This is a genomic window from Marinomonas sp., assembly GCF_965225885.1.
Classification (GTDB): Bacteria; Pseudomonadota; Gammaproteobacteria; order Pseudomonadales; family Marinomonadaceae; genus Marinomonas.
In genome coordinates, this window is sequence record NZ_OZ245329.1 from 4,029,476 (window position 1) to 4,144,818 (window position 115,343).

General features: G+C 43.3%; 109 protein-coding genes, 2 tRNA genes, 3 pseudogenes and 1 CRISPR repeat array (2 of these 115 running past the window's edge). Of the genes and pseudogenes, 29 read left to right on the forward strand and 85 right to left on the reverse strand.

The features are described from left to right. The 3 genes from ACO05V_RS19290 to ACO05V_RS19300 all read right to left on the reverse strand — a co-directional run. Positions 1 to 157, reverse strand: the 5' end (the start) of a protein-coding gene (locus ACO05V_RS19290; protein ID WP_421855475.1) for an ABC transporter substrate-binding protein. Its footprint begins 830 nt before the window's first position; only the first 157 of its 987 coding nucleotides appear in the window; the start codon lies at positions 155 to 157; the stop codon falls past the left edge of the window. Between the two features lie 215 nt (positions 158 to 372). Continuing rightward, the gene (locus tag ACO05V_RS19295; RefSeq protein WP_421855478.1) at positions 373 to 1,320 is read right to left on the reverse strand and encodes an AEC family transporter; all 948 of its coding nucleotides are present in this window, start codon (positions 1,318 to 1,320) and stop codon (positions 373 to 375) included. Positions 1,321 to 1,395: 75 nt separating this feature from the next. Further along, positions 1,396 to 2,298, reverse strand: a complete 903-nt coding sequence (locus ACO05V_RS19300; RefSeq protein WP_421855481.1) for a LysR substrate-binding domain-containing protein — start codon at positions 2,296 to 2,298, stop codon at positions 1,396 to 1,398. A gap of 126 nt (positions 2,299 to 2,424) precedes the next feature. Between ACO05V_RS19300 and ACO05V_RS19305 the strand changes: the two genes are divergently transcribed. Further along, the gene (locus ACO05V_RS19305; protein WP_421855484.1) at positions 2,425 to 3,123 is read left to right on the forward strand and encodes a pirin family protein; all 699 of its coding nucleotides are present in this window, start codon (positions 2,425 to 2,427) and stop codon (positions 3,121 to 3,123) included. A gap of 162 nt (positions 3,124 to 3,285) precedes the next feature. Here ACO05V_RS19305 and ACO05V_RS19310 read toward each other — a convergent pair whose 3' ends face one another. The 16 genes from ACO05V_RS19310 to ACO05V_RS19385 form a co-directional block, all read right to left on the reverse strand. After that, on the reverse strand, positions 3,286 to 3,597 hold the full coding sequence (locus ACO05V_RS19310) for a type II toxin-antitoxin system RelE/ParE family toxin (protein WP_421855487.1): 312 nt from the start codon (positions 3,595 to 3,597) through the stop codon (positions 3,286 to 3,288). After that, positions 3,597 to 3,857 carry a type II toxin-antitoxin system Phd/YefM family antitoxin gene (locus ACO05V_RS19315; RefSeq protein ID WP_255826110.1) on the reverse strand — a complete coding sequence of 87 codons (261 nt, stop codon included), beginning with the start codon at positions 3,855 to 3,857 and terminating at the stop codon, positions 3,597 to 3,599. Before ACO05V_RS19315 ends, ACO05V_RS19310 begins: the two co-directional genes overlap by 1 nt. Positions 3,858 to 3,981: 124 nt before the next feature. After that, positions 3,982 to 10,060: a CRISPR direct-repeat array (repeat unit 29 nt; unit sequence CGGTTTATCCCCGTGTGCTCGGGGAACGC). Between the two features lie 80 nt (positions 10,061 to 10,140). Further along, the gene (cas2e, locus tag ACO05V_RS19320) at positions 10,141 to 10,431 is read right to left on the reverse strand and encodes a type I-E CRISPR-associated endoribonuclease Cas2e (RefSeq protein ID WP_421855491.1); all 291 of its coding nucleotides are present in this window, start codon (positions 10,429 to 10,431) and stop codon (positions 10,141 to 10,143) included. A gap of 2 nt (positions 10,432 to 10,433) precedes the next feature. Beyond that, positions 10,434 to 11,354 (reverse strand): type I-E CRISPR-associated endonuclease Cas1e, encoded by a 921-nt coding sequence (gene cas1e, locus ACO05V_RS19325; RefSeq protein WP_421855494.1) that lies wholly within the window; start codon positions 11,352 to 11,354, stop codon positions 10,434 to 10,436. After that, a complete protein-coding gene (locus ACO05V_RS19330) occupies positions 11,354 to 12,178 on the reverse strand; it encodes a KilA-N domain-containing protein (RefSeq protein WP_421855497.1) in 825 nt (274 codons plus the stop codon). The genes cas1e and ACO05V_RS19330 overlap by 1 nt, the downstream gene beginning before the upstream one ends. 57 nt (positions 12,179 to 12,235) lie before the next feature. Further along, complete coding sequence (gene cas6e, locus ACO05V_RS19335; protein WP_421855500.1) at positions 12,236 to 12,910, reverse strand: type I-E CRISPR-associated protein Cas6/Cse3/CasE; 675 nt, start codon at positions 12,908 to 12,910, stop codon at positions 12,236 to 12,238. After that, positions 12,911 to 13,702 carry a type I-E CRISPR-associated protein Cas5/CasD gene (gene cas5e, locus ACO05V_RS19340; protein ID WP_421855503.1) on the reverse strand — a complete coding sequence of 264 codons (792 nt, stop codon included), beginning with the start codon at positions 13,700 to 13,702 and terminating at the stop codon, positions 12,911 to 12,913. It lies immediately after the preceding gene. A 12-nt stretch (positions 13,703 to 13,714) separates the two neighbouring features. Continuing rightward, positions 13,715 to 14,752 (reverse strand): type I-E CRISPR-associated protein Cas7/Cse4/CasC, encoded by a 1,038-nt coding sequence (gene cas7e / locus ACO05V_RS19345; protein ID WP_421855506.1) that lies wholly within the window; start codon positions 14,750 to 14,752, stop codon positions 13,715 to 13,717. A 17-nt stretch (positions 14,753 to 14,769) separates the two neighbouring features. Then, positions 14,770 to 15,393: a type I-E CRISPR-associated protein Cse2/CasB gene (gene casB / locus ACO05V_RS19350; protein WP_421855509.1), complete on the reverse strand. Its 624-nt coding sequence runs from the start codon at positions 15,391 to 15,393 to the stop codon at positions 14,770 to 14,772. Then, the gene (gene casA, locus ACO05V_RS19355; protein ID WP_421855512.1) at positions 15,393 to 17,003 is read right to left on the reverse strand and encodes a type I-E CRISPR-associated protein Cse1/CasA; all 1,611 of its coding nucleotides are present in this window, start codon (positions 17,001 to 17,003) and stop codon (positions 15,393 to 15,395) included. The genes casB and casA overlap by 1 nt, the downstream gene beginning before the upstream one ends. After that, complete coding sequence (cas3, locus tag ACO05V_RS19360; protein WP_421855515.1) at positions 17,000 to 18,514, reverse strand: CRISPR-associated helicase Cas3'; 1,515 nt, start codon at positions 18,512 to 18,514, stop codon at positions 17,000 to 17,002. The genes casA and cas3 overlap by 4 nt, the downstream gene beginning before the upstream one ends. Next, a complete protein-coding gene (locus ACO05V_RS19365; protein ID WP_421855518.1) occupies positions 18,462 to 19,013 on the reverse strand; it encodes a hypothetical protein in 552 nt (183 codons plus the stop codon). Before ACO05V_RS19365 ends, cas3 begins: the two co-directional genes overlap by 53 nt. After that, the gene (locus tag ACO05V_RS19370; RefSeq protein WP_421855521.1) at positions 18,965 to 19,759 is read right to left on the reverse strand and encodes a CRISPR-associated endonuclease Cas3''; all 795 of its coding nucleotides are present in this window, start codon (positions 19,757 to 19,759) and stop codon (positions 18,965 to 18,967) included. Before ACO05V_RS19370 ends, ACO05V_RS19365 begins: the two co-directional genes overlap by 49 nt. A 147-nt stretch (positions 19,760 to 19,906) precedes the next feature. Beyond that, on the reverse strand, positions 19,907 to 20,734 hold the full coding sequence (locus tag ACO05V_RS19375) for a WYL domain-containing protein (RefSeq protein WP_421855524.1): 828 nt from the start codon (positions 20,732 to 20,734) through the stop codon (positions 19,907 to 19,909). Positions 20,735 to 20,884: 150 nt separating this feature from the next. Further along, positions 20,885 to 21,919 carry a virulence RhuM family protein gene (locus ACO05V_RS19380; RefSeq protein ID WP_421855527.1) on the reverse strand — a complete coding sequence of 345 codons (1,035 nt, stop codon included), beginning with the start codon at positions 21,917 to 21,919 and terminating at the stop codon, positions 20,885 to 20,887. A gap of 123 nt (positions 21,920 to 22,042) precedes the next feature. After that, positions 22,043 to 23,230, reverse strand: a complete 1,188-nt coding sequence (locus tag ACO05V_RS19385) for a methyltransferase (protein WP_421855531.1) — start codon at positions 23,228 to 23,230, stop codon at positions 22,043 to 22,045. Between the two features lie 179 nt (positions 23,231 to 23,409). On the opposite strand from ACO05V_RS19385, the gene ACO05V_RS19390 reads away from it, so the two are divergent. Beyond that, positions 23,410 to 24,606 (forward strand): aromatic amino acid transaminase, encoded by a 1,197-nt coding sequence (locus tag ACO05V_RS19390; RefSeq protein ID WP_421855534.1) that lies wholly within the window; start codon positions 23,410 to 23,412, stop codon positions 24,604 to 24,606. Positions 24,607 to 24,754: 148 nt separating this feature from the next. Here ACO05V_RS19390 and ACO05V_RS19395 read toward each other — a convergent pair whose 3' ends face one another. The 6 genes from ACO05V_RS19395 to ACO05V_RS19420 form a co-directional block, all read right to left on the reverse strand. Further along, entirely contained in the window at positions 24,755 to 25,369 is a 615-nt protein-coding gene (locus ACO05V_RS19395) for a UPF0149 family protein (RefSeq protein WP_421855537.1), read from the reverse strand. Positions 25,370 to 25,442: 73 nt separating this feature from the next. After that, positions 25,443 to 27,341 carry a DNA topoisomerase IV subunit B gene (gene parE, locus ACO05V_RS19400; RefSeq protein WP_421855540.1) on the reverse strand — a complete coding sequence of 633 codons (1,899 nt, stop codon included), beginning with the start codon at positions 27,339 to 27,341 and terminating at the stop codon, positions 25,443 to 25,445. A gap of 132 nt (positions 27,342 to 27,473) precedes the next feature. Further along, on the reverse strand, positions 27,474 to 28,055 hold the full coding sequence (locus ACO05V_RS19405; RefSeq protein WP_421855543.1) for a YqiA/YcfP family alpha/beta fold hydrolase: 582 nt from the start codon (positions 28,053 to 28,055) through the stop codon (positions 27,474 to 27,476). A gap of 49 nt (positions 28,056 to 28,104) precedes the next feature. After that, positions 28,105 to 28,587, reverse strand: a complete 483-nt coding sequence (locus tag ACO05V_RS19410) for a DUF1249 domain-containing protein (protein WP_421855546.1) — start codon at positions 28,585 to 28,587, stop codon at positions 28,105 to 28,107. Continuing rightward, the gene (locus tag ACO05V_RS19415) at positions 28,584 to 29,564 is read right to left on the reverse strand and encodes an acetyltransferase (protein ID WP_421855549.1); all 981 of its coding nucleotides are present in this window, start codon (positions 29,562 to 29,564) and stop codon (positions 28,584 to 28,586) included. Before ACO05V_RS19415 ends, ACO05V_RS19410 begins: the two co-directional genes overlap by 4 nt. 4 nt (positions 29,565 to 29,568) lie before the next feature. After that, on the reverse strand, positions 29,569 to 30,189 hold the full coding sequence (locus tag ACO05V_RS19420; RefSeq protein WP_421855552.1) for an NUDIX domain-containing protein: 621 nt from the start codon (positions 30,187 to 30,189) through the stop codon (positions 29,569 to 29,571). Positions 30,190 to 30,315: 126 nt separating this feature from the next. Between ACO05V_RS19420 and ACO05V_RS19425 the strand changes: the two genes are divergently transcribed. The 3 genes from ACO05V_RS19425 to pseF all read left to right on the forward strand — a co-directional run bounded on the left by ACO05V_RS19425 (position 30,316) and on the right by pseF (position 33,008). Beyond that, positions 30,316 to 30,879 (forward strand): DNA-3-methyladenine glycosylase I, encoded by a 564-nt coding sequence (locus tag ACO05V_RS19425; RefSeq protein ID WP_421855555.1) that lies wholly within the window; start codon positions 30,316 to 30,318, stop codon positions 30,877 to 30,879. A gap of 207 nt (positions 30,880 to 31,086) precedes the next feature. Continuing rightward, entirely contained in the window at positions 31,087 to 32,271 is a 1,185-nt protein-coding gene (gene pseC / locus ACO05V_RS19430; protein WP_421855558.1) for a UDP-4-amino-4,6-dideoxy-N-acetyl-beta-L-altrosamine transaminase, read from the forward strand. Further along, a complete protein-coding gene (pseF, locus tag ACO05V_RS19435; RefSeq protein ID WP_421855561.1) occupies positions 32,268 to 33,008 on the forward strand; it encodes a pseudaminic acid cytidylyltransferase in 741 nt (246 codons plus the stop codon). Before pseC ends, pseF begins: the two co-directional genes overlap by 4 nt. On the opposite strand, the gene pseG is transcribed toward pseF, so the two are convergent. The 29 genes and pseudogenes from pseG to ACO05V_RS19580 form a co-directional block, all read right to left on the reverse strand. Then, positions 32,992 to 33,981: a UDP-2,4-diacetamido-2,4,6-trideoxy-beta-L-altropyranose hydrolase gene (pseG, locus tag ACO05V_RS19440; RefSeq protein ID WP_421855564.1), complete on the reverse strand. Its 990-nt coding sequence runs from the start codon at positions 33,979 to 33,981 to the stop codon at positions 32,992 to 32,994. The two genes, pseF and pseG, sit on opposite strands and share 17 nt — an antisense overlap. After that, the gene (gene pseI, locus ACO05V_RS19445) at positions 33,978 to 34,997 is read right to left on the reverse strand and encodes a pseudaminic acid synthase (RefSeq protein WP_421855567.1); all 1,020 of its coding nucleotides are present in this window, start codon (positions 34,995 to 34,997) and stop codon (positions 33,978 to 33,980) included. Before pseI ends, pseG begins: the two co-directional genes overlap by 4 nt. Before the next feature lie 2 nt (positions 34,998 to 34,999). Further along, complete coding sequence (locus ACO05V_RS19450; RefSeq protein WP_421855570.1) at positions 35,000 to 37,108, reverse strand: 6-hydroxymethylpterin diphosphokinase MptE-like protein; 2,109 nt, start codon at positions 37,106 to 37,108, stop codon at positions 35,000 to 35,002. Then, positions 37,098 to 37,394 carry a hypothetical protein gene (locus tag ACO05V_RS19455; RefSeq protein WP_421855573.1) on the reverse strand — a complete coding sequence of 99 codons (297 nt, stop codon included), beginning with the start codon at positions 37,392 to 37,394 and terminating at the stop codon, positions 37,098 to 37,100. Before ACO05V_RS19455 ends, ACO05V_RS19450 begins: the two co-directional genes overlap by 11 nt. Continuing rightward, positions 37,387 to 37,827 (reverse strand): flagellar export chaperone FliS, encoded by a 441-nt coding sequence (gene fliS, locus ACO05V_RS19460; RefSeq protein ID WP_421855576.1) that lies wholly within the window; start codon positions 37,825 to 37,827, stop codon positions 37,387 to 37,389. The genes ACO05V_RS19455 and fliS overlap by 8 nt, the downstream gene beginning before the upstream one ends. A 43-nt stretch (positions 37,828 to 37,870) precedes the next feature. After that, positions 37,871 to 39,226, reverse strand: a complete 1,356-nt coding sequence (gene fliD, locus ACO05V_RS19465) for a flagellar filament capping protein FliD (RefSeq protein ID WP_421855580.1) — start codon at positions 39,224 to 39,226, stop codon at positions 37,871 to 37,873. 40 nt (positions 39,227 to 39,266) lie between these two features. Beyond that, positions 39,267 to 39,692: a flagellar protein FlaG gene (locus ACO05V_RS19470; protein WP_421855583.1), complete on the reverse strand. Its 426-nt coding sequence runs from the start codon at positions 39,690 to 39,692 to the stop codon at positions 39,267 to 39,269. Positions 39,693 to 39,756: 64 nt separating this feature from the next. After that, positions 39,757 to 40,857: a flagellin gene (locus tag ACO05V_RS19475; protein ID WP_421855586.1), complete on the reverse strand. Its 1,101-nt coding sequence runs from the start codon at positions 40,855 to 40,857 to the stop codon at positions 39,757 to 39,759. A 506-nt stretch (positions 40,858 to 41,363) separates the two neighbouring features. Continuing rightward, positions 41,364 to 41,588: a hypothetical protein gene (locus ACO05V_RS19480; protein WP_421855589.1), complete on the reverse strand. Its 225-nt coding sequence runs from the start codon at positions 41,586 to 41,588 to the stop codon at positions 41,364 to 41,366. A gap of 209 nt (positions 41,589 to 41,797) precedes the next feature. Next, entirely contained in the window at positions 41,798 to 42,022 is a 225-nt protein-coding gene (locus tag ACO05V_RS19485; RefSeq protein WP_421855592.1) for a hypothetical protein, read from the reverse strand. Continuing rightward, the gene (locus ACO05V_RS19490; RefSeq protein WP_421855595.1) at positions 42,015 to 42,239 is read right to left on the reverse strand and encodes a hypothetical protein; all 225 of its coding nucleotides are present in this window, start codon (positions 42,237 to 42,239) and stop codon (positions 42,015 to 42,017) included. The genes ACO05V_RS19485 and ACO05V_RS19490 overlap by 8 nt, the downstream gene beginning before the upstream one ends. 98 nt (positions 42,240 to 42,337) lie before the next feature. Beyond that, on the reverse strand, positions 42,338 to 42,598 hold the full coding sequence (locus ACO05V_RS19495; RefSeq protein WP_421855598.1) for a hypothetical protein: 261 nt from the start codon (positions 42,596 to 42,598) through the stop codon (positions 42,338 to 42,340). A 182-nt stretch (positions 42,599 to 42,780) separates the two neighbouring features. Further along, positions 42,781 to 43,056: pseudogene (locus ACO05V_RS19500) on the reverse strand (flagellin); the annotation flags it as partial. A 653-nt stretch (positions 43,057 to 43,709) separates the two neighbouring features. After that, positions 43,710 to 44,190: pseudogene (locus ACO05V_RS19505) on the reverse strand (flagellin); the annotation flags it as partial. A 361-nt stretch (positions 44,191 to 44,551) separates the two neighbouring features. Next, the gene (locus tag ACO05V_RS19510) at positions 44,552 to 45,067 is read right to left on the reverse strand and encodes an HD-GYP domain-containing protein (protein ID WP_421855601.1); all 516 of its coding nucleotides are present in this window, start codon (positions 45,065 to 45,067) and stop codon (positions 44,552 to 44,554) included. Positions 45,068 to 45,070: 3 nt separating this feature from the next. Continuing rightward, entirely contained in the window at positions 45,071 to 46,048 is a 978-nt protein-coding gene (locus ACO05V_RS19515; RefSeq protein ID WP_421855604.1) for an HD-GYP domain-containing protein, read from the reverse strand. Between the two features lie 84 nt (positions 46,049 to 46,132). Further along, positions 46,133 to 47,443, reverse strand: a complete 1,311-nt coding sequence (gene flgL / locus ACO05V_RS19520) for a flagellar hook-associated protein FlgL (protein ID WP_421855607.1) — start codon at positions 47,441 to 47,443, stop codon at positions 46,133 to 46,135. Positions 47,444 to 47,447: 4 nt separating this feature from the next. Next, positions 47,448 to 49,424 (reverse strand): flagellar hook-associated protein FlgK, encoded by a 1,977-nt coding sequence (flgK, locus tag ACO05V_RS19525; RefSeq protein ID WP_421855611.1) that lies wholly within the window; start codon positions 49,422 to 49,424, stop codon positions 47,448 to 47,450. A 110-nt stretch (positions 49,425 to 49,534) separates the two neighbouring features. After that, positions 49,535 to 50,521 carry a flagellar assembly peptidoglycan hydrolase FlgJ gene (gene flgJ, locus ACO05V_RS19530; RefSeq protein ID WP_421855613.1) on the reverse strand — a complete coding sequence of 329 codons (987 nt, stop codon included), beginning with the start codon at positions 50,519 to 50,521 and terminating at the stop codon, positions 49,535 to 49,537. 8 nt (positions 50,522 to 50,529) lie between these two features. After that, complete coding sequence (locus tag ACO05V_RS19535; protein WP_421855615.1) at positions 50,530 to 51,618, reverse strand: flagellar basal body P-ring protein FlgI; 1,089 nt, start codon at positions 51,616 to 51,618, stop codon at positions 50,530 to 50,532. A 49-nt stretch (positions 51,619 to 51,667) separates the two neighbouring features. Beyond that, positions 51,668 to 52,525, reverse strand: coding sequence for a flagellar basal body L-ring protein FlgH (locus ACO05V_RS19540; RefSeq protein ID WP_421855617.1), 858 nt, complete (start codon positions 52,523 to 52,525; stop codon positions 51,668 to 51,670). A gap of 13 nt (positions 52,526 to 52,538) precedes the next feature. After that, on the reverse strand, positions 52,539 to 53,324 hold the full coding sequence (gene flgG, locus ACO05V_RS19545) for a flagellar basal-body rod protein FlgG (protein ID WP_421855619.1): 786 nt from the start codon (positions 53,322 to 53,324) through the stop codon (positions 52,539 to 52,541). Between the two features lie 49 nt (positions 53,325 to 53,373). After that, the gene (gene flgF / locus ACO05V_RS19550) at positions 53,374 to 54,117 is read right to left on the reverse strand and encodes a flagellar basal-body rod protein FlgF (RefSeq protein ID WP_421855621.1); all 744 of its coding nucleotides are present in this window, start codon (positions 54,115 to 54,117) and stop codon (positions 53,374 to 53,376) included. Between the two features lie 130 nt (positions 54,118 to 54,247). Continuing rightward, positions 54,248 to 55,945 (reverse strand): flagellar hook-basal body complex protein, encoded by a 1,698-nt coding sequence (locus tag ACO05V_RS19555; protein ID WP_421855623.1) that lies wholly within the window; start codon positions 55,943 to 55,945, stop codon positions 54,248 to 54,250. A 12-nt stretch (positions 55,946 to 55,957) separates the two neighbouring features. Then, positions 55,958 to 56,662 carry a flagellar hook assembly protein FlgD gene (locus ACO05V_RS19560; protein ID WP_421855625.1) on the reverse strand — a complete coding sequence of 235 codons (705 nt, stop codon included), beginning with the start codon at positions 56,660 to 56,662 and terminating at the stop codon, positions 55,958 to 55,960. A 10-nt stretch (positions 56,663 to 56,672) separates the two neighbouring features. Continuing rightward, complete coding sequence (flgC, locus tag ACO05V_RS19565) at positions 56,673 to 57,122, reverse strand: flagellar basal body rod protein FlgC (RefSeq protein WP_421855627.1); 450 nt, start codon at positions 57,120 to 57,122, stop codon at positions 56,673 to 56,675. 5 nt (positions 57,123 to 57,127) lie between these two features. After that, positions 57,128 to 57,520, reverse strand: coding sequence for a flagellar basal body rod protein FlgB (gene flgB, locus ACO05V_RS19570; RefSeq protein ID WP_421855629.1), 393 nt, complete (start codon positions 57,518 to 57,520; stop codon positions 57,128 to 57,130). 216 nt (positions 57,521 to 57,736) lie between these two features. Beyond that, positions 57,737 to 58,573: a CheR family methyltransferase gene (locus ACO05V_RS19575; RefSeq protein WP_421855631.1), complete on the reverse strand. Its 837-nt coding sequence runs from the start codon at positions 58,571 to 58,573 to the stop codon at positions 57,737 to 57,739. Positions 58,574 to 58,631: 58 nt separating this feature from the next. Beyond that, a pseudogene (locus tag ACO05V_RS19580) lies at positions 58,632 to 59,561 on the reverse strand (chemotaxis protein CheV). Between the two features lie 140 nt (positions 59,562 to 59,701). Here ACO05V_RS19580 and flgA point away from each other — a divergent pair. From flgA to ACO05V_RS19600, 4 genes are all read left to right on the forward strand, one after another. Further along, a complete protein-coding gene (flgA, locus tag ACO05V_RS19585) occupies positions 59,702 to 60,394 on the forward strand; it encodes a flagellar basal body P-ring formation chaperone FlgA (protein ID WP_421855633.1) in 693 nt (230 codons plus the stop codon). A 107-nt stretch (positions 60,395 to 60,501) separates the two neighbouring features. Then, positions 60,502 to 60,816 carry a flagellar biosynthesis anti-sigma factor FlgM gene (gene flgM / locus ACO05V_RS19590; RefSeq protein WP_421855635.1) on the forward strand — a complete coding sequence of 105 codons (315 nt, stop codon included), beginning with the start codon at positions 60,502 to 60,504 and terminating at the stop codon, positions 60,814 to 60,816. Positions 60,817 to 60,853: 37 nt separating this feature from the next. Continuing rightward, complete coding sequence (locus tag ACO05V_RS19595) at positions 60,854 to 61,333, forward strand: flagella synthesis protein FlgN (RefSeq protein ID WP_421855637.1); 480 nt, start codon at positions 60,854 to 60,856, stop codon at positions 61,331 to 61,333. Between the two features lie 81 nt (positions 61,334 to 61,414). Further along, positions 61,415 to 61,490, forward strand: a tRNA-Arg gene (locus ACO05V_RS19600). A gap of 78 nt (positions 61,491 to 61,568) precedes the next feature. On the opposite strand, the gene ACO05V_RS19605 is transcribed toward ACO05V_RS19600, so the two are convergent. From ACO05V_RS19605 to ACO05V_RS19620, 4 genes are read right to left on the reverse strand one after another with little or no spacing between them, the layout of a single operon-like run. Then, positions 61,569 to 61,976 carry an OsmC family protein gene (locus tag ACO05V_RS19605; protein ID WP_421857033.1) on the reverse strand — a complete coding sequence of 136 codons (408 nt, stop codon included), beginning with the start codon at positions 61,974 to 61,976 and terminating at the stop codon, positions 61,569 to 61,571. Between the two features lie 42 nt (positions 61,977 to 62,018). After that, complete coding sequence (gene trpC, locus ACO05V_RS19610; RefSeq protein ID WP_421855639.1) at positions 62,019 to 62,834, reverse strand: indole-3-glycerol phosphate synthase TrpC; 816 nt, start codon at positions 62,832 to 62,834, stop codon at positions 62,019 to 62,021. 19 nt (positions 62,835 to 62,853) lie between these two features. Continuing rightward, positions 62,854 to 63,894 (reverse strand): anthranilate phosphoribosyltransferase, encoded by a 1,041-nt coding sequence (trpD, locus tag ACO05V_RS19615; RefSeq protein WP_421855641.1) that lies wholly within the window; start codon positions 63,892 to 63,894, stop codon positions 62,854 to 62,856. Positions 63,895 to 63,912: 18 nt separating this feature from the next. After that, positions 63,913 to 64,491, reverse strand: coding sequence for an anthranilate synthase component II (locus tag ACO05V_RS19620; RefSeq protein ID WP_421855643.1), 579 nt, complete (start codon positions 64,489 to 64,491; stop codon positions 63,913 to 63,915). Positions 64,492 to 64,962: 471 nt separating this feature from the next. Between ACO05V_RS19620 and ACO05V_RS19625 the strand changes: the two genes are divergently transcribed. Both ACO05V_RS19625 and ACO05V_RS19630 read left to right on the forward strand, forming a co-directional pair. Continuing rightward, a complete protein-coding gene (locus tag ACO05V_RS19625; RefSeq protein WP_421855645.1) occupies positions 64,963 to 66,294 on the forward strand; it encodes a magnesium transporter in 1,332 nt (443 codons plus the stop codon). Positions 66,295 to 66,355: 61 nt separating this feature from the next. Then, positions 66,356 to 67,531 (forward strand): mechanosensitive ion channel family protein, encoded by a 1,176-nt coding sequence (locus ACO05V_RS19630; protein ID WP_421855647.1) that lies wholly within the window; start codon positions 66,356 to 66,358, stop codon positions 67,529 to 67,531. Between the two features lie 93 nt (positions 67,532 to 67,624). Here the strand turns inward: ACO05V_RS19630 and ACO05V_RS19635 are convergent, their stop codons facing one another. Together ACO05V_RS19635 and rpe are read right to left on the reverse strand one after the other, a co-directional pair. Then, on the reverse strand, positions 67,625 to 68,305 hold the full coding sequence (locus ACO05V_RS19635) for a phosphoglycolate phosphatase (protein ID WP_421855649.1): 681 nt from the start codon (positions 68,303 to 68,305) through the stop codon (positions 67,625 to 67,627). Further along, positions 68,305 to 68,976 (reverse strand): ribulose-phosphate 3-epimerase, encoded by a 672-nt coding sequence (gene rpe / locus ACO05V_RS19640; RefSeq protein WP_421855651.1) that lies wholly within the window; start codon positions 68,974 to 68,976, stop codon positions 68,305 to 68,307. Before rpe ends, ACO05V_RS19635 begins: the two co-directional genes overlap by 1 nt. A gap of 89 nt (positions 68,977 to 69,065) precedes the next feature. Between rpe and ACO05V_RS19645 the strand changes: the two genes are divergently transcribed. Further along, positions 69,066 to 70,049: a DUF3530 family protein gene (locus ACO05V_RS19645; RefSeq protein WP_421855653.1), complete on the forward strand. Its 984-nt coding sequence runs from the start codon at positions 69,066 to 69,068 to the stop codon at positions 70,047 to 70,049. A 16-nt stretch (positions 70,050 to 70,065) separates the two neighbouring features. Here the strand turns inward: ACO05V_RS19645 and djlA are convergent, their stop codons facing one another. Continuing rightward, positions 70,066 to 70,944 (reverse strand): co-chaperone DjlA, encoded by an 879-nt coding sequence (gene djlA, locus ACO05V_RS19650; protein ID WP_421855655.1) that lies wholly within the window; start codon positions 70,942 to 70,944, stop codon positions 70,066 to 70,068. Between the two features lie 128 nt (positions 70,945 to 71,072). Between djlA and ACO05V_RS19655 the strand changes: the two genes are divergently transcribed. Genes ACO05V_RS19655 through ACO05V_RS19690 form a run of 8 tightly spaced genes read left to right on the forward strand, consistent with a single transcriptional unit; the run spans position 71,073 to position 79,020 of the window. After that, a complete protein-coding gene (locus ACO05V_RS19655; RefSeq protein WP_421855657.1) occupies positions 71,073 to 73,307 on the forward strand; it encodes an LPS-assembly protein LptD in 2,235 nt (744 codons plus the stop codon). A 2-nt stretch (positions 73,308 to 73,309) separates the two neighbouring features. Further along, the gene (locus tag ACO05V_RS19660; RefSeq protein WP_421855659.1) at positions 73,310 to 74,560 is read left to right on the forward strand and encodes a peptidylprolyl isomerase; all 1,251 of its coding nucleotides are present in this window, start codon (positions 73,310 to 73,312) and stop codon (positions 74,558 to 74,560) included. An 8-nt stretch (positions 74,561 to 74,568) separates the two neighbouring features. After that, entirely contained in the window at positions 74,569 to 75,588 is a 1,020-nt protein-coding gene (gene pdxA, locus ACO05V_RS19665) for a 4-hydroxythreonine-4-phosphate dehydrogenase PdxA (protein WP_421855661.1), read from the forward strand. Beyond that, positions 75,585 to 76,385 (forward strand): 16S rRNA (adenine(1518)-N(6)/adenine(1519)-N(6))-dimethyltransferase RsmA, encoded by an 801-nt coding sequence (gene rsmA / locus ACO05V_RS19670; protein WP_421855663.1) that lies wholly within the window; start codon positions 75,585 to 75,587, stop codon positions 76,383 to 76,385. The genes pdxA and rsmA overlap by 4 nt, the downstream gene beginning before the upstream one ends. Then, a complete protein-coding gene (gene apaG, locus ACO05V_RS19675; RefSeq protein ID WP_421855665.1) occupies positions 76,386 to 76,760 on the forward strand; it encodes a Co2+/Mg2+ efflux protein ApaG in 375 nt (124 codons plus the stop codon). A gap of 11 nt (positions 76,761 to 76,771) precedes the next feature. Next, on the forward strand, positions 76,772 to 77,599 hold the full coding sequence (locus ACO05V_RS19680) for a symmetrical bis(5'-nucleosyl)-tetraphosphatase (RefSeq protein ID WP_421855667.1): 828 nt from the start codon (positions 76,772 to 76,774) through the stop codon (positions 77,597 to 77,599). Then, positions 77,596 to 77,916 (forward strand): thiosulfate sulfurtransferase GlpE, encoded by a 321-nt coding sequence (gene glpE, locus ACO05V_RS19685; protein WP_421855669.1) that lies wholly within the window; start codon positions 77,596 to 77,598, stop codon positions 77,914 to 77,916. The genes ACO05V_RS19680 and glpE overlap by 4 nt, the downstream gene beginning before the upstream one ends. A 6-nt stretch (positions 77,917 to 77,922) precedes the next feature. Further along, a complete protein-coding gene (locus ACO05V_RS19690) occupies positions 77,923 to 79,020 on the forward strand; it encodes a tRNA nucleotidyltransferase (RefSeq protein ID WP_421855671.1) in 1,098 nt (365 codons plus the stop codon). Between the two features lie 69 nt (positions 79,021 to 79,089). Here the strand turns inward: ACO05V_RS19690 and folB are convergent, their stop codons facing one another. Together folB and tsaD are read right to left on the reverse strand one after the other, a co-directional pair. Continuing rightward, positions 79,090 to 79,455: a dihydroneopterin aldolase gene (gene folB / locus ACO05V_RS19695; protein ID WP_421855673.1), complete on the reverse strand. Its 366-nt coding sequence runs from the start codon at positions 79,453 to 79,455 to the stop codon at positions 79,090 to 79,092. Position 79,456: 1 nt separating this feature from the next. Beyond that, positions 79,457 to 80,494, reverse strand: coding sequence for a tRNA (adenosine(37)-N6)-threonylcarbamoyltransferase complex transferase subunit TsaD (tsaD, locus tag ACO05V_RS19700; RefSeq protein WP_421857036.1), 1,038 nt, complete (start codon positions 80,492 to 80,494; stop codon positions 79,457 to 79,459). 435 nt (positions 80,495 to 80,929) lie between these two features. Here tsaD and rpsU point away from each other — a divergent pair, with 435 nt between their 5' ends. The 5 genes from rpsU (at position 80,930) to ACO05V_RS19725 (ending at position 87,454) form a co-directional block, all read left to right on the forward strand. Next, positions 80,930 to 81,145 (forward strand): 30S ribosomal protein S21, encoded by a 216-nt coding sequence (gene rpsU / locus ACO05V_RS19705; RefSeq protein WP_009835737.1) that lies wholly within the window; start codon positions 80,930 to 80,932, stop codon positions 81,143 to 81,145. Positions 81,146 to 81,286: 141 nt separating this feature from the next. Then, a complete protein-coding gene (locus ACO05V_RS19710) occupies positions 81,287 to 81,733 on the forward strand; it encodes a GatB/YqeY domain-containing protein (protein ID WP_421855676.1) in 447 nt (148 codons plus the stop codon). A gap of 4 nt (positions 81,734 to 81,737) precedes the next feature. After that, positions 81,738 to 83,741, forward strand: a complete 2,004-nt coding sequence (gene dnaG, locus ACO05V_RS19715; RefSeq protein ID WP_421855678.1) for a DNA primase — start codon at positions 81,738 to 81,740, stop codon at positions 83,739 to 83,741. Between the two features lie 115 nt (positions 83,742 to 83,856). Continuing rightward, positions 83,857 to 85,686, forward strand: a complete 1,830-nt coding sequence (rpoD, locus tag ACO05V_RS19720) for an RNA polymerase sigma factor RpoD (RefSeq protein WP_421855680.1) — start codon at positions 83,857 to 83,859, stop codon at positions 85,684 to 85,686. A 349-nt stretch (positions 85,687 to 86,035) separates the two neighbouring features. Beyond that, positions 86,036 to 87,454, forward strand: a complete 1,419-nt coding sequence (locus tag ACO05V_RS19725; RefSeq protein WP_421855682.1) for a PhoH family protein — start codon at positions 86,036 to 86,038, stop codon at positions 87,452 to 87,454. A 97-nt stretch (positions 87,455 to 87,551) separates the two neighbouring features. Here the strand turns inward: ACO05V_RS19725 and ACO05V_RS19730 are convergent, their stop codons facing one another. The 4 genes from ACO05V_RS19730 to ACO05V_RS19745 form a co-directional block, all read right to left on the reverse strand. After that, positions 87,552 to 88,175 carry a bifunctional 4-hydroxy-2-oxoglutarate aldolase/2-dehydro-3-deoxy-phosphogluconate aldolase gene (locus tag ACO05V_RS19730; RefSeq protein ID WP_421855684.1) on the reverse strand — a complete coding sequence of 208 codons (624 nt, stop codon included), beginning with the start codon at positions 88,173 to 88,175 and terminating at the stop codon, positions 87,552 to 87,554. A 36-nt stretch (positions 88,176 to 88,211) separates the two neighbouring features. Further along, the gene (gene zwf, locus ACO05V_RS19735; RefSeq protein ID WP_421855686.1) at positions 88,212 to 89,687 is read right to left on the reverse strand and encodes a glucose-6-phosphate dehydrogenase; all 1,476 of its coding nucleotides are present in this window, start codon (positions 89,685 to 89,687) and stop codon (positions 88,212 to 88,214) included. Between the two features lie 19 nt (positions 89,688 to 89,706). Next, complete coding sequence (glk, locus tag ACO05V_RS19740) at positions 89,707 to 90,681, reverse strand: glucokinase (protein WP_421855688.1); 975 nt, start codon at positions 90,679 to 90,681, stop codon at positions 89,707 to 89,709. A gap of 103 nt (positions 90,682 to 90,784) precedes the next feature. Next, on the reverse strand, positions 90,785 to 91,849 hold the full coding sequence (locus ACO05V_RS19745) for a GGDEF domain-containing protein (protein WP_421855690.1): 1,065 nt from the start codon (positions 91,847 to 91,849) through the stop codon (positions 90,785 to 90,787). A gap of 314 nt (positions 91,850 to 92,163) precedes the next feature. Here ACO05V_RS19745 and ACO05V_RS19750 point away from each other — a divergent pair, with 314 nt between their 5' ends. After that, positions 92,164 to 92,487: a hypothetical protein gene (locus tag ACO05V_RS19750; protein ID WP_421855692.1), complete on the forward strand. Its 324-nt coding sequence runs from the start codon at positions 92,164 to 92,166 to the stop codon at positions 92,485 to 92,487. Here ACO05V_RS19750 and ACO05V_RS19755 read toward each other — a convergent pair. Next, positions 92,484 to 93,515, reverse strand: coding sequence for a DUF3080 family protein (locus ACO05V_RS19755; protein ID WP_421855694.1), 1,032 nt, complete (start codon positions 93,513 to 93,515; stop codon positions 92,484 to 92,486). The two genes, ACO05V_RS19750 and ACO05V_RS19755, sit on opposite strands and share 4 nt — an antisense overlap. Between ACO05V_RS19755 and ACO05V_RS19760 the strand changes: the two genes are divergently transcribed. Next, positions 93,514 to 93,924: an acyl-CoA thioesterase gene (locus tag ACO05V_RS19760; protein WP_421855696.1), complete on the forward strand. Its 411-nt coding sequence runs from the start codon at positions 93,514 to 93,516 to the stop codon at positions 93,922 to 93,924. The genes ACO05V_RS19755 and ACO05V_RS19760 overlap by 2 nt on opposite strands. Before the next feature lie 54 nt (positions 93,925 to 93,978). On the opposite strand, the gene ACO05V_RS19765 is transcribed toward ACO05V_RS19760, so the two are convergent. The 15 genes from ACO05V_RS19765 to rlmE all read right to left on the reverse strand — a co-directional run bounded on the left by ACO05V_RS19765 (position 93,979) and on the right by rlmE (position 109,850). Then, positions 93,979 to 94,569, reverse strand: a complete 591-nt coding sequence (locus ACO05V_RS19765; RefSeq protein WP_421855698.1) for an LPP20 family lipoprotein — start codon at positions 94,567 to 94,569, stop codon at positions 93,979 to 93,981. Between the two features lie 161 nt (positions 94,570 to 94,730). After that, a complete protein-coding gene (pnp, locus tag ACO05V_RS19770) occupies positions 94,731 to 96,839 on the reverse strand; it encodes a polyribonucleotide nucleotidyltransferase (RefSeq protein ID WP_421855700.1) in 2,109 nt (702 codons plus the stop codon). 177 nt (positions 96,840 to 97,016) lie between these two features. After that, the gene (rpsO, locus tag ACO05V_RS19775) at positions 97,017 to 97,286 is read right to left on the reverse strand and encodes a 30S ribosomal protein S15 (RefSeq protein WP_012068748.1); all 270 of its coding nucleotides are present in this window, start codon (positions 97,284 to 97,286) and stop codon (positions 97,017 to 97,019) included. 111 nt (positions 97,287 to 97,397) lie between these two features. Then, positions 97,398 to 98,324 carry a tRNA pseudouridine(55) synthase TruB gene (gene truB / locus ACO05V_RS19780; RefSeq protein ID WP_421855703.1) on the reverse strand — a complete coding sequence of 309 codons (927 nt, stop codon included), beginning with the start codon at positions 98,322 to 98,324 and terminating at the stop codon, positions 97,398 to 97,400. A 9-nt stretch (positions 98,325 to 98,333) separates the two neighbouring features. Beyond that, positions 98,334 to 98,723, reverse strand: a complete 390-nt coding sequence (gene rbfA, locus ACO05V_RS19785) for a 30S ribosome-binding factor RbfA (protein ID WP_012068746.1) — start codon at positions 98,721 to 98,723, stop codon at positions 98,334 to 98,336. Between the two features lie 12 nt (positions 98,724 to 98,735). Continuing rightward, on the reverse strand, positions 98,736 to 101,309 hold the full coding sequence (gene infB, locus ACO05V_RS19790; RefSeq protein WP_421855705.1) for a translation initiation factor IF-2: 2,574 nt from the start codon (positions 101,307 to 101,309) through the stop codon (positions 98,736 to 98,738). A gap of 26 nt (positions 101,310 to 101,335) precedes the next feature. Continuing rightward, positions 101,336 to 102,826, reverse strand: a complete 1,491-nt coding sequence (gene nusA, locus ACO05V_RS19795; RefSeq protein ID WP_421855707.1) for a transcription termination factor NusA — start codon at positions 102,824 to 102,826, stop codon at positions 101,336 to 101,338. A gap of 28 nt (positions 102,827 to 102,854) precedes the next feature. Continuing rightward, positions 102,855 to 103,316 carry a ribosome maturation factor RimP gene (rimP, locus tag ACO05V_RS19800; RefSeq protein ID WP_113916650.1) on the reverse strand — a complete coding sequence of 154 codons (462 nt, stop codon included), beginning with the start codon at positions 103,314 to 103,316 and terminating at the stop codon, positions 102,855 to 102,857. Between the two features lie 329 nt (positions 103,317 to 103,645). Next, a tRNA-Leu gene (locus ACO05V_RS19805) sits at positions 103,646 to 103,731 on the reverse strand. A 51-nt stretch (positions 103,732 to 103,782) separates the two neighbouring features. Then, complete coding sequence (gene secG / locus ACO05V_RS19810) at positions 103,783 to 104,136, reverse strand: preprotein translocase subunit SecG (protein ID WP_421855709.1); 354 nt, start codon at positions 104,134 to 104,136, stop codon at positions 103,783 to 103,785. Between the two features lie 3 nt (positions 104,137 to 104,139). Continuing rightward, a complete protein-coding gene (tpiA, locus tag ACO05V_RS19815; RefSeq protein ID WP_421855711.1) occupies positions 104,140 to 104,889 on the reverse strand; it encodes a triose-phosphate isomerase in 750 nt (249 codons plus the stop codon). Between the two features lie 89 nt (positions 104,890 to 104,978). Beyond that, entirely contained in the window at positions 104,979 to 106,325 is a 1,347-nt protein-coding gene (gene glmM, locus ACO05V_RS19820; RefSeq protein WP_421855713.1) for a phosphoglucosamine mutase, read from the reverse strand. Further along, positions 106,325 to 107,158 (reverse strand): dihydropteroate synthase, encoded by an 834-nt coding sequence (gene folP / locus ACO05V_RS19825; RefSeq protein WP_421855715.1) that lies wholly within the window; start codon positions 107,156 to 107,158, stop codon positions 106,325 to 106,327. The genes glmM and folP overlap by 1 nt, the downstream gene beginning before the upstream one ends. A gap of 34 nt (positions 107,159 to 107,192) precedes the next feature. Further along, a complete protein-coding gene (gene ftsH / locus ACO05V_RS19830; protein ID WP_421855717.1) occupies positions 107,193 to 109,169 on the reverse strand; it encodes an ATP-dependent zinc metalloprotease FtsH in 1,977 nt (658 codons plus the stop codon). A gap of 60 nt (positions 109,170 to 109,229) precedes the next feature. Then, positions 109,230 to 109,850: a 23S rRNA (uridine(2552)-2'-O)-methyltransferase RlmE gene (gene rlmE, locus ACO05V_RS19835; RefSeq protein ID WP_421855719.1), complete on the reverse strand. Its 621-nt coding sequence runs from the start codon at positions 109,848 to 109,850 to the stop codon at positions 109,230 to 109,232. A gap of 99 nt (positions 109,851 to 109,949) precedes the next feature. On the opposite strand from rlmE, the gene ACO05V_RS19840 reads away from it, so the two are divergent. After that, entirely contained in the window at positions 109,950 to 110,252 is a 303-nt protein-coding gene (locus tag ACO05V_RS19840) for a YhbY family RNA-binding protein (protein WP_421855721.1), read from the forward strand. Between the two features lie 101 nt (positions 110,253 to 110,353). After that, a complete protein-coding gene (locus tag ACO05V_RS19845; RefSeq protein WP_421855723.1) occupies positions 110,354 to 111,196 on the forward strand; it encodes a hypothetical protein in 843 nt (280 codons plus the stop codon). 81 nt (positions 111,197 to 111,277) lie between these two features. On the opposite strand, the gene ACO05V_RS19850 is transcribed toward ACO05V_RS19845, so the two are convergent. Together ACO05V_RS19850 and ACO05V_RS19855 are read right to left on the reverse strand one after the other, a co-directional pair. Next, the gene (locus ACO05V_RS19850; protein ID WP_421855725.1) at positions 111,278 to 114,385 is read right to left on the reverse strand and encodes a multidrug efflux RND transporter permease subunit; all 3,108 of its coding nucleotides are present in this window, start codon (positions 114,383 to 114,385) and stop codon (positions 111,278 to 111,280) included. 37 nt (positions 114,386 to 114,422) lie between these two features. Continuing rightward, positions 114,423 to 115,343, reverse strand: partial view of an efflux RND transporter periplasmic adaptor subunit gene (locus tag ACO05V_RS19855; protein WP_421855727.1) — the 3' portion only. Its footprint extends 234 nt past the window's final position; 921 of the gene's 1,155 nt are visible here — the last part of the coding sequence; its start codon lies beyond the right edge, outside the window; it ends in the stop codon at positions 114,423 to 114,425.

Here is a 115,343-nt window from a genome sequence, read left to right on the forward strand (position 1 = left end):
CACTTTCCGAGCCGATTTGTGAGAAACCTATTGTCAGATCTGCTGCCATCGCCGAAGCAGACAACACAGGAAGTAATACAGAGAAGGTCGTTAACACCGCTTTACGTTTGAAGGCACCCAACCACGGAAACGAAGGACGAACAGAGAGAGATTGCATACTAGATTCCTTTTTGTTTTTGTTGTTATCTGTACTGAGTGTCGCGCGCCTGTCATTACAAACAAGCTAACACTCTACAATTCACAATATATCCCTCGCTCAGACCTTTCAAATGCAAGTTACAGCGAACTTCATATCAATATTGATATGAAAGAACACCGCAACATGACTTTTTTATCCACAAAGTGACACAGTTCAGCCATTTAAAGAGGCATTTACAGCAAATACAACTGACTCAACCAAATACTCACCGGCAAAGTGATAACCGACATCAGCGTCTGCATCGTAATGTACGCCGACATTTTATCCGCATCACCGCCTAACTGACGCGCCAACGCATAACCAGAAGTCGCCGTTGGCACCGCACCAAATAACACCGCAACCAAGGCTGGCAAGCCTCGAATATCAAGCCACCAACACATCAAACCAATCACCAGAGGAAACACCACAAAACGCGCTGCCGAAGACATCACAAAGGTCATGCCGACAGAGCGAATCGTCTCAAAACGCACGCTCGCGCCCACCGCCAACAACACCAATGGCAACGCCGCCTGAGATAACATACCCAGCACATCAGACACCAAAATAATCGGTGTCAGCCCGAGCAAATTCAAACTGCTGCCAAGCAAAATAGACACAATCAAGGGGTTGCGAATCAAGGCACCACTTAACAAACGTGGTAAGGATGTTGAAGACGAACTATCCGTCGAAGACGGCCCATGCATCAAGGTCATGGACACCACCAAGAACACATTAATAGAAGGAATCAGCACAGATGCGCCCAACGCCGCCAAGACCAAGCCATCATTGCCATATAAACTGCCCGCCAACGCCAACACAATAAAGGTGTTAAAGCGCACTCCCGCTTGCAACATAGACGACGCCGTCGGTGCAACCACCTTCATCAGCCAAGTACTGGCAAATACAAAAACAGCCGTCACAAACAAGCCAAACAACAAAATAAACGCGTACTTTGGCAACATCGGATTACTAAAATCGATCTGCGAGGTTTTGCTAAACAACAAGGCCGGAAACAACACCCAATAGGACAACTTATCCACACCAGACCAAAAACCATCCATCGGAAAGCGCCAACGCTGGCACACAGCCCCAGCCATCAACAGTAAAAATACTGGCAACACAGAAAGAGAGAGAGAGAACACAATTACCCCTTAAAAAATAAACAATCGCTTAAACAAGAGAATCACTTAAACAGACAGTTACACTTAAACAGAGAGCTATACTGTCAAAAGTTGCCAATCTTGCCCTGCCAATTGTTCTACAAACCACGACAAACCTTTGCCCGGATCATCTTTTCGCCATGCCAAATACGCCATCTGATTCGGCCTTGGCAACTCACACTGGCGCAACACTAAACGCCCAGAACTCAACTCATCAGCAATGCGATGTTTCGGCAAATAACCCACACCTAACCCCAAACATTGCGCTTGAATTTTACTGCGCATGGTATCGACCCTAAGCACTTGTCGGCTCTCAAAAATACCACTACTCCGCGCTGGCAAAATTTTTGAACTATCAGCCACAACAATAGAAGGATATTGACGTAATTGCGCCGCGGTAATTACCCCATCAATCAACGCCAACGGATGCGTCGGCGACACAGCGAATGCAAATTCTATTTCACCAATGGCGCGAATATGAACATTCCCTTTAGGCAACTCACCCGTCGCGCCAATGACCAAATCCGCCCTATCGTCTTGCAATGCATCCCAACCACCACCGACAGCTTCTTCCGATAAACTCAATTCCACCGGTCGATTCTGCGCTAAAAAATCCCCAACCACTAACATCAAAGGCGACTCTAACAGCACCGTATCTCGTGCGATTCTCAGCTTTGGCTCCCAACCTGACTCAAACTGCTTGATCGAATCTTCTAATCGCATGGCTGCTTCTAAAATCGCTCGACCTTGCTCCAACACCAAATGCCCTGCGGGTGTTAGCACAGCTTTTTGTCGTGACCGGTCAAACAAGGCAACACCCAAATCCTCTTCCAGCTTCTTTACCGTATAAGTTAACGCCGATGGCACCTTGAACAAAGCATCCGCCGCGGCCGCAAAACTGCCCAACTGATGAATCGCTTCCAACACCCGTAAGGCTTCCAAAGTCACCGCATATGCCATAGCTCAACCTTTATTCAAATTTTTTGAAATACTAGCTCAAAACCTTCCGATTTTCTTTCTTTTTACCGACGACTACACTTTGCTCATACAGTCAAACAGGGTGACAGCCCAATAAGGAGACAGATTATGATTACACTACGACATGCAAAAGACCGTGGACACGCAAACTTTGGTTGGTTAGACAGCCATCATACGTTTTCTTTTGGCAGCTACTACGACCCACAGCATATGGGCTTCTCACACCTTCGCGTCATCAACGATGACACAGTCACTCCCGGTGCAGGATTTGAAACCCATGGACACAAAGACATGGAAATCCTCAGCCTCGTCCTAGAAGGCACCATTGCCCACAAAGACAGCGCAGGCAACATAAAAGAATTGCCAGCGGGCGAATACCAACTCATGTCGGCAGGCAAAGGCATTTACCACAGCGAATTCAATGCCTCTAAAAAAGACATGCTGAAATTCCTACAAATTTGGATTCAACCAAATCAACTAGGCGGACAACCGGGCTACCAACAAAAAGAATTTAGCCAAGCACAAGGCTTCACCACCGTCATCACACCAGATGGCGCAAATGGCACCTTGCAAGTGAAACAAGACATGCAACTGATCCAATTGATCCTTGAGGATCAACAAAAAGCCATATGGCAAGCCGACAGCAAGCGCCATTACTATGTGCATGTCATCGAAGGCGAACTGTCCCTAGGCGATGGCATCACAGTACGCCCAGGCGACGGCGCGAAAATTGAAAACGTGTCAGCAATTAACTTTGAAAGACTAAGCGAGCAACGGGTCAAAGCCCTGCTTTTTGACTTGGTGTAACCACCAAATTTGACTTGGTGTAACCACCAAACTCAAACCATAAAATCCTTAAAGCGAACATAGCAATATGTTCGCTTTTTTTGTTTGATAATAAAAAACCGTAGGGCAGCATGAGGAAGGCACAACCGTAATCTGCCAACCACCAATAAAACGGAGGGGATTTTAGAGGAGTTTTCTATCACTAAGATGAATAAACGGCACCATACTTTTATGCAATATGGCAAAGACAACAACTTGATGTTCATCTTCAATATAATAAATAACGTGACTACCGTAAGGAAAACTGAAAACATTTTCTCGAACTTCCGACCGACTCTTACCAAGAGAAGGCGCTTCGGCAAGTAATCTAATCGTTTGCCTAATCCCAGACAAATACTGTTTCGACTGAGTCACTCCCCAGTTTGCTAACGTAAGACGATGAATTCCAACTAAGTCTGACTTTGCATCAGGTGTTAAATAATAAATGGCAGACATTAATCATAAAGCCCTTCTTCAAGCTCATTGAAAAACGCCTCACCAGCAACCAGATCCCTCTTTGATATATCTTTCATGGCTTGAGCGGCTTTATTTTGTAATAAATACAATTTCATCGCTTCTATACTTTCATACTCATCAACGGAAATAACAACAGCAACAGGCTTACCATTCTTACTGATTTGAACAGGAGACTTTTGAGCATTTAGCAATAAATCACCAAAATGCGTTTTGGCCTCATTAGCAGAAATTGTATTCATCACTCACTCCAAAAAATAAATCGTTCGATTCGTACAATATAATCAAATCATCCAACAACTGCAAAAAACATCCCTTATCACCACAAACAAAACCCATCACGGCCAATTGCTCCTCGAGGGGAACCGGTTTATCCCCGTGTGCTCGGGGAACGCAATTTCACCAGCTCAGGGCAGAGTGCTAGCATCGGTTTATCCCCGTGTGCTCGGGGAACGCTAGAAATTACTATTCATGACAGAGGGTTAATTCGGTTTATCCCCGTGTGCTCGGGGAACGCATTGGTGGCGATTTTTAAGCGGGTTTGGTGGCCGGTTTATCCCCGTGTGCTCGGGGAACGCTTTATCAAAGAGAACGTGCTGGCGATTTGCGTCGGTTTATCCCCGTGTGCTCGGGGAACGCTTCTAAGCAGGTATCTAAGATGGATTCGTTGGCGGTTTATCCCCGTGTGCTCGGGGAACGCGGCAAGACAACCATTAGCAAAAGGCCGCGTGGCGGTTTATCCCCGTGTGCTCGGGGAACGCGCCATCGCTTTTACTGTTACGTTTTCATTAGACGGTTTATCCCCGTGTGCTCGGGGAACGCAAGCGCATTGAATTCCTCTGAATCAAGAATCTCGGTTTATCCCCGTGTGCTCGGGGAACGCCGCCGAAAACATACCTGATTGGGCAATGAAAGCGGTTTATCCCCGTGTGCTCGGGGAACGCCAGGGTCAGAGTTACGTGTTAGAAACACGGCGCGGTTTATCCCCGTGTGCTCGGGGAACGCGGCCATTCAATTGTTGTCGGAAAACCTTCTTGCGGTTTATCCCCGTGTGCTCGGGGAACGCTACCAAACCACCCGCCGTTATCGTTGTCATGGCGGTTTATCCCCGTGTGCTCGGGGAACGCACACAGCCGTGGAGTGACGCGGGTTACGCAGTCGGTTTATCCCCGTGTGCTCGGGGAACGCCTTTCAAGATAAGCGCGGTTAGCCTGCTTTTGCGGTTTATCCCCGTGTGCTCGGGGAACGCCGTGGCTTTTTTGGCCTGTGGGCAAGATGATGCGGTTTATCCCCGTGTGCTCGGGGAACGCACTCATATAAAGTTACTCCTGACTAACCCTCACGGTTTATCCCCGTGTGCTCGGGGAACGCATATTGGGTTTTTGTTCTGATATAAGCTGTTTCGGTTTATCCCCGTGTGCTCGGGGAACGCTTGCGCCCACTGATCGCCTGACGAAACAACCTCGGTTTATCCCCGTGTGCTCGGGGAACGCGCCGAGAACGAAGGTGTTTGTACATCTACCAGCGGTTTATCCCCGTGTGCTCGGGGAACGCCAGTATTCCGCCTTTATTGCGTGTTCGTCAGCCGGTTTATCCCCGTGTGCTCGGGGAACGCTTTATCAAGAAAACGAACATAAGCGAAGATGACGGTTTATCCCCGTGTGCTCGGGGAACGCTGCTGGTTTTTTGATAGTCATAAATCACCATCCGGTTTATCCCCGTGTGCTCGGGGAACGCCAGAATTGGCAGGATACAAGGCGGCGGAAAAACGGTTTATCCCCGTGTGCTCGGGGAACGCATAGGTAGGACCAACCGCCAGCGACATAGACGCGGTTTATCCCCGTGTGCTCGGGGAACGCAAAAAGAATCATTCGAGTTTGTGAGTCGAACGCGGTTTATCCCCGTGTGCTCGGGGAACGCATTTGAAAGATTTTCAAAGCTTTCTAAGAAGGCGGTTTATCCCCGTGTGCTCGGGGAACGCCTCGGCATTCCGAATATAAATCATCATCCATTCGGTTTATCCCCGTGTGCTCGGGGAACGCCAGCATTGAACAACAAGCAATTTTATATTGTTCGGTTTATCCCCGTGTGCTCGGGGAACGCGCTGTTTGCGCGTCAATCTCCGTTTGCTGTTCCGGTTTATCCCCGTGTGCTCGGGGAACGCTACAAATGAGTAAAATCACCATTAATTCAGAGCGGTTTATCCCCGTGTGCTCGGGGAACGCTGTTTCGTCGGGCAAAGTGGGGTCTATGATCACGGTTTATCCCCGTGTGCTCGGGGAACGCGACGTGATAGCCTCGCGGATTTCCTTCAACACCGGTTTATCCCCGTGTGCTCGGGGAACGCTTTTACAGGGTTTAGCAGGGGCGCAGGGCAAACGGTTTATCCCCGTGTGCTCGGGGAACGCTCACCGTCTTGCGGTTTTTTTACTTCACCTGGCGGTTTATCCCCGTGTGCTCGGGGAACGCAACAGTACGACGGTTTTCGCTTGCTTCTGATGCGGTTTATCCCCGTGTGCTCGGGGAACGCTTAACACGCTGTTGCTTCCATCCAATATCCTGCGGTTTATCCCCGTGTGCTCGGGGAACGCTTGATCCATCTGCAATGGTGACGTTATAGGCACGGTTTATCCCCGTGTGCTCGGGGAACGCCGAATGTGGCGAAGTCCATAACGGCGCATCCCCGGTTTATCCCCGTGTGCTCGGGGAACGCTCATCAGCGCTCATCAGCGCTATTTTGTTAAAGCTGATAAAGCGGTTTATCCCCGTGTGCTCGGGGAACGCATAATCGGTATGCCAACAAGCGAATTATAAGCCGGTTTATCCCCGTGTGCTCGGGGAACGCCTCGACATGGTGGATGGTTTTGAGGTCTGTAACGGTTTATCCCCGTGTGCTCGGGGAACGCTAGTTTGTCCACACCAACCCATTTTTATCTTACGGTTTATCCCCGTGTGCTCGGGGAACGCCTAATGTGTCGGCTAAGCGGGCCGCGTTAAGTCGGTTTATCCCCGTGTGCTCGGGGAACGCCTAAATATTAGCCAAATGGCGGAAATGTTCGGCGGTTTATCCCCGTGTGCTCGGGGAACGCAGATTATCGGAGACGTTGAGATTGATGGAAAGCGGTTTATCCCCGTGTGCTCGGGGAACGCATCATGGAATATTTTCCAGAATCAACCGCCCCCGGTTTATCCCCGTGTGCTCGGGGAACGCAGAAGTCGTTCATAATTACTCTCCCTGTTGACCGGTTTATCCCCGTGTGCTCGGGGAACGCATCCCAGTTGGTCAGCATCGTGATGATTTGGCCGGTTTATCCCCGTGTGCTCGGGGAACGCTTTGCATGGCCTAGCCATGATGCCAAAAAACGCGGTTTATCCCCGTGTGCTCGGGGAACGCAAAAAGCCCTCGCTGGGAGGGCTTTAAAATCTCGGTTTATCCCCGTGTGCTCGGGGAACGCGACTCCCCCTTCAGGCGGTTATACTGCTCAATCGGTTTATCCCCGTGTGCTCGGGGAACGCGCTGCAGTAGATGCCAGCGTAATCTGCATAGACGGTTTATCCCCGTGTGCTCGGGGAACGCCGTCCATTTGGTTAAGCGGTGTTTTTATCCAGCGGTTTATCCCCGTGTGCTCGGGGAACGCCAAGCCCAGCCAATCCACACCAACAAACCAATCGGTTTATCCCCGTGTGCTCGGGGAACGCAAGCGCTTGATCAACTAACCCCGTTTTTTGCGCGGTTTATCCCCGTGTGCTCGGGGAACGCCCAATTGGTCTACAACATTGCCGTTTGGAATACGGTTTATCCCCGTGTGCTCGGGGAACGCGAGTACAAGGAATATCTAATGGAAGTCATCGCCGGTTTATCCCCGTGTGCTCGGGGAACGCTGGCTCTTCAGTAGGCCCGAACATTTCCAACCCGGTTTATCCCCGTGTGCTCGGGGAACGCTGCAACGGAATAAAGTTAGCGGAAAATTCACGCGGTTTATCCCCGTGTGCTCGGGGAACGCAAACACGAATGGCACGAGCCTTTCTTTAAAACCGGTTTATCCCCGTGTGCTCGGGGAACGCATGACCAAACGACTAGGGGTGCAACAGGTTGACGGTTTATCCCCGTGTGCTCGGGGAACGCTAGCGCAATGGATAGCGGAATTACTGGATATGCGGTTTATCCCCGTGTGCTCGGGGAACGCCGACCCAGAATGAAGCATAATCCATACATTATCGGTTTATCCCCGTGTGCTCGGGGAACGCCAAGCACAAAAGAGGCGACTATTACGGTTGCCCGGTTTATCCCCGTGTGCTCGGGGAACGCTTGTTGAACGTGACGGCCTCGACCATGTTTTGCGGTTTATCCCCGTGTGCTCGGGGAACGCCGGTATGACATAAATCTTCGCAGCAATGACGGCGGTTTATCCCCGTGTGCTCGGGGAACGCGACTCACCCTCCCAATAAGAATTAACATCAGACGGTTTATCCCCGTGTGCTCGGGGAACGCTTTGGCAAATTACGGAATTAGCCAGCAACACACGGTTTATCCCCGTGTGCTCGGGGAACGCTTAGTTGCTATTCTTTAATATTTATTACCTGTCGGTTTATCCCCGTGTGCTCGGGGAACGCCCAATCGGGTAAATTCATACAGTTTTCGCAGGCGGTTTATCCCCGTGTGCTCGGGGAACGCTATTGAAAAATAATTGATTCAAAGGGTTTACTCGGTTTATCCCCGTGTGCTCGGGGAACGCGCAGTATTATCGGTGGTATGGGTGGCGGCGAGCGGTTTATCCCCGTGTGCTCGGGGAACGCTTTGCTCATCGTTGCTTTCCAGTATTCGAATACGGTTTATCCCCGTGTGCTCGGGGAACGCACAGTTTTAAGCGTCTTGCCAACACTAGACGCCGGTTTATCCCCGTGTGCTCGGGGAACGCAATCCAGAGATTTCAAACATTGCGTCTGAAGCCGGTTTATCCCCGTGTGCTCGGGGAACGCGCATTTCATTTAAACGAGCCTCCAAGTAATCCGCGGTTTATCCCCGTGTGCTCGGGGAACGCACGCTCATTATGCGTTGGCCTAAATGGGACAACGGTTTATCCCCGTGTGCTCGGGGAACGCTACAATTTTTGCAAGCTCGTGGAACGCTAAACCGGTTTATCCCCGTGTGCTCGGGGAACGCTAACAGTCACAATCCAACACCACACCCATATACGGTTTATCCCCGTGTGCTCGGGGAACGCATCAAAAAAAAGGCTTATGGTTATACCAGATACGGTTTATCCCCGTGTGCTCGGGGAACGCTACACCAAGACGACCAAACTGTAGTTGCTGCCCGGTTTATCCCCGTGTGCTCGGGGAACGCCTGACAGTGTCGAAGTTGCCCAAGCCGAGCAACGGTTTATCCCCGTGTGCTCGGGGAACGCCTGGAAATACTGATCATTTGATCCGCTGGAAACGGTTTATCCCCGTGTGCTCGGGGAACGCGGTATCCGCTCCAAGCGTAACGCTTTATCAGACGGTTTATCCCCGTGTGCTCGGGGAACGCATCATAAACACAGAGGTGAGACAACGTGGCAGCGGTTTATCCCCGTGTGCTCGGGGAACGCCCGTATCGTTTACCGTAGTGATTCCCGTGTAGCGGTTTATCCCCGTGTGCTCGGGGAACGCGACTTGATATTGTTAATGTTGTTCTTTAGTCCCGGTTTATCCCCGTGTGCTCGGGGAACGCATCTGACATTTAAACCAAGGTCCTGATTTTTCCGGTTTATCCCCGTATGCTCGGGGAACGCTCTACTTTGGCCCCTGACGGAATCGTGAGCAGCGGTTTATCCCCGTGTGCTCGGGGAACGCTCTTGCTTCATTGAGTCCATGAACAAAACAACCGGTTTATCCCCGTGTGCTCGGGGAACGCATACCACGTCAAGCTCCTGACACTCGGATTATCGGTTTATCCCCGTGTGCTCGGGGAACGCGCGCTCTCCTGCCATAACTTTATGACCTACATCGGTTTATCCCCGTGTGCTCGGGGAACGCTAGTAGCCTATCCCAGCAAATCTCGCTGACGCCGGTTTATCCCCGTGTGCTCGGGGAACGCGGCTCTGTAGCCTTTTTAATCTCGCTTCTCAACGGTTTATCCCCGTGTGCTCGGGGAACGCCTATCTAAATCGCTAACGCCTTTAGTGGCATCCGGTTTATCCCCGTGTGCTCGGGGAACGCTTAGTGTAACAGGTTGATTTTAGTCAATCAATCGGTTTATCCCCGTGTGCTCGGGGAACGCCTTTGTATGATAAAAAGCACTGCACACAACGTCGGTTTATCCCCGTGTGCTCGGGGAACGCTCGATAGTCTTTTGCCATTTTCTCGCGCTCTTCGGTTTATCCCCGTGTGCTCGGGGAACGCTAAATAAAAGTGTTGGTGAATCGCTAGCAAGGCGGTTTATCCCCGTGTGCTCGGGGAACGCTAAATGTATACTATTGTTCTATAAAGAGAAATAACCTCTTTAATTTTCTACCAAGTTTTTAAAGAACAATATTTCTGTATTTATTCGTTATCCGGCGTGAATGTAACAAGCCTTAATCCATCTAAATCAACGGGCATTCTTCGATTTGTGCCATAGGTAATAAAATCAAAACCTGATTCTGTATTAGTTGCCCATGCCATTACAACATTGCCTTCTTCTGCTAGCACTTCGACTTGTTCCCAGATCATTTCTCGGACACGTCTTGTCACATCACCAACATAAACGCCCGCTCTAACTTCTAATAACCAAACCGCTAATCGACCTCTTAATCGAGGAGGAACGGCTTCTGTAACAACTGTAATCATCGCCATGGTTACTTATTCCTGTGTCCAGTGTCACCAATGGATTCAGGCTCTGGTATGGCTGGCGGTTGTGAGTATTCTGGCGGTTTAGGCGGCTCTATTTCTCCTGCAGCCAAGACTTCTTCGATGAGAGGAATCAGCCTTTTTAACACTTTTTCTGTTCGAAATGCTTCACGACAGGCGATGCGCACTTCTTTATCTGGCTGGTAGGGAGATTTTGCGGCTATTTTAAAAGCAATCGGGACAACGGTTTCAAATTTGATTAAATCGGCAATGTCATACACAAAAGAGAGCGGTTTTCCTGTATGTAAAAAACCAATGGCTGGGGCGTAACCTGCTGCTAATATGGCTGCTTCGGTCACTCCGTATAAACACGACGTTGCCGCACTTAAGCATTGGTTTACTTTATCACCTGCTTCCCAGTCTTTTGGGTCGTAACGACGACCATTCCACTGAACGTTATATTGCTTGGCTAACATTTGGTAAATTTGTCGAACTCTTGCGCCTTCAATACCACGAAGTTGATCAACACTTCTGCGCTGTGGTGCTTCGCCAAAGCGAATTTCAAACATTTTGCGAACAACTTTTAATCTTAAGGATTCGTCCAAAGCAAGTTGAGCTTGGTAAAGTAATTTATCCGATCTAGCGCCACCTGGCTGCCCCGCTGAATAAAGTCGGACTCCCGCTTCGCCCACCCAAATAACTAAAGTGCCAGTAGTTGACGCGAGTTTGATAGCCGCATGACTAATTCTCGTGCCCGGCTCTAACATTAAGCATGCAATTGATCCCACAGGAATGTGCATTCTCTCGCCGTTAACGTCATCAATGACAACAAAGGCACCATCTCGCACATCAATTCGTCCCATACCGACGAAGATCATTGAGTTTCGATCTTTTATTGGAATAGGCTTTAACGGTATAAATCCAGCCATTATTCTGCCTCCATCTGAGATAAAAGCATTAAATCATTCGCCGTCAAAATCCCCATTTGACGAATGGCTAATTCGTTTAACTTAACCACCCGTTCTGATTGAGGAACACCTTGCTCTATAAAATGCGCGTTAAGTGATTCGAGGTTCGCAAGACAGACTAATTGATGGACGTTGGCGTGATCTCGTATATTGCCAGTTAAAGAAGGGCTTTCATCTCGCCACTGTTTAGCAGTGACGCCAAATAGAGCGACATTAAGCACATCGGCCTCACTAGCGTAAACAAATTGAATTTGTTGTGGCGTTAGCGTATCTGGAATAAGGTTTTCTTTGATGGCGTCGGTGTGAATAAGATAATTCACTTTCGCTAAATTACGACGAATATCCCAGCCTAGATGCTGGAACTCTTGTTCTTTAAGACGTTGGAATTCTTTAATAAGGTAAAGTTTAAACTCGACAGATATCCAACTTGCAAACTCAAAGGCAATGTCTTTTTGCGCATAAGTTCCGCCATAGCGGCCTGCTTTGGAAATTAAGCCAATGGCATCGGTTGATGCAATCCATTGTTTTGAGTTAAGCGTAAAACTGTTTAACCCCGCTTCCTTTTTAAACCCATCGAATTCGATGGGTTTAAAATTTGGATTATGTAACTGCTCCCATATACCTAAAAACTCGATGGTATTGCGGTTTCTTAACCAGTTACCAATAATAATATCTGTTCTATCTACATTCCTGAATTTCGCTATATCTGTTATGCAAATATACTCCATGCCATCCTTGGTCATGGTCGAAATGTCTTGTTCAAGTACTTGTAGCTTGGGCTTCATTTTTCTTCTCCTTAAGTCAAACAGAAAGAGCCAAATTATTTGACTCTTTCAATGAAGCTAAATAGATTTTATTAGCATGAGTCCGCAGCCCAATGATTTTGCTCTTCCAAAGCCTTTTTCCAACTGCTCAAGAAACTTTTCAGGGTCTTGCACAGTCAGTACGCCTTGGTAATCCACACTGGAAAAACGAATTTTATCTTCTCGATTTTTATCACTACGATGCTGAATGTACGTTTGCACCTCTGGTAAAAAGTCGAGAGTAAATCCCCAGTGTTCTAGTCGTTTTGGATTAGCAATCCACTCTTGAGCCGCCCGCTCCATGAGTAAACGAATTTCTTCATTGTCTGATACGCCACTCTCTTTCGCCGCTCGCTTTGCATGCATCATCACATCATGACGCTTTGATTTTCCCTTTTCATCTGTCGTACAAACGGTCGGGTTCGCCCTTAAGGTAAAGCCTAACCGCTGACCACTTTGCAGTTTTGGCGTGAAGGTTTTCGTTTGAACGCTAAACGTACTTTCATTAGATTCTGGCTTAACCGATGATAAAACGAAAAATGCTTTAGATCCGTCTGTGTTTTGTTCTTCTCGAAACAAGAAAGAACGCTTATCTTCTTCCGTAAATAGCTGCCATAAAATTTGATGAGCGGAATAAGCCCCTTTACCACCAAAACCAAGTAGTAGCTGCCGAGCTTGCTGTGAGGCTTGAAACGATACTTTCGACAAATACATTTAGGCCTCCTCTACTTTGACTTGATGCGTCGTTATTTGATGCACTGTTATTTGGTGCACTGTTATTTGGTGCATAGTGCGCTGCTTAAACTGCCAACGGTCGCGGTTAATTGGATCATCCCAAGGGTGGGTTGTCAGCGCAGTTTCGCCGGGAAATTCATCAACACTGCCTTCCCAAGTGTAAGTAGATAGTTTGTTGGGGCTTAGCCAAATCTTATCTAAATGCGGTTTATCACTATCCATAATGCTTGGAAAAGGATAATCCAGTGCCTCTCTTAAACTGACAGACGCTAACAACACGGGCATTAAAGGTGCAGCCAGAGGACAGGACTTTCGTCCTAACGACAACACATAAACTGGCTTAATAAGCGCTTTTTTTAGCTGATCTAAACTAAAATGCTTGTCTTGAGTTAATGAAATAGCCACAACCCAAATACCATCACAGCGATAATCCCGAGTAGACAGTATGGTATTTAGCTTCTCTTTAGGTTCATCAAGCAGCTCATTTTTACGAGTCCGATAAACATACTTGTTATTACGAGACGGCACTTGGCTAGTATGATAATCCCGCAATAAACTGGTTGGCGTCACTTGCTTGGTCGCCACTTGGACACTAGTGTGCAAAGCGTCTAGTTGCTGCTCATCATCACGCTTAATACCAAGCGCCGCACCTAGCAAACCGAGAATAGCGGAACGCGTTGGCGCAATGGCTGTCGCCCTGTCTCCACCAACAGCGGGCTGTCCCCAACTTGCCATGGGGCCATAGAGCCGAAATACTAAATAATCCTTCATGATTCGGGCTCCCTATTGAGCAACAAAGGCTTTTAATTCTTCAAATGAACCTTCGCCATTGACCGCATCAATGGCATAGCGCGTTTCTGCGCATTCACCATAGACTTTATCGAAATTCTCAGCCTGTTTAGTAAGCGCTTTAATCGCATCAACCGCTTGATCACCAGCTGCAATGGGTTTTAAAAACGCCGCCGACAAGGAACGTGGCTGATATTCGCCTTTCTCAGCTAAGACATAGCTAGCATAAGCACGAGAAGCGAAGCTGTTTTGCTTGCCTTTTGGCGATACTTTCACGGCGGCTTCCGTCAGCGCTTGAATGGCTTTATTAGCTAAGGCTTCATCACCATTTAGGTTATCAATAAGCTGAGATTTGTTGATGCAAATATAGTTATAGAATAACGCCGCCGCGAAACCAGATTCACCAATGTGTGAAGAGCCAGAATCTTCTTTGCCATCGTTCAAATCGTCTACAGCAGTAAAATAATCGTCTTCGACCACAACACTATGAACGCTCAATGCATGAGCCACTTGGCAAGCCGCTTCCACATTAAAACGTGGGCTAGAGGCTAGCATACGACCAAACAAGGCAATGTCGACAGCACTTTGATTTTGGCGTAACAAAGCTTTTTCTTCGTCTTTTGGTGCTCGATTCTCTTCTACTAAAGTTACCGCTAATTCAAATGCAGCGGTTTGTTCTTCTGGACTGATGTGTGCTAGCTGTTCAATTTCTAAAGAGTCTTTTTTGATTTTACCAAACACTCCTGCGATATCCGCAGCCCATGCTTTGGCGTTCTTTTCGTTCGAGACACCTTTCGTAACCATCAAATCAAACACTTGCTGACCAAAACGTTTGGTACGTTTACCTATGTTATCCGCTAGTGACGATTCAAAAACCTCAGAACAACGCCAGTTGCGCTTTAAACTTTGTGAGCTGACGCGCAGGCGATCAAAGCCCCCCATTTTCGCTGTTTTCGGACGACCAAGATCATCGCGGTTTAAGTTAGAAGGCGCGTAAGAGGTTAAGATATGAAGTTGAATAAATTGGCTCATGTGAATTCCCTTTTAAGTTAATTAGTTGAAGTAGATTTGGATGCTTTTTGATTGGCAGATCGGTAATAATCCATCGCCCATTGCACAGTAATTCGCTTATCGGCTTTGCGCGGCTGTCTATCGTAGTGTTCTTCAAACCATTGCAATATGTCAGCAGCCACTTTAGTTGGTGACACCTTGCCATCTAGTTGTTGAATAATACGACGTAAGCGTTTTAAGAAATCATCCGGTGTTGGCGTGTTTTGTAGCTTGGCAAAGCGCAACTCACTCACAATGGATTTGTCTGTTGGTTTACCCTGCTTGTTCAATTTTTTACCTGCCTGAACCGCTAGTTTTTCACCATTGTCCTGCTTGATATGCACTAATACGGCCGCAACCGTGGCCCATGCTTCAAGCTTTTGAGTTTGTCTTTCTTTACTCATGGGCTGCAAAATCTCTTCAAGTCCACCATTTAGTAATGCCATCCATAAAGCTCGAAAACCTTCTGACAACAAAGCATCGTCCGCAGAATCACAACGTTTCAATTCGGCTTTATGAGCCGTTGGCGCTGCTGGGTAAATATTTTTCTCTTTCAGTACTGCTGCATCCAGAAACATACTTTGCCACCAGCGACTTATCACTTTGAACTCTTGATCATCCATTAACTCACCTCCTGCTTCGCTTCAATTTTATGATCCGTTTTAAACGCTTTAATATCTTTACCGCCATATAACCAACCCGATAAAGACCGCCTTGCTTCAATGCGCTTTATCATGGTTCGTTCAGAACCCAATTCAGACAAGGCGTACTCATCAAACAAATCCAATACAACAAATTGCAGTTTCGTCAGCCATGTTTTTGCTGCTGCGGTAGAAAGCTGCTGCCTGTCATCGTCTTCTTGTATTTCTTCCATTAACTTAGCAATGGCATCAAAGAATAGGTTTTCTGTACGCTGCCAGAATTCCATATCAATAAAAGACATATCGCCTTTAGCGTCACTTGGGCTTTCAAACCATGCTGCTTTGACCTCAGACCGTAAATGCCATAAGGCATCAGACGACAGCTTTTGAAGGTATTTCACCTCTACCAGTAAGTCATTTTGCTGCTCTGGATCAAACTGAAACAAAGGCATACTGGCGCTGTACCAACAACGAGCCTTCATGTTGTCCATATCGTAACCAAATACCCAAAGGCGAGAACGAACCTGCTTTAACGCTTTACGATAGTGTTTAGATACCACTTCAAAATGAGAAACAACCGCCGCACATTTTTGAGCTTGAGTGTCACTTGAAAAGCTCAACACATCCCAAATCTTATAATGCAGTCCACCGGGCTGACCTTTGATAGACAACCATTCTGCTTCTGGCTTTTTAGGATCGCCTTTATAAGGCGTTAGCGGATGAGACCAATTGCCCGAGTAATTGTGACCATAGTTTTGTGTTCGATAATCCGTCACCACTTTTTGAGCGGTTTTTCCTGAGATGTGACAAACGCCTTCTCTATGTTGAACTTCTAAGCGAATGCGGCGTGGCATCGCCCAAAACATATGCAAAAGGTTTATATCTTTTGAATTTTCATATATTTCTGTATTTTTCTTATCACTTAATTTAGTCGGCGCTAACCAAGGAAACACAGAACCATCGGTAAAATCAGGATCATAGTAAACCCAATCTTCCCGATTAATCACATTAAGCCAAAGCTTTTGCCAGAGTGTTGCCGTCTCTGTTGAGGGTTGTATCAAGGTCGTCAACGGACCACCACCACGAAGCCCGACTCGATGCCCTGCACCACCAGCAGGTGCATTAATTTGCAAAGTAAAAAGCGCTAACAGTGCCATTTCTAATGACATCTGTTCGCCAATACCACGCTTAATAAAGTGGTCGGTATTGTTCTTTATGCCATTTTCACCGGGTGCTTCAATTAACAAACCAGAAACCTTAGTAGCTGTTTGCTTTTCCAATAAATCAAAATCCTGCATAAACAAAGGGCCATCACCGTCGCCATGAAAAGCATGCTCAACAGAATGAAAAGCGTTTTCTAGCACTTCTTGAGAAGGTGGCGTTTCAAATAATTTAACCCACTCCGTTTGACCATTCGGTGCAAATACGGTTTGCAATAACCCAATGGCAAACTGGTAAGCTGCGCCTTGAAAGTCCGCTCGTGGTAACGCGAAATCCACCACATCAGAACGGCTGATCTGACTCATAGGCAACACTTGCTCCGAGCCATCTTGCAACCGCATCGGCAACCAAGGATCTTTTACTAGATTCATAACATGTCCTTATTGTTCGTTTCTTTAAACCCAAACCTATCGTTATATTCAAATCCTGTATCTTCTTCTGGTAACCAAGATTGTAAATATTTGCTGCTTGGATAGCGTTGCGCCAGATCATCTCGCTCATCTTCTGATAGCTGAGTGAGTTTCGCGGCGTATTTATTTTTGGATATTTTGAGTGTACTTAGCTGAACGGCAAATTTAGGGTGATCGACTCTTGGCTCTAATTTGCCGCTGGTATTTCTTTTCAGCAACAGTACATTGACGGTTTCTATATCGCTGTGACGGGTACTGATGTCGGAATCATCATCAAACCAATATTGGTTACTATGATCACTGTAGCCATAATCCTGCCATTTCAATCGGTTGGATTTAGCTTTACTCGCTTTTGCAAGCTCGTCTCCTTGAGTTGCTTGCTCAAGCTTTAATAAAGTCGTCGGAATTTGATCAAATGCCGCGCTTGAATAAACCGCCTCGATAAGATCCCTAGCTTGTTCTGGCATCTTGATGCCGCCTAACTCTTTAAGCTTTTTCATCCCTAACCACAATCGACCAGGGGAACGGTAAACATATTGAGTATTGCGAAAATCCTTAGACAGCCAATCAACAGCTGGCTCGTCTGACCACGCTGGTGCATGCAGATACAAAACCGGATTTGGTCTAGTATCGGTAATGCCTGATTGATAAGCGCTTTGTTGGTTGCGAGTATGGCGATGGAGACGACCTGCGCGTTGGATCAAATCATCAATTGGGCAAATATCGGAAATCATCACATCGGCATCGGCATCTAAACTTTCTTGGAAAACTTGTGTGGCAATAAGTACTTTGCCAACGCGACTTTCAGCGTTACTGCCTTTGCCAAAACAATCCAAGACTCGTTTCTCAATCGATTGACGGTCATCGAGGATAAAACGACTGTGAAATAATAAGAGGTCTTCAGGGACGGTCATTAAAGAATAAATCGCTTCGTATGCTTTTAAGGCATCATCAACAGAATTACGAATCCAAACAACACACTCACCTCGCGCTATGGATGCCATTACTTTGTCTAAGACTGCCTTTTCACTCTCTAAATAGTCGACCTTAACAAAACGACTCACATCCGCTCGGCTTTCAAGTTCATGTTCGATTAACGGCGTTGTGGATGTAAGAGACACTTTTGTAGCAAGGGGAAAATGATAGTTTGTTGGTATCAAATGGGAATGCTGGCTTTCTTTTAACCAGCTCTCTTTTAGCCAAATGTGCGCCAAACGTTGTCTTTGTTCCATGGACAAGGTTGCTGTTAATAAGATAGCACTGCCACCTTGATGAAGATGCAAAGACAATAAGCTTTCTAAAAGCTCAAACATGTATTCATCGGCGGCATGAACCTCATCAAAAATCAGCACTTTTCGATGTAAGCCTAATAGACGCAATGACTGGTGGCGACGAGGCAAAACGGCAAGTAACGCTTGGTCAATAGTTCCCACACCAACAGGAGCCAGTAGCGCTTTTTTTACGAGAATCACTTAGCCATTGATTACATTGCGCCGTTGCAGTTTGGTCGCTTGATGAGTAGTCACTATCGACTTTCGATGAAGACAAAACACTCGACTGAAACAACTCATTCATTTCCCTTGCGCCATGCGCCAATACAATACTTGGTTTGGCCTCATTCGCTTGAAACATCATTTGATAGCTATCAAATACGCGTTTATACATGGCATTCGAGGTTGCCATAGTAGGCAAACCAAAATAGAAACCATCCGCAGCCCCAGCTACCAACAAACGATGAGTTAACGCTAATGCCGCTTCGGTTTTCCCTGCGCCAGTCACATCTTCAAGAATAAATAATTGAGGGCTATCATCTATTTCGACATCTTGCGCCCATCGCTGCAATGGCGTTGGTGTAAAGTTGAAGTGTTTTTCAATTGACTCAAATGGCGCCTTATTAAAAACCTTTACCAGCTCCGTAGCCTCTAGCGCTTCTTTTGCGCTTCTTTTGCGCTTTGTTGAGCAACTGGCCAATATTCGTCCAAAGACATAGGAGTAGAACAATATTTAAAATGATTTTGGTCAGAACCTATCCAATCCGCCAATACCACCACACCTGCTAATGTCCAGCTAACTTGCTTCAGGCGTTGACGCCATTCACGATCAACTAGCTTTTCAATAGGAAGAACTGGCTGGAGCAAATCAAACACATCAAGAACAAATTGTTCCGCTGCGGGAACATTTTGTTTACGTTCAATGTAGGGCGCTAATTCGGCAATTTTTGCGGAATTAATCGGTTTACCGTGATGACCTAACACACAATCCATGAGGACCATTAAGGTTTGCGAGCATTCACCTTCTTCTTCAAAACTTAAAGAACGAGAATATAACTCGTCACAATCTCTGATTTTATCCCAGAAATACAAGCCAAGTAGGTCATGACGAAATTCTCTACCGTCGTACTGTCGGTTAGGATGAGCGTCGAATAAATAACTAAGCTCATCTTTAAACAAGGCTTGAAAGGCAGACGCGAATTTACCTAGGTCATGCAAGGCAAGAAAAAAGACAAATAACTTAGTAACCTCTTTTACCTTCAAATCCAGAAACTCAGCGATTCCTTTAGCCAACTCTGTATCAGGCGCAAGTAACAGCGCACCTACAGCGGCTACGTCTAAGCTGTGATAAGGTAATAAGTGGTAAGGGTCTCCTTTTGTATCTATCTCTTGTTTTTGAGCCTTGCCCCAGTAGTAAAAATACGAAGCTAATTCTGTTTCTTGCATATCCCTTCTCGCTTTTGTTTATTTTGCTAGGGGTCATCCGGCTTGCTTACACTTTGACTCGCTTTTCCCTATCCAACAATCCTGTTGTTTTACACAGGTAAAGTAATTTGACAGGTTTTGTCTTATGTCAGCGTTTTCTTGTATCAATCAGTCGTAGAGCCATTGTTTTATGTCGGCATAGTTAACACACACCAGTTGCTGGGCTTGTGGGTTGGCTTCGAGCATTTTGGTTTTGATCTGTAAGTCGTCGAGGGTGTATTTAACGAGGGCGGCGCGGGTGGTGATGTGAAGCTGGCCATTGGTCATGCCGTAGTCGTTTTCAAGCACGCTTTTTTGCTTGTCGGTGAGGCGGGAATCGGGTGCGAGAATTAAGGTGACTTGGGTGTTCCAAAGTTCGTCTTGTTGTCCGGTGTGTTCGGTTGTTTTGCCATCATAGTCGACGCTTTGGAAGCGGCTTAAAACAAAATCGAGATATTGTTGTCGTATATCGCAATAAGCCCGAACATGCCATCGGTTGGCGGTTTTAACGAATGAGTGTGGATACAGTAACCGTCCTTGCGGGTCGCTACTAGACACCGATAAATATTCGCAATCCACAGCGGTGTTCTCTTTTACCGCTTTAAGCAGAGGGCGCATCACTTGCGGTGAAACGTATCTTGGTAACGCATCAATACGATATTGAGTTTGGTGAGTTGGTTCTTGAGGAAAGGTCGGAATATTACCGAAATGCAGCCAAGCAAAATATTCATCGACGGTTTGATCAATATAGTGCGGTTTGAAATGCTCTGTTATTTGGTAGGCTTTTCGTTTGGCATCATAGTCTAGCGAGTTTGGAAAATCAGCCTGATATTGTTTAAGAAGCTGACTGACACTTTGCCGCGTGAGACCTAAAGCGCTCATCAGTGGTTTAGTATTTATTTGCCCTTCCCAAAAGGCGATCAGTTCGAGCATCCAATAACGCTGCACCACTTCCATCTGACAATCCCTTTACGTTTGATGATTTAGCAATGTAGCGCAGTTTTGTTCGATAATCAAACGGCAATTGTTATCTTTTTGTATTTAGATCAATCAGTTTTTTATTAACGTATTTGATTGTTGATTAGCGAACCGCCTGCGCAAATTTATCTACGTCCTTTTCTTGCTGCTAAGTAATTTCGTCACTTCACGGTCAAAGTCTGACTCTATTTTTTGTTGTTTGTTGAATTGTTCATACTCAATATGGGCTTTTTGCTCTGCAGCTTGGCGCGATACTTGGCCGTAGCCTTCTAATACTTGATATTCATTGAAGGCTAAAAATTTATTAACGCTTTCAGCAAAGGCTTCCATGGTAAAGGTATTACGGCGCTCAATGATGCCTTCAATGTAGTCAAAAAAGGCCGACACTGTGCGCTCTAGCTTTTTGATTTCATCTTCACTTAGATAATTTTTTGCGACGGTTGTATCTGATTTAAGTACTCGACCTGAAGGAGCGTTTTTATAAGTCATCATACCCATTAGTGGTTGGCTAGCGTCGGCCTTTAATGAAATAATTTCTGCCGCCGTATGCCCTGTAATAGCAAAATGAAACTTGTCTTGCACATGGGCATAGAACAAATGTGTTGTTTCTGAAAGAGGATCATAATCAACACTACATTCAGCAAATATATCGGTTATTTGCTGATAAACACGTCGCTCACTGGCTCGAATGGAGCGAACTCGTTCCAGTAGCTCTTTAAAATAATCTTTGCCAAAGAAACGACCGTTTTTAAGGCGCTCATCATCCATGGCAAAGCCTTTGATGATGTAGTCTTTAATGAGTTGAGTTGCCCAGATACGAAATTGGGTGGCTTGCGCAGAGTTAACCCGATAGCCGACCGAAATGACAGCATCTAAGTTGTAGTATTCAAGCTTGCGCTTAACCTCTCTTTTACCTTCTTGTTGAACTGTTTCCAAAATGGAAAGAGTTGCGTCACGCTGTAATTCGCCAGAATCGTAGATGTTATCTAAATGCTTTGAAATCGCAGGTACTCCCACACCAAACAATTCAGCTATACGCTTTTGCGTAAGCCAAATGGTTTCGCCACTGAGTAATACTTCTACTTTTACTTCGCCATTAGGAGCGGTATAAAGTAAAAACTCTGAGGTCTGGTCTTGTAGGCTAAGTTGCGTTTTTTTGGTCATAACACCCTCTCCCAATGGTCAATTTTATCTGCATCCATGCATGTTAGTTGACGGTACATATAGCACAGTTCTAAAAGAAAGCACCTCGCTAAACACTACCCGCCATATTATCACAAAAGCCTCTTACGTCCGCGTAGCCCTTATCATCCAGTTTCTCGGCGTAAGGCTTTTTTCACAAAATGCACCGATGTCGACTTGGTAGCCGTTTTCTTCTAGGTACATGGCGCGGTCGAGGACGAGCCAATGTTCGAGGGCGGGACGAAACAGTTGGCTGATGGCTTCGAGTTTTTGTATTTGTTGATAACGAGTTTGGCCGATGGCTTCAAAGTCTTCAAAAGGGGTTTTGGATATTAAGTCGGTTAGGTCTTTTTGCTCAGCGGCCCAGTGGCAAAAAGCAACGAAGCCTTGGTTAAGTAGTGCTTTTTGAATAGAAGGAACTGGAAGGTAGTCATCTTGCTGACGGGCGGTTCGTTGCCAAGCATCAAAGCCGAGTCGATAAGTTAGTTCGAGCTGTTTGAGGCGTTGCTCACGGGCGCCGGCGGTGGCGACTTCTTTGACGGCAAGTTTAAGGTCGGCTTGGCGCAGAATAAGTGTGGAATGTTGGGCGGTTTGCGATAACGGCTGATAGTGACTTGTTTGCGTCAGGTGATAACAGCAAGGGGAAATACATAGCATGGCAGTGTTGGCGGCAATGACCTGCTCGATCAGTTCACGATGTAAATCTCCACATGCATGGAGCGCGACGGCACAGTGAGCGTTTGCTAACGAGGGTCGCCCTTCTCCTTTTAGTACATCGGCATGAGTGAAGGATTGCGGAATTTTTAACCGCTTAGCTTCTTGCTCTCCCGCTTCACACAGTGTTTTTTGCCATTCTAGGCTGTGAACTGGCTTGTTGTCTTGAAAGGCTAATAATTTGCCCAAGTGACCTTTTCCTGCGCACCATTCTACATAGTTATTGGCTTTTGGCGTACGAGCAACGAAGGCTTGAATTTGTGACCATTTACGGCCCTTTATTCCTGCTGAAACATAACTTGGCACATCGTTAGTAAGTGTTCGCTGCGCCGATTGATCAATTAAATCAGGCTTTGAGAAATTAAGCGCGGTTTTTAGGTCTGGGCAGAGTCGAAAAACCTCCCTATAGAAAGTCTCATTTTCTATTTCTAGGTTTTCTCGTTCCAAGAGCTCTGCCAACTCTGGATAGGCGCTTTTCCAAGGGTTATCAAGCCGAGCAAAGGTATCGAATTGCCAGAGTTGAGTATGCATTTTTAACCAAGTATCAAGTGATTGAAAACGCTGTTGAAAAGTGGTCATAAACTGGCTCGCTAGGAAGGAAAAACTAGGTGTCTTTTTTTCTTTACAGTATTGAGGAAATTTCCCTCTCGCTTGCATTGTATTTTGTCATAAAAACGGCAAAATGAAGAGGCTATTCAAGCAGAGATTATACTCACAGAGATTTTCCTGTGACATAAAATAAGGACCTCGTAACTATCATGTTCAAGCATCTTAAAGCCGTTTCTGGCGACCCTCTTTTAGCTCTGATCATTGCCCATAAAAATGACACAAACCCAAAAAAAATTGATTTGGGTGTGGGTGTCTATAAAGACGATAATGGCCATACGCCGATTTTAAATACAGTAAAAAAAGCCGAATCCATTTTGCTTGAACAAGAAGACTCTAAAAGTTATTTAGGTATTTACGGCGCGAGTGAGTTTGAAGCCATTATCAAAGACTTGGTGTTGGGCGAAGGCAATGAGCTGATCACTTCTGGTCGTATTCGTTCCACACAAACACCTGGCGGTACAGGCGCATTAAAAGTGGCAGCAGATTTTATCAGCGCAAACTTAAAAGATGCTCGCCTTTGGGTAAGTGACCCGACTTGGGGTAACCATAAGTCTATTTTTGATTCAGCAGGCGTAGAAGTAAAAGACTACCCTTACTACGATCCAGCAACAAACGGCCTACGTTTTGACGACATGATGGCGAAGCTAGAAGCTGAAGTGAAAGAAGGCGATGTATTGTTGCTTCATGCTTGCTGCCACAACCCAACAGGTATCGATTTACAATTCGATCACTGGAAAGTACTAACCGATTTTGTTAACAAACGTGGCTTGTTGCCATTGGTTGATGCGGCATACCAAGGTTTTGGTGACGGTTTAGATGAAGACTTGGCTGGCTTGCGCTATATGGCCGCTAATGTTCAAGATATGTTGATCGCGAATTCTTTCTCGAAAAACTTCGGTATTTACCGTGAACGTTGTGGTGGTTTGAGTGTTATTGCTGCATCTGCAGATGAAGCAACGGCCGCATTTTCTATTATTGGCCAAGCGATTCGTGCCAACTACTCTATGCCACCAGCACATGGTGCCGCGGTAGTTTATACCATTATGAGCAACCCAGAACTAAAAGCAGAATGGGAACTAGAAGTGGCCGCGATGCGTGATCGTATTAACGGTTTGCGTGAAAAGCTCGTTGCTAAATTGGCTGCATCTGGCGTAAGCAAAGACTTTAGTTTCATTAAAGATCAGCGCGGCATGTTCTCTTACTCTGGCTTAACGTTAGAGCAAGTTCATACATTACGCAGCGAATACGCGATTTACATTGCCGACACTGGCCGCATGAGCATTGCTGGCGTGAGCGATAACAACATCGACTACTTGTGCGAAAGCATCGCGAAAGTTGTGGGTTAATTTTTTAAAGATCACTCTTTAAAAAAACACTGTTTTTGAAAGCAAAGCGCTAAAAACGAAAAAACCGTGATCTGATTAGATCACGGTTTTTTTATGTCCGCTTTTATAAGCAACTGGCCTATAAAGCAATTGCTATAAGTAATAAAAACTAATGCAATACGCGAGTTTCTTTGTTTTTTACACCCGCTTGCATTTCAGGGTGATAATGCTTCACCAAGCGTAATATTGATGGCTCTAAGGTTTCTCGCCAGAAAGTCACCTCTGCAGCTACCATGCTTTCAAGCTTTTCCCAACCCGCCTCCGTACCAAATAAACGCACTGGCGCTAAAACTTCGTCGAAAAACTCTCGATCTCCGCCGATTCCTAAACCAATCAGCTTGGCACCGCGAATAAAGCCGACACACCATTCTTCAACCAATATGCTGTATTCGCCATCGACTTCTTGCTCAAGGTAAACAGGATAAAAATCCCCAAACAATAAGCTGTTCATGGTTTCCATATACATGATAAGCACTAGGCTCAGGAACTCATCTTCTTGTTCGGTTGATTCCCAAACAGGCTGATCTTCGTCTGCGCCCCAAATGGCATTCAACCAAATATCTGGCTCTAACTCTTGCACAGAACAACCTAACGCCGTTAAAAAGCCATCTAACTCCGACACACACATCAGTGAACGATCTGTCCCGAACGTTAATAAATAGTGATCTATCTTTTCGTAAAGAACTTCTTCGCTGATGACATCATCGTCTTTTTCTTCAGACATTCATTCGTTTCCATTTAGTTGAGCTATACATATATTTTAGCTTGCCTTGGCAAAATTGATAAAGCATTGATTTTTAATCAATAATCGCCAAGTTGCCATAGGTTTCTAGCCAGCTTTTACGATCCCCTGCGCGTTTTTTCGACAGCAGTTTGTCTAGAAGCTCATTAGTATCCGGCTTGTCTTCCATGGTGAGCTGGATTAAACGGCGAGTATCTGGCGCCATAGTGGTTTCACGTAGTTGTGATGGGTTCATCTCACCCAAGCCTTTGAATCGCTGTACGTTTGGCGTACCACGTTTGTTTTCAGCAGCAATCTTGTGCAGGGTAATGTCTTTTTCTTCGTCATCTAGGGCGTAGTAAACTTCTTTACCGATATCAATTCGGTACAAAGGCGGCATGGCAACAAAGACATGTCCGCTGTTTACCAAGGCCGGAAAATGACGCACAAACAAGGCACATATCAACGTTGCGATGTGCAAACCATCCGAGTCAGCATCGGCCAAGATGCAAACCTTGCCATAACGTAAGCCACTCAAATCATCGTCACCCGGATCAACACCAAGCGCCACGGAAATATCATGAATCTCCTGAGAGCCAAGCACTTGGTTGGAGTCTACTTCCCACGTGTTTAATATCTTACCTCGCAGCGGCAAAATAGCTTGAAAGTCTTTCTCGCGGGCTTGCTTCGCAGAACCACCTGCAGAGTCCCCTTCCACGAGGAAAAGCTCGCTTCGAGAGGAATCTTGCCCAGAACAATCCGCTAATTTACCCGGCAATGCTGGACCTTGAGTCACTCGTTTGCGCACGACTTTTTTACTGTCTTTTAAGCGTTTTTGCGCGCTATTAATCACGATGTCAGCAATTTTTTTACCGTCTTCAACGTGTTTGTTCAACCAAAGACTAAAGGAATCTTTAACTGTTGCTGAAATAAAGGCAACGATTTGACGAGAAGACAAACGCTCTTTGGTTTGGCCTGAGAATTGTGGCTCTTGAATCTTGGCCGACAACACGTAGCTGCAACGATCCCACACATCTTCTGCGGTTAGCTTAACGCCGCGGGGCAAGATGTTGTGGAAGTCACAAAACTCTCGAATGGCCTCTAATAAGCCTGTTCGCAAACCATTGACATGCGTACCGCCTTGCGCTGTTGGGATCAAGTTGACATAACTTTCCGTTACCAACTCACCGCCTTCAGGCAACCACTGCACGGCCCAATCGACCCCTTGCGTTTTTTCCGTCAAACCGCCAATAAAAGGTTCATCCGGTAATAGTACAAAACCATCATTGGCCTGCGCTAAGTAGTCTTTTAAACCATCTTGGAAAAACCATTCTTCACGTGCTTCTTCGCTACCACTTTGATCAATAAAGACAACATGAAGGCCAGAACAAAGCACCGCTTTAGCTTTGAGAAGATGCTTTAGACGCGACAGAGAAAATTTAGGGCTGTCGAAATATTTTGTGTCCGCAGTGAATTTTACTTTCGTACCGGTATTTTTTTTGCCAACGGTACCGACTTCTTTCAGTTCTGAGGTTTTAAAACCGTGTTCAAAACCAATGTGATACTGAATACCATTACGTCTTACCCAGACTTCCAACGAAGTAGACAAGGCATTAACGACCGATACACCCACACCGTGCAAACCACCAGAAAACTGGTAGTTATCACCAGAGAATTTACCACCAGCGTGAAGCTTGGTCAGGATTAACTCAACACCTGATATTCCCTCTTCTGGGTGAATATCCACTGGCATGCCTCGGCCGTTGTCCTCTACGCTCAATGAACCGTCTTTGTATAAGATAACTTCAATACGATCCGCATGATTAGCCAAGGCCTCATCGACTGAGTTATCGATGACTTCTTGCGCTAGATGGTTTGGCCGTGAGGTGTCCGTATACATTCCAGGGCGTTTTTGTACAGGTTCTAAGCCACTAAGAACTTCTATCGATCCGGCGTTATATTCTTTTGCAGACATGCGTGTTTTTACTTCCAAGTTGATCGTGAAATACAGGATTCAAACACTGTATTACATGCAAGTGTAAATTAGATTGGCTAGAGTCTATCACTGGTTTTACTTAGTGTGAAATAGTCCAACAAAAGCAGTAGTTTACTCGGTTAATATTTCAGCAAAACGAAGAATTTCTGCGGAAAACCGTTCAAATTCAGTAAAACTGTGGTCGCCTTTTTCTTCATGAGTCAGTCTTGCTGTTTTGGGAAAAGCTTTAAGCGCTTCTTTATAGTCCAACACTTCATCGCCTTCTTGAATCATTAGCCAGTATAAATCGGCTGTCGGTTCTGTCACGACTAATTGCTCAAGTTCTAGCATATGTGCTTGGGTTAACTCGTATTCTTCATTGGTATAAGGGTTAAATTGCGGGCCAAGAAAGTCTTGTAGCAATACGGGAGCTTGTACCGCAGGATTCACCAAAATAGCCTTCAAACGGTACTTTTCAGCGAGATACGCCGCATAAAATCCTCCAAGAGAACTACCAATTAATGTAATGCCTTGCTGTTGGTTGGCTTCAATTATCGCTTCCAACTGTTTAATAGCTTGCGCTGGCTGCCAAGACAAACGTGGCGAAATCACTGCATCATGCAAGCCTATTTTTTCGGCTGCCTCACCTAACACCGTCGCTTTATGGGAACGTTCAGAGCTGTTAAAACCATGGATATACAATAAAGTTGTCAAAGGATCGCGTCTCTTTACTTAGGTTAAGCTATGCAGGCAAAAGTCAGGATCATGCAAACTGAAAAGACAGAGTATTATTCAGCCTATGGCCATGCTTCAAACACAGCTCTAACAAATCAGCCAGTTGCTGGTTTAAACGAAATTTCTCGTCTCGATGCAGCATGGCGTCATTCGGGTAAGGGTATGCGCCGCTGTATTGTCTATGACCATCGGTGATTTCAGCAATGCCGACGTCATGATATAAGCGCACCGTCATGGATAGCGTCGTCTTGAATAGCAGTTTCTTAGGAATTTCAGGGCCAAACTCTAATGCAATGTCAGAGGTAAAGCGACTTTCTTTGCCAAGTGTCAGCCGCAAACGGCTCTCTTGATCACCCGCACTATGAACGGAAAAATTCCAAGAATCCATCTCTTCTTGACCGCGCATAAGCTTACCGAGTCGGCGATAATTCAACTCGCCGAGCAGCTGCAAACTCACTAAATCTGGCACATATTGCTTCGATGTCTTCTGTGTTTTCATAGTATCTGTCATTCTTGTGACGTGTTTCCTTTTGAAAAATCTTGTTCTGAACCATCAACTGAAGCCTCTCTTAAGGCGACGAGTTGATGGTTCATGCGTGTATCTTTATCGTGCCAGTATAGATTAAACCAAGTAAAAAAGTGCTCTCTATCGCTGCCTGCGGCTTGATATTCTGGCGTTAACATCGTTTTTGGTATGGCAACTTCTCGCACCATGACCTTAACTTTTCCAATTCGCCCACAAAGCAAATCCCAACCGGTTACGGTCTTTTGTTCATACAAAACATTGATATCAGTAATGCTTTTAATGGTCTGCGGCATGGTTTGCAATATAAAACTGATACCACCCGCCTTTGGTTTAAGTAAACAATGATAAGGCGATGCCTGTTGTTGATGTTTCGCCTTGGTAAAGCGCGTGCCTTCCACAAAACTCATAATGGAGTTTGGCCGTTCCAGCAGACGCACACAAGAGCGCTTTGTCGTGGCTAAATCTTTTCCTGCTAATTTGGGATGCTTTTGAATTTGCCCTTTAGTATAGCGTTTCATAAAAGGAAACCCCATGATGTAAGCGGCCGACCCAACAAACGGTAACCAGATCAGAGCTTGCTTCATAAACACTCTTGGCAAAGGACGTCGACCTTTGAGCTGGGCAAAAATAACGAATACATCGACCCAAGATCTATGATTTGCAATAATCAGATGCCAATGATCAAAATCTGCTTTCATGGTGTCATCAAGTTCCCACCTTACACCTAAGATGTTTTGAAACCACCAGTCACAAGAAGCCACCCAGCCATCATACAAACGATTAAAACAGCGCTCTGCAAAATCTTCGTAACGGGTATTTTTTAACAACAATAAAGGCGCGACAAGATGAACCAACAAGGTCCAAAAAAGTACGTTGCCACACATAAAGACAAAAGAGATAAGCCCAATCATCGGCTGAAATAATGTTTTCTTATTAGTAAAAACAGCAGTGTCCAACTTCATAAACTTAAGCACACCAACGAGTTAGCAGATCACTTTTGTTTAACGCAAACCATTGCACGCCCATAATCGTACTGGCGTTTTCAATATCATGTTTTAACAAGGCAATGGCGTCATCCGAAGACATTAGGTGCAATTTTATGTCTTCATTCTCACTATCTAGGCCGTGAACTTTTGTCGTGTCGACTAGACTAGAATCAAACTCACCAGCATACATACGAATATACTCAACCAATCCACCCGGCGAAGGCGCAAATTTAAACATATATTCAAGGCGCTTTACCGCCACACCCGCTTCTTCTAGTGATTCCCGACGTGCCACATCTTCATCACTTTCGCCTTCTTCTACCATACCGGCGACTAACTCCAGCAACCAAGGTGATTCACTTTTAAGTACAGCGGGACGAAACTGTTCTATCAATAAAATCTTGTCTGCTAATGGATCAAACAACAATACGCAAACAGCATCACTGCGCACCATCATTTCTCGAGTCATAGGTTGACTCCATTCGCCGTTAAACTTCTTATGCTTCAAAGTCAGTTTACGCATCTCGAAAAAACCTTTATAAAGGCATTCATCTGCTAACACTTCAACATCTTTTTGGCTGTACGTCGGTTTAAACTTCATATTATCTCATCCTAAACAGGCCACTATTTGAAATAATGTCTGATATGATTAATTCGCGACTCTGGCTGTCACTGTTACAACAGCCATTATAACAAAAGTCGTGATTACAAATTTGGAGTGTCGTCAATGGAAAATATACGTTGCGCTTGGTGTTTAGGATCTCCCGAATACATTCATTATCATGATACAGGATGGGGAATCCCTATTTATGACGACCAAGCTTTATTTGAATGCATTGTACTAGAAAGTGCTCAAGCAGGTCTAAGCTGGATTACTATTTTACGAAAACGGGAAGGTTATCGAGCACTTTTTCATGGTTTTGATCCTATAAAGGTCGCTAACATGACCGAAGCTGACGTTGAACGGTTACTCGTCGATGAACGCATCGTCCGTCATCGCGCAAAAATAGAAGCCACTATTAATAACGCTAAAGCCTTTTTGAAAATTGCCGACGAGTTTGGCTCATTTAGCCAATATTACTGGGCATTTAGCGATAATAAAATCATTGATAACCCAATTAATAGCCACACAGAAGCGCCTGCTGTGACAGAGTTATCAACTCGTTTCGCCAAAGACTTAAAGAAAAGAGGCTTTAAATTTTTAGGGGCGACGACCTGTTATGCGTTTATGCAAGCAACAGGCATGGTAAATGATCACATCGCCGATTGCATAGCACGACAAAGCCAATAAATTGGGCCTTCAAGAGTCCATATTTACCATTTAGAATAGATCCTTGATTTCATTCATGTTTCACCTAAAGTGGTCGATAAAATAAAAAGACTGTTTGTACAACAACGATGCTCACAGAGCTTACTCAACATTCATTATTTGGTTTCATGAATAACAATCTAGTCGCAGCACACGTGCCGAGTGCGGTAGAGGGGGTTTTAACTTTAGATGACACACATTGACTTTATTCCTTATGGCCACCAATCTATTAGCGAAGATGATATCAACGCGGTTGTTGCTGCATTAAAGTCCGATTTCTTAACACAAGGACCAAGCGTCACGGCCTTTGAGCAAGCAATTGCGAAAAAGGTAAACTCACGCTATGCCGTTGCGGCAAATAATGCAACGTCAGCGTTACACCTTGCTTGTTTGGCTTTAGGTGTCGGAGAAAGCGACAGGGTTTGGACATCGCCCATTACCTATATAGCTTCCGCTAATTGCGCGCGATACTGTGGTGCTGATGTCGATTTTGTGGATATTGATCCACGAACCTACAATATGTGCCCAGAAAAACTAGCCGAAAAGCTTTATAAAGCCAAGCAAAGCAGAACCTTACCAAACGTGGTTATTCCAGTGCATTTTGCAGGTCAATCCTGCGACATGGAAGCCATTTATCGGCTATCAAAAGAATACGGCTTTCGTATTATTGAAGACGCTTCCCATGCTACTGGCGCAAAATATCAAGGTAATCATGTTGGCTGCGGCACATTCAGTGATATCTGTGTTTTCAGTTTTCATCCAGTCAAAATAATCACCTCTGCCGAAGGTGGCATGGCGATCACCAACGATGAACAACTGGCTAAACACATGAAAACACATTCTCAGCAAGGCATAACAAAGTCACCTGATGAGTTAACTCAAATACCGGGCGATTGGTATTACGAACAGCATACACTGGGCTTCAACTATCGCATGACAGAGTTACAGGCTGCATTGGGCTTATCACAGCTATCGCGATTAGACGATTTCATTACTGAGCGCCATCAGCAATTCGCACGATACAACGACCTTCTAAAAGACCTTCCTATTACCTTGCCGTTTCAGAAGGATGGGAGGAATTCATCTCTGCATCTTTTCCCGATATTGCTGCCAAAACATCATAAGGCATCACGAAAAGCCATTTTTGATGCATTACGCCAGGCTAATATCGGCACACAGATTCACTATATTCCTGTGCATACTCAGCCTTATTATCAAGCGTTAGGATTTAAAAAAGGCGATTTTCCCATTGCCGAGGATTATTACCAACGCACTCTAAGTTTGCCTTTATTTGTCGGGTTGACGCAAGAACAGCAACATCGAGTCGTTAACGTTCTTAGTCAAGCACTCGCTGATCATGGCGTCTTTGCATGACTCAATACATGACCACCAATACGACAACAGGTACAACACTGGACAAACCTTATCGAGTCGCAGTGATTCCAGCCCGCGGTGGCTCTCAGCGAATTCCTAGAAAAAACATTCGCTTGCTAGATGGTAAACCTTTGATCGCTTATTCCATCGAAACTGCGATTGCATCTGGCCTATTCGATCGCGTAATTGTGTCTACCGATGACATGGAAATTGCAGAAATCGCACGACAATTTGGCGCAGAAACGCCGTTTTTTCGCCCAGCTGATTTGGCCGATCACATGACAGGAACCACTCCGGTGATGCAACACGCGTTACGCCGTTTAATTGATGAGGGCAAAACGCCAAATCAAGCTTGTTTGATTTATGCCACTTGCCCAATGTTAACACCAGAAGATTTACAGCAAGGTTTGACACAGCTAGAAGACCAAAGCACGGTATTTTGTTTTTCTGCCACCACATTCGCTTTCCCGATTCAGCGAGCCCTTCACATCCAAGAAAACGGTGAATTAGCGCCTATGTTTCCTGAACATATTGGCAAGCGTTCACAAGATTTGGTGGAAGCGATTCACGATGCTGGGCAATTTTATTGGGCGAGTACTCAAGATTGGTTTGATGAAGAAATATTTGGCCCAAAATCCAAACCCTTATTGTTACCAAGACATAGAATTCAGGATTTAGACACAGAAGAAGATTGGCTGCGCTTAACGCAAATCATGAAGCTCAAAAATATGAGTTAATGGTTTCTGCTACACGATTCGCACCGTCACCATCAACCAAACTACGAGCCATTTTACGAGCATTTTCTTGCCACTCAAGATCTAACCAGCGGAGATTCACCTCTTCGACCAACTGTTCAATTCGATGCTGCCAAACTTCTTCCGGCACATTATCAAACCGAACAGAGCGACACCAATCTAGTGGAACATGTTGCTCTAAAGAGCGAGTTTGATTATCCGCCACTTGAGCAAAGACAGTCGGCACGCCCATGCAAGCCAACTCAAACAAGGTACCACCAGCGGCAGAAACTGCCATCTTGGCTTGCTTCATCAAAGGCGTGACATCCGACAAGCCTTGTTCAAAAGCGATGCTATTGTGTCGACAAGAGTTGATCACTTGAGCGGCATTTTTGGCATTAGCACCTAATAAAACTTGAATGTCTTTCGCAGGAAAGCCTGACGCCAACAAAGCGTTTAAAATAGGCAAGGTTAAGGCAAGCGGATCCGTTCCACCAAGTGTGATAAGTAGTTTCTGTGGTGGAATTTGACTTAATTGGAACTTTTGGAAAACAGGTCTAAGTAACGCATAGCGACTTCCCGTCAACGGGAATTCAATTTGCTTGGAATAATCTTGCTGCAAAGGATTGAGCAGCCATTTGGCGGGAAATTCGCCCCTATCGTTCATATCGTCCAACACCAACAGATTCGGCTGATGTTGATAAAGCTGAACAATATCATCGGCACTGTAGCCATAGTGATCTAATACCACTAGATCAGCTTGTCTCGCCAAAGCTAAAAATTCAGACTTGCATTCTTCTTCTGACTCACCGCCAATCAAGCAATCTTGCTGAGAAGCAAAGGCTTGATAACGGCGATCCACCACAAACTGACACTGCCAACCTAATTCTTGGAAAGCATGAATCAAGGCTTGGCAGCGAACTCTGTGCCCCATGCCAATCTCGACAGAAGCATCGGCTCGTACCAAGAGTTTCACGCCATCATATCCCAAGCCAGCGGCTGACCTTTTTGCGCATCCACCGCTAATGTTTTACCCAATACGTCCGGCCAATATTTAGGCGCAAGACCAAACGACGGACGAATGATTTTCAGGTGTTCTTCGGTCAATATAGTGCCAGCGGGTAAATCTACGGTCACATAAATAGAACGACGATATTTCTTCGCTGCTTGCTCGGCATCTGAACCACCATAAGTGACAGTGCCCAATGCCGCTTTTGCCGCACGACAAGCAACCACCAGCGCTTTCATTTCTTCAGGTTCCATTGAAAACTCAGCGTCCACACCACCAGCACTGCGATCCAACACAAAATGTTTTTCAATCACAGTGGCACCCAATGCGGTTGCAGCCACGGCCGCACCAATGCCTTGAGTATGATCAGACAGCCCAACAAGACAGCCAGTTTTCGCTGCCAAATCTGCCATGGTAACTAAGTTAGAGTCTTCTATTTTGGCAGGATAAGTGCTGGTACATTTGAGCAGGGTTAGCGGATTATCACCAATGGCTCTAATGGTCGCCACAGCTTCGGAGATTTCTTCTTCGCTTGCCATGCCAGTCGACATAATGATCGGCTTACCGGTTCGCGCCACCGCTTGAATCAACGGAATATCTGTCATCTCGAAGGACGCGACTTTATACAAAGGCACATCGATGGATTCTAAAAACGCCACAGCACTTAAATCGAATGGCGAACTAAACGCCACCAAGCCCAAAGACTCGGCTAACTCGAACAGCGGCTTATGCCATTCCCAAGGTGTTGAGGCTTTTTTATAAAGATCATAAAGGTTAGAACCGCGCCACAAACTGTCATTTTCCGACACCATAAATTCACCATGGCGAACGTCTAACGTCATGGTGTCTGGCGTGTATGTCTGCAGCTTAATCGCATCCACGCCAGCGTCTGCCGCTGAGTGAATCATGGCTTTGGCGAGCTCAAAATCTTGGTCATGGTTACCCGATAACTCAGCAATAATAAAAGGCGTTTGCTCGAACATAATTAACCATTATAAAAAGTGATAAGGTGATCATTACCTTGATCCACATACTCTGACGCTTGCTGGAGCATGCTTGGCATTTCTTCAAGAAATTCACACCAAGGCGTAAATAAATGACGGGCACGAGCCACGGTTTCTGCTTCGTTTTCAAACTTAAATAGAAATTGCACAATTAAGAAAGCGGAATACGTGAAAGAGCCAATCAATAGGTCATGAATGTGTCGATAAACACTGCCTCGTAAAAAGTAAATTTCGCGATGATAGGACCAAAGTAAATTACAAACATCTTCCCGTGTTTTGATCGTATCATCCCAACCGCTTTGAAGGGTTTTACTAATTTTCAAAAAATCATCAATGGAAATTAAGCTGTCTGATGTTTGTTGCAAAACTGCCATAGGTGGCTCAGTAAAAAAAGCATTCTCTAACAAATCGATGACTTTTTTGTGGTCAATTTCAGGGTCAGTAATAAGAACATCTTCAATTAAAAGAGGCGTCACACCTTCAATTTTCGCCACATCAGACAAGTTAAAGCTTTCAAAATTACGGCGTTTTTTCAAAGAACGTATAAGTGACTCAAGTTGCACCCTAGAGGTGTCCATTATGCCGGTTGCATAAACGGTACCGCCAAAGTTACCTTCTCGCTCTACCAGTTTTGCTTCGTGGAAAGTCTGAAAGCCTGTTTCTTTGCCATCTTTATAATAACCACTGTGTACAGAGTGATGAGTATTTTTGTCTTTAAATCCATTATCAACACCTAAGAAATACACATTGTTAAGGCCGAATAAATGCACATAAGACAAAGCTAAGTTAGCAACAACAGGGTTACAGTAATTTAACTGCACATAGTTTTTCTCGTCACCTTGATCGCGCGCATGAGACAAAATTAATGAGGTTATTGCTTCACCAGGCTTTAAGCCCATTCCGGAGCGATCAAAATAATCAAAATATTCAGGGTGCATAACATCAACACTAAGCCCCCAAATCCCTTTCAGATAATCTTTGTCTAAAAACAAAAATTTATCGACCGTCTGCTTCATCCGCTCAATATCAACATGAATATCGGGAACAATTCCTAGCTTACTGAGCGTGTTAATGGTCGAACCACATGAAATCAACAGAACTTGCCCACGAATGTCTTTGATCAACTCAATCCCTTGATCAAGTGAAGGGCCGTTACCCAGAATAAAAACAGGAACGTTGGTCACCCATTTAGGCAATATCTCACGCCCTTGAAAATGGGCAACTTTCGTCTTGGGAAGTGACCTTAAACCTTGTGCAATACCAATTAAAGCATCGTCAAAAAATCCCCAGCCCATGACTTGGCGGGAATAATGTTTTTTAAAATAGTCTAAGGCTTTATTATTTTCTGGGCTTTTGTAGCCCATGAACAAATAGGTTTCTGGAGCCAAGAAATAACCGTTCTCTTGTAACTGAAGAAGGTAAATGTCTGTAAATTCATCAGGCTCAATACCTAAGAAAAAATGGACAGTTCGGCCATCTCGATTAAATTTCTCTAGTATCTCTGCCCAATCTATCGCGTATAAAGAATAGTGGAAAAAATCTAAGTCACTTTCGTATAAATACAGATGTTTTATTTCTCTATTGTTTAACAGCAATTCCAGTTGGTAACCAAACTCTATACCAAAAACAATGGCCGCACCGACAAATTCAGGCCATTTGTCTTGTTGCGTTAAACCGACAGACTGAACTTCGACTTCATCGAGGATCTTGTTGCTGTAAAAAACATGGCGGCTTTCATTATTAACAGAGCGTTCTAGATTAAGAATGGTTTTAGCAGGTTTAGAAAGCGCATAGTCAACCTTATCTTTAGCTTGAGCTCTAGGGTCTTTTGAAAATAGAGGAACGCCAATATCTTCTCTAAAGACATTCATGTCGCCCGATTCTTCCATGTATACATAACGCTTTTTAGGACTATAGCCCTTAAGCTCGTCATAAATATGCGGCATGATCTGAGAAAAAGTCGTCATATTTTTAATATAACGATCCGTCAACTCTTGGTCTTTTTCTCTTAATCTTGCGACACCTTCTTTGAATGTAGCGAGAAATTCCTCAGCATGCCTAATATTGGAGCCACTGTCTTCATTCTGCATGCTTCACGCCTTTATATTTGCTAACACTCTTACGAACTTTGATGGATTGGAATAACTGATCTTGCATTGCTTTGTGAGTATTTTTAACTATCTGGGTTGCTGATTGATGTATTGTGATAAAAGCTTTTAATTTCTCATTCGCTAAGGAATTTTTTTTTTCAGGCTCTAAAGAAAAAATAAAGTCGTTGTGTTCCGAACACAAACGCTGAATTTCATCTAAATCTTCTAGTGATACTGCTTTTTCTAACGCATCAGTTAACAAGGTCAACTGGTCTAGATCAAGCATTAACGGCCCCAGCTGTGACATCACTTGCGCCACTATAAGCTTGCTGCTTATCAGCCTCTGTGATTTGATCCCAGGCGCCTTTGATCTGTAAAATCAAACCAATCACTTGATCGATAACAGCACAATCTTTAGACACACTGGCTTCATTGATACGCATGATCATGTAATCATACAAACCATCTAAATTATCAACAAGCTCAGGATTAACGTCACGGTCTAATGCGTCTCTTAGTGCATTAATGATTTCAATTGCGCGAGTAAAAGCAGCGCCTTTTCCAGCCCAATCCGCACGTTCAATACACCCTTTACCTAATGCTAAACGCTCTAAAGCACCTTGCATTAATAACTGTATGACTCTATGAGGATCTGCCGAGGCTAAGTCGGATTTAATAGAGTCCTTTTTATAGGCCTGAATCCCTTTTTTCCCGTACATAAAACAACCTCATTATATTTACAAAAACGACAACGTCGTCATATTACAATTTATTCAGCATTGAGTTGAGATAATCACCTTGAGCATTCATGTTCGCAAGTTGCGTATCCAAATTTGTGAACTTGCTGCGCAAAGATGCTTCATACTTCTCCATGCGGGCTTCGTAGTCAGAAAGTGACTCTTCTGTACTACTTATCGACTTAGATACAGAATCCTTTAGGCTACTATTCATTCCTCTTGGGCCTGCATAACTATCCAGCAAGTTATCAAGAGACTTTGCTAGTCCATTATCTCCAACAAACAAAGAGGCCACACCGTCGAAATCTGTTTCTACAGCACGATTAAATTTGTCACCGTCATAAGAAAGTGTTCCGTTATCGAGAAGCTCAACACCAACATCGAAGATAGAAGTAAAAGGACTGCCAGGACCAGCGTGGTTAGACATTAAGTCACCTGCCAAAGAGGTACTTAAGTTTCGAATCATACTATTGCCATTTAACACAGCACCTTTGGCGGTATTCTGCTTAAAAACAGCAATTAGATCATTGTAAGAATTAACAAAGCCTTGAATATTTTCTTCGACTTTTTCTTTATTGTAGGTCACTTCAACTTTGGCAGGTTCTTTTGATACGTCTAATGCTTTTATAGAAAGTCCCGCAATGGCGTCATCAAAGTCATTAGAGTCACTACGTACAGAGATGCCATCAACCGTAATAAATGCATCTTGCGCTTCACCACCTTCTGGCACGCTCAAACCAGGGAAAAAACCACCCAGTGCAGCACTGTCCAAAGTAAGGTTACTACTATCAATCTTGAGTGTATTTCCAGCACCTGTTTTGGTTGATGTAATGGTAAAAAACATATGTCCTTCGCCATCATCAACTAAGTTCGCAGATACACCAAAATCTTTTCCTGCAGAATTTATCTGCTCACGAAGTTTAGATAATGTCGTTTTTGGCTTCACATCAAGCTCAAGTTTTTGATCGCCCGCTGTTAATGTGAGCTTACCTCCAGAGGAAGTAACCACCTCATCTCGAGAAGAAAAGGACGTTATATCGGAAACTAGACGGCTACCTTTCGCCAATTGATTGACTTGAATGGAGTATTTATCTGTGGAAGCCGTTTTATCAGGAGTAACAGTGAAAGATTCTTTGCCGTTTTTTTGCTCAACTACCGCGTTACGACCAGAAAAAAGTTCATCATCGTTTAAGTTTTTTACAAAGGTTTTAAAATTATCTATCGCAGAACCCACTGAACCAAGAGCAGACAGCTCTGCTTCGTAGCCAGCTAGTTTATCTTCATATAATTTTACTTTTGTATCTCTTCTGGCACTAACCATCTTACTTACTAGAGACTCAAGATCCATACCGGATCCAGCACCTAATGAGCCAATAGCCATACAAAATCTCCTAGTATAAACACCTTACATTTACGATAAGTCACACTTCACTATTAACTAATGTTCCTTTCACTTCGCTTAGCTGACTCATGATAGCATCAATTCGCTCCGAAATTTTAAGGAACTCTTCCGTCGGCATTTGGCGAACCACATCACCCGTTGTCTGATCTAACACTTTTACAATGCTTTTGCTGCGATCTTCCGTCATTTCAAATGACAATTGAACATTTAATTGAGACATTTTTCGATTTGCGTTCTCAATTTTTTCAGGTTCAACTTTAGGTGAATGAGTAAAACTCTGGTTATTAGAGTTCTTATTATCCGCTTTATTGCTATCGGCTGAATTTTGAATAGCTTTAGCATTTGCTTCACGCAATGCTCTGAATTGCTCCCCTGTGCGCTGATCTTGTCTAGTTGCAACGACTCCTACAGACTGCTTTGAAAAATCACTAGAATTAATTGACATATAACTAGTCCTCTAAATGAGACAAAAGCTGGAACAAGGCTCCAGCTTTCCGTTACCACTAATTTTAGCCCAAAAGCGACAACGCAGTTTGTGGACGTTGATTTGCTTGCGCCAAGATAGATGAACTTGCTTGTTGAAGAATTTGAGAGCTTGTTAGTTTAGCAGTTTCTTCAGCAAAGTCAGCATCACGTACACGAGAACGTGCAGCCGATACGTTTTCTTGAATATTACTTAAGTTACTAATGCTTGAACCCAAACGGTTTTGAATTGCACCCAATTCCGCACGTTTAGAACCAACAGCAGAAATCATATTATCAACAATGTTGATCATACTTTGTGCATTAGCCATAGTCGTAACAGATGGAGTACCAAAACCTTGCTCTGTGTCACCAAAGCTGCTACTTCTGCTTGCTGGTGGCTGAGGCACTGCAGGTGCATTCGGATCTACATAAACTTCACCATTTTCTTCTGCTGCCGCCATTGCTTCAGCTTCTGGGTCTACATATTCATCACCATTAGCTTCTGCTTCTGCTCTAGCTTGTGCTTTAGCAGCGTCTTTCTGAACAAAGTAATCATTGTATGCAGCAATATCTTCTTGGTACTTAGCTTCTTCAGCCGCATTAGAAGACAGACCCGCCATAGTGAAGCCGCCATTGCTTGCATAATCTTGGTTATCACCTTTACTCAAATCAAAACTGATTGTTTGATTCGCATCAGCACCTACTTGGTACACACCATTGTAACTGCCATCAAGCAAAGCACGTCCACCGAAGGTTGTATCAGAAGCGACACGGTCAATCTCAGTAGACAAGGCGCTGATTTCTTGCTGAAGCGCTTTACGGTCATCATCAGAGTTTGATCCGTTTGCAGACTGAATAGACAGAGTACGCATACGTTGCAACATGTTAGTCGTTTCGTCCAACGCACCTTCCGCAGTTTGCGCTACAGAAATACCGTCATTGGCGTTACGAACAGCCTGATTCAAACCATTAACCTGAGATGTCAAACGGTTAGAAACCTGTAGGCCAGCAGCATCATCGGCTGCACTGTTAATACGCAAACCAGAAGACAAACGCTGGAAAGACGTATCTAAGGTTTTCCCTGAATTCATCAGCTGACGCTGCGCACTTAAAGATGAAATATTCGTATTTACATATAAAGCCATTATAGCCTCCTAGGTTTCATGTAATCCTGCAAAAAAAGCAGTTCGTATAAGGTTTTCGACAAGGTTTTGAAAACCTTTAGTCAATTTCGGAAATTTTTTTCCCAACATCGGAAAAAAAACACCCATCAGGCGGCACAAATCTGCCTAATTCATTGTTTTAAAAACAATTATTTTTTAAAACAAAAAACGTTTTTCCTTTAAAAAAGTTAAAAAAAAACGCCTTTTCTCTTTAAAAATCTTTCACTTAACTTACAAACACTAAAAACAACCCAAAAAAACACATCCAAACAAGTATTGCAGTACTAAGTGGCAAAGCATCGCCATCACTTACTACCTATTGCCACTTTCGGCCACCCTTTCTTATTGAGAAGGCACAAAAAAACAACGCCTTAAAATTTGCGTAAAAGCATCGTTTTAAGAACACAAGCGGCCGCCGTTCAACTAGAAAGTCACTGGAATTCTGGACGACAGAAGGTCGCAGCAAATTATTGTCACTTATGACATCGCTACTCATTCAGAACCCTCCGTCCATTCGTATCAGAAAAATACGAGCAAGCATGACGCAAGCTGAAAGCCTGAAAACTCAAATAGAAAAGACCAAGCGTGAAAGAACGCGGCACGACACTCCGCTTCAAAAAGACAAGCAACTGCCGGCCAGTTAGAAAACCAGAGAAATACCGAACGACAGAAGGTCGCAACAAATCATCGTCGCTTATGACATCGCTATTCATTGAGAACCCTCCGTCCATTCGTATCAGAAAAATACGAGCAAGCATGACGCAAGCTGAAAGCCTGAAAATGAGGACCAAAAAGACCAAGCGTGAAAGAACGCGGCACGACACTCCGCTTCAAAAAGACAAGCAAGTGCCACCCAGTTAGAGAACCAGAGAAATGCCGGACGACAGAAGGTCGCAACAAATTATTGTCGCTTATGACATCGCTATTCATTCAGAACCCTCCGTCCATTCGGATCAGAAAAATACGAGCAAGCACGACGCAAGCTGAAAGCCTGAAAACTCAAATAGAAAAGACCAAGCGTGAAAGAACGCGGCACGACACTCCGCTTCAAAAAGACATGCAACTGCCAGCCAGCTAGAAAACCAGAGAAATACCGAACGACAGAAGGTCGCAACAAATCATCGTCGCTTATGACATCGCTATTCATTCAGAACCCTCCGTCCATTCATATCAGAAAAATACGAGCAAGCATGACGCAAGCTAAGAGCCTGAAAATGAGGACCAAAAAGACCAAGCGTGAAAGAACGCGGCACGACACTCCGCTTCAAAAAGACAAGTAACTGCCGGCCAGCTAGAAAACCAGAGAAATACCGAACGACAGAAGGTCGCAACAAATCATCGTCGCTTATGACATCGCTATTCATTAAGAACCCTCCTCCAGTCGTGTAAACCAGAAGGATGAGACCCAAAGCAATACCAGCTAAAAGTATAAAAGCCAGAACAGACAAGGCTTGGCATGAAGCTAGATACCAAAAGAAGTCGCCTTAAAAAGACAAGCAAACCTCGCTCGACAAAAATAGCTGCCAACCCATACAATCTTTGCGGTTCTATTCGGATACAGATATCCCCCACCAAGCATTTCGTAAATATTCAATACACCAGAAAAATCATCTAAAAAAGAATGTATTAGCTCTTTTTCAACATCATTCCCTGCCTTATCAAAAGCTAATCTCAAAGTCAGTCTAATGGCGCTTTGACTGTCTTTGGCATAAGCCTTAAACACAATTACCTGTTCAAAAAACCGCTAAAAACACGATAAAACTCATTATTTAGGCAAAAAAAAGCCGGGTGAAAAATCACCCGGCTGAAAAGGCACCTCTAGGAGAGAGAAGTAGCCTATATTCCGAGAAGAACTCGAATCTTTAATTGAAGCCTCATATTAGAGAGGCCTCAAAGTCTAGCGTATTAATTTCCCAATAAAGCCAAAGCCGCTTGAGGTCTTTGATTGGCTTGCGCCAAGATAGTAGAACTGGCTTGCTGGATGATTTGCGAACTTGTCAATGAAGCAGTTTCAGCAGCGTAATCGGCATCTCGTACACGAGAGCGAGCAGCAGCAACGTTTTCAGAAATACTAGACAAGTTATTCACCGTTGAACTAAAACGGTTTTGTACCGCACCTAATTCCGCTCGCTTAGAGTCAACCGCTTGAATCATGGTATCCAGCATAGCAATCATACTTTGCGAGTTCTTGACATCAGTGATCGAAACGGTATCAGCAGTAATCAATGGCTTGCCGTATTTTTTCTCGGCCTCTATAACCGTTCCGTCTGGCTGAGTCACAGATCCATCTGGATGATTAATAGTCCCATCTGGTTGCTCAAGGGATCCGTCAGGATGAATAATACGACCATCAGGAAATGAAATACTGCCATCCGGATGTGCTGTCGTGCCATCCGCCTTTAGAATAGTACCGTCTTCATTAAGAACATCTTCTTTTGGCGTGCCATCTTCATTAATTGGCGTACCATTCTCATCAATCAATACACCATTGGCGTTAATCGGACGGTCCTGGTCATCAATAAGAACATTGCTCTCATTAACTCGTTTTCCTTCTTCGTTAACCAACTCACCATTTTCATTAATCAGAATGTCATTTTCATTGACACGCTGACCTTCTTCATTAATCAATTCACCATTTTCATCGATTAAATGGCCTTGTTCGTTAATTGAGTCACCATACTGATTAACAAAACCGCCTTCCTCAGTAGGAATAATCTGTACAGGTTCTTTTTTAGGTTCTTCTGGTTCTACATAAGGAACGCCAGAAGTCAGACCTGAAATAGTAAAGCCACCATTACCTGCAAGGTTAATAGAATTATTTATGCCACCAAACTCCATTGAAAAACTAATGGTTTGGTTTGCATCAGCACCCACTTGGAAAATACCTTGATAGCTCCCATCAAGCAGGCTTCGACCACCAAATGTGGTGATGTCTGCAATTCGGTTGATCTCTTGAGCTAGTTGCCCCATTTCTTGTTGAAGTGCGATACGGTCTTCATCAGCGTTCGAACCGTTTGCTGACTGAATTGACAAAGTACGCATACGTTGAAGCATATTTGTCGTTTCTTCTAAGGCACCTTCTGCCGTCTGAGCAAGTGAAATACCATCGCTTGCATTTCGTACAGACTGATTCAAACCGTTAATCTGAGAGGTTAATCGGTTGGAAATTTGTAGACCAGCAGCATCGTCACCCGCACTGTTAATACGAAGACCTGAAGACAATCTTTGATAAGCGGTATCAAGTACTTTACCGCTGCTTGTTAACTGACGCTGAGCATTCAGCGATGACACATTTGTGTTTACATATAAAGCCATTTTCTTCTCTCCTAAGAATTTTAACCGTAAGACAACCCTCTGATTTAATTTATTTTTTGGGGTTTTTGTCTCTTATTAAAGTTATCGACACAAGAGTGGCAACCTTTAATATTTTTTGTACTTTTTTATGCTTTTTTTATTTTGTTATAAGCGCAAAAAAACGTACAAACGGTTATCGAACAAAGGGGAGATAACTTTAGAATTAAAGTTAAAGAATCAGTAAAAAACCTTACATTTAGTAAAAACCGGGCCAAAAAAAGGCGGCACTCATGAAGAATGCCGCCTTTAAAAAAATCAAAATAAACTACAAAAGAAATAACAGAACATTAGTACGTTGCAGACATTAGTCGACTGAGAAGAATTACGAAATGTGATTAATGAATTGCAGCCCTAAGACTTCTGGATCCACTTCTTTTTCAATCACCACTTCTGTGCGGAGATTGGCAGATTTGTTTAATTCAATATCCGACGCCTCAATAAACGCCTTGTTCGTTACGCTATACACTTGGCGAACTAAAGAAGGCTTAAAAGATTTATTAAGGGTTAATACAAAACCAACACGGCCATTGGACAAAGAAACACAAGAACCAACAGGAATACTACCAATACTCTTTAAAAACACAGCCAATAATTGCTTGTCAAACGCCAAACCTGATTCTTTTAGCATTTGCCGATAAGCTTTAATTGGTCCCATTGAAGGTTTATGGGATTGCTCAGATGTCATTGCATCATAAGCATCAATTATCGCAGCGATTTTCCCATACACAGAGATTTCTTGATCTTGCTTGCCTTCTGGATAACCTGAACCATCTACTTTTTCATGGTGATCAGACAACATCTGATAAACCGCTCTGGGAACATTCTCGCATTTTTGCAAGATTTATTCTCCAAACTTTATGTGTTTGCGAAATAGATCAAACTCAGCGTCTGTCATTTTCGTTGTTTTTGTCACCATGGCCATTGGCAAACGAAAACGCCCTAAATCGAACAACAAAGCACCGAGGGCAATAACTTCAACATAAGCATTAGACAACTTCATAGCTTTAGCAAAATGAATACCAAGAACAGCCATCCCCATTGCATGCTGCTCCAAATAAATAGACGCATCTTTTATATGCCGAATAGCCATTAGTGAAAAATTATTACGCGTATGAGATTCAACCAATCGACGACAGAACTTCATGAGTTCAAACATGTCCAATTGTTCGCCCCGTTTAAAACGTTCAACTTGTGCCGATAATAGAGCATGACCATCTTTGAAAAGCTTAAAAGCCGTTATTGTTTCATCATCAAATGAAGTGGGAATAAACCTGGTTTCCAGTGCTTTCTTTAACGCAGCTTCCGCCTTTAAGGCTTGGAAATTTGTATCTACTGGCGTAGTCGGAATTTTAGCAACACTATCATTGCCATTAGTGTTGCTATTATTTTTATCAGATCGAGTTTTATGACTAAGAATATACTCTCTCGTCTGATCATTTAATTCTTGTCTAAAATAGCGGAATAGGCTTTGCTTTTTGGCATGCTTACTGCGTAACTCTTTTGTGGTAAAACCAGGATTCAGTTTTTTTACACTTACAACCGATCGACCAGATGCAATCGACATACACAAAAGAAGAAGTCGTTCCTCTGAATCGTACAAACGTTCACGCCGACTATTAAGTAATTTATCATCTGAGAAAAACGGATCATAAGGAAGGAATGGAGAATCCAGAGTAGGACGGAGTTCATCAAACGCTACTTGGCGCATAGCAATGCCAACTAAACGATCTTTTCTGCCATGAGTTTTTATAATGCTTTGAACTCTTTTACAGCCAATAACTTCTTTTTTTATGCCTAATATACCGAGTATTTCTTCCATGTCGAAATACCCAACATTGATATCAGCCCCAAAACAGGACTCCAGTTTAAATGCTGACATCTTGCATACCTTTTACCTTAGAAATTACATCTGATTAAATAAAGACAAATTACTCATACGAGAAAATACTTTTTGCGATGCACTAAGCGCAGATTCTTTCATGGACAACTCTGTCGCAGCAGCTCCCATATCCAATTCACCTTCTCGACTTTGAGCAACCGTATTGGATAATTGATTAGCAGAGCTGAAATCTTCTCGATCTTTAATCATATTGAGTCTTGCCCCAATTTCAGATCGACCTTCGCCAACTCTTTGCTGAGCATTGTTAATACTGTAAGTCGCACTAAAAAAAGCAGCTTCTCGCTCTTCATAGGTGGTATTCACATCCGTCAAAACCGCTAACGAGTCTTTAATTTGATTAAGGACGTTATCTTTCTCAGGTTTTTTAAGAGTAATATCAACAGCAGCACCTGGCTCGCCCTCTAATATAAAGGACATTCCCGAAAAAACAATTGGCTTACCAATAGTATAAGAGCCAGACTCTACCTCTTCACCTTTACTATTCGTAATAACATAATTTGCTGGCATGCCAGTAAACTGATGGTAGTTATCCAGTTTTTCATCTGTATCATTATTAGTATTATCCGCATTTTTAGCGTCAGGCGCAGGCCCTTCACCTTCAGGGTAAAAGGTTCTAAGTTGATACTTATTCAACTCTGGGCGTTCAGGATCATAGTTCTTTGCCATAAACGCATCTAAATCGGCCTGATCTTGGATCTTATCTGTCATTAAGACATTGCCAGCAACGATCTTTGCGTTAAAGGTGTGATTCGTCCAAATATCTTGAAACAAGGCTTTACCAGAGTTAGAAACAGGAATCTTTAAATCTTCAGATATTTGAGCGTATTTCTGCCCTTCATTCCCCGACCAACGATAACGTCCATCACTTCCCAATACAAAAGCAGGACTTTGTGTATCTGTGCCGGCGAAAATATAGCTACCATCGGCATTTTTCGAATTCATTAAATCTGCCATAGATTCTGTAATTAAAGAAATCTCATGAGCAATCGCATTAATATCCGCTTGGGTATTAATATCATTTTGGGCCTGTATGAACAGAGTTCTAGCCGTATCTAAAAAATCATTCATGCTCTCTAGAGCAACTTCTTGATAATCCAAGCTCCCAGTGGCCATTTTCATAGCCTCGTCATATTGTCTTAACGTTTGGTTTTTACCGTCATACAATAAAATTTGACTGGCCCCAACAGGGTCATCACTTGGTTTTAATATATTAGTTTGCGCACCAATCTTGCTTTGAACATCAAGGATTTTTTCATTGGCTTGACCAATGGACTTGCTTGCTTGGCCGTAAATTAAATTATTCGTTACACGCATAAACTTACCTCATAATCCCAAGCAATGTCTCAAACGTTGTTCGAGCAGCCGTTACTACTTGAGCTGAAGCGGAATAAGATTGTTGATACTTCAAAAGATTGACAGCTTCCTCATCAAGACTAACCGCAGACAATCTATCCCGACGAGCGACACTTTCATCCATTACAATTTTACTGGCATCGGCATGACCTTCTATTTCGGCCGTTTTACTACCAACATAAGAAATAAAACCAGAAAAAGATTTCATCAAAGTGGCTTTGCCTGCGACAAGAGATTTATTCTGCAAGTCTGCCAATGCAAGACCATTGAAGTTATCAGACACACCTAAGTTATCGGTGCTCATCGTAAACACATCACCGCGATGCGGCTTAGACGAGACTGATACATCAAAACCCGCCTCATCAGACAAACCGGCTTGCTCTAGCAATTTCGTATACTGAGTGACATTACTCACTGACGCAATTTCAACACCAGATGCATCACGAACCACATAGGAACTCGGTGATGTGAAATAAATATCATGCGGCGCACTTGGGTAAAGCGTCCCTTCAGCTGAAAAAGCAGAGGATTCTGGGTTTGTGTTGGTCACCGATGTCAGTGATATTTTCGCATCTGATAAATTGTCAGAACTCGTGTTCACCGCAATAGGCGTACTCAATGCTAACGCCTCGCCATTCTTCGCGAACAAAGACAAGCCAGCAGCAGCACCTTCTGTTGGCGTAAAGCGAAAAATATCGTCACTATCGATTTCATTAAGATTCGCAAGACGAAGATCAATACCAAGCTCATCAATTTTAAAATAGCCGTCACTGTCTTTGGCTAACATACTAGGATCAAACGTAATGGATTTCTCAGTTGATTTACCGTTTACATCAAATTTCTTAATAGAAAAATGATTGTCATCTGTTCTAGTTAATTCATAAGTATCTTTGGTAATTTTAGCCGATTGCCCATCAGTCACTCTGACAGAGATATTTTTGGTCTTATGAATATTATCAGCGCTTGAGTAAACATTGATTTTCCCCAAGGAAAATAAATCCTTGCCAGATTCACCGTTAGCATCAATCCCTTTTTTATTCTGGGTGTTCATGGCATCGGCCAATGCAATCGCATGCTGACCCAAGGTTCTATCAGCATACACACTAAATTCGGACCGATAGTCAATCAAGCCACCAACACTTCCGCCTAGTCCCTCTGTTTTCAATCCAACGTCATAGTCACCAAAGCTTACAACCAAATCAATTTTTTTTGGCTGTAATGGATCAGGTCTAACGACTAGCTCGGTAGGATGTTGATCCATTACCAAAGGCTGACCATTAGCCAATTGAATTGTCATTAAACCTTTATCATTAAATTGAGCATTAATATCTAGGTATTTAGATAGGTCTTTCGCTAAAAGCTCTTGTTGGTCACGAAGCTCATTAGCCGGAGAAATAGATAAACCTTCTTGTTGCAGAATCTGTCCATTCAACTTAGAAATTTTCGCGGTAATTGCGTTTACGTCTTCCAGAGAAGAAGCTAACTGTTCATCAACCAAGCCTTCTTGGTCGCTCACCACACCAGACAACACATGATATTGCTGCACAAGGTTTTGAAGACTAGAGTGAGCCAACTGTCTTAATGAAGCAGAAGTTGGATCATTATTAACTGTTTGCAAGGCATCAAAAGATTTATTGAGATAAGTATTCAAAGAAATACTGTCTTCGGCCAATAAATTGTCCGAAGTCGATATCATTGACTGGTAAGCATCATAATAAGAAAACGTCGACGTATCTGAGCGCATCTGAGCACTAACGAAGTTATCAACAAGACGAGACGTATCGCGAAGAACAACGCCGCCAACAGGCGAACTAGTGGTATCGGTTCTTTGACGGCTATAGCCCTCGGTATCCACATTGGATGTATTCTGCCCTGTGGTATTAATACGGGCATTACTAGACTGAAGTCCAGACAAACCAATTGAATATAAACTTGAGCCCATAGCTCACACCCCTAGTACGTTTTCAAAAGTAACCATTAGATCTTTTTTCGCTCTAATCACTACTTATGCAAAAACTTTACCAAAACTGAGAGATTGGGGAATTTAAATTTTTACAACCGTTGAAACCACTTACTAGAAAGGATGTTATCGATTTTGTCAGAGTACTTAGGATCCGTTGCATAGCCGCCTTTTTGCAAAGAAGCGGCAAACATTGACGCGTCATCTCCTGCTTCAAGGGCATCTTTATACCGCTCGCTGGTAGACAAAAAATCAGCATAATCTTCAAAGCTTTGTGAAAAAGAATCATAAGCACGAAATGCCGCTTTTTCACGTTTTGCCACGCCATCTCGAAACTCCAAAGTATTCACAACTGCTCGATCTCCTTGCCAGCGATTATCAGCCTTAATACCAAATAAATTGAAGCTTGCTGCGCCATCTTCCTTAGCAATAGGATACTTTCCCCAACCAGTTTCAAGCGCCGCTTGTGCCAATATCGCTTTCGGATTAACACCTAATTTTTCTGCTGCTCGCTGGGCATGAGGCCAAAGATTTTCAACAAACTCATCCGGAGAGTTAAAGACAACAGAAACAGCCGATGGCGCAGAAGCCCCCTCGGTTGCAGAAAGATTTTGTGCTTTTTGCTCAGCCTCCTGCTGAACCGATTGAATAAATTCGGCGGATGCACGATGAGCTAAAGCTTGAATTCTTACCAAGTCTTGTTTTGCCACTTGATTAAGGAAGTCGGTGTCACCTCGCTGCTTTGCTTCAGGAGAACTGACAAGACCTTGTTGCTGAGTTTGATATTGACGAATAAGCGCTTCGGATAATCCTATGCCACCTGATTTTGCCATACTCTGAGACATCTGAGAGTCCATCATCTCTTGGTATTGCTTGGTTTGAGCACTAGAAAAAAGGCCACTTCCAATTGCTTCATTTGTACTACGCATGTTTTTCAATAACATATTAATAAAGATGGATTCAAATTGCTGAGCAACATCTTTTAATGCGGCATCAGGGTCTTTTTGGGCTTTAGTTTTCAAAGCTGTTAACGTCGAAAAATCAGCAAAAAAATCTTGCTTTGGTGGCACTGAATTCATAGAAAAACCTATATCACCACTAAATCTGCATTAATTGCACCAGCTTGTTTTAAGCCCTCTAAAATAGCCATCACATCACCCGGTGCAGCACCAACTTGATTAACCGCACGAACAATATCATTCAATGAAGCACCTGGATCAAAAACAAACATATGACCACTGTCTGGAGCAATCTCAATCCCAGCCCTAGGCGATACAATGGTTTCTCCTCCTGTCATCGTACCGTCTTTGCCTGCAACGGGAGGCACCTCTTTAATGGTGACCGTCAAACTGCCATGAGTAATTGCCGCAGGCGACACTTTCACATGCTGACCAATAATAATAGTCCCAGTCCGGGAGTTAATAACAATACGAGCACGCTCTTCAGCCACCTCAACATCTAGATTCTCTAGAATTGATAAGTAAGTCACACGCTGACTAGGATCTCGTGGTGCCGAAACTCGAATAGACGTTGCATCCAATGTCGTTGCCACACCTGGCCCTAGAAGAGTATTAATTTTATCAGAGACCTGTTTTGCCGTAGTAAAATCAGGACGATTTAAGTTGAAGGTCAAGGTGTCGCCAGTATTAAAGCTACTTGGAACAATACGCTCTACACTCGCGCCATTTGGAATACGACCAACGGTCGGAACATTGACCGACGTTCTCGATCCATCAGCACCATTGGTGCCCAACCCACCTACAACCAGATTACCCTGCGCAATAGCGTACACAGCGCCATCAGCACCTTTTAATGTCGATAAAAGTAGTGTTCCACCACGAAGCGCACTGGCATTACCAATAGAGGATGCTGTGACATCAATTTTTTGACCGGGTTTAGAAAAAGCGGGTAAGGTCGCCGTCAGAGAAACCGCAGCCACGTTTTTAGAGGTGGCATTTACACCTTCTGGCAAGGTCACACCAAAACGAGACAACATGCTAGCAAAGCTTTGATTGGTAAATGCAGTACTATCACCAGTCCCATTCAGACCTATTACTAAACCATAACCAAACAATTGGTTTTCTCGGACGCCTTGAACACTAGCAATGTCCTTCAAGCGTTCAGCCTGAACAGAAAAAGATAAAAAATATAAGACAATTAGCGCTATGTGCTTCATCGCATCACCTTTCAAGAGGAACAAACCTCTGAGCTATTAGATCATTAAATTAGTAAGGCATATTACTGGCATTAAGCAAACGACTCACCCAACCTTGCTCACTTCCTGCCGCAACATCGCCAGTACCTGAATAGGTAATTCTCGCATCCGCAACACGTTCAGATTCAACAGTATTACTGGGAGAGATATCTTGTTTTCGAACCATACCAGAGAAGCGAATATATTCATCCCCTTGGTTTAAACGCAGCCATTTTTCTCCACGCACAGCCAACAACCCATTAGGATATGCCTTGTATACCGTGACAGAAATTGTCCCGCTTAAACTATTATTTTGGTTTGCCGATGCATTCCCCGAAAAATCTGTGCCTTGTTGTGGAAGTGTTGTATCCACTCTAAGCTCTTGACCTAAAACAGTTGGATTTTCAATCGTCGCAGAAGAAGATTTAGAAACCGTTGCCGCATTTGCTTTGGTCGATGTTGTTGTCTCATTCAGGTTGATCGTCAATATATCACCAACCTTACTGGCTTTTTGATCACCAAAAAACACATCCCCCATACTAGTCTGATAAATACCGCCCGTCGGCGCTTGGGAAGGGCTCATGCCGTTTGGATAAACAGGCGCGTAGTAAGGATCATCAGACTGAATTGACTGCGTAATATTTGGTCCGTTCAATGGATCATTAGGATCAGGTACATAGCCTTTTCGCGGCTCTTCAGGTGGCGTTGTCTCTTCTGGTGGCGTCTCGTTGTTGTTATTGTTGACAGCATCGACTACAGCATTCGTCAGAGCACCTGCAGCACCTGCGGCCGCTGCATTAGCAACAGCTTGCTCGTTCACATCCCAAGAAAGACAGCCGGACAAGCAAGCACTAAACAGAACCAAAAAAGCAAATTTAATCTTCATCATATTCCACACGTTACTATAACTGCTGTATTGCAAAGCTCATCATACCATCTGCAGACGCGATGACTTTAGAATTCATCTCATAAGCTCTTTGCGTAGTAATCATATTGACCAATTCTTCGATAGAGTTCACGTTGGATGCCTCTAACATACCCTGACCGATTGTACCTAATGAGTCAGTACCAGGCACGCCAACCAATGGCGGACCACTAGCGTTCGTTTCAGTAAAAATATTTTGCCCTGCGGAATTCAGTCCGGTTGGGTTAATAAATCCAGCGATATTAATCGCACCAACTTGCTGAGCATCGGCATTACCACTTTTACGCACAGATACAATACCATCTTCAGCAATCATAATTTCAATCGCATCAGGGTCTATCTGAATACCAGGTTGTACGACCAATCCACCAGATGTAGAAAGCTGCCCCTGACTATTTAACTGAAGGCTGCCATCACGAGTATAGCCAATCGTTCCGTCTGGCTGTAAAACCTGTAGAAAACCTTTACCTTGGATAGCAATATCAAGTTGCCTATCCGTCATATTGTAGTCACCATTGGAAAAGTCTTTTTGCGAAGCCCCTACTTTCACACCAGTACCTAATTGTAAGCCAGATGGTAGCTCAGCATTTTGTGCACTCAAACCGCCAGGTGCCCGTACTGTTTTATACATTAGATCTTCAAATACAGCCCTATCTTTCTTAAACGCTGTTGTTGATACGTTTGCCAAGTTGTTGGCTACGACGTTTAACTGCTTATCCATCGCACTTAAACCGGTTTTACTGACCCACAATGCTGAATTCATAAAAGCCTCTTTTAAATTCCGTTATTCTTTACTTAAATATTAGTTGTGCTTAAGACTGGCGCTGCAATATTCGAGCTGAAGAATCCGCATTATTTCGAATGGTATCCATCATCTTGACATTCATTTCAAAGCGACGAGCAAGGTTCATAATATGCGTCATTTCTTCCACCGCATTAACATTACTCCCTTCGATAAACCCGCTTGCTAGCTGTACATTTGGGTCAGCATTAAGCGGCTGGCCGTCACGCGTATGAATCAGTCCGTCTTCTTGTTTGCGTAAATTTTGTTTATCCGGATTAACCAGCTTTATCTGATTAATCACTGCGACTTCGTTATTTGCCCCACCTTGAGGAATAATAGAAATTGAGCCATCAGCTGTGATACTAATGCTATCCAGAGGCGGCAAAAAAATCGGCCCAGCCACTCCAGCAATAGGCAATCCTCGTCCTGTTACCAGCTGCCCTGCGGCATTAATCTGCAAATCTCCCGCTCGGGTGTAGGCTTCTTGCCCCTTCTCATCATATACAGCAATAAAACCATCTCCATTGACAGCAACGTCCAGATTGCGATCTGTTTGTATCATGTCGCCTTGTGTATAGCGTGTAGCTGGATTTTCTGTCATAGCATAAACACGGCTAGGGTAATAATCACCGTACACCTGCATTGAGCGAGCTTGTTCAAAGTCAGAACGAAAGCCTGTTGTACTGACATTTGCAAGATTGTTAGCGTGTATCGTTTGAGCATTCATGGTTTGCACACCACCACTCATTGCCAAATATAAAGCCTTATCCACTACGACTCTCCCAGAAAAATTCGCGTTACTGCAATAACTACTATCAAGAATCGTACCAACTTAAAAAACTGGTAAAAAAAAGCCGAAACAGCTAAGCTGTTTCGGCATTAAATCTTCTCTCTCCAGAAAATTAGCGTAAATTTATAATCGTTTGAGTGACCGTATTTTCGGTTTCTAATGTTTTACTATTTGCTTGATAATTCCGCTGCGCCTCAATAAGGGCAACCAATTCAGCGGTTAGATCAACGTTTGATTCTTCTAATGCCCCACCTTGAATTCGTCCCAATGTACCGCTGTTTGGACGACCAATATCCGCAGGACCTGAACCTTTACTAGCAAGCCAACCGGTGTGACCATTAGGAATAAGACCGTCGGTACTATCAAAGGTTGCCAGAGCAATCTGGCCAAGAGTTGCCGTTTGTTGGTTAGAATAGGTTGCCACTAACAAACCATCCTCATCAAAAGAAACCCCTTGAAGTTCGCCCGCCGAAAAACCATCTTGGTCAAATGTATCGGTATTTTCTAGAGCAAACCGGGTTGATCCAAACAAGTCTAAAGGCGTCACTTTTCCGCGGTTAGATGGATCAATCCCTGTAATTTCCAAATTGATTGGCTGAGGGACATCATAAGGAGGCAAACCTCTATAAGTACCGCGTAAGTTACCCGCAGCATCAAACCCTACCGACGTATTCTCTTTCAAAAAGCGCGTTTCATTACCAGTCAATGGATCTGTATAACTTTCTTTACCATCCAAGGTAACACGCAACTCATAATCATTATTTTCACCTTGCTTAATGAAGTAATAACCTAATGTATGAGTTCCACCCAAAGAGTCATAAACTGTTCGAGTATTACCATAGTTATAAGAATCAACATTCAAAGGGTCGAATGCCTCACGTGCAACGGAGCTGTTATCTCGTATCTCAGCAGTCGCAAGCGTTGAAGTAATAGCCACACCACCCAATGTACCGTTAACCGTTAGAGGTGTTTGTGTCATTGCCGCAATATCTGCCGCACCAGGCTTAGCCGCGCCAAGGTAAAGAAGCTGATTTGGCTGTTCAAGAACACCGTCACCATTATAATCCACACCACCTTCAGCAGTGTTATAAGTGGCGTAAGTCTCTCCCATAAATGGAACACCAGCATCATCTTTTAAATTTCCATCCACAGTGACATGAACTTGATAGGTATTTGGCAACTCACTTTTAGCGTAATAGTAGGTCACAACATGACTTCTACCATTCGCATCAACAACACCTTGTGTTTGAGTGTAATTGTACGAATCAGGGTTAGTCGGATCAAAATCAACACTAATGAAAGGTGGCACATCTTTACTATCTGAGTCCAAATTCACTTTCAATTCCATGGAAGTGGTTGCCTCAGGCGCAATTCGATCCGTTGGAATTTTTAAGTTTTCTAAGTTCCCTCCAACGACATTATCTACCGCATTAAAGCCTTGAACATTACTCCCCGTATTAGTAACCAAGAACCCCTTCTCATCCAGTTTAAAGTTGCCCGCTCTTGTGTAAATCTGAGCAACGCCAGCGTCTAATACAAAAAAACCCGATCCATCAACCGCCAAATCAAGGTTATTATCGGTGTAAGAGAGGTTACCTGGAGCAAACTCTTGAGAAACCTTACTAACACTCACACCCGAGCCAATACTGTTACCACTTCCGGCACCTAGAACACTTGTGTTGTAGAGATCATCAAACTCAATACGTGACTTTTTAAAGCCCGTAGTGTCGGCGTTGGCAATGTTATTACCGGTAACACTTAAATAATCGGCAGACGCTTTAATGCCAGATAGTGCAGTATTGAATCCCATAATATTCTCCAATCACCCTAATATTTCTAATTCATTCGTAAGTTTGATTTTACCGTGGTTTTCCACATTCAAAACTGTGCCATTTTCACCATTTATGGTGACACCTTGAATTCGCGTTGGAAGCTGCGTATTCATAGCCGACACTTCACCTTTATCATTGGTTGAAGAGGCGGCAAAACGATATTCACCAGACGGCAAAGTATTTCCGTCATCATCTAGCTTGTCCCATTTGTACTCACCGGAGCTAAGCATGGCAGTACGAACAAGACGGTTATCTGCATCGTATATTTTCAATGTTGCTGACTGTGAGTTTTCTGGTATCACGGTTCTCAATTGAACCTCTTCCAAACTATCAGTCACCTTCGCCTTATTGCCGTCCATCAAAATAGACTTACCCACTAAAGTTGAAGCACTGAGTGCTTGATTAGAAGTAAGTGAGGTCGCCATATTCTCTAGCTGATCCGAAATGCTAGTTAGCCTCTCAAGAGAGCTAAACTGAGACATTTGTGCCACCATGTCATTAGTGTCCTGGGGCGCCGTTGGATCTTGTCCCTTAAGTTGCTCAATATAGAGCTTTAAAAAAACATTTTGATCCGCTAACGCAGCCTCATCTTTTTTCACCTCAGGCTTTTCAATACCCGCCTTCGATTTAGCCGCTTCGGTTCCATACTGGGAGATTAACCCACCAAGACCTTTGGAATCAGATATATTTGCCATCTGTCAGCTCCTATGACTGCCCAAGTGTGAGCATTTTCTGCATCATACTCTTGGCTGAGTTCATAATTTCTACGTTCGTCTGAAAAGATCGAGAAGCTGACATCATATCGGCCATCTCTTCCATCGGGTTTACGTTCGGATAAAACACATACCCATCTTCGTTTGCCATTGGGTGATCTGGTTCATATCTTGGTTGCAAAGGGGCATCAGATTCCACGATACCATCTACCTTTACACCAATACCCGCACCACTGTTATCTGCCGTTGCGTTATTCCAACCATATTGACGCATACTGTCGTTCATCATTTTTGAAAACACAGGCTTACGCGCACGATAAGTCTGATCTGCTGAACTAGCAGCACTATCAACGTTCGCCATGTTGCTCGCAATCGTATTTAAACGAACAGTTTGAGCACTCATTGCTGATCCAGATATGGTAAAAATATTACTCAATGACATCGTTATTAATTCCCAGCAAGTGCTTTTTTCATACCATTAATTTTTCGATCCAAGAACATAAAGCTCGTATCAAACTGTAATGAGTTCTGTGCAAATTCAGCTTGCTCTCTCTGCATATCAACCGTATTACCATCTAGAGATGGCTGATTAGCATTTCGATACAACAAACCATCAGGCTCACCCGCAACCCCTTCAGCTGAAATATGACGAGAGTTCGTGCCTGTAAGTTGCAACCTTTTTTGCTCATTACTTATATGAGAATCAAACGAAATATCTCTTGCCTTAAAATTTGGTGTATCGGCATTCGCAATATTGTTTGCAAGAACAGCCGCTCTCGCGCTTCTAAACTCCAGCGTTTTGTCGTGTCCAGCAAATGCACTTGCAAAAGATATAGCCATTTAAGCCCCAGTTAAAAAATTATTAATCTATACAGCAAACATAAAGCAATTATGATGCCAAAAAATAAAACCAATACTTTTCAATAAGTTAACTATAAATAAAATACAAACGGCAAAAAGCGGCAATATCAAAGATAGAACACCAGAGACAAAAAAGCCTGCCTAACACAGTTAGACAGGCTTTAAACAACAATCAAAACTAGACGGGTCTATTGTTTATAAAGTTTTAGCTTTATAAACAATACCGGGATGACATTGAACTATTTCAAAGTAGTCAGATAAACCGCTCAGAGCTTCAGAACCACCAAGAAATAAATACCCACCAGGCTTTAAAGAAGCATGCATTCTTTTCAAAATATCTAATTTAAGATCAACAGTAAAATAAATCAGTACATTTCGACAAAAGATCACATCAAATTTACCCAACATGGAAAACGGTTCTATTAGGTTTAAGTGCTTAAATTCTACGCGAGAACTAAGACTCGGTTTAATTTTCCAAGTTAAGTCATTTATTTTATCAAAGTAACGGCGCTGCAAATCCGCACCCAGACCACGAGCAATAGCCAAGCTGTCGTACTCACCCTGCTTAGCATGCTGAAGGATATTGGTACAAATATCTGTTGCGACTATTTTTTCACCAGCCTTTAAAACACCAGGCCGAGAAGACTTAAAATCCTCTATCACCATGCTTATAGAATAAGGCTCTTGGCCAGTTGATGACGCCGCAGACCAGATTCTTAAAGGGGCCGCAGTCATTTCTGGCAATACTTTGTCTTTTAAAATTGCAAAAGGATGAGTATCTCTGAACCAAAGAGTCTCATTCGTCGTCATCGCATTAATGACTTCTTCTTTTAACTTAGATCCACCCAATCGCTCCAAGGCGTCAACCAACTGTTCAATCTTGGAAAAACCTTCTCTCTCCAAGATTTTTCCTAAACGACTGGCGACCAAATATTGTTTATTGTCACTCAGCGAGATCCCACATACTTTCTGCAGGTAGTCTCTGAACCTGATATAGCCATTAGGTGTAATTGCATTTGTACTACTGAGCATCAAAACTCCATAAGTGACAGGTTCAAATTAATAGGACTCTACACAAAGAGCTCAAACATTACTCAGATTGTACTTGCACTGTTTCTATTGCTAATCGAGCGAGTTCGTCAGGTTGAAACTTCGCCAAAAAGCCATCTGCTCCCACTTTTTTAACCATAGCCTCGTTAAATACACCACTCAAAGAGGTATGAAGAAGGATAAACAGATCCTGCAAACGGCTATCGTTACGAATCGCGGTCGTTAGCGTATAGCCATCCATTTCAGGCATCTCGATATCCGAAATAACCATGGAAAATTCCTTAGTCACATCCTTACCTTCCGCAACCATATTTTGAAGATAAGTAAGCGCTTCACGGCCATCATTTAAAACTGTCGTAGCAAAGCCAACTTGTTCCATACAACGCTTGATCTGTTTACGTGCAACGGAAGAATCACCCACAATGAGTATATGATGTTTCTGAGCATTTTCTGTCACGCCTGCATTAACGATACCATCAGAAATATCTTGACGCGTAGGAGCAACCTCAGAAAGGATCTGTTCCACATCAATAATTTCCACCATTTCTTTATCGACCTGACATACAGCCGTCAGGTAGTTATCATTCGACAAACCTTTTGGCGGCGGCTGAATATCACTCCAATTCATATTTACAATGCGCTCAACTCCGCGCACTAAAAAACCCTGAATTCGACGATTGTATTCAGTAATAATAACAAAGCACTGACTAATGTTTTCTATTGGACTTGCGCCTGTTGCCAAACCCAAATCCAAAATAGGAATGGTACCACCACGAATGTGAGCACCCCCTCTAACCACTGGAGAACTATGAGGCATAGTGGTTAATTTAGGACACTGCAACACCTCTTTCACTTTAAAGACATTGATGCCGTAAATTTGCTTACCATTTAAGCGAAACAACAACAATTCAAGTCGGTTTTCTCCTACGAGCTATGTACGTTGGTTAACAGTATCCAAAACTCCAGCCATAAACGCCTCCAAAATGTGTAAACATTATACTGAGGTATTACCTCAAAATTGTTAAAATGCATCATCCAATGATAAAGTGAATTCAAATATTTTACTAACTATCTTATTTATAACGTAATAATAAACAAAGAGAACGAATCATGCGAATCATAAGGCTAAGCATAGCCTTCATTTGTCTCCAAACAGGCTTAACATTTGCCGTCTCTACTGAAGAGCAAATCAATCGCTACATAAATCAAGTAGAGATTCCTCGGTTATCAGAGATATACCCTGATGCCACCATCAACATCACATTAAATAATCTTGCCGCTCTCAATTACTTACCTGACTGTGAAAGTAAATCCATTAAGATCAGCAATCAAAGATCAGACGCTACCAAACGCACCAGCTATGAAATTAGCTGTGAATCGCCAACTTGGAAATCCTATATACCAGTCACTCAGTCCATCACGATCCCAGCAATAAAAACCATCACCCCAATCAACCGCGGCCAAATCATTACTAAATCAAACACTGACATAGGCGAAGTAGACATATCCAACCTAAGAGGACATATCTACACAAAGAAAAGCCCGCCTTATGGCCTTGTAGCTTCACGCAACTTACGTATCAACACTTTTATTACGGACGATTTAACCACCCCACCAACCCTTGTAAAAAAGGGAGATTCTGTACTTATAACAGCAAGCAGTGGCACTATTATAGTCAGAATGAACGGTGTTGCTTTAGAAAATGGAGTCAAAGGCCAACAAATACGCATTAAAAACACAAGTTCTGGACGAATTATATACGCCAAAGTTGTAACTGACAGTGAGGTTCTTGTAAACTATTGATTATACTAATTGGCAGCCTATGAATTCTTTTTTGTTTTTTTCATTAAAGTATCTTTAGACCCTGCCGACAACATAGACAGGCAAATCATTTAAGGGCGGAAAACCCAATGGCAATACATTTCTCAGGTCTATCAAATCAAAGCGCTATAAATAAAAGTGAACGAACGCAGAAAGATGATGTTGCGAGTAATGCAACAGAAAAGCAAAGTGCCGTTAGAAGTGGTGGCACGCTAGCAGAGGACACCGTAAAATTAAGCGGCACTGCGCAAACGTTACAAAGTCAACAATCTAAAATTAACAGCTTGCCTGATGTTGATATGGATAAAGTAGAGCAAATCAAAAGCGCTATTGCAGCGGGCGAATACAAGATAGATACGCAGAAGCTAGCGAATAATATGGCTTCTATGGATTCGCTATTCTAGACTGTAGTTTCTCTACAGTCTGAAAACGGTTTGCCCTATGATCCCTATCGCCCCAATATTCATCAGAAGCAAAGAGATACTAGAAAACATATCAGAGCTTCTTGATAAAGAAAGGCTGGCCTACGGGGAAGTCGATAGTGAAGCCATTATCGACTTGTCTGAACAAAAACAAGCCCTCCTCGATGAAATGAACCAACTTAATGAGAAAAGAGTCAATATACTCATAAAGTTTGACATAGTTGATCGAAAAAAACCTACCGAAGAAGAATTCAAACACTGGCTTAGTCAACAAGATAGCTCTATGGATGACATACGCCTTTTAATGAAAGAATGCGAAAACCTACTGCAGAGCTGCAAAGTTAAAAACAACACCAACGCTCGGATACTAAATACCCTTCAAAAACGTAACAAACACCTGTACGAGCTTCTTCAGGGCCACAGTAGTAAAAACAAAGTTTATACCGCCAGAGGTTCGACCCGCCCAATAAGCAGTAAACACACATTAGGTCGTGCTTAAAAAACCATAAAAATCAATGCCATACCTATTTTAAATTTGTATTATCGATACAATTCAGGTATAAATTCGTTTTTAGAATAAGTCCTCATAGGTAAACAGGATATACCGGCCGCCTCCTAAGCAGCTATTCCAGGTTCGAGTCCTGGTGGGGACACCACTACTTTAAGTGACAGAAAAATAATCAAAAAAAAGAGCCTCTCAGCTCTTTTTTAAAACACTCTTATCAAGTAATGCTTTATTCCACTTCAATCACTTCAAAACTATGAACAATTTTCACACCACCTCTTTCTAGCATTAAAGAGGCGGAGCAATACTCTTCCGCAGACAGCTTAACCGCCCGAGCAACAACACTTTCTTTCAAATTACGACCTGTAACGACAAAATGCACTCGAATTTCAGTAAAGACAGCAGGAACAGTATCCGCTCGATCAGCATCAATCTGAGCCACACAAGAAACAACATCTTGGCGCGATTTCTTTAAAATCCCAACCACATCATAAGAAGTACAGCCTCCTAAACCTGCAAGCAAGAGCTCCATAGGTCTCGGGCCAGCAACCTGATTACCGTCGATTTCCACCTTAAAACCCGAGCCAGTTTCAGCGGTAAAATGCACATCTTCTTGCCAACTAACATTCGTTTTCATCATTCACCTTACTTAATTCTGCTATGACTGAAAGCATCATCACTACGACTGAAACAGCTCAGCCAATTTTTCACCTGGGTCATCAGCGCGCATAAAAGCTTCACCAACCAAGAACGCATGGATACCTTTTTGTCGCATCAACGCCACATCGTTTCGAGTATGAATACCGCTTTCCGTAACAACCAAACGATCAGAAGGCACACTCCCCATCAACTCAAACGTGTGATCTAAGCTAAGCTCAAAGGTATGAAGATCTCGATTATTAATCCCAAGCAATTCGGTCTCGGTATATTCCAAAGCCAAATCCAGCTCAGGACGATTATGAACTTCTACCAAAACATCCATACCAAGATCACGCGCCATCAGATCTAATTGGCGTAATTTATCACCGCTTAGGCAAGCCGCGATCAATAAAATACAATCTGCGCCAATCGCTCTGGCTTCTAGAACCTGATATTCATCAACGATAAAGTCTTTGCGAATTACCGGCAATTTACAAGCACCACGAGCTTCAACTAAAAAGTCTTCATGGCCTTTAAAAAAATCACTATCAGTTAAGACCGACAAGCAAACTGCACCACCCTTCTCATAAGATCGAGCGATATCAGCCGGAACAAATGGATCTCTTAATGTGCCTTTGCTAGGAGAAGCTTTTTTAACTTCCGCAATAACACCAGATTTTCCAATGGCTATTTGGTGTCTCAACGCATGGGCAAAACCGCGAGGCGCATTATGGACATTCGCCACTGACGCCGCGACCTCTAGATTTCCGTAAGGAGTATGAGATTTACGCTCAGTAATCTCTTCATACTTTCGAGCTACAATCTTTTTTAGAATTGTCGGTGTTTCTATTTGCATTAGGTTACTGCTCCTATTATTACAGTGAGTCAGGACTCATAAAACATCGCGTGAAACTGGCTAATTCAGACATCTTAACTTTAGCTGTACCACCGCCAATGACATCTTCTGCAATATTGACGCCTTCCGCCAATGTATCTGCAATACCAGAAACATAAATTGCCGCGCCAGCATTTAAGGCAACAATATCTCTAGCTGGATTAACTTTCCCCTTACCCTCTAATGCTATTTTCACTAAAGCAAGACTTTCAGCAGCATCTACAGCTTGAATGGTATCAATAGATTGCAATGGAATACCAAAATCTTCCGGCGAAATTTTATACTCTAAAATTTCGCCGTTCTTTAATTCTGCAACAAACGTCGGCGCTGCAATACTAATCTCATCTAAACCGTCTTCAGAATGAACCACCATCACGTGCTCACTCCCAAGAGCTTTTAATACTTCAGCAATAGGACGAACCCATTTCTGATGGAAAACCCCCATAACCTGGCATTTTGCATTCGCAGGATTCGTTAATGGACCCAGTAGATTAAAAATAGTGCGCGTTGCCATTTCTTTTCGAGGGCCGACGGCGTATTTCATGGCGGAATGATGATTGGGCGCAAACATAAAACCTAGGCCAATTTCTTCAATACATCGGCAAACCTGCTCCGCATTTAGACCAAGATAAATCCCAGCTTGCTCAAGCACATCAGCACTACCAGACTTAGAAGATACGGAACGACCTCCATGTTTAGCAACCTTACCGCCAGCGGAAGCCACCACAAACGCAGACGCTGTAGAGACGTTAAACAAGTTACCGCCATCACCACCTGTACCACAAGTATCAACCACGTGATCAAGATCCAAATGTACCTTGCTCGATAATTCTCGCATCACCTGCGCCGCAGCCGTAATTTCTTCGACTGTCTCACCTTTCATTCTTAGGCCAATCAAAAATCCGCCTATCTGTGCTGGCGTGGCTTTTCCCGTCATGATGTCATTCATCACTATTCGCATCTCATCGCCGCTCAAATCTTGGTGCTCGACAACAGCAGCAATCGCCTTTTGAATATCCACCAGCCTCTCCTATTAAAACTATCGTGTTAAGAAATTGGCCAATAAAGCATGACCAGCCTCAGTAAGAATCGACTCAGGATGAAACTGCACCCCTTCAACGGCAAGCGTTTTATGTCGAATCCCCATAATTTCCTCTCTATCGCCTTCTGTGTTTTGGCTCCAAGCGGTTACCTCAAGACAATCTGGCAATGAGTCAGCAGACACCACAAGCGAATGATAGCGTGTTGCAATCTGCGGATTTGGCAAGCCAAAAAACACTGACGTATTTTGGTGATAAATTAATGAGGTTTTACCATGCATGACATTTTTAGCACGAATTACCTCACCACCAAAGACCTGGCCAATACTTTGATGGCCTAAGCAAATACCTAATATTGGAATTTTTCCAGCGAAAGCCGCAATGGCTGCCAAAGAAATACCCGCTTCATTAGGGGTGCACGGCCCCGGTGAAATAACCAAATGCGATGGGGCAAGGCGCTCAATGTCTTCAATACTAATTTCATCGTTACGATAAACCTGCACATCCGCACCCAACTCACGAAAATACTGCACGAGGTTATAAGTAAAAGAGTCAAAATTGTCTATCATCAATAACATAAAGAAAGAGCGCACCTATAAAACAATGTTGACCTAAACCAATGTCACAATCCGTAGAAACTGACACAAAAACAAAACGCACTGATAAACAATAAAACCTAAATTTAAAGTGCGCTAAATTCTACACTGTCAGGAACACTCTGTCTCGCCAGACCTTACACCACTTAGCATTACGCGGCTAAAGGAGATACGCAAGATACGAGCTTTTCATCCACTGACACAATAATTTGCCATTTATCTTTCAGCGTTGTGGAAAGTTTTCAATAATATTGAGTAAAAACAAAGCCTTGCTTGATATACAAGCGGTTACACCGCACACTTAACAGACTTTTACTGACATACTGATTCCTACATGAATTTGGGTTATTAGGGCAATGCAGGAACAATTACCACGGCAAAAGGACTTGTTCGCACCTTCCCTAGAAAACATGTTATCTTTCTCGCCACTATTCAGTGTTTTAAGGATGCCCTGTGCATAGCCAAGTCGCCGCCCTCATCGAAACCCTCATTCATGACGAGTACTCACCTGAGTCCGTTAACAAGGCCATCTCTGAGTTAACCCCGGATGATGTGGCGTTAGCACTTGAATCCATACCGCTTGTTCAACGCCGACAAGCATGGGCCAATATCAAGCAAGCCAACCGCCTTGATATCTTAGTTGAGATGCGTGGTGAGTCCCGCCAGCTCCTTCTGAAAGAGCTGGATGATTCAGAAATTGAAACCTTATTCGCTGATGTTGACGCTGAAGACCTACTCGAGATAACAGACTCATTACCAGACCGCCTTGTCGACATCGCTTTAAAGCAGATGGACAACAAACAACGCGAATATTACCAACAAGGTATTGTTTACGATGATGATGTTGTCGGTCGCTGGATTGACCATGAACTATTAATTGCCTCTCAGTCCATTCGCACCTCTGAAGCACTAAGATTGCTTAAAAAGAGCACGCCAGATTACACAGACATGGTGTATTTGGTAAATAGAACTGGCCGCTGGGTAGGTTGCGTTAAATTCGACAAACTATTTAAAGCGCAAGGCCATGAACCCATTTCAAGCTTGATCGATGAAGAGTGTTCTTTTATTCGAGCCGATACTGAACTAACAAAAGCGGCGGAGCAGCTAGAACGTTCTTATCTATCAGCACTTCCTGTTGTTGATGAAAATCAGATTTTATTAGGTCGTTTCCATGCAGGACTTGCCATGGAAACATGGCGCTTAGAACACGAAGCCCAACAAATGTCGACCGCTGGCTTAAATGAAGAATCCGACCTATTTGCTCCCGTAAAACGCAGCGCAGCGACTCGTGGCATTTGGCTTGGTATAAATTTACTAACCGCCTTTCTAGCCTCCGCCTTTATCGGATTATTTGAAGCCACACTACAGCAAGTCGTTGCATTGGCCGTATTAATGCCAGTTGTGGCTTCAATGGGCGGGATTGCGGGCAGTCAGACTTTAACCTTGATTGTTCGAGGTTTAGCGCTTGGGCAAATAACTCGCAGTAACTTAAAATCTTTATTATCAAAAGAATTAAAAGTCGGTGGCCTAAATGGCATATTATGGGCCATTGTTATTGGCGTCGTGACTTTATGGTGGTTCGAAAGCCCAATGCTTGGCATGGTGATTGGTTTAGCCATTATCGTTAATATCATCATGGCTGCATTATCAGGCGTCTTAATTCCGGTCTTATTAGATAAATTACGCATCGATCCTGCCCTTTCTGGATCAGTCATTTTAACAACGGTAACGGATATTGCTGGTTTCGTTGCCTTCTTGGGATTGGGCACCTTGTTACTCATATAGTCGGATTTTACTTCAAATTACGAGCCACTCACCAACAAGACAAAGGTATAGAGAAAGCATAATGAACTGGGAAACAATGCAAGTATATTTAGGCTTGGGCGATACAAAAATGCACTGGGTTGTGCGTGTGTTTTTGGTTGTGCTCGGCACACTCATCATTAACTTTATCGCCACCCGCATTTTAATGCGCATCGATCAACAACTTGAAAAAACCAAAACGCCTTGGGATAACGTCTTAATTCATGCCGCGCAAAAGCCTATTGGCGTTTTTATTTGGTTAGCCGGCTTAAGCATCGCAGCCGAGATATCTGGCACAGAAATAGACCCTAACTTTTCATCTCTTATTAAAGCCATTCGCGAAGTTGGGGTTATCGTCATTCTGACTTGGTTTGTTTTACGATGCATATCCGAAAGCGAAAGAACGTTAACGAACTCAAGTAAAATATCCACTAACGTAGATTACACAACAGCCAGCGCAATCAGCAAATTATTACGCGCATCTGTTGTCATCACCTCAGCACTAGTGGTTTTACAAACATTAGGTTATAGCATTTCCGGTGTACTAGCCTTTGGCGGTATTGGCGGTATCGCAGTGGGTTTTGCTGCTAAAGATTTGCTAGCCAACTTCTTTGGCGGACTAATGGTATATTTAGATCGCCCCTTTGCTATTGGTGATTGGATTCGATCTCCAGATCAAAACATTGAAGGCACAGTCGAACATATTGGCTGGCGTCAAACACGCATTCGCACTTTTGAAAAACGCCCCTTATATGTTCCTAATTCTACCTTTTCATTGATTTCGGTTGAAAACCCATCTCGTATGACTCATCGCCGCATTAATGAAACCATTGGTGTTCGTTATAGCGACTTTAGCCTTCTCCCAACCATTCTCTCAGAGATAAAAGACATGGTTGCCAACCATGAAGACCTCGATACCAACGAGACTTATATGGTGAACTTCAACCAGTTTGGCCCATCTTCGTTAGACTTCTTTATTTATGCCTACACAAAAACGGTAGACTGGCGAACTTATCACAATGTCAAACAAGACGTGCTATTCAAAGCTATGCAGATTATTGAATCCCATGATGCCGAAGTTGCCTTTCCGACACATACGGTTCACATGGCAGATGATAGCCAGATGAGACTTTTATCCGAACAAGTAAACTCATCGGATCAACTAACAAAAGAACAGCCTCAAAAAGAGCCATCTAAAGAGAGCAAAAGCTCACAATAAACATTGCATTTAAGACGTTAAAACCAAAATACAAAAAAAGGCCCGACTAGAAATAGTTGGGCCTTATTTAGTTTTTTCACGCAACCAATAAAATTAGACTAACAACTCGGCTAAATCATCAATTATCGCATCAGCACCTAACCCTTTAAGATCAACACCTTGGTTATAACCATAGGTCACCAAGACACATTTAAAGCCAGCGTTATTTGCGGCTTTAAAATCAGTAATGGAATCACCGATCATCAAACAATTTTCAGGTAAGGCTTCAATAGACTCACTGCAATGCAACAGAGGCATAGCGGATGGTTTTTTCTCGTCTAAAGTGTCACCGCCCAACAGCCAACCAAATTGCTCAGTCAGTTCAAAGTGATCCAACATAGGCTTCACAAATACACTTGGTTTATTGGTAATCAAGGCAACGGGGACACCATTATGCTTAAAGGCTTTTAACAAAGCTTTCACATTTGGATAAAGCGTCGTTCCAACCGTTAAATGAGCATGATAATGCGTCAGAAAGATACGATACGCTTCTTCGTGTTTAGCAGAATCAACACCAGCCCACTCAAGCGCTTGCTCGATCAATTTAGCTGAACCAAAGCCAACCCAACCACGAACTCGCTCTTCACCAGCAAGCGGCGCTCCAAGCTCAGCTAAGAAAGCATCTACTGCTCTAGCAATATCGGGAACACTGTCCACTAGAGTGCCATCGAGATCCAAGCAAACGAGTTCTGGCCAGCCGTCAAACCACTTTGAAAAATAACTAGGTGTTTTCATTAACGCACGCTCGCCAATTGTTTGCGCATCGTATCGATGACTGATTTGTAGTTGTCTTTGCCAAAAATAGCAGAACCCGCCACAAAAGTGTCTGCGCCTGCACGTGCAATGTCAGCAATATTCTTTTCACTAACGCCACCATCGACCTCAAGACGAATGTCATAACCGCTGGCATCGATCAGGTCGCGAGCTTCGCGTAATTTATCTAAAGTACCTGGAATGAAAGATTGCCCACCAAATCCAGGGTTAACTGACATCAACAAAACCATGTCAATTTTGTCCATCACATATTTTAAATGTTCAAGAGAGGTAGCTGGATTGAAGACCAAACCCGCTTTACAACCACCGTCTCGAATCATTTGCAAAGAGCGATCAATGTGCTCACTGGCTTCTGGATGAAAAGTAATAAAAGACGCGCCCGCGTCAATAAAATCACCAATCATGCGATCAACTGGTTTCACCATCAAATGCACATCAATATCTGCGGTCACGCCATGTTTACGCAGTGCTTTACAGACCATAGGACCAATCGTTAAATTAGGAACATAATGATTATCCATCACATCAAAGTGTATGATATCGGCTCCGGCTTCCAAGACGTTGTCAACCTCTTCACCTAATCGAGCGAAATCGGCAGAAAGGATCGAAGGGGCAATGATAAAATCATTCATATCTGACTCCAGCAGTGACACAATAAAGGTCTCATAACGAAAATTTAGACCGCATTTTAACAAGGCCTTTAAAAGAAGTATTGAAAACAATGAATAAATTTACAGCGCCACTCTTCGTTATCATTGCACTTCTTTCCTTGAGCGCAGCACCCAACGTTTTGGCAGAAGAGTCACAAGCGACACCCAACAGCACAACGACTCCACAACAAACCACACCAGCAGAGAGCACTAAAGAATATATTATTCCCAAGCCACAGGCGTCTCGGATTGATGCACTAAAAACCTCGTTAACAATAAGGCGACTCGACCACCAAATACAAACCTTAGAAGCGGATGGAGAGCCCTTCCTTGCTCTTTATAGACCATCGCTCACCAGCTCTACTCAGGGCTGCGTGGTCATGCTTCATTCAGATAATGAACACCCAGACTGGCCTGACGCCATTGCACCGCTACGCAACGCCATGCCAGAACACAGCTGGTGTACCTTATCCATCGAAGTCCCAGATATCATAAAGCGTGCCGAGCCAGTAAAAATAACCACCGCGACTACAGAAAATGCGCAATCAGCCAAAGAACTTCCTAGCCAAACCATGGTTTTCGCACGTATACAGGCCGCTATCAATTACGCAAAAACGCAAAATGTTGAACAATTTACTTTTCTTGGTTACGGGACAGGTGCTAGCTACGCTTTAGGTTTTTTGGCCGCCAACAAAAACTCAGGTGAAGCACTAATACTCATTGATATAGAGTCACCTCCAAATATACCGGATTACGAAATAGCACAACAAATTCGCCAAATCGCACAGCCTATCTTAGATTACTATGTCGACAATACGGGGAACGATCAATTTGCAATATGGCGTAAACAAGCCGCCATCCAAAGAACAGACAAAATCGGTGATTTTACCCAATTAGATGCATTACCAGACAGAGTGATTGGAAAGAACAGTAAACAACTGCTAACACAGAGAGTTCGTGGCTTTCTAAAACAAAACACCAGCCAAATAAATCAACAAAAATCATTACCTAGCGTAAAAAAAGGACTTTTCTATAAAAGCCCCATAAATAATTAAAGGCATTAGCAAATACCTACTTACGAGCGTTCTTAACCATTTCGTAAGCAGACTGAATTTCTTGCGTGCGCTCTTTTGCCAATTCAAGCATTTCATCTGGCAACCCTTTTGAACTTAACTTATCGGGGTGATGCTTACTCATTAAGCGTCGATAGGCTTTTTTGATCTCGGCATCACTCATCTGCGGCGTCACACCCAAAGCCTCATATGCAGCCTTCAGCAAATCTTTTGATCCCATACGCTGGGATGAATAATTCTGATAATTAGAAGACGAACCTTGATTGTACGAAGAACCTTGGTTGTACGAGGAATGCTGTTGGTAAGAAGATTGATAACCTTGGCTAAAGTGCGCTTGTTGTTTAACTTGACGGTGCAAGGCTTCAAATTCTGGCACCGAAATACCAAGATGAGCACAAACCTGAGAAACAAAAGATTTTTCTTCTACGCTAAAGTGACCATCAGCATAAGCCGATACCAGCAAAACTTCTAGCAAAGTACGAGTCAGATCACCTGAGCCGACAACCCTTCTAAACGTATCCAGAACCGAAGTAAGATCAAAATTCGCCGATTTTCCCTCATTAAATAATTTCCTAGCTTGGACTTGCGCTTCCGGGGATAACTTAAGCCGCTGCATAACAGATTGCGCTAATTGAATTTCGGCTTCTGATACTTTACCGTCAGATTTAGCCAAACGCCCCATCAACAAAAACAAAGTACGGAAAAAAGTTTCTTGCTGCAAACGAACATCTGCGCGGCTATGAGCATTGGTAAAAGTCGCACTAAAAGCCCCGCCTTTCTGGGCGCTATCGATCAGTCCGCCAACCATAAAACCCAATAAAGCGCCAAAAAAACCGCCTAAAATATAACCCAAAATTGCGCAAACAATTTTCCACATAAAGATATTTCTCCAGAATCGGTAGCCCCTATGGGCCTGCATAGATTATCATTTGTCTTATTACGTGGAACCGCTTATGGGCAGTATCCGATTTCGGACAATAATTATTTGTGGCAAGTATACCCTGCATGGTTAAGCATTTACGCACCTACACTTTATTTTTTCAAAGTCTTTTCATATTGCCTATTGCACACGCAGAGGTAAATCAATGGGACTGGGCTCCAAGAGAATCTTTGACGACTGAGCAGCAATCGCAGCTAAGTCAATATTGCCAAGGATCTTATATTAACAACTGGAAGGCAACTGAGGTAAAAGGCACAAACCTTACCGCCGATATCATCGTTCGTGATCAAGGAGAAGTTATTAACCTTAAAGGGGCCGCTGAAATAGTGAAGCCTCTGTATTCCCTATCGGCCGACGATATTGAAGGCATTCCTAATCAATATTACAAAGCCAATGGCAATGTCACATTACGTAACAAAGACCTACTTATTCGTAGCTCAAGTGCCTTCATATCGAACAATAACAATGAAGACACAAGTTTCAAAGATGCCAAGTATCTTAACCATGAGAGCGGCACTCGACTGGAAGCGAAGGCACTGACTCGCAGCCAAGATGGTATTGTTTTTATCGATGAGGGCTTTTTCACAACGTGTGAGCCAAATCAAGAAAGCTGGAAACTCTACGGTAGCTCAATTGAACTGAACACTAATCAAGGGTTTGGTACCGCAAAGCATGTACAAATCCGTATCGGTGCAATTCCTGTTTTCTACTTTCCTTGGCTTCGTTTCCCATTAAATAACACACGTCAAACAGGCTTCTTATTCCCAAGTTTTGGGTACTCCGGTAAGGATGGTCTTAATGTTTCAGCCCCATTTTACTGGAATATAGCACCTAACTACGATGCCACTATTACACCACAGTTGATCCAGGAAAAAGGTGAAGGGATAGATTTGGAACTTCGTCATTTAAGCCCTTATGGTGAAACTGTTTATGAACAATCAACATTTTCAGATAAAGAGGAAGGCGAGCAAACGCTACTAAAATTAAAGTCCACTCAGAAATTTAATCAACATTTTAGCACTGGCTTTTTAGTAGAAGACAATCCAACAAAAAATAAACGCCCCGAGGCAAACAGCACTTCTATTAGCAAAAAAGACCATTATGAAAGAAGTGTTTATTTTACGGCCAATAACGGAAATTTTCTGAACAAAATCACATATCTAACCTATCAGACACCGAACAGCGGCATTGATAAACCATTCGAATGGCGGCCTCGTGTTGATAACTCCTATCGAATTGCGACAACCTATCTCGATTACAAAATCGACACCCAATACACGGATTTTTACGACCCTGATGAAAATAACTTTGACGGTCAACGTATTGCACTCAATCAAGACTCGAAGTTAAATTTCAACAACGCTTGGGGAAACTTAACAACAGGTCTGTTAGCACAATATCGCGACTACGATTTGCATAACTATAAAAATAAGACAGACAGCGAGACTTCAATTGGGCATATCTCGGGCTATGTTGATTCATCGGTAATGTTTGAGCGCCGTTTACCATTAGGAAACAGCGTGTGGCGACAAACGCTTGAACCACGATTAAATTACTTAAATTCACCATTTAAAGATCAAGATCTTATTCCCAATTTCGACGCAAGTCAGTCAACAACAACCTATTCGCAGGCTTTTGGACACAGCCGTTTTAATGGCAATGACCGAATTGGTGATACTGAACAAGTAACCTTTGGTTTAGAAAGTCGTCTATATGACGAAAATAATAATGAAAAATGGGCATTCAAAGCAGGTCAAATCTTTTATTTAAAAGATCGTTATGTTGGTATAAGTGGAAATACAGATGAAAATAAAGCCATTGATACAAGCAATCGCAGTGACCTCCTGACATCGGCCAACTACAATGGTAACCGTTACACACTTACTGGAAACTTGAATTACAATATGGATGATGACGAAGTGAACTTAGTGCAATTTATTGCCGCTATGGAACCGGTTGATGACATCAAAATCAATTTAAGCTACCTGTATCCTAAAAACGATGCAAAACAAGCAAGTGCTGGAACAATTTTTCCAATCAATGATAATTGGTCAGCCTTTACCCAATATACTTATGACTTCCTAAGAGAAGATCTTACTAAACAAACTGCAGGCTTAGGCTATGAAAACTGCTGTATCAAGGTATCACTGAGTTATCAAGATTGGCTGAACGACGACAAGATCTTTGATAGAGGCGTATTTTTACAATTTATTTTACGTGGTTTAAGCACTGCTGGCCGAGCAAACAGCGAAGTTAACATTGCTAACGACTATTGGAACCAAGGGAAAGTTGGATATTAATCATGAAGTTGTTTTCTTTTTTTACATTTATTCTATTTACATTGATACCACTGCAAACACTATATGCTGCGCAAACAAAAATTGACGGCATTTCAGCTATTGTTGACTCCACTCCGATTTTAGAAAGTGACATACAAAACCGCTTTCAGATTGTGAAAGAGCGTGTTCCGGGTGGCGTAATGACAGACAACATTCATCGCCAAATCCTCGACCAAATGATAGATGAGGCATTACAAGTCAATTACGCACGCAAAATTGGCATGAGAGCTTCTAGCTCGGATGTAGACAATGCTGTCCTTGGTGTCGCTAAAAACATGAACCTCGACTTACAAGGCTTAAAAAATGTTCTTGCTAGCAAAGGTATTAATTACGAGCGCTATCGCGATCAAATTGAGCAAGAGATCCTCATCAGTAACATAAAACGAGAAATCGTTAAAAAGCGCATCGCTATTTCTGATCAAGAAATAGACGACTACCTCAGTTCAGACACCAGTATCACCAAAGAAAAAGCTCAGGTACACCTGCGCCACCTTCTTATTCGTGCAAGCAACCCTGAAGAAGCTGCAGCAAAAATCAAAGGCATTGCAAAAAACATAAATTCTGAAAATGACTTCGTTCAACAAGCGATTGAAAACTCAGACGGACAATTTGCTATTGAAGGCGGAGATTTAGGCTGGCGCCCACTCAATCAATTACCGCCACTATTTGTACGAGCATTAGAAACAGAAAAAGGCCCACTTATTGGCCCGCTGCAAAGTAATGCTGGTTTTCATTTATTGTGGGTAATCGAAAAACGCTCTCCTGATGTGACTCTTCAGCAACAAACAAAGGCGCGCCATATACTAGTTAGGGCGAATGAAATACGAGATATTAATCAAACTAAAGCCCTTGCAGATGAACTTTATAAAAAATTAGAAAATGGTGCAGACTTCGCCCAATTAGCCAAAGAATACAGCGAAGACCAAGGCTCAACATTACAAGGTGGTGATCTAGGTTGGGTTACACCAGGCACCATGGTTCCTGAATTTGAAGACATGATGAAAAAAACCAACATTGGCGATATTAGTAAACCATTTCGTACACAATTCGGCTGGCATATATTAGAAGTTGAAGGTCGCCGAGAGGCAGACATCAGCGACAAAGTAAAACGTAGTAATGCTGAGCGTGCTTTAACGGCACAAAAACAAGACATAGTGCTTAGTAACTGGCTTGATGAGCTGCGTGCTGACGCATTTATTGATATTAAGAAGTAAGAGAAAAAATGGCACATAATCAGGCAGAATCACTTCCCATTATTGCCATTACCTCTGGTGAACCCGCTGGTATCGGTCCAGACATTATTTTAAGCGCGCTAAACGAGCAGGCATTTCCTGCTCGTTTAATTATCCTAGCCGACCCTGAACTACTGAAAGAAAGAGCGCTGACTCTAGGTCTAACAGTAAATATTCAAACCCTAAAGAGTTCAAAAGATGTCGCCGCACATCAGCAAGGCACTATTAGTGTCTTGCCGATCCAACTGGCGAAAAAATCCACTGCTGGCACTCTGGATATCGCAAACGCTCCTTATGTATTAGAAACCCTAAAACAAGCGGGCGAGGGATCCATTCAAAAAGAGTTTGATGCCATCGTTACGCCACCCGTTCACAAGGGTATTTTGTGCGAAACAGGCGTACATTTTTCGGGGCACACTGAGTTCTTTCAAGCCCAATGCCAATCGCCGCATGTTGTTATGATGCTAGCGACAGAAACAATGAAAGTTGCGCTGGTAACCACTCATCTGCCCTTAAAAGAGGTGTCTTCGGCTATCACCGAAAGAAGCATCAGTCTTGTCGCTAAAGCGCTAAATAAAGACCTTCAAGAAAAATTCGACATCGCAAAACCGAAAATCTTAGTCTGTGGCTTAAACCCACATGCTGGCGAAGATGGCCACCTTGGCAGAGAAGAAATTGACGTCATTATCCCGACCCTCAATAAACTTCGCCAAGAAGGCTTAAATCTAATTGGACCGCTGCCAGCAGACACCTTGTTTACACCAAAATACCTAAATGATGCCGACTGCGCCTTGGCTATGTATCACGATCAAGGTTTACCTGTGTTAAAATATTCAGGTTTTGGTAATGCCGTCAATATTACATTAGGCTTACCTATTATTCGAACATCCGTCGACCACGGCACCGCCATTGATTTGGCTGGTACAGGCAAAGCAAATAACGGCAGCCTTAAAGTGGCCATTCAACATGCTATTAACATGGCAAATAACGCGAAAAAGTTTTCTAAATGAGCAAACCACAACCCCATAAAGCCAGAAAAAGATTTGGCCAAAACTTCCTTCATGATCATGGCGTCATTCGACGTATTGTGGCGTGCATTGGCCCTAAAAAAGGTCAGCGCATTGTTGAGATTGGGCCAGGTAAAGGCGCATTAACGGAAGGTATTATAAGTGTCACTGAGCGCATGGACGTTGTCGAACTTGACCGTGATCTTATTCCTATTTTAAAAGTGAACCTATTCCGCTTCCCTGAACTTACCGTTCACGAAGCCGATGCAATGAAATTTGACTTCACCTCACTTAGCACACCAGAGCAAGCCATTCGTGTTGTGGGTAATTTGCCATACAACATTTCGACTCCGCTTATTTTTCACCTATTAAGCCAAGCCGATGCGATTGAAGACATGCACTTCATGCTGCAAAAAGAAGTCGTCGACCGTTTAGCGGCGCGCCCAGGTGATAGCTTATATGGACGATTGAGTGTGATGGCGCAGTATTACTGCTCTGTCGAATCACTGTTTATTGTTGGACCAGAATCATTCGACCCAGCACCGAAAGTTGACTCCGCTATTGTAAGAATGACGCCACACAAAACGCTGCCTTATCCTGTAAATAACATCAAAATGTTAGAAGACATGGTAAGAATCGGCTTCCAGCAACGTCGAAAAACCCTACGCAATAACTACAAAGGCGTGTTAGACAATGATGATTTCGCCATACTAAACATTGACCCAACACTACGCCCAGAAAGACTAGACGTTGAAGACTTTGTTCGAATCACCAACTACGTCATCAAAAAGGAAAGGTAAATGCAAAAATATGACGTCGTGGTTTCTGTTCGTACAGAATACTTAGCAGGCCAATCAACACCAGCAGAGTCGCGCTATGTGTTTGCTTACCATATTTCCATTACCAACTGCGGAACCGAATCAGCCAAGCTTCAAACACGCCATTGGATCATTACCGATGGCAACGAACAAGTTCAAGAAGTCAGAGGCAGCGGCGTCATCGGTGAATATCCGTATTTAGGCCCCGGAGAATCATTTCATTACACCAGCGGCACAGTGATGGAAACCGTTGTTGGTAGTATGCAAGGCAGTTACCAATTTCTGGCCGACGATGGTACCGAATTCAAAGCACTTATTCGCCCTTTCACCCTCTCTGTTCCAAACAAAGTGCATTAAAAAGGCTACTTATGGCAACCTATGTTATTGGCGACCTACAAGGCTGTTTAGCGCCACTTATGCAGCTTTTAAAACAAATTCAGTACAAGCCAGATCAAGACAAACTTTGGTTTGCTGGCGACATAATCAATCGTGGTGAAGAGTCCCTAGAAACACTACGTTTTATCAAGTCACTAGGCAACAATGCGACCGTTGTTTTGGGCAATCATGATCTACATTTACTCGCAGTTTCTCATGGTTATGGCAAATTAAAACGTGGCGACACGCTCACAGAGGTACTCACTGCCGGTGACCGTGATGATTTGATGAATTGGTTACGCAATCAACCGCTCTTTCATTATGACGAACAACTCAATACCGTCATGACCCATGCTGGCATTCCACCTTGTTGGGATTTAAAGCAGGCGCAAGCGTTGGCTCAAGAAGTTGAAGACAAACTCAAATCAGACAGTGTTGATGAATTTTTTGCCGCCATGTATGGTAATAAGCCAAATGTATGGAGCGACGATCTAACAGGATTAGATCGCCTTCGGGCCATTACTAACTACCTGACTCGTATGCGATTCTGCGACGAAAACAGTAAACTCGACCTAGAATCTAAAGAAGGCATCAACACAGCAACCAAAGGCTACGCGCCTTGGTTCAACTATCCAACAAAAGTGCCTGAGAACTGCCATATTGTTTTTGGGCACTGGGCCGCTTTAGAAGGCAACACCCAAAAAGAACGCATTCATGCGCTAGACACAGGTTGCGTCTGGGGCGGAAGCCTAACCGCTTTGCGTCTTGAAGACAGACAACGTTTTAGTACACCTTGCATAATAAATCGGAAGAACTCATGACTTACACTTGTATCGACATTACTGACGCTCTCCCAATCATTGAAAATAATGCCGCTATTGTAGACATCCGTGATTTGGTTAGCTTTCAAAATAGCCACATGACGAATGCTATCAGCCTGACCAATGACAACGTTCAAAACTTTATTGATAACACAGAAAAGAACCAGCCAATCATTGTTTGCTGCTATCACGGCAACAGCAGCAAAGGCGCTGCTGAATACCTAGCCTCGCAGGGCTTTAAAGAAGTGTGTTCTTTGAATGGCGGCTTTAGCCAATGGAGCGCAATGTTCCCTGATCAATGCGAGACAGGTAACTAGATAGAAATGACTTCCCCTTATCAAGTTTATCTCGTAGGCGGCGCCGTCAGAGACGCGTTACTCGAACTTCCAGTTATCGACCACGACTGGGTCGTCACTGGCGCCACGCCAGAACAGCTTGAAGAGAAAGGATTTCAACAAGTCGGCAAACAATTCCCCGTTTTCCTTCATCCCAAAAGCAAAGAAGAATACGCGCTTGCCCGCAAAGAAAAAAAACAAGGTGAAGGTTACACCGGCTTTATCTGTGATTTTTCCCCAGACATCAGTTTAGAAGAAGACCTAGAACGACGAGATTTGACCATCAATGCCATCGCACAAGACGAAAGCGGCAGCTTGATAGATCCATTTAATGGTCAACAAGACTTGCTTGACCGAGTATTTCGCCATGTCTCAGACGCTTTCATAGAAGATCCTCTACGCGTATTACGAGTTGCTCGTTTTGCTGCTCGTTTTCATCATTTTGGATTTACTATCGCACCTGAAACTCTATCCTTGATGCAAGCTATTAGCGCGTCTGGAGAACTCTCAACACTGAGCGCTGAACGCATTTGGAAAGAGCTAGAAAAAGCTCTAAATACCCGCCATGCCAATATCTTTTTTTCTGTATTAAAAGATGCTAACGCGATTGATAAACTCTTCCCTGAATTTATTTGGAAAGACAGCCAAGCAACGACAGATATATTAAACCAAACAGACATAACACCTGCTCAGCGTTGGGCCATTCTCTGCAAAAATACGCCTCTTGTTGAACTCATTCAACTACATCAACATATTCGCAGCCCGAACCAATTTAAGATTTTCGCCGAGCAAACACGCTCTTTCTTAGAAAACCAACACATACCGATGAATTCTGTTGCTTGGGAAAATTGGCTAATTTCCGTCAATGCCATAAAAAAACCTCAACCATTTGTTTTACTGATTGAGGTTCTAAGTAGATTGACCAATAGCAAACTTCAGGACTGGCAAAAGCTGCGAGACACTATTGCTGCAATCAATGCAGCAGGATTAATCAAACAAGGTTTAAGTGGAGCAGAGCTGGGTCAAGCGCTCAAGAAAGTACGCGTAGAAGCTCTAGACAAAACACTTTCACCATTGATCAGCTAACTTTTAATGGCTAAAAATCATAACAAGTAAAGCGCTACGACTTCTTTCTTAATAAGTGAAAGTAGTTACTTAATAAGTCACAGCAGATTTTCTATGAATTTTTACACCGACAGCTTGAGCAGACGCAACGGCGCCAGGCTTACGCAATGTTAACGTGACAGCATTTAACTTAAACTTGCCAATCAACTCGCCAACTAAATGTTCCGCCAAGGTTTCGATTAACTCAAACTGGCGCTCTGCGCAAAATGCCAAAATATAATTCGAGATAGCTTCGTAATCTAGGGTCTTAGCAAGATCGTCCGTTTCAGCGGGGACACGATTGTCATGCTCCATTTCTAAATCAAACACTAAATCCTGCTGAATCTTTTTTTCCCACTCATAAACACCAATCACAGCTTGAGTTTTTAGACCTTCAATAAACACTAAGTCTTTCATATTAAGATTCCATCAAAGGTGGCAATTCAGACAAAGGCCAACGGGCACGTATCGACAGACTTAACTCCGAAGATTGACCATTCACCAAACGCTGAGCACCTGCATAAGCAATCATGGCACCATTATCGGTACAAAATTCGGGACGAGCATAAAAAACACTGGCTTTAATTTTTTTCAGCTGACTTTCAAGTTGTTCGCGTAAACGCTGATTAGCACTCACGCCGCCAGCGATAATAAGCTGCTTTAAGCCTTCTGCTTCTAACGCTCGACGACACTTAATAACCAAGGTATCCACCACTGCAGTTTCAAACGCCAACGCAGCGTCAGCTTTAAACTGTTCATCACAACGCTCGTTGTCTAACGCATCGTGAACCGCTGTTAAAAACGCCGTTTTTAAACCACTAAAACTAAAATCCAAACCGGGACGATCTGTCATTGGTCGAGGAAACTTAAGCCCTGATTTTGGATTACCCTGCTTTGCCAAAGACGCAATTTGTGGGCCGCCTGGGTAAGGCAAACCAATCATCTTGGCCGCTTTATCAAACGCTTCACCAGCGGCATCATCAAGAGATTGACCTAAAAGGCAGTACTCGCCTATACCATCTACTCGAACCAATTGTGTGTGCCCACCAGAAACCAGCAAAGCAATAAAAGGCATCTCTGGTTGGGATTCTTCTAGCATTGGCGCTAAAAGATGACCTTCCATATGATGTACACCCAGCGCAGGAATCCCTAATGCATAAGCCAAAGAGCGACCAATAGTAGCACCAGCCATCAAAGCACCAACCAAACCGGGTCCGCTTGTATAAGCAATCGCATCCAATTCCGACTTTTTCATACCCGCTTCTTGCAACACGTCATCAATAAGCGGCAAGGTTTTACGAACGTGGTCACGAGAAGCCAACTCTGGAACTACACCGCCGTATTCGGCATGCTGCGCAATTTGAGAGTAAATCTTGTGCGCCAAAAGACCATTTTCAGTATCGTAAATCGCGATGCCCGTCTCGTCGCAAGAGGTTTCTAATCCCAATACTTTCATCAGAATAATCTCATCAATAATTTGAGCGCATTGTACCCTATCTAACTTGACCATTGCAGAGGAAAGAACCACTTCCTTAAAAGACAAGACAAATGAAATTAGACACAGCAGCTCAAAGGCATTATAATGCGCGCGTTTTAAATGTTTAAATTAAAAGGCAGGTGATTTTTCTAGTTTGGCACATAGCTTCTGATATAAGCGCTTCTTATGTCAGTTAAATGGCGATCCAAACACCCTCTTAAAGAATGAATACAGTTACAGACGCGACAATAGTCTGTTCAGGGTTGGGCTTTTTTTAGCCTAGAAAAATCGATCCGTACTGGATCACACTCTGTTCAACAAAAGCGCGCTTTGAAAGCCCATTGAATACGGGTATGATTCACGCCGTTTTTGTGAATACTTAAACTTTAGAAAAATATTATTAAAGGTAATAACATGCCAGCAGTAAAAGTAAAAGATAACGAACCATTTGACATCGCTCTACGTCGCTTCAAACGTTCTTGTGAAAAAGCAGGCGTTTTGGCTGAAGTTCGTCGTCGTGAATGCTACGAAAAACCAACTACTCTTCGCAAACGTGCTGCAGCCGCAGCTGTTAAACGTCACGCTAAGAAAGTTTCTCGTGAGCAAAAGAAATTCCAACGTTTGTACTAGGCCTATCTGCCGTTTGGCAATTTGCTAAAAAACAAATGTTTGCCTAGACGTTTCTAACATTTAGGCTTATAAAAAACGGCTAGTTAACCAACTAGCCGTTTTTTTTGCTTATTTCCCCTACCAGAAAGTAAAGAGGATCCCATGTCAGACTTAAAAAAACACATCTCAGATACCTTAAAAACCGCAATGCGGGCTAAAGAAAAACAGCGCGTTACCGTCATTCGCACCATTCTATCTGAATGCAAAAAAATCGAAGTAGATGAGCGCATTGAATTGGATGACGCTCGCGTATTGGCTGTTCTAGACAAAATGAACAAGCAACGCAAAGACTCTAATCAGCAATTTATCGATGGCGGCCGTGAAGACCTAGCAGCAATCGAACAAGAAGAAATGGCGATCATTAGCGAGTTCTTACCAACACCATTGACTGATGATGAAGTCGGTGAGATTGTTAAAGCGGCAATTGCAGAAACAGGCGCTAACTCTATGCAGCAAATGGGTGCCGTTATGGCCCTGGTAAAACCACAGGTCCAAGGTCGTGCCGATATGGCACAAATCAGCAAACAAGTTAAAGCACAACTAGGCTAATATAATGGCGGGACGCATTCCTGATCAGTTTATTGACGAGCTTTTAGCTCGAACCGACATAACCGATGTGGTTGCGTCTCGTATTAGCTTAAAAAAAACTGGGCAAAATTACAGCGCCCTCTGCCCTTTTCATAATGAAAAAAGCCCATCTTTTAGCTTAAATCCAAACAAGCAATTTTATTACTGTTTTGGCTGCGGAGCTGGCGGCAATGCCATTTCATTTGTTATGGAACACGACCATGTAGACTTTGTCGACGCAATTGAAACGCTCGCCAAAGACGCTGGCATGGAAGTCCCAAGAGAACAAGGCGCACCAGATAGATACGAGCAAAACGCAGAGTTACTAAAACGTCTATCTGAAAGCTCGCAATTTTATCAACAGCAACTAATCCAACACCCAGACAAGAAAAAAGCCACAGACTACTTATCCAAAGACCGTGGCTTATCCGGTCAAATCGCCAAAGTATTTGGTCTGGGCTACGCACCGTCAGGGTGGGACAATCTTCTCAAAAAAATCGGCACCCGCGCAGAAAGCCAAGAACAACTACTCCTTGGCGGCATGCTAATTGAGAAAAAAGACCAGCTAGGCCATTATTATGACCGCTTTCGTGATCGCATTATTTTCCCTATACGTGATTCACGAGGTCGAGTCATTGCTTTTGGCGGACGAGCCTTTGGGGACGAAAAACCCAAGTACTTAAACTCCCCAGAAACACCTGTCTTTCAAAAAAGCCAAGAACTCTACGGTTTATTTGAAGCAAAGCAAAACACCCCAATACTCGATCAAATCATCGTGGTCGAAGGCTACATGGATGTCATCGTGCTGGCACAACACGGCATTACCAATGCCGTCGCCACACTAGGCACATCAGTAAACAGCCAACATATACGTAAATTATTTAAACTGGTCAGCAAAGTTGTACTCTGTTTTGATGGCGACAAAGCTGGCCGCGCAGCCGCAATTCGTGGTTTAGAAGCCTCGCTTCCTGTCATGCAAGATGAAAAGCAAGTACGCTTTTTATTCTTGCCAGAAGGAGAAGACCCGGATTCTCTCGTTAGAAAAGAAGGCAAAGAAGCCTTTAATCACCGCCTAGAAGACGCGTCATCTTTGTCACATGTATTATTTGATCACGCCCGAAATCAGGTAACCCTTGGCGATGAAGAAGGTGAAGCTCAATTTGCCCGCAACGCCATGGAAATGATCAAGCAAATTCCCAAAGAACTAACCTTTCGCTCGGTTTTAATTCGCCAATTAAGCGACCAATCAGGCATCGACAGCGAGACATTAGGCAACACCGTTTTTAAAACTCGCCGCCAACATACGCTGACGGAAGGTCATGAACCAGCACTTCAAAGCCATACACAGCAAACCCAACATTACGATGGCGATACACCAGATCTAAGCCACTACGATTACGAACCAGCCCATGGCGATTATGATGATTTCAACCAACAATCAGGCCAAATAACCTCTGTCGTTCATTCGCAAACAAAACAACAACCAACAAAAAAACATTGGGGGAAAGGTTTTAGCAAAGGGAAATTCTATAACAACGAACCCCCATTGCCACCGGCCGCACCAAGTCTAAGCCGAATCAAACAAGCTTCCCTGTGCCTTTTACTTCATCCGCACATAGCGAAAGAAATCGATTTACCTGACCCAGTAGTAAATCAAGCCAATGATGAGCTACAAATCTTCTGCAAAATATGGAGATATTTCACAAAACATCCCGACAAAAATACTGGGCACCTGCTAGGCGAAATAACAGATCAGACCACAATTTCGTCAATTTACGCATTATTAAACCACCAAGACGCCACAACAAAGCAAAAAATCACCAATGCACGACAAGAAGTGCTTGATATGGTTTTAGCACTAGAAAAAAATCTTGGATTAAATAGCAGCATTGCACGGTTGAAAAGTAAGGGTAATGAATCCATAAAGGATAATAGCAGCAAGCAAGAACTACGGAATTTAATGGATTTAATCAGACAAAAAAAACATTAAACACCGCTTAATTTTCATTCAAAAAAGATAGGATTCGGTGGATAAAAGTGATTGATTTTGTTATAATCCGCGGCTTGCTAAACTCCCAAATGAATTTCTAACGATAGGTTGTCGAATGCCAGACACTCAACAGTCACGTCTCAAAGAGCTGATCTCCAAGGGTAAAGAACAAGGTTACCTAACTTTTGCCGAAGTTAACGACCACCTCCCTGATGACCTTTCAGACCCGGAGCAAGTAGAAGAAATCATTGCCATGATCAACGACATGGGCATTACGGTTTCTGAAGTTGCTCCCGATAAAGATAGCCTTCTTATGGAAGAAGGCGACGCTACAGATGAAGCTGCAGCTGAAGAAGCTGCAGCTGCCTTAGCCGCAGTAGAAGGCGATATCACCAGAACAACCGATCCAGTGCGCATGTACATGCGCGAAATGGGTACCGTTGAGCTATTGACTCGTGCAGGCGAAATCGCCATTGCCAAGCGTATCGAAGAAGGTACTCGTGAAGTCATGGCGGCCATTTCATACTTCCCCGGTGCGGTAGACGTATTGCTTGATGCATACGCAAAAGTTCAGGAAGAAGAAGGTCGCTTAAGCGATATATTTAGCGGTTTCATCGACGGTGATGGCGAGGAACCTGTTTTTGAAGAGGCCGTTACTGAAGAGCCAATTATCGAAGAAGACACTGTAGACAGTGATGACGATTCAGACACAGCCGAAGAAGAAACAGACAACGGCCCTGACCCTGAAGAAACAGCATTACGTTTCAATGATATTGCGCGTATTTACAATGAATTAAAAGTCTTGCTAGGAACTAGCAACAGACAAGATCCAGCAGTGAAGGCTAAGCAAGAAGAGTTGAGCATCAGTTTTGCTCCTATCAAGCTTGTCCCTAAACTGTTTGATGATTTAGTTGATCGTGTCCGCTCCCGTATGGAAAAAGTACGTGATCAAGAGCGACTTATCATGCAAGTGTGTGTGCGCAAATCCGGCATGCCAAGAACTGAGTTTCTGAAACGCTTCCCAAGCAATGAAACCAATCCTGATTGGCTTAAAGAGCAAATTGCTTCTGGTGCCGATTACGCGACAGCACTTGAAGAAAACGAAGCAGAATTTATGCGCAGCCAACGCAAACTTCGTGCGGTTTCGAAGGACACCGGCCTGACCATCGCTGAATTAAAAGAAATCAATCGTCGCATTTCTATCGGGGAAACTCGAGCTCGCCGAGCTAAAAAAGAAATGGTTGAAGCTAACTTACGTCTGGTTATTTCTATTGCGAAAAAATACACCAACCGTGGCCTACAATTCTTAGATCTTATCCAAGAAGGGAATATTGGCTTAATGAAAGCGGTTGATAAATTTGAATACCGTCGTGGTTATAAGTTCTCAACTTACGCTACTTGGTGGATTCGTCAGGCGATCACTCGCTCGATTGCTGATCAGGCTCGTACCATCCGTATTCCAGTACACATGATTGAAACGATTAACAAATTAAATCGTATCTCTCGTCAGATGCTCCAGGAAATGGGACGCGAAGCAACACCAGAAGAATTGGCTGCGCGCATGGACATGCCAGAAGACAAAATTCGCAAGGTATTGAAGATCGCAAAAGAACCTATCTCTATGGAAACTCCTATTGGTGATGATGAAGATTCACATCTAGGTGACTTCATTGAAGACGATGGTGCTGAATCTCCTATTGATATAGCGACTATTGAAGGCTTACGTGAATCAACCACTTTGGTACTTGCAGGCTTAACCGCTCGTGAAGCCAAAGTTCTACGCATGCGTTTCGGTATTGATATGAATACCGACCACACTCTTGAGGAGGTTGGTAAACAGTTTGACGTTACTCGTGAGCGTATTCGTCAAATCGAAGCCAAAGCACTGCGTAAACTACGCCACCCTAGCCGCTCAGAGCATCTAAGAAGTTTCTTAGACGACTGAGACTAGTCGAGCACAAAAAAAAACCGCTGCCATAAACAGCGGTTTTTTTATAACTAAAAAATGTTAAAAAAACCTATTAGAACAAGCATAAGCAACAAAACTGTCATACACTCTGATTAGAGTATGGATAAAGACAGTGAGGTTCAGCTTGCTACAAAACCATAATCAACATAACTCAATTTTCTACCCACCCTTGGCGGATACAATATCTAGCCAACCGCTTTCTATAGTATTTCACTTTCTCTCATTAAAATCTCAGCTCCCCACAAAGACACCAAGTACCATTTGTTTTGTTCGTTTATTCGCTCTTCAAAAGAAAACTTCATGTTCATTGCAGGAGTAATACTCTATGGAAAAAATCTACGTTCTTGATACCAATGTGTTATTGCACGACCCGCTAGCAATTTATGCTTTTGCCGAACATAAAGTTGTTATACCTATGACAGTCCTCGAAGAATTGGATGTTATTAAGGACAGAAGAGACAAGGATGTTAGCCGTGAAGCGCGTGTCGCTATTAATACCATTGATAAAATTGTTGGTGATGCATCCCCCCGTGAATTACAGTCTGGTGTCCCCATGCGAGTTGTTAGCAGTAATGACAAAGACAACAAAGACAACGGCCAAGACAAACGAAAAGAAGGCACTTTAGCTATTTTCCCCGATCAACAAATCACACTTACTGATAATATCCCCTTTTTAAATGGCAACCACGACCATGCCAACGACAATCGTATCATCAATGTTGGACTAAGTTTACAAGCAACCCACCCTCGCTCTTCAGTCTGCCTCGTAACCAAAGATATCAACATGCGCATCAAAGCCAAAGGCTCAGGACTAGAGCGCGTAGAGGACTATCGAAAAGACAAAGTTCTTGATGATCTAGATCTAATGAGCAAAGGCTACATACAGTTCAGCGGGAGCTTTTGGTCCACTATAGAAAGTGTAAAAACTGAAGCCCACGGTCGCCACACAGTTCACGTCATTAACAAAAGCCATTTACCCAACCTCTATTTCAATATGTTTGTGATTGATGATGAAGATTTCATTGGTTTTGTCGTCAATCTTGATCAAGACCATGTTTATTTGCTCGACATAAATAAACAGCACCTGATGAACCAAAACTTCTGGGGCATACTGCCACGCAACCTAGAGCAAGCTATGGCGTTTTATCTATTACGCCACGATAACTCCGACTTAATGGTAATGACAGGTCCAGCAGGCTCAGGCAAGACCCTATTGGCTTTAGCTTATGGACTGCAAGTCACTATGGAGGAAAAACGATTTAATAAGATCATCGTTGCTAGATCAACCCCACCAATGGCAGAAGATATTGGCTTCTTACCAGGCACAGAAGAAGAGAAGATGGCGCCTTGGCTAGCCGCATTTGATGATAACCTAGAAATATTACACGGTGCCGACGAGCACTCTTTTAGCAGTATCGATTACGTAAAACAAAAGGCCAACATTCAATTCAAATCTTTGAACTTTATGCGCGGCCGATCTTTTAATAATGCGCTAATTATCATTGATGAGGCTCAAGGGTTAACGCAGTTTCAGCTAAAATCTATCGTAACGCGAGTAGGCAGCAACTCAAAAATCATCGTACTTGGCAACTTGGCACAAATCGATAACAAGTACATCACCCCACTCACATCAGGCTTAACCTATTTAGTCGAAAAAACAAAATCCTTTAAATACGCCAGCATTATGCACGTCAACGGCATAGAGCGAAGCCGACTTGCTGAATTTGCCGAAGAGAACTTATAACAAATACAGAACACCGACACACAAAAAAGGGAGAAGAGCATAAACTCTTCTCCCTTTCTTATCACATCAAACAGATCGGTTAACCTGAGCGGCCTGACTACTGAGCGACAGATTTCGCCAATTCAGTAATTTCATCCCACTTACCCGCACGAACCAAATCTGTTGGGACAATCCACGAACCACCAACACAAAGCACGTTAGACAATGCTAAGTACTCACGGAAGTTATCAGCGCCAATACCGCCAGTTGGGCAGAATTTAATTTGAGACAATGGACCACCAAATGCTTTCAGTGCTTTAACACCACCATTCACTTCCGCTGGAAAGAATTTAAAACGATCATAACCGTATTCCATTCCCAACAAAATATCTGAAATAGTCGCGACAGCAGGCAAGTAAGGTACATCGTACTCTTTACCGACAGCCAACAGATCCGCCGTCATTCCTGGGCTAATAATAAATTGTGAACCAGCTTCAATAGCTTGAATATATTGCGCACGTGAACACACAGTCCCCGCGCCAACAATAGCATCAGGCACTTCCTTGCGAAGCGCAGTAATTGCCTCCAAGGCAGCTGGTGTACGCAAAGTAACTTCTAAAACAGGCACGCCGCCAGCAACAAGTGCTTTACCAAGTGCTACAGCCTGCGCAACATCATCAACAACAATAACAGGGACAACAGGCGTCGCTGTCATTATTTGCTCTGCAGTATACGTAGTCATAATCTTTTCCTTTTTTAAGACTTCTTTATTTTAGGACTAGTAGTCGTGCCAGTTACGGCCGTCTTTAATTGGCAACGCCATAGACGCTGCTGGCCCCCATGAACCAGACGCATACTCCTTTGGACGCTCACTAGTTTGATTCCAAGCAGACATGATTCCATCCACCCATTTCCAAGCAGCTTCCACTTCGTCGTAGCGCATGAACAACGTTGCGTCATTACGCATTACGTCAAGCAATAAGCGTTCATAAGCTTCTGGACTGCGTTTATCATTAAAGGCTTCAGTCAGACTCAAGTTCAAATCAACTGGCTGAAGAACCATCCCTTCGCTCACGCCAGGAACCTTATTCATAACTGTTAAAGATATTTTTTCTTCTGGCTGAAGGCGAATAATCAACTGGTTACGCTGAAGTTGGCGATTACTCTCATCACTAAAGATACTGTGCGGAACAGCCTTATATTGAATAACAATCTCAGAATAACGCTGACCAAGACGCTTACCTGTTCTCAGGTAAAACGGCACACCAGCCCAACGCCAGTTATCAATATCGGCACGTAGCGCAACAAATGTCTCAGTTCTTGAGTTCGGGTTACTACCCTCTTCATCGAAGTAACCTTGAACATCCTTACCTTTAATCATGCCTTTGGCATATTGACCACGAACGGTTTTGGTATAAGCATTTGCACCCGCAATTGGACGCAGTGCTTTTAATACCTTGATTTTTTCATCACGCACAGAGTCCGCATCCATTCGACCCGGAGGCTCCATCGCAACTAAACATAAAAGCTGGATCAAATGGTTTTGCACCATGTCACGCATTGCACCGGCTTTATCGTAATAACCCCAACGACCTTCCACACCAACCGTTTCTGAAACAGTAATCTGCACGTTATCAATGTGCGCACTGTCCCACAAAGGTTCGAAAAGTGTATTACCAAAACGAATCGCCAACAGGTTTTGGACGGTCTCTTTACCAAGATAGTGATCAATACGAAAGGCTTGCTGCTCGTTGAAGTTCTTCATTACTTCATCGTTTATCGCACGAGAAGAAGCAAGATCTCGACCAAGCGGCTTCTCTAAAACAACGCGCATGCGATCTGCATTCAAACCATGAACTGCCAGTGACGAACAGATAGATCCAAATAGGTCTGGAGAAGTTGCAAGGTAAAATACGACGTCACGATCATCACCACCCACTTGGTGATCATTTAATCGTGAAAAATCAGACTCTTCCTGAGCATCAACAGAAACATAGCTTAGACGGTCTTTAAATCGTGGCCACGTTTTCTCATCTCCTACACTTGATGGCACAAATTCATCAAGTGCTGCTCGAATTTTAGCTTGATACTCTTCCGCGCTTACTTCTCGTCTCGAAGCACCGATAATGCGAGTCGTTGGAGCAAGCAAACCATCCATATCTAAATGATACAAAGCTGGCAGTAACTTGCGCATTGCAAGATCACCACCACCACCGAAAATTACAACATCACAGGCTTTTAAACTGGCCTTCATTCTTTATTCTCCAACTAATCTAGGCTTTCGACACAAGATGGGACGCATAACATGCACAGCCCATCAGCCCTGGGTATTCAGACATCACAACAAAAGTCGGAATAGGGGAAACAAATTCTTTCATGCGGCCTTTGTCTTGCATCGCATCACGGAAACCACTTTTAAGAATATCTTTTAAATAACGAGGAACAATACCACCGGCAATATAAACACCACCGCGAGACTCAACAGACAATACTAAATCGCCAATCACTCGCCCTAAAAACACAAAGAACTGCTCTAATGTAGCAGTTGCAATAGGGTCATTGCCAAGCTTTAGAGCTTCACCAATTTCAGGCGCGGTTAACCGCTTTTCAATGCCTTCGCGCAATGCCAAAGCCTCATAAATATTTTCAAGCCCCATTCCAGATAAAACACGCTCTGCTGAAACTCGCTTATGGCGGGTACGTAGGAATTTTAAAATATCGTCTTCGACATCATTACAGGCAGATAAATCCACATGTCCGCCCTCACCAGGCAACACAATATTAGGACCATTATCTTGAGGAACGACGCAGGATATTCCCAAACCAGTCCCTGCTCCAACCACCCAACAAGCCCCTTTGGGGTCGACGGCTGAACTTTCGCCAATGACGACCATGTCTTTAGGTTCAAGGATTTCCAAACAATGCCCAACCGCATCAAAGTCGTTCAATAAAGCAACGGCTTTATTATCACCAAAATAGGTTTGAACTTCTGCGCGGGTAAACTTCCACGGATTATTGGAAAATTGTATTACAGGTTGGTTTACAGGGCCTGCAATCGCTAAAACGATGGCATCTATTTTATCCATTCCAATACTACAGTTTTCTATATAGTCTGCTGCAGCATCAAAAAAACTATCGTAATTTTCACAGGGAAGCACTCTGACTTCTAGAGGCTCGTATTGATGGATAGGAACCAAAGCAAAACGCGCATTAGTTCCACCAAGATCGGCGATTAAAGCATGGGACATAAACGAACCCTATTTAATTTTTTTGAAATTTTACAACAAAATTGAGGTGAAAAATACCGCGATCTTGAAAAAATAAGCGCCATAATGTAATAAAATTACAAAACTATCTCAGTCTGTTTAAAAACTTAAAGACCTTAGTTGGCACCAATCTTTTACGGTTATTTTTATAATCATAGAGGCGCTCATCTGCTACTTTCAACAGATGTTTATAGTTACTAGGCGAATCAGACATGACGCTGGCGCCACCGTAACTAATAGTAATAGGTACAAGATTAGATTTATACCTTAATGGATTAGATTGCAGGTATTCTTGGATAGATTCTGCCACCAAAATGGCTTGCTCATAGCTTTTCCCAGGCATGACAAAAACAAACTCATCACCAGCAAAACGAAATGCCAAACCTTGTTTGTGAACATATTTTAGCAAACGCTTAGCGATATACTCCAATACTTCGTCACCACAATTATGACCCAATGTATCATTGATAGACTTAAACGCATCGCAATCAATAAACACAACAGTTAAATCACGCTCCTGCATTTTAGATCGTGCAAACTCACGATCAAGCATCAGCTCTAGCTGTCGACGATTTAATAAGCCTGTCAAAGGATCTCGAGTCGCCAAATATTCTAGCTTCTCCCTTGCTGTGACATTACTCAGACAAATAGAGATTTTAATCGCTAACTGATCAAGTAAAAAAGTATCTTTTGTCATCGCATCATAACGAGAACTATCCGAGTCAGCCTGACAAAATAATCCAACCAACTCACCATCAATAGTTAACGGGGAAATAGCAACAGAGGAAATAATATCACGATAAACAGAGGGAATAATTTCCCAACAACGACTTAAATTAGTATTCACTAAAACCGTTTTATTACTAGATTTGATGATGTCAATCATAGAGCGACGTCTTGTAAACAACACACGATCACGTAAATCTGGCATTTTTTCTAGACTTTCTATGAGATGAGACAAAGGGGCTTCGTTAATTAAGTTTACCCAAACATAAGGAACGCTAAACTGTTTCTGCACCTCTTTGGTTAGTGTAGAAACAAACTGATCACAACGACCAATCGAAAGAATGCAGCGCTCTATCTCAAAAAATTTACGCGCGATCTCTTCATTCCGTCTAACATTGTCAATCAGTTCGTTAATATCATGCATGCATAATGCCTCACCGCACTGATGTTAAGCGGCTCACTTTTCTTAATAAAAGCCCCAGATCCTAAAAAAATAATTGATCTATAATGCATTATAGTACGATGCTTAAACACTTTGAGCTATACATTGAACAAAAATTGATAAGCTGACATACAAAAAATAACAATTAAAACAAGCTAATTGCATAACGAGTGTCAAAACAACAAAAAACCAATTACAACAATGACTCAAAGCATTTTTAATTAGTTGCCCGTACTCTTTAAGAAAAACCACTCGGTGCCGATAGTATTATTGTAGATAATTCAATAGGCACACAAATGAATATAAGAGAAATTGTTGAAGCACAGCTAACCCAAAGCAGCAAAGCGGGCCAACCAGTTTCTGGCAATGCGCACTTTGCTCTATTAATGAGTTTGTTCAACCAGCCCGGCCCTTCAATAATTGATTCACCAGATGAATTAAGCTTTCATCAACCTCATGCACTGACACGACCGATGCAGTTTTCTCAAGGTATTGCAGAAAATCCCGTTGCGAATCTCGCGCTACTAAAAGCACTAAGTTTAGAGCCATTAGCTAGAGGACCTGCCTATGAATACGATATTGTTGAAAGCCTTGAGAAACAAATCAGTACTCGAATTTAAGATCCACCACCAACAGACATTGAACACATAGCAAACAAAGCACTCCATTGTTTGGCGTGGAACTGAGACGCGAGCTGATAACGCTGCCACTCACTACTCGGTTCCTTCAGAGAAAATTGATGCGAAAAAGTGCGCATATCGTGACTTAATGGCTCGCTTATTTCAAACAACCTATTTAGAAGAGGCAACACCAGATATGCACCGCGATTTATTCGCCCCATATAAGGTTGAACAACTTTTACGTAATGTGTTTCAAACTGCTGTTGAAGATAAACCATTGGAGCACCACAAATATCTTCATCCAATGTTTTCACTTTATTTGCAACAAAATCCAAATAGCCAGTGATTCGCACCAATGAATACAACAACCGGCCAGCATACTCACTGTCCATTAATATTTTCAGATCGCCCTCAAAAACACTCGCATCTACGAGTGGTAAATCCTCAAGATTCTCGCCAATAACAACCAATCGATTTAAAGCGCCTAGAAGCTCTTGTTGCTCAGAAGTAGAATAATTAAGTGGTAGAAAACCATTAGATAAACTAAAAAATGCTTCGCTTTCTGCACCATTAAAAAGCGCATTACCAAACGCCAGAGACAATTCAAGACGTTTCTGCTGGGCTATTTGCTGTAGCTCTGTAGACAAAGACTCATTTTTTATATCACATGACTCAATAGCTCGAATAATATCCAATTCATACAAGAATCGTTGACTGTCTGGCATAACTTTACCAAGAATGCTGTTTTTTCTTCCTGCCACAATACCAACATCACATTGCTGTAAAGACAAAAATTCTAACAAGCCGATATCAAATTGAGTCAAACTTTGTTTACGATGACGTGACGACGGCAAGCTAGATGGCATTGCGATTGCCGGAGAAGAAACAGACATAAACTGCGAGCGATCTAAATCAGCAACATATTGAGATAAAACGTCTTCGGCTTGAAAGCGCGTGTCACAACCACTCATTCCAGCGAGTATAATGCAGCTTAACAGAATCATTGAAAAAAAAGATTTTATTAACATGAACAAGCTACTCATCCAAAAACGAGAAGAAATATCAGAAACGCGCGTTGCAAAGATGGTATTTCCAGCAACAACAAACCATTACGACACCTTATTCGGTGGTATCGCCCTACAGTGGATGGATGAAGTTGCCTATATTGCTGCCACACGCTTTGCTAGAAAAACCATGGTCACCATTTCAACTGAACAAGTGGATTTTAAACAGCCTATCCCCTCAGGCATTTTAGTTGAATTAATCGCTCGCGTAGTTCATGTTGGCAGAACATCATTAAAAGTAGAAGTATCAATTTTTCTAGAACAGCTGGACAGCGATAAACGCACAAAAGCGGTAACCGGACATTTCAATTTTGTTGCCGTTGACAACAACAAAAAGCCTACTCCGATTTTTGCTGAAGAGACAAATATTTAGAACGAAAGCATGATGAGTAGTGCTTAAATTTAAACACTACTCATCACCCATATTTTATTTAGCGTGACGTTTGGCTATTTCTGCAGCCAATTCATCGAAGCTTTTATCAGATTCTAATTTTTGAAATAAAGCTGCTTCATTTTTCATAGAAGTACGCAAAATATCTTGCGCCGCTTTTCCAGCTTGATCAGGATCCAAACCAACTAAAACAACCAAACCGCCACTAGGTGTTGGCATCTGACGAATCACTTTAGAACCAATCAATTTTTGTTCGGTCACTTGCTTTGTTACCACACTATTCACACGATCAACGGTTTCTGCATCGCCTGCACCTGTCGTTTCAACATATTGCTTCACCATATTTTGTAGATCAAGGCTAAGCACTTGAGCCAACTCAACACGCGCTGCTGTCGAAGCCATTTGCTTCATGTAATTAGGTCCAGCCGCAGATTTTTCGCTATAACCTACTGCAGACAAAGCGACACCTTCTACAGGTGCACCACACACCCAATCAGGAGCTGGCTGATTAGAACCATCTGCGAACGTACAGTCCGGAATGGCTGAAACGGGCGTGTTAACCACATCTTTACTACATGCAGTCAGCACAAGAGCAGCAGCTAATAAACCTACAACTTTAAACGTCATGATCTTTTCCTTTATCTAAGACATTGAATTACCAAAAGCTGGACAGCACCATACAACTAAAACATTAAATACAGTGATGTTATTTTAATCTATTAATAGCAATAAAAACAAAAAAAGGTGCTAATAATTAGCACCTTTTTTAAACCGTCACTGATTAAATATTATTCAGTGTAACCAGCTTTTTCTTCTTCAGTCACATCTTTCATAGAAAGTTTGATACGACCACGAGCATCAACATCTAACACTTTAACGATGACTTCTTGACCTTCAGAAAGGAAGTCGGTTACCGCACGAATACGCTCTTCACCGATTTGAGAGATGTGAACCAAACCATCTTTACCAGGTAAGATGTTTACGAATGCACCAAATTCCGCTAGACGAACAACTTTACCTTTGTAAAGCTTATCAACTTCTGCTTCCGCAGTGATCTCATGAATCTTCAGCAATGCGGCATCAGAAGACGCTTTATCAGCAGCGTAAATACGAACAGTACCGTCGTCATCTAGATCGATAGACGCGCCAGTTTGCTCAGTGATAGAGCGAATTGTTGCACCACCTTTACCGATAACGTCACGAATTTTCTCTGGATCAATTTTGATCGTCGCCATAGAAGGCGCATTTGGAGAAACTTCTGGACGAGCGTAACCAATTACTTTCGCCATTTCACGAAGGATATGAGTACGAGCTTCAAGCGCTTGGCTCAAGGCGATATCCATAATTTCTTCGTTGATACCTTCGATTTTGATGTCCATTTGAAGCGCAGTGATACCTTCTGCAGTACCCGCCACTTTAAAGTCCATATCACCAAGGTGATCTTCGTCACCCAAGATATCAGTCAATACAGCAAAGCCATCGTCTTCCTTGATAAGACCCATTGCGATACCCGCAACTGGCGCTTTAAGAGGAACACCAGCGTCCATCATAGACAAAGACGCACCACATACAGATGCCATAGAGCTTGAACCGTTAGATTCAGTGATCTCAGACACGATACGGATTGTGTATGGGAATTCATCTTCTGAAGGCAATACCGCTTGAACACCACGACGAGCCAGACGACCGTGTCCAATCTCACGACGACCAACACCACCCATACGACCACACTCACCTACAGAGTAAGGAGGGAAGTTGTAATGCAACATGAAGCTGTCTTTGCTTTCGCCAGTCAAACCATCAGTCATTTGTGAATCGCGGCTCGTACCTAGAGTACAAGTTGCAATCGCCTGAGTTTCACCACGAGTGAACAAAGCAGAACCGTGAGTTTTGCTTAATAAACCAACTTCAACGTTGATTGGACGAACGGTTTTATTGTCACGGCCATCAATACGAGGCTTGCCATCAATAACGCGACGACGAACAATACGTTTTTCAAGTTTAGAGAAAGCACCAGTAACATCAGCTTCTGAGAACTCGCCTTCTTCAGTAACAAGGGCAGCAACAGCCGCATCACGAACAACACCTAGTTGAGCGTAACGAGCCATTTTTTCACTGATTCCGTACGCTTCTTCGATTTGAGCAGCGTAGCCAGATTGAAGTGCATCAGTTAAAGAAACGTTTGCTACATCTGCCACCCAATCCCAACGAGGCTTAGCGCACTCTGCTGCGAACTCAGTAATAGCAGAAATAGCAGATTGCATTTCTTTATGAGCGTAAAGAACCGCACCTAGCATTTCGTCTTCTGTAAGCTCTTGCGCTTCAGACTCAACCATCAATACTGCGTCTTTCGTACCCGCCACAACCATGTCTAGCAAAGAACCATCTAGATCTGAGTAGCTTGGGTTAAGTACGTAACCAGACTCATCGTTAAAACCAACACGAGCAGCACCGATAGGACCATTGAATGGAATACCAGAGATAGTCAATGCTGCAGACGTTGCCAACATAGCCGCAATATCAGCGTCTAAGTTAGTGTTAGTAGACATTACCGTACAAACAACTTGAACCTCGTTCATGAACCCTTTAGGGAACAATGGACGGATTGGACGGTCGATCAAACGAGAAGTTAGTGTTTCTTTTTCAGAAGGACGACCTTCACGCTTTAGGAAACCACCTGGGATTTTACCAACCGCGTAAGCACGCTCTTGATAATGAACAGACAATGGGAAAAAGTCTTGGCCAGCTTTAGCTGATTTAGCGCCTACAACAGTAGCAAGTACTTGTGCATCACCAATTGTACAAAGAACAGCACCTGTTGCTTGACGAGCAATGCGGCCTGTTTCTAGCGTTACGGTATCGTTACCGAACTGGAAAGTTTTTGTCGTAATACTCACACGTATTCCTTTTATTAAAAAAATTTCTTCTCCCAAAGACCTCTTTTTAAGCCAGTACTCATATGAACTCTTTTTACTTCTTCATTAAGCAAGAAGAAAAGTGCATATGATGTACAGGCTGTCCCTTGGGAGACCAATAAAAAAAGGGCCATAATCACTTATGGCCCTTTCTCAGTCTTAGCGACGCAGACCTAGTTTTTTGATCAAACTAGTGTAACGAGCTGCATCTTTACGCTTAAGATAATCCAACAACTTACGACGCTGGTTTACCATGCGGATTAGACCGCGACGAGAATGATGGTCGTGGATATGAGCTTTAAAGTGACCTTGAAGACCTTCGATGTTCTTAGTCAACAATGCTACTTGAACTTCAGGAGAACCTGTGTCGCCTTCCGCTACTTGAAACTCTTTTACCAACGCTGCTTTTGATTCTGCAGACAATGCCATAATCTTAATCTCCAAATTAATATGCTATTAAAAGTAAAGGATAGCCGAGCATATTTTCAGTCATCCTAAACTGACAAGTTTAACACTCTTTTTAGCAGAACTCACTGCTATTTATAAAGAGAACTCGCTAGTATTTACCAATCGATAAGGACGAATAAACGCCTCTTTAATTTGCCCAAGACCTAAGAAACGCTGCGATCCCTGATCGTACATTCTCACCACTGTTTCATGTTCTAATGAAACGGGACTAGGAATGCTTCGACCAAACATCATATCCAGTGTATCCGCCTCAGGTAAATCGACTCTAATGAAATGCTCAACCGCGGTATCCATCGAAATTAGATGAGAATCTAATGCCTCATATCCTTGCTCCGCTATCGCTTCAAACTGCTCTAACGTCATCATATTTTCAGGTAAATATCCTGCCGTCGAAATACGATGCAAAGAATGAAGATGCGCACCACAACCTAACGCTTCGCCAATATCCTCACCAATGGTTCGAATATAAGTCCCCTTGGAACACTGAATATCAAGCGTCAGTGTATCTTCGGTTCTGGAAACAAGAGTTAGATTTGAAATAGTAACGCGCCGACGTTTCCTTTCTATAACGATGCCTTGACGAGCATATTCATACAAAGGCTTACCTTCGTGCTTTAAAGCAGAATACATAGGAGGTATTTGCTCAATTTCACCACGAAATCCGTCTAGAATTTCTTCAAGAGATTCATCGGTAAGAGTCGGAATCAACTCTTGCGTTAATACCTCGCCTTCACGATCACCGGTTGTGGTTCTTTTTCCCAACTGTATGCAGGTTAGATAACGCTTATTTGCATCCAATAAATATTGAGAAAATTTCGTCGCCTCTCCGAGACACAATGGCAACATTCCTGTTGCCAAAGGGTCAAGCGCCCCAGTATGTCCCGCTTTTGCTGCCTGATAAAGGCGACGGACACGCTGCAGCGCTTGGTTCGAACTTAAACCTATCGGCTTGTTCAGTAGAACGATACCGTCCACTGAACGCCATTTTGCTTTAACCATACGAACGTATTACTCGTCTTCGTTACCGTTTTTTGTCTCATCATCACGAATTGCTTCGTCAATCAGAGCCGACATACGTGAACCATTTACAACACTCTGGTCGTAATGAAAACGCAAATGCGGCATAACACGAAGTTTCACTTCTTGTGCTAAACGACGACGCAAGAACCCTTTTGCACTATCAAGTGCAGCTTGGTTCTCAGCCAATACTTCTGGCTGGTCATCTTTACCAAGTACGGTGTAATAAATATCCGCATAGCCTAAATCTTTTGCTACACGTACTTCGTTGACAGTAACCAATCCTAAACGCGGATCTTTTACTTCAAACTGGATCAAGGACGCCAGCTCCTTTTGGAGCTGGTCACCAATCCGACTAGTACGACTAAATTCGCCTGCCATGATCTTGTCCTATTAAAGCGTACGCGCTACTTCGACGGTTTCAAAAACCTCGATCTTATCGCCTACTTTGACATCGTTGTAGTTCTTCACGCCGATACCACATTCCATGCCGCGACTAACGTCATTAACGGCATCTTTGAAACGACGAAGAGACTCAAGCTCACCTTCGTAAATAACAACATCATCACGTAATACACGAATCTGCTTGTTACGGTAAACCGTACCTTCGATAACCATACAGCCGGCAATCAAGCCAAACTTAGGCGAACGGAACACATCACGTACTTCAGCAGTACCTTTGATGTCTTCACGAAGATCTGGCGACAACATGCCAGACAAAGCAGACTTAACGTCATCAATGATGTTATAGATAACGCTGTAGTAGCGAAGATCGATGCTTTCACGTTCGATAAACTGCTTAGCAGAGTTATCAGCACGTACGTTGAAACCAAAGATAACGGCATCAGAAGCCAAAGCCAAGGTTGCATCCGTTTCGGTGATACCACCAACGCCACTAGAGACAACATTCACTTTCACTTCGTCAGTGTTCATATCAGTCAATGACTTGATCAAAGCTTCTAGAGAACCGCGAACGTCGGCTTTTAGAACCACATTCAAAGTACGAACTTCGTCTTTACCCATTTCAGAGAACAAGTTCTCCAATTTAGCAGAGTGTTGACGAGCGAAGCGTACTTCACGGTATTTACCCTGACGGAAATTAGCTACTTCACGAGCTTTACGCTCATCAGCAACAACAATGAACTCTTCACCCGCTTCTGGCGTTCCGTCAAGACCAAGGATCTCAACAGGAATAGAAGGACCAGCAGAATCAATCATCTTGCCAGTTTCATCTAACAAGGCACGCACACGCCCCATCTGAAGACCAGCCAAGACAATATCGCCCTTCTTCAAAGTACCGTTTTGAACAAGCAAAGTTGCAACAGAACCACGACCGCGATCAAGGCGAGCTTCAACAACCACCCCTTTAGCTGGTGCACTAGGAACAGCCGTTAACTCTAATACTTCAGCTTGTAAAAGAAGCGCTTCTAATAGCTCTTCAATACCTTCACCTGACTTAGCAGATACACCAACGAACTGGATGTCACCACCCCATTCTTCTGGCACAACTTCTTGCGCTACCAATTCGTTTTTAACACGATCAATATCAGCGCCTTCTTTATCTATCTTAGTCATGGCAACAACCATCGGCACACCTGCAGCACGTGCGTGCTGGATTGCTTCGATTGTTTGCGGCATAACACCATCATCAGCAGCACAAACTAGGATAACAATGTCTGTTGCCTTAGCGCCACGAGCACGCATAGAAGTAAACGCTGCGTGTCCAGGTGTATCCAAGAAACTGATCATGCCATGTGGTGTTTCTACATGGTACGCACCAATGTGCTGAGTGATACCACCAGACTCACCCGCAGCAACGCGAGTGGTACGAATGTAATCAAGTAGAGATGTTTTACCATGGTCAACGTGACCCATTACTGTCACTACTGGTGCGCGTTTGATCGCTTCACCTTGGTAGTCAATCGCTTCAATCATGTCGTTTTCGACAGCATTCTCATCGATAAACTTAACCGTGTGACCCATTTCTTCAACAACCAAAGTTGCTGTGTCACGGTCAATTGTCTGGTTAATAGTCGCCATGGCGCCCATTTTGAACATGATCTTAATAACTTCAGCGCCCTTCACTGCCATTTTCTCAGCAAGATCAGCAACTGTAATACTTTCTGGCAAAGCCACTTCATGGATCATTTTAGCCGTAGGCTTTTGGAAACCATGCTCTTGTTTAGAAGGTTTCTTATTCTTACGACCCAATTTACCACGACGAGTAAATTCATCTTCATCATTCACATTTACGCGTGAAGTACGTTTGTTGTCTGGGTTTACGCGACCACGAGGCTTGTCTTTATCTTTGTCGTTATCATGTCTGACCGGACCTTTTTTGCCTTTAGGTGCAACAGTAGATTTTTTGCTATCCATTGCTGGTTGAGACACTTTTTTCGCTGCTTTAGGCTGCTTCGGTGATTCCACGGGTTCTGCCGCTCCTGTATCGGAAACATACTGCTCCGTTTCATTGACCGCGCCAGCATCCGCTACGACGTTTTTCACCGCTGCTTCTTGACGCGCTTTCTCTTCGGCTTCAGCCTTCGCTTTGGCCGCCTTCTCTTCTTCTAACTTACGCTCAGCTTCAAGACGAGCTTTTTCTTGTGCCAAACGCTCTTGCTCTTCTGCAAGACGCTTCGCTAACTCCTCTTTCTGTTGAGCTTCTTCATCAGCATCATCACGCTTAACATAAGTACGCTTTTTCTTAACAGCAACATTAACGGCTTTTCCACCATCACTACGAGACAAGGTACTTGTTGTCTTACGCTGCAAAGTAATACGTTGGCTATTATCGCCTTCTTCACCATGCTGGCGCTTCAAAAAATTCAATAACGTTTGCTTTTCAACTTCAGAGACTTCTTGGCTTGCACTCGTTTGAGGTAGGCCAGCGTCTTTCATCTGAGCTAGTAGCTTATCGACTGGCGTATTTACCAGCTCGGATAGTATCTTTACGGTTTGAACTGTCATTAAGTTCCCCCTTATGTACTCAGATTTTATTCAGATTCAGTAAACCAAGGTGCGCGAGCAGTCAAAATAAGACGACCTGCACGCTCTTCAGTCATACCTTCAACGTCAAGCAATTCGTCAACCGACTGTTCGGCCAAATCTTCCATAGTGATCACACCCATAGAAGCAAGGACCAAAACAAGGTGATTATCCATTCCTTCCATCGCCAATAAATCGGCAGCAGGTTTGGCATCGTCTAATTGCTCTTCAGCTTGAAGCGCTTGATTCAGCAAGGCTTCTTTTGCACGTGAACGTAGTTCGTTTACTAAATCTTCATCAAATCCATCGATATCTAACATTTCTTCCATTGGAATATAAGCGACTTCTTCTAAAGAAGTGAATCCCTCATCAACCATCTGGATTGCCAAATCATCATCGATATCTAATCCATTAACGAAGATATCAATCAGCTTTTGCGACTCTTCTTGTTGCTTAGCTTCTGCATCTTCGCTGGTCATTACATTCAAAGACCAACCAGTCAGAGTAGACGCCAAACGCACATTCTGACCGTTACGGCCAATCGCTTGCGCTAAATTATCACTCTTAACGGCAACATCCATAGAATGTGCATCTTCATCAATAACAATGGAATCTACTTCCGCAGGCGCCATAGCATTGATCACTAGCTGAGCTGGGTTATCATCCCAAAGAACGATATCAACACGCTCGCCATTCATTTCGTTTGAAACAGCTTGAACTCGTGCACCGCGCATACCAACACAAGCACCGATTGGGTCAATACGGCGATCGTTTGTTTTCACGGCAATTTTTGCACGTAAACCAGGATCACGCGCCGCACCACGAATTTCGATAACTTCTTCAGAAATTTCTGGCACTTCGAGGCGGAACAATTCGATCATGAACGCTGGCGCGTTACGAGAAAGAATCAATTGCGCACCACGGCTATCATCTCGAATTTCAAGCAACAAGGCACGGATACGGTCATTCATTCTGAAGCTTTCACGAGCAATCAATTGATCTTTCGGCAATGACGCTTCCGCATTTTCACCAAGATCAATAATCAAGCTATCACGAGTCACTTTTTTGACTTGACCATGAACAAGCTTGCCTACTTTTTCAGTATACAACGCCACCATTTTAGCGCGTTCAGCTTCACGTACTTTTTGTACGATAACTTGTTTTGCTGTTTGAGCAGCAATACGCCCAAAAACTTCCGACTCAACTTCTTCTTCGTAAATCTCGCCAATAGGCACGCCAAGATTTTGCTCTTCAGAATCATCAATTGTTAATTCAAATGCTGGAGCAGAATAGTCTTCATCTGCAACAATATGCCATTGACGGTAAGTTTTGTAATCACCTGTACGCTGATCAATAGAGACACGAATTAATGCGTCTTCTTCAAAACGGCGTTTGGCAGCACTAGCTAAAGCAATTTCAACGGCTTCGAAAATAACTTGTTTCGGAACATCTTTCTCGTTGGAAACGGCTTCCACTACCAAAAGAATTTCTTTGCTCATCCTTTTAGCCTCTCTTCAAGGTTAATTTTTAAAATTGTGGAACAACATTTGCCTTATCAATCAAATCGATAGGCAATAAGTATTCTTCTTGATCTACGCGAATAACAATATCTTCGCTTTCGATCCCCATTAGTTGCCCTTTAAATTTGCGACGCCCATCAAAAGGCACACGCAGACGTAAAGAAACAATAGAACCGATATAAGCCTGATATTGAGCCAAACTGAATAAAGGCCGATCTAAACCTGGTGACGATACTTCTAGGTTGTATTCCCCTGTAATTGGGTCTTCAACATCTAGAATAGAACTAACTTGACGGCTAACACGGGCGCAATCTTCTACATCAATCCCTTTTTCATCATCCGTCTCGATGTAAATACGAAGCACAGAATCCTTACCTAAAGATAAGTATTCCATGCCCCAAAACTCAAACCCTAAACCTTCAACGACTGGTCGAATAAGTTCTTCTAAAATCGTATATTTTGCTGACAATCGTTTTCTCCGAAAACCAATTTTGTAAAACGCAGAAACAAAAAACGGGCTCTAGGCCCATTTCCATTTATAAACAGTAACAGTACAGATAACAAAAAACCCCATATAGGGGTTCTCAGCACTCTGCTCAAATAAAACTGAGAGAGCATCCTTCGCAAAGAAGGTCGTCAATCCTGACACTAAACACTAAGAACAAACTGGTGCGGATACCTAAACTAGGAAAACCATGAGAAGAAAATCTTTCTAAAAGAAACTCAAATCTCGACAAACCAGATTGCTCTGCATCAATATTTCGACATCATACACAAAACACGACATCAATTCAAGATTGGTGCGGATGGGGGGACTCGAACCCCCACGAGCATAGCTCACCACCCCCTCAAGGTGGCGCGTCTACCAATTCCGCCACATCCGCAAAGCACTACACGACCAACACAAACACTTTTACAAACGATATATCTGATTATTACTCAGTTACTGGTAGATCAGATGTTGTTTTTTTCTTATCACCTAACTCTGGCAAACCCACCGTTTCTTCAACCTGAGGCGCCGAAGGAACAAAATCAAGTGCACCCGAAACACTTTTCGCTTGCTCGCTGGCGAAATAAGCCAAACCAAAACTAGTCAAAAAGAAAACTAATGCAAATACAGCGGTCATCTTTCCGAAGAAGCTACCACCACCTTGACTACCAAATACTGTCTGGGACGCACCACCACCAAAAGAGGCACCAGCGTCCGCACCTTTGCCTTGCTGCAACAAAACCAACGCGATAATGACAACCGCCGCCAGTACATGCAAAACTAAAATTAGTGCTTCCATCAATTAACCTGCTGTTTTTACAATCGCGATAAATTCTTTTGCATCAAGAGATGCACCACCAACAAGGGCACCATCTACATCAGGCATTTGAAACAAAGCCGAGCTAGTTGACGCCTTAACACTTCCACCATATAAAATCTGTACTTTTTGAGAAACAGACTCTGATGATTTGGCCAAAAAGGCCCGAATAGCTTGATGAACGTCTTGTGCTTGTTCTGCACTTGCAGACAAGCCCGTTCCTATTGCCCATACTGGCTCATAAGCGATAACCACCTGCTCAAATGAGGCAATACCCACAACATCGATAACAGCCTTAAGTTGCTCTTCACACACTTCGAACGTTTTATCCAACTCACGTTCAGCCAATGTTTCGCCGACACATAACATTGGAGTCAGACCAGAATCCAAAGCTGCTTTTACTTTAGAAGCGACAAGCTCATTTGTCTCGCCATATAGAGAACGCCTCTCTGAATGACCAAGCAAAACATACTTAACCCCAAAATCACCCAACATAGAAGTAGACACTTCACCTGTAAAGGCGCCTTTCACTTCTTCACTGACATTCTGAGCAGCCAAAACTAAGCTACTATCAGATATCAAATCATTAACCAGAGACAAATAAGGAAAGGATGGAGCAACAACCACTTCAGAATTAGAAACACCCATCTCAAGCAAGCCGTTAATCAGTGAAACAATAGACTCTTTCGAGCCATTCATTTTCCAGTTACCAGCCACTATCTTTTGACGAATCATATTCTAACCCCTAAATTCGAGGCGCCCATTCTATGGAATGGGCGCTTTGGTTTCAAGTATTTATTGTTATTCAACACATAAAATTCGTTTTATGCATTCGCTTTAGCTAAAACAACAGAATTAACTTCTTCAACTAAATATTCAACAAGTTCATCCACGGTATCATTATCTCGCCCCTCAACCATAACTCGAATCAAAGGTTCAGTACCAGAGGCCCTGAGCAATACACGACCAAGACCATTTAAACGTTCGTTTGCCACTGCAATCGCCTTTTGCAAAGCAGGCTCTTCATTTGGAACAAAACTCTTAGCCACTCGTATATTTTTTAGTCTTTGAGGAAATTTAACCAAGCCAACCAAAAGCTCATCAAGCGCCTTACCCTCTTCAACCATAGCCCGAAGAACTTGAAGCGCAGCAACAATACCATCGCCCGTTGTTGTAATTGAGCGACACACGATATGTCCAGATGGCTCACCACCTAACACCCACCCATGCTGCATCAATTTTTCATTAACGTACCTATCTCCAACCGCCGCACGACTAAAGCCAATACCCGTCTCAGAGAACGCCAACTCCAAACCAAAGTTACTCATCAAAGTTCCGACAACTCCGCCACTAAAACGCCCAGCACGCATCAAGTGATTAGCAATAATATACAAAATATCATCTCCGTCGCGCACCACACCGTGACGATCTACCAATATTAAACGGTCGCCATCACCATCTAGAGCAATACCAAGGTCAGCCTCTTCAGCCAAGACGTTTTTGCGTAATAACTCAGGCTTGGTTGCCCCACTAAACTCATTAATATTCAAACCATCGGGATTAATACCAATAGAAACCACTTCTGCACCCAATTCAGAGAACACACGAGGAGCAACATGATAAGTAGCACCATCAGCACAGTCGACGACAATTTTCAGACCACTTAACTGCAAACCGATAGGAAACGTGCCTTTACAATATTCAATGTAACGCCCTGCCGCATCATCAATACGTTTCGCTCGACCGATCAGACTGGACTCAACCACCACCATCGGCTGCTCAAGGAAATATTCAATTCGCTCTTCTATTTCATCAGAAATCTTGCCGCCTTCGGCAGAAAAAAACTTAATACCATTATCCGTATAAGGATTATGAGATGCGCTAATAACGATACCAGCACTAGCACGAAAGGTTCGAGTCAAGTAAGCAATCGCTGGCGTTGGCATAGGACCAACCAAACGCACATCCGCACCGGCCGCAACAATGCCAGACTCAAGTGCAGACTCAAACATATAACCAGAAATACGAGTATCCTTGCCTATCAGAATTTTCTTATCGTTTTCCTTAAAAACCTGACCAGCCGCCCAACCAAGCTTAAGCATAAACTCTGGCGTAATTGGTGTCGTACCGACTTTTCCACGAATTCCATCTGTACCAAAATATTTACGCATTAAATCTCTCTCTCAATCCGAGACATTAACGCCAACATTTCAACATGCGACCTAACATCATGAACTCTAAAAATTCGAGCACCCTTCAAATAAGCAGAAGCATTTGCTCCCATAGTGCCATATAAGCGCTCTTCGACTGGCAAACCTAAGGCCTCACCTATCATAGTCTTTCTCGAAAGACCAATAAGAACCTCGAACCCCATACTCTTAAATACTTCCGAGTGCTTCAGCAACAATAAATTATGCGATAGAGTTTTTCCAAAACCAATACCCGGATCCAAAATAAGGCGAGACCGAGAAATACCAACCGATTCACACTCAACAACCCTAGACATCAAGTAACTCATTACATCATCAACCACCGAGACATAATCAGGTCCATCTTGCATTGTTTGTGGCATACCTTTCATATGCATCAAGCAAATTGGCAAATTTGTTTTAGCCGCAGCTTGCAAGGCCCCTTCACGCTCAAGTGCTCTAACATCATTTATAAAGCCCATCCCCAATGCAGCCGCACCCTGAATCACCTCTGTCGTGCTGGTATCTACGGACACAACAATATCAAAACGTTTTTTTATTGCTTCAACTATAGGTAACACACGATCCAGCTCTTGCTGAATAGAAACGGGAGCAGCACCAGGACGAGTCGACTCGCCGCCGACATCAATAATACTAGCCCCTTCTTGAATCATCTTTTCAGATTGACGCAAAGCGGCATTTAAGGAGTTAAACGAGCCACCATCAGAAAACGAATCCGGCGTAACATTTAGTATCCCCATAACATGAGGAAGGGACAAGTCTAGCGACTTGTCCCCAAAAGGCATTAACGACATGAAAAAACCATATCAAAGAATTAACATTTCGACGCTATTCGCTAGTCGGCTTAGGTGAAACCGTACCAGAAGCTGAATCAAGATCACCTTCTGAAGAACTAGCATCCACTGAAGTAACAACCTCGTCATTCACCTTATCTGCATCATCACCTTTCGGGGTATTAGCACCAGGATCAGACCACCCCTCAGGGGCAGAAGGCTTTTTGCCATCCATTATTTCTTTGATTTGTTTAGCGTCAATTGTCTCATATTGCATCAAAGCTTCCGCCATAACATCAAGCTTAGGACGATTTTCAACTAAGATAGTTGTCGCTTTTTCATAACAACGACTAATAATATCTTGAACTTCAGCATCTATAACTTTACCTGTTTCAGGAGAAAAATAGTTTGCTTTACTTCCCGTCGGCCCAGAAATGTAGCCACCATTATTATCATCTTCCTCATAGGCAAATGGGCCAAGCTTTTCAGACAAACCCCATTTAGTAACCATGTTACGAGCAATACTGGTTGCGCGCTCAATATCATTTGAGGCACCGGTCGAAACACCATCAAAACCATGAATCATTTCTTCAGCAATACGACCGCCGTACAAACTACAAACCTGACTTTCAAGACCTCGTTTACTAATACTGTATTTATCTTCTTCAGGTAAATACATAGTGACACCCAATGCACGACCACGAGGAATAATAGATACCTTATAAACAGGATCATGTTCTGGCATCAAATAACCAATAATAGTGTGGCCAGCTTCATGATAAGCAGTATTAAGCTTTTCTTTATCACTCATCACCATGGTTTTACGCTCAGCGCCCATGAGGATTTTGTCTTTCGCTAGTTCTAACTGCTCCATATTCACCAAGCGGCGATTAGAACGAGCGGCAAACAAGGCTGCCTCGTTAACCAAGTTCGCCAAATCAGCACCAGAGAAACCAGGTGTACCACGAGCAATGTTTTTTGGCTCTACATCATCATCACAAGGCACTTTACGCAAATGCACTTTTAGAATCTGCTCACGGCCACGAATATCTGGCAAGCCTACCTGCACCTGACGGTCAAAACGACCCGGACGAAGCAAAGCTGGATCCAATACATCTGGACGGTTTGTCGCAGCAATAACGATAATACCTTCGTTACCTTCGAAACCATCCATTTCAACCAATAACTGGTTCAATGTCTGCTCACGTTCATCGTTACCACCGCCCATACCGGAACCACGGTTACGACCAACAGCATCAATTTCATCGATAAAGATGATACATGGTGCGTGTTTTTTCGCTTGTTCAAACATGTCACGAACACGAGACGCACCAACACCAACAAACATTTCTACAAAGTCAGAACCAGAAATAGTAAAGAATGGCACCTTTGCTTCACCAGCAATTGCTTTAGCCAACAAAGTTTTACCTGTACCTGGAGGCCCACACATCAAGATACCACGAGGTATTTTACCGCCTAGGCGCTGAAATTTACTTGGCTCACGCAGAAAATCCACCAGCTCTGAAGTATCTTCTTTCGCTTCATCACAGCCCGCAACATCTGCAAACGTTGTTTTAATCTGATCTTCAGGTAAAAGACGAGCTTTTGACTTACCAAAAGACATTGGTCCGCCCTTGCCACCGCCACCGCCTTGCATTTGGCGCATGAAAAACATGAAGATGGCAAGAATAAGAAGAATTGGAAAACTAGCCACTAGCAACTGAGTCCAAATACTTTGTTGCTCAGGCATACGCCCTTCCACAACAACGTTATTGCGAAGCAAATCATCCATTATTTTTGGATCACCTGTCGCGGGACGCACAGTATTAAAGGTATCGCCGCTAGTACGGCTACCACTGATGGTATAGTTATCTACAACCACTTTAGCTATGCGGCCATCTTGGACCTCTTTCACAAACTCAGAATACGAAATTCTATTCGTGTCAGGTGTCGTATTAAAGTTATTAAACACAGTTAGTAGTACAGCAGCTATCACCAACCACAACAGTATATTTTTCAGCATATCGTTCAAGAGCACACCTCTTAACGGTTATTTTAAATGTCTCTGGCAATCATACCAGAACATATCCCATTAACCTTTATATTGTCTTCCTAATAAGTAAACTTCGCGACTTCTTGCTCGCGATGCATCCGGTTTACGTGTCACAACAGACTCAAATTGAACCCGCATGGTTTTGAGGTATTCTTCAAACCCCTCACCCTGAAACACCTTCACTAGAAAATTTCCGCCTGGACGTAACACTTGAGCCGCCATATCCAAGGCAAGTTCTACAAGATACATAGCTTGTGGCTGATCAGAAGAACTGTTACCACTCATATTGGGGGCCATATCTGAAATTACAAGATCTGCTTTTTTATCTCCAATTTCAGACAAAATTGCCTCATATACTTCTTGCTCAGTAAAATCACCCTGGACAAAACTTACCCCAGGCAAAGGGGCCATTTCCAAAATATCTGAAGCAACAATCGTCCCATTATCGCCCACCAGTTTTGCCGCCACTTGAGACCAGCCACCAGGGGCTGCCCCAAGATCAACAACGCGCATCGCGGGCTTAAACAACTTGTCCTTGTCGTTAATCTCTATCAGCTTATAACTCGCTCTAGAGCGATAGCCATCTTGTTGGGATTTTTTGACATACGGATCGTCAAAATGTTCCTTCATCCAATTATTACTACTTTTTGATCTTGCCACGTTTTCATCATACCTAAATCAGTCAATATTCCGCTATAATATCGCTTAACCTCTAAAGCCTCCAATAAAGAGGGTCAACTAATATGAGAAATTTTTACTATGAGTCTTACAAACGCCCAAAAAAAGCAATATCGCCTAATCGGCCACGCACTTAATCCTGTGGTTATGATTGCGGGCAACGGTTTAACAGAAACCGTTCTTACCGAAATCGACCGTGCACTTGAAGATCACGAGCTGATTAAAATACGCTTAAGCATTACCGACCGTGAAGTTCGCAATGCTCTGATTGAAGAAATCAACAAAATAATGAAGTCTGAAACCGTGCAAACCATTGGTAAAGTCGCACTTTTTTATCGTGCCGCTTTGAAGCCAAACCCAAAACTATCTAATCTACTTCGTTAAAAAAAAGCTCGAGATAGTCTTTTTTGTACAAAAAACAGACTATCTCTAAACTCTTTAAAATTACGGCCGATACCTTTGACAGCTAACAAGGGAGTCGTACCATGCTATTTATAGAGGCACTCAATAGAGCCAGTACTCAGCCGAATGAAAAAAAGTTGATTTCTAGAGCGAAATATCGCCCTACAATCAACCATAAAGACTCTGTCGACTTAAGTTCTGCGGCCCATCAAGTAAAGGAAATACATTTAAATAGTCAAGTCAAAACGCCCCTTACAGCATCAACAAGTGTTTTCGCCAACCTTATAGAGCATGCATTAAGCTATATTTTAACGAGCAATCTACACGTTCACTCACCTGAAGAATTGAATCTAGACATAAAAGATTGGATTTTGTCTCTACAAGTACCACCAGTAAAAAGTGAACAAGACCAAAAAACAGCAGGCTATCTCGTACCAGAAGTGCCTCAACGCCCACCGGCCAAACAACTTATATTTCATATTCCAGTAAAACCGTCCTACGGCATACCAGTCGACATGACACTTTTAATTTCACCAAACAATGGATCTCCGGAAGTCCCCAGCCTATTTCATACATTCCCTAAAGAAAGCTGGCTCCCCGTCTTACGCACCCCTTATTTGCCAGATTTTCTCGATCAACAAGTTACTCATTACCACATATTGCTTGATCAAGATGGCGAACCAGACCAGTTGTCTCCACTCTATGTACATATCAATCAAAGCCGAATAATGAGCGAAGATACATTCTCACCTCAAACATTCGGCCTCAGGATTTGGAGAGCAAAAAACAACACATTGACGCCAGTTGTTTTGGGAGACAGTAAAATTGGCTTGCTGTTTATTGGTCATTATACGCCCATTGAAGGCAACCCAATTACCGAAGAAGAAAGGGCCCGGCAAGCCAGTAATCTTTATACAAAGGCCTAGCCTCAATTTTTAAGCAATAAAAGAACCCTTCATACGATTCGCATGAAGGGTTTATTTTTTATCGACTAACTTAACAATGAATTAATGAGATGCTCGCCATCGACTAATGCGCTCTTGCAAGCCCATCACAAAGACAAAAAACACAGGTACAAAGAAAACGGCCAGCACAGTCGCGCTAATGATTCCACCCAACACACCCGTACCAATCGCATGTTGTGTTTCAGCACTAGCACCGGAAGCGATCACCAAGGGAACAACGCCCAAACCAAAAGCGAGTGATGTCATCAAGATAGGTCGCAACCTAAGGCGAGCAGCAATCATGGCAGATTCAACCAGCCCTTCCCCTTGCCCACGCAACTGCTTAGCGAACTCAACAATTAAGATCGCATTTTTAGCCGAAAGACCAATCACTGTAATCATACCGACTTTAAAGAAAACATCATTCGGCATATCTCGCAGCAAAACAGCGATAACCGCCCCAAGTAAACCAAGCGGCACAACCAACATCACGGAAAGTGGGATAGACCAGCTTTCATAAAGTGCCGCCAATACGAGAAATACCACCAACATAGATAACGCCATTAACAACGGCGCTTGAGAAGATGATTGACGCTCTTGAAGTGATTGCCCACTCCAAGCTACAGCAAAACCTGCTGGCAATTGATCCACCAAACGCTCCATTTCTTGCATTGCAGCACCGCTAGAAAAGCCCGCTGCTGCCGTACCAGAAATACGTATTGCAGGAAAACCTTGATAACGAGTCAACTGCAAAGGCGTTTCTGTCCAAACCGGAGTAACAACTTCCGATAAAGGAACCATGCCGCCATTACTATTGCGTACGTACAACTTAAGCACATCCTCAATCTGCATTCGTGCTGAGGCCTCGGCTTGCAGAATAACCTGTTGCATACGTCCTGCATTAGGGAAATCACCGACATAAGTTGATCCCATCGCGGTGGAAAGCGTGTCACTAATACTGTTAAACGACACCCCCATCGCCTCAGCTTTAAGGCGATCAATATTCAATCTAATACTTGCTCCAGAAGGTAAACCATCAGGATAGACACCAGTCACAATCTTACTTTGTGCAGCCAGCGCAAGCAGTTTCGTTTCCGCTTCTTTTAACGCGTCATAGCCTCGATTCGCGCGATCCTGCAAACGCATAGAAAAGCCAGAACTTGTGTCTAATTCATCGATAGCCGGAGGCATTAAACTCATCACCGAGCCTTCGGAAATATTAGCCATGGCCAGCTGTGCAAGAGATACCTCTTCTTGCAACGTGGTATATTCCCTATCCTTCCAATCTTTTAGCACAGTAAAAGCCATCGCCGCATTCGAACCTGAACCCGAAAAACCAAAACCCAAAATAGACAGATTAGACGCAATGGCAGGACGCGAAGCGATATACTCTTCAAATACTTCTACCACATCCAGCGTGCGTTCGGTGGTCGCATCCGCTGGCAACTGAATGGTCGTCATGAAATAGCCTTGATCTTCTTCCGGTAAGAATGATGTTGGCAACTGTCGTAAAGCGAGAATCAATACAGCCACGATAACAACAAAGATCATCATCATTCGCCCAATTCGTGCCAGCAACTTACCGACACAAGAAACATAGCCTTTCGTCATGCCATCAAACATTCGATTGAACCAGCCAAAGAATCCAGTTTTCTTAAGAGCTTGCCCAGTGTGAGGTTTAAGCAAGGTGGCACACAACGCCGGCGTCAAAGTCAAAGCCAAAAAAGCAGAGAACAAAATAGACACTGCCATAGAGAGGGAAAACTGCTGATAAATCACTCCCACAGAGCCACTAGCAAAAGCCATAGGAATAAATACCGCAGTCAACACCAAGGTAATACTGACCACCGCACCCGTTATCTGCTTCATCGCCTTAATTGTCGCATCCTTCGGACTCAAACCCTCTCCCGCCATAATCCGCTCAACATTCTCCACCACAACGATCGCGTCATCGACAATAATACCGATGGCCAACACCATGCCGAACATCGTTAACACGTTGATCGAAAAGCCTGCCAACAGCATAATTGAGAAAGCCCCCAACAAAGCAATCGGCGCAACAATGGCTGGAATCAAGGTATAGCGAATGTTCTGCAAGAACAAAAACATCACTAGGAATACCAACATCATCGCCTCAAGTAGGGTATAAATCACTTTTTCAATGGACACTTTGACAAAAGGGGCCGTATTAAAAGGGATGGAATAACTCATACCTGCTGGCATAGTTCGCCCCAACTCTTCCATACGAGCCAGCACCTTATTTGACGTGCTGACAGCGTTGGCCCCCGGAGCCAATTGAATAGCCGCCGAAGTGGCTACTTTGCCATTTTCACGATTACTAAAGCCGTAAGACTGGGCCCCTATCTCAACTCTCGCGACATCACTCAACACAATTTTCGAACCGTCTGTACGAGCTCTCACGACAATACTGGCAAACTCTTCAGGTGAGCTCAATTGCCCTTGAACAGTCAACGGCACAGTAACTCGCTGTCCAATTACTGAAGGCGACGCACCAACACTACCAGGAGCAATTTGTGTATTTTGCTGAGTAATAGCAGTCGTTAGATCTGCCATAGTCAAACCATAAGACGTCAACTTATTTGGCTCTACCCAGACCCTCATTGCCTGTTCAGAACCAAACAGCTGCACATTACCCACACCATCGATACGACGAAACTCCTCCAACAGATTACGCGACATATAGTCACTCAACGACGTTTCGGTAAAACGCCCATCATCGGATTTAAGGCCAACAATCATAAGGAAACTCGAGGTTGCCGATTCAACACTTAAGCCATTTTGACGAACGGCCTGAGGCAGACGTGCTTCAACCGCTTTAATCTTGTTTTGCACATCAACCTGAGCCAGCTTAGGATCCGTTCCCGGTTTAAAGGTCACCGTAATAGAAGCAGATCCGGAGCCATCCGCTGAGGATTCGAAATACAACATATTCTTAACGCCTGACAATTCGCGTTCAATCAAACTCAACACGGCATCATTCATTGTCTGGGGGTTTGCGCCAGGATAAGTCGCCGTAATACTGACAGACGGAGGAGCAATGGATGGATAACGAGCGATCGGTAGTTGTGGAATGGACAATACACCGCCTAAAATAATAAATAAGGCAAGCACCCAAGCAAATACAGGGCGAAGAATAAAAAACTGAGCCATAAATACGTTTCCTGTAAAACAAGTAGAACCTGTAGAATTAGTGGGCAACGCCTGAGAAGGATCTATTCGACTTCCATTCCTGCACGCGAACGTCTGTACCATCCGTCAGTCGCTCCATTCCTTCGATAACGACCTTCTGACCCGCCCTCACACCGACCTTTAAGCGATAATATCTATCAACCAACTCGCCTAATTCGACTGGTATGAGACGCACCTGACGATTCTCGTCGATAATCCACACCTGCGACTGCCCCTCAAAACGGACTACAGCCTGTTGAGGTAACATCAAGGCCTTGTCGTAATAACTGCGATCCACCTTGGCCTGTACAAACATTCCCGGTAAAAGCTGCTGATTTGGATTGTCTATCAACACCCGCAACAACACATCTCCCGTGCCAGCGTCGACACTAATACCTGAAAATACGATATGACCTTTTAAGCCATAAGGCTCACCGTTAGAGCGCAAGACGGATACTGGCAAACCATTTTCCGCTCCCTGCTTCGTCAACGCTTTTTGTAAGGATTCAAGGGAAGACGCAGGGCGTCGCAAATCAAGGTAAACCTGATCAATTTGCTGAATTCGCGCCATTGGACTGGTGTCTGTGCTATTAACTAACGCCCCTTCCGAGACCAAGGTCTGATCAATACGGCCAGAAATAGGCGCCTCCACGGTGGCAAATGCTAAATCAAGTTTACGACGTGCCAGCGTCGCCCGTGCTTGTGCGACTTCAGCCAACGCTTGGTCTCGTTTAAACACCTCATCATCGTAGGCTTGGCGACTAATTGAATTGGATTTTAGTAATGAGTTCAATCGAACTAATTGCTTTTGGGTATGCGCTAATGCCACTTCCGCACGATTAAGAATAGCGGTAGCCGTATCAACCTCGGCTAAAAAAGGCGCTGGGTTAATCTGATATAAAGGTTGACCCGCTTTGACCTCACTACCTTGATCAAAGAG

Excerpts from the sequence above, each read along its gene's own strand:
- folB (WP_421855673.1), bottom strand. The coding sequence starts at position 79,455 with ATGAAAGACTTAGTGTTTATTGAAGGTCTAAAAACTCAAGCTGTGATT.
- tsaD (WP_421857036.1), bottom strand. The coding sequence starts at position 80,494 with ATGAAAGTATTGGGATTAGAAACCTCTTGCGACGAGACGGGCATCGCG.
- ACO05V_RS19605 (WP_421857033.1), bottom strand. The coding sequence starts at position 61,976 with ATGAAAACGAATGTTAGTTGGCAAGAAGATGTGCATTTTACCGCTGAA.
- fliD (WP_421855580.1), bottom strand. The coding sequence starts at position 39,226 with ATGGCTATTGGCTCATTAGGTGCTGGATCCGGTATGGATCTTGAGTCT.
- ACO05V_RS19760 (WP_421855696.1), top strand. The coding sequence starts at position 93,514 with ATGAACAAGCTACTCATCCAAAAACGAGAAGAAATATCAGAAACGCGC.
- ACO05V_RS19730 (WP_421855684.1), bottom strand. The coding sequence starts at position 88,175 with ATGACTACGTATACTGCAGAGCAAATAATGACAGCGACGCCTGTTGTC.
- ACO05V_RS19540 (WP_421855617.1), bottom strand. The coding sequence starts at position 52,525 with ATGATGAAGATTAAATTTGCTTTTTTGGTTCTGTTTAGTGCTTGCTTG.
- ACO05V_RS19745 (WP_421855690.1), bottom strand. The coding sequence starts at position 91,849 with ATGCATGATATTAACGAACTGATTGACAATGTTAGACGGAATGAAGAG.
- ACO05V_RS19680 (WP_421855667.1), top strand. The coding sequence starts at position 76,772 with ATGGCAACCTATGTTATTGGCGACCTACAAGGCTGTTTAGCGCCACTT.
- flgC (WP_421855627.1), bottom strand. The coding sequence starts at position 57,122 with ATGTCATTGAGTAATATTTTTACCATATCTGGATCAGCAATGAGTGCT.
- ACO05V_RS19645 (WP_421855653.1), top strand. The coding sequence starts at position 69,066 with ATGAATAAATTTACAGCGCCACTCTTCGTTATCATTGCACTTCTTTCC.
- pdxA (WP_421855661.1), top strand. The coding sequence starts at position 74,569 with ATGGCACATAATCAGGCAGAATCACTTCCCATTATTGCCATTACCTCT.
- zwf (WP_421855686.1), bottom strand. The coding sequence starts at position 89,687 with ATGAAGGCCAGTTTAAAAGCCTGTGATGTTGTAATTTTCGGTGGTGGT.
- djlA (WP_421855655.1), bottom strand. The coding sequence starts at position 70,944 with ATGTGGAAAATTGTTTGCGCAATTTTGGGTTATATTTTAGGCGGTTTT.
- trpC (WP_421855639.1), bottom strand. The coding sequence starts at position 62,834 with ATGCAAATAGAAACACCGACAATTCTAAAAAAGATTGTAGCTCGAAAG.
- ACO05V_RS19560 (WP_421855625.1), bottom strand. The coding sequence starts at position 56,662 with ATGGCAAATATATCTGATTCCAAAGGTCTTGGTGGGTTAATCTCCCAG.
- ACO05V_RS19475 (WP_421855586.1), bottom strand. The coding sequence starts at position 40,857 with ATGGCTTTATATGTAAATACGAATATTTCATCTTTAAGTGCGCAGCGT.
- ACO05V_RS19425 (WP_421855555.1), top strand. The coding sequence starts at position 30,316 with ATGGAAAATATACGTTGCGCTTGGTGTTTAGGATCTCCCGAATACATT.
- flgG (WP_421855619.1), bottom strand. The coding sequence starts at position 53,324 with ATGAATTCAGCATTGTGGGTCAGTAAAACCGGTTTAAGTGCGATGGAT.
- ACO05V_RS19310 (WP_421855487.1), bottom strand. The coding sequence starts at position 3,597 with ATGTCTGCCATTTATTATTTAACACCTGATGCAAAGTCAGACTTAGTT.
- glmM (WP_421855713.1), bottom strand. The coding sequence starts at position 106,325 with ATGCGTAAATATTTTGGTACAGATGGAATTCGTGGAAAAGTCGGTACG.
- ACO05V_RS19575 (WP_421855631.1), bottom strand. The coding sequence starts at position 58,573 with ATGCTCAGTAGTACAAATGCAATTACACCTAATGGCTATATCAGGTTC.
- ACO05V_RS19370 (WP_421855521.1), bottom strand. The coding sequence starts at position 19,759 with ATGCAAGAAACAGAATTAGCTTCGTATTTTTACTACTGGGGCAAGGCT.
- casA (WP_421855512.1), bottom strand. The coding sequence starts at position 17,003 with ATGAATCTAGTAAAAGATCCTTGGTTGCCGATGCGGTTGCAAGATGGC.
- ACO05V_RS19515 (WP_421855604.1), bottom strand. The coding sequence starts at position 46,048 with ATGGAAGAAATACTCGGTATATTAGGCATAAAAAAAGAAGTTATTGGC.
- flgA (WP_421855633.1), top strand. The coding sequence starts at position 59,702 with ATGCGAATCATAAGGCTAAGCATAGCCTTCATTTGTCTCCAAACAGGC.
- rsmA (WP_421855663.1), top strand. The coding sequence starts at position 75,585 with ATGAGCAAACCACAACCCCATAAAGCCAGAAAAAGATTTGGCCAAAAC.
- fliS (WP_421855576.1), bottom strand. The coding sequence starts at position 37,827 with ATGTACGGGAAAAAAGGGATTCAGGCCTATAAAAAGGACTCTATTAAA.
- ACO05V_RS19630 (WP_421855647.1), top strand. The coding sequence starts at position 66,356 with ATGAACTGGGAAACAATGCAAGTATATTTAGGCTTGGGCGATACAAAA.
- ACO05V_RS19450 (WP_421855570.1), bottom strand. The coding sequence starts at position 37,108 with ATGCAGAATGAAGACAGTGGCTCCAATATTAGGCATGCTGAGGAATTT.
- ACO05V_RS19385 (WP_421855531.1), bottom strand. The coding sequence starts at position 23,230 with ATGACCACTTTTCAACAGCGTTTTCAATCACTTGATACTTGGTTAAAA.
- ACO05V_RS19455 (WP_421855573.1), bottom strand. The coding sequence starts at position 37,394 with ATGCTTGATCTAGACCAGTTGACCTTGTTAACTGATGCGTTAGAAAAA.
- ACO05V_RS19765 (WP_421855698.1), bottom strand. The coding sequence starts at position 94,569 with ATGACGTTTAAAGTTGTAGGTTTATTAGCTGCTGCTCTTGTGCTGACT.
- ACO05V_RS19300 (WP_421855481.1), bottom strand. The coding sequence starts at position 2,298 with ATGGCATATGCGGTGACTTTGGAAGCCTTACGGGTGTTGGAAGCGATT.
- truB (WP_421855703.1), bottom strand. The coding sequence starts at position 98,324 with ATGGTTAAAGCAAAATGGCGTTCAGTGGACGGTATCGTTCTACTGAAC.
- ACO05V_RS19330 (WP_421855497.1), bottom strand. The coding sequence starts at position 12,178 with ATGAAGCCCAAGCTACAAGTACTTGAACAAGACATTTCGACCATGACC.
- ACO05V_RS19485 (WP_421855592.1), bottom strand. The coding sequence starts at position 42,022 with ATGAATAGCGATGTCATAAGCGACGATGATTTGTTGCGACCTTCTGTC.
- ACO05V_RS19380 (WP_421855527.1), bottom strand. The coding sequence starts at position 21,919 with ATGACCAAAAAAACGCAACTTAGCCTACAAGACCAGACCTCAGAGTTT.
- casB (WP_421855509.1), bottom strand. The coding sequence starts at position 15,393 with ATGGATGATCAAGAGTTCAAAGTGATAAGTCGCTGGTGGCAAAGTATG.
- ACO05V_RS19620 (WP_421855643.1), bottom strand. The coding sequence starts at position 64,491 with ATGTTATTGATGATAGACAATTTTGACTCTTTTACTTATAACCTCGTG.
- ACO05V_RS19655 (WP_421855657.1), top strand. The coding sequence starts at position 71,073 with ATGGTTAAGCATTTACGCACCTACACTTTATTTTTTCAAAGTCTTTTC.
- nusA (WP_421855707.1), bottom strand. The coding sequence starts at position 102,826 with ATGAGCAAAGAAATTCTTTTGGTAGTGGAAGCCGTTTCCAACGAGAAA.
- apaG (WP_421855665.1), top strand. The coding sequence starts at position 76,386 with ATGCAAAAATATGACGTCGTGGTTTCTGTTCGTACAGAATACTTAGCA.
- ACO05V_RS19480 (WP_421855589.1), bottom strand. The coding sequence starts at position 41,588 with ATGAATAGCGATGTCATAAGCGACGATGATTTGTTGCGACCTTCTGTC.
- ACO05V_RS19845 (WP_421855723.1), top strand. The coding sequence starts at position 110,354 with ATGCTATTTATAGAGGCACTCAATAGAGCCAGTACTCAGCCGAATGAA.
- ACO05V_RS19725 (WP_421855682.1), top strand. The coding sequence starts at position 86,036 with ATGGAAAAAATCTACGTTCTTGATACCAATGTGTTATTGCACGACCCG.
- flgJ (WP_421855613.1), bottom strand. The coding sequence starts at position 50,521 with ATGAATTCAGTGCCACCAAAGCAAGATTTTTTTGCTGATTTTTCGACG.
- dnaG (WP_421855678.1), top strand. The coding sequence starts at position 81,738 with ATGGCGGGACGCATTCCTGATCAGTTTATTGACGAGCTTTTAGCTCGA.
- ACO05V_RS19850 (WP_421855725.1), bottom strand. The coding sequence starts at position 114,385 with ATGGCTCAGTTTTTTATTCTTCGCCCTGTATTTGCTTGGGTGCTTGCC.
- ACO05V_RS19535 (WP_421855615.1), bottom strand. The coding sequence starts at position 51,618 with ATGAAGCACATAGCGCTAATTGTCTTATATTTTTTATCTTTTTCTGTT.
- ACO05V_RS19390 (WP_421855534.1), top strand. The coding sequence starts at position 23,410 with ATGTTCAAGCATCTTAAAGCCGTTTCTGGCGACCCTCTTTTAGCTCTG.
- secG (WP_421855709.1), bottom strand. The coding sequence starts at position 104,136 with ATGGAAGCACTAATTTTAGTTTTGCATGTACTGGCGGCGGTTGTCATT.
- pseI (WP_421855567.1), bottom strand. The coding sequence starts at position 34,997 with ATGTTCGAGCAAACGCCTTTTATTATTGCTGAGTTATCGGGTAACCAT.
- ACO05V_RS19635 (WP_421855649.1), bottom strand. The coding sequence starts at position 68,305 with ATGAAAACACCTAGTTATTTTTCAAAGTGGTTTGACGGCTGGCCAGAA.
- parE (WP_421855540.1), bottom strand. The coding sequence starts at position 27,341 with ATGTCTGCAAAAGAATATAACGCCGGATCGATAGAAGTTCTTAGTGGC.
- ACO05V_RS19660 (WP_421855659.1), top strand. The coding sequence starts at position 73,310 with ATGAAGTTGTTTTCTTTTTTTACATTTATTCTATTTACATTGATACCA.
- infB (WP_421855705.1), bottom strand. The coding sequence starts at position 101,309 with ATGACAGTTCAAACCGTAAAGATACTATCCGAGCTGGTAAATACGCCA.
- rpsO (WP_012068748.1), bottom strand. The coding sequence starts at position 97,286 with ATGGCATTGTCTGCAGAATCAAAAGCAGCGTTGGTAAAAGAGTTTCAA.
- rbfA (WP_012068746.1), bottom strand. The coding sequence starts at position 98,723 with ATGGCAGGCGAATTTAGTCGTACTAGTCGGATTGGTGACCAGCTCCAA.
- cas7e (WP_421855506.1), bottom strand. The coding sequence starts at position 14,752 with ATGAGCCAATTTATTCAACTTCATATCTTAACCTCTTACGCGCCTTCT.
- flgM (WP_421855635.1), top strand. The coding sequence starts at position 60,502 with ATGGCAATACATTTCTCAGGTCTATCAAATCAAAGCGCTATAAATAAA.
- ACO05V_RS19555 (WP_421855623.1), bottom strand. The coding sequence starts at position 55,945 with ATGGGATTCAATACTGCACTATCTGGCATTAAAGCGTCTGCCGATTAT.
- ACO05V_RS19710 (WP_421855676.1), top strand. The coding sequence starts at position 81,287 with ATGTCAGACTTAAAAAAACACATCTCAGATACCTTAAAAACCGCAATG.
- ACO05V_RS19755 (WP_421855694.1), bottom strand. The coding sequence starts at position 93,515 with ATGTTAATAAAATCTTTTTTTTCAATGATTCTGTTAAGCTGCATTATA.
- pseF (WP_421855561.1), top strand. The coding sequence starts at position 32,268 with ATGACTCAATACATGACCACCAATACGACAACAGGTACAACACTGGAC.
- cas1e (WP_421855494.1), bottom strand. The coding sequence starts at position 11,354 with ATGGCTGGATTTATACCGTTAAAGCCTATTCCAATAAAAGATCGAAAC.
- ACO05V_RS19305 (WP_421855484.1), top strand. The coding sequence starts at position 2,425 with ATGATTACACTACGACATGCAAAAGACCGTGGACACGCAAACTTTGGT.
- cas5e (WP_421855503.1), bottom strand. The coding sequence starts at position 13,702 with ATGAAGGATTATTTAGTATTTCGGCTCTATGGCCCCATGGCAAGTTGG.
- ACO05V_RS19750 (WP_421855692.1), top strand. The coding sequence starts at position 92,164 with ATGAATATAAGAGAAATTGTTGAAGCACAGCTAACCCAAAGCAGCAAA.
- cas6e (WP_421855500.1), bottom strand. The coding sequence starts at position 12,910 with ATGTATTTGTCGAAAGTATCGTTTCAAGCCTCACAGCAAGCTCGGCAG.
- ACO05V_RS19690 (WP_421855671.1), top strand. The coding sequence starts at position 77,923 with ATGACTTCCCCTTATCAAGTTTATCTCGTAGGCGGCGCCGTCAGAGAC.
- ACO05V_RS19490 (WP_421855595.1), bottom strand. The coding sequence starts at position 42,239 with ATGAATAGCGATGTCATAAGCGACGATGATTTGTTGCGACCTTCTGTC.
- ACO05V_RS19595 (WP_421855637.1), top strand. The coding sequence starts at position 60,854 with ATGATCCCTATCGCCCCAATATTCATCAGAAGCAAAGAGATACTAGAA.
- pseC (WP_421855558.1), top strand. The coding sequence starts at position 31,087 with ATGACACACATTGACTTTATTCCTTATGGCCACCAATCTATTAGCGAA.
- cas2e (WP_421855491.1), bottom strand. The coding sequence starts at position 10,431 with ATGGCGATGATTACAGTTGTTACAGAAGCCGTTCCTCCTCGATTAAGA.
- rpe (WP_421855651.1), bottom strand. The coding sequence starts at position 68,976 with ATGAATGATTTTATCATTGCCCCTTCGATCCTTTCTGCCGATTTCGCT.
- glpE (WP_421855669.1), top strand. The coding sequence starts at position 77,596 with ATGACTTACACTTGTATCGACATTACTGACGCTCTCCCAATCATTGAA.
- tpiA (WP_421855711.1), bottom strand. The coding sequence starts at position 104,889 with ATGATTCGTCAAAAGATAGTGGCTGGTAACTGGAAAATGAATGGCTCG.
- ACO05V_RS19410 (WP_421855546.1), bottom strand. The coding sequence starts at position 28,587 with ATGACAGATACTATGAAAACACAGAAGACATCGAAGCAATATGTGCCA.
- flgB (WP_421855629.1), bottom strand. The coding sequence starts at position 57,520 with ATGGCTATATCTTTTGCAAGTGCATTTGCTGGACACGACAAAACGCTG.
- ACO05V_RS19840 (WP_421855721.1), top strand. The coding sequence starts at position 109,950 with ATGAGTCTTACAAACGCCCAAAAAAAGCAATATCGCCTAATCGGCCAC.
- ACO05V_RS19375 (WP_421855524.1), bottom strand. The coding sequence starts at position 20,734 with ATGGAAGTGGTGCAGCGTTATTGGATGCTCGAACTGATCGCCTTTTGG.
- flgK (WP_421855611.1), bottom strand. The coding sequence starts at position 49,424 with ATGGGCTCAAGTTTATATTCAATTGGTTTGTCTGGACTTCAGTCTAGT.
- rpoD (WP_421855680.1), top strand. The coding sequence starts at position 83,857 with ATGCCAGACACTCAACAGTCACGTCTCAAAGAGCTGATCTCCAAGGGT.
- folP (WP_421855715.1), bottom strand. The coding sequence starts at position 107,158 with ATGTCGTTAATGCCTTTTGGGGACAAGTCGCTAGACTTGTCCCTTCCT.
- ACO05V_RS19415 (WP_421855549.1), bottom strand. The coding sequence starts at position 29,564 with ATGAAGTTGGACACTGCTGTTTTTACTAATAAGAAAACATTATTTCAG.
- rpsU (WP_009835737.1), top strand. The coding sequence starts at position 80,930 with ATGCCAGCAGTAAAAGTAAAAGATAACGAACCATTTGACATCGCTCTA.
- flgL (WP_421855607.1), bottom strand. The coding sequence starts at position 47,443 with ATGCGTGTAACGAATAATTTAATTTACGGCCAAGCAAGCAAGTCCATT.
- ACO05V_RS19470 (WP_421855583.1), bottom strand. The coding sequence starts at position 39,692 with ATGTCAATTAATTCTAGTGATTTTTCAAAGCAGTCTGTAGGAGTCGTT.
- glk (WP_421855688.1), bottom strand. The coding sequence starts at position 90,681 with ATGTCCCATGCTTTAATCGCCGATCTTGGTGGAACTAATGCGCGTTTT.
- ACO05V_RS19395 (WP_421855537.1), bottom strand. The coding sequence starts at position 25,369 with ATGTCTGAAGAAAAAGACGATGATGTCATCAGCGAAGAAGTTCTTTAC.
- ACO05V_RS19315 (WP_255826110.1), bottom strand. The coding sequence starts at position 3,857 with ATGAATACAATTTCTGCTAATGAGGCCAAAACGCATTTTGGTGATTTA.
- ACO05V_RS19420 (WP_421855552.1), bottom strand. The coding sequence starts at position 30,189 with ATGAAGTTTAAACCGACGTACAGCCAAAAAGATGTTGAAGTGTTAGCA.